Below are 115,343 nucleotides of genomic sequence, written 5' to 3' on the forward strand. Positions count from 1 at the left end.
ATAATAAATAACAAGTATATTAAATATCAAGCATATTAAGCATCAAGCATATTAAGCATCAAGCATACAAAACATCAAACATATTAAATATCAAGTATATTAAACATCAAACATATCGAACATCAAATATATGAAACGTGCAGATTACAGGATTACCTGTAGCCTGCACGTTTTTTATATGAAATTATTATACAGGAAATGAATATTTATAAATTCCTTGTTGACAAGAAAGTGGCATGGTGCTATTATACCAACAAAACCAGTATGTTAGTGAGTATAGACGGGAGACCCTATGAATAGAATGATGCATGCAGCGTGTTGTTTATCCAAAAGAGCAAGGAACATGACTATGGCCATGTCTCTGATGTGCTGCGATCATCTCTATTTTTTGTACTCCCATTCAGGCAAGTAAGGAATGCTTACTTACAGCATCCTTTTACCACTTACCAAAAACGGGAGCCTTAGGGAGCCTGTTTTTTTCTATATAAGGGAGGAATTATATGATTGAACTTAAGAATATATCTAAGGTCTTTGGAACCGGTGAGGGTCAGGTCCATGCGATTTCAGATGTATCTTTATCCGTTGATAAAGGAGAAATATTTGGAATTATCGGTTTTTCTGGAGCCGGAAAGTCCACTCTGGTACGGTGCATCAATTTATTAGAGGTGCCAACAAAGGGTACGGTGACAGTGGATTCCAAGGAGCTTACCGCTCTGTCCGCTAAAGAGCTTCGGACTGCCAGAAAAGGAATCGGAATGATATTTCAGCATTTTAATTTGATGCCCTCCAGAACGGTGTTTGGAAACGTGGCGTTTCCTCTAAAGGGAAGCAGCCTCAGCCGGGAGGATAAGGAAAAGAAGGTTCGGGAACTTTTACGTCTTGTAGATATCGAAGATAAAGAAAATGCCTATCCAAACCAGCTTTCCGGCGGACAAAAGCAAAGGGTAGCCATTGCAAGGGCACTGGCTAATGACCCTAAGGTCCTCTTGTGTGACGAAGCCACCAGTGCACTGGATCCTCAGACCACAAAAGCGATTCTACAGCTCTTGAAAAAGGTAAATAAGCAGCTGGGCATCACCGTTGTTGTCATTACCCATGAGATGGCTGTCATTAAGGAAATCTGCGGGCGGGTGGCAGTTATGGAGAGAGGAAAGGTTGTGGAGGAGGGAGAGGTATTTTCCATCTTTGCAAGTCCCAAGGAACCGGTTACCAGGGATTTTATCCGTACCACCTCTAATTTACAGAAGATCGAAGGTCTTTTGGCAGAGGATTCGCCTGTGACCAGATTAAAGCCGGGAGAGATGATCGTCCGTCTCTCTTATGTAGAAAAGAATGTTTCAGAGCCTTTAATCTCAACGGTTTCCAGAGCCTTTGACATTGACCTTAATATCATATTTTCCGATATAGAGATTGTTCAGGATGCTCCCATTGGAGGAACCGTAGCTATTATGAGCGGGGAACGGGAGCAGATTAATTTGGCAATGAATTATCTGGCTGAGAAAAATGTAGGAGTGGAGGTGATTAAAGATGCAGGATATACTACATAGTTTCATTCCAAACGTGATGGGAAAGCTTCCTACCTTTTATCAGGCCATTGGAGATACCCTTATTATGGCACTCTGGTCTGGCTCCATTTCCTTTGTCTTAGGCATGGTATTTGGTGTGACCATTACCGTGACAAGGCCGGGTGGAATACTGGCTAATAAAGGAATTCATCAGGTGCTTGATAAGGTGATTAATTTCTTCCGTTCCATTCCATTTATCATCCTGTTAACGGGAGTTATGCCGGTCTCCAGATTTATTATGGGGACGGCTATCGGGGTTGAGGGGGCTATCGTTCCTTTAGTTTTTGGAACGGTACCATTTTTTGCAAGACAGATTGAAAGCGCGCTGGCAGAAATTGATCATGGGCTCATAGAAGCAGCCCTTTCCATGGGGAAAAGTCCTATGGAAATCATTTTCAGTGTGTATTTAAGGGAGAGCATTGCAGGAATCGCCAGAGGAACTACCATAACAGCCATCAGCCTTCTTGGTCTTACAGCCATGGCAGGAGTCGTAGGAGCTGGGGGTCTTGGAGATTATGCCATACGATATGGCCATGACAGAAACCAGACGGACGTGACGTATGTGACCGTTTTGGTCCTGGTACTCATGGTAAGTGTTATTCAGATCATTGGTAACCGGGTTGTGAAGAAGAATACCCATTAAGGGCCTATATAAGGAGGTAGAACATGGAGCTTCAAAAAAGGAAAATCATCATTGCAGGTGCCGGTCATGTTGGTTCTCATGCGGGTTACGCTTTAATTTCTCAAGGGCTATGTGAAGAAATCGTATATATAGATGTCGATGAAAATAAGGCCAGGGCTCAGGCTATGGATCTGTTTGATTCCACTGTCTACTTGCAAAAACGATGTTTGGTCAGAGCTGGTAATTACACAGATGCAGCAGACGGAGATTTGTTTATTGTAGCCGCAGGCCCCTTGCCTGATATGAGTAAAGGCCAGACAAGAATGGATACCCTTCGGGATACCATAGCCATAATCAAAGATGTAGTGGAGGGCATACGGACCTCAGGGTTTCACGGGATTATCTTGAATATTTCAAATCCTGCGGATGTGGTGACTCACTACATTCAAAAAGCCCTTGATTATCCGGCAGAGAAAATCCTTTCCACCAGTACCACACTGGACAGCGCAAGGCTTAGAAGAGCGATTTCAGAGGTAGTAGGAGTGGATCAGAAATCCATACTGGCGTATGCCCTTGGGGAGCATGGGGAGAGTCAGATGGCAGCCTGGTCAGCGGTGACCATTGGAGGAAAGCCTTTGTTCCAGCTCATGGAGGAACAGCCAGAACGGTATGGAACACTGGATTTAAAATCCATAGCAGCAGAAGGAAAAGCTGGCGGCTGGCATATTTTAGCAGGAAAAGGGTCCACGGAATTTGGAATTGGGGCTGCCATTGCAGAGGTGGTAAGGGCAGTATTTGGTGATGAGAACCGGATTCTTCCCGTGTCCACACTGCTTACGGGACAGTATGGAGAAACTGGTGTTTATGCAAGCGTTCCATCCCTGTTAAACCGCCATGGAGTGGCAGATGTGATAGAACTGAACTTAACAGAAGAGGAACTGGAAGAATTTCATAAGTCCTGTCAGACCATGAAAGAGAATTTTGAGTTGGCACTGACTTTATAACAATAACAATGACAAAACAATGGAGGAAACAATTATGAAACTGAAAAAATGGATTACACTTACTTTATCTGCAGCTGCACTGACTCTTTCTTTAACGGCCTGCGGAGCAAAAGGAGCGGAAACGACCGCAGCAAAGGATTCCAGCACAGCAGAGACCAAAGAGGCAGAAACCACGGCCCAGGGGAGTTCACAGGCCGAGACAACCGACACAAAGGCAGAGCCTGTAACAATTAAGCTTGGAGTTGTTGGGAGTATTTATGAAGAGCTTTGGGCTCCGACAAAGGAAGCCCTGAAAAAGGAAGGAATCAATCTGGACATTGTACAGTTCTCCGATTATGTAACACCTAATAATGCACTGGCAAATGGTGAAATAGACTTAAATGCATTCCAGCACCGCATTTTCTTACAGAAAGAAATTGAGAGCAATGGCTATAAAATTGAGCCAATCGGAAACACCTTTATCATTCCCTTAAACCTTTATTCCAGCAAGGTAAAATCCGTATCTGAGATTAAGGATGGAGATACCGTAGCCATTCCAAATGATGTGACAAATGGCGGCCGTGCCTTAAAGGTGCTTGAATCTGCCGGACTTATTAAGATTAAGAAAGATGCCGGTTTTAGCCCTACTGTGGATGACATTGAAGAGTATACAGTAAAAATCAAAATCCAGGAGCTTGCAGCCAATACCATTCCATCTACATTAGCAGATGTGACAGCAGGAATTATCAATGGAAACTTTGCCCTTGATTTCGGCTTAAAGACGGATGAGGCTATCTTTAAGGATACCAGTCTTGAGGAAGAAAACTACTGGAATCTGATTGCAGCCCGTACAGAAGATCTTGCTGATCCTGAGAAAAAAGCGGTATATGAGAAAATTGTTAAAACGTTCCAGTCTGAAGAAACAGAGAAAATATTTAACGATACCTTTGGCGGCTATTTCATTAAGGCTGGCTGGGATCAGGATTTATTAAACAAATAAAAAGGATGGGGAAACAGTGAAGGACATAGAGAAAAATGAATTGGCTGATATCATTTCAGATGATACGCGCATTGCATTTGAACCATTGCAACCCAGGTTTTTAAGCGATAGTCTGGGGCGATTAAAGGGCAGGGCGGATGCTCTTGTCCTTCCTGTCTCTACAAAAGAAGTGAGCCAGATTCTAAGGTATGCGTGGGAGCATGAAATACCGGTGACTCCAAGAGGCGCAGGTACCAATCTGGTAGGTTCAACGGTACCAATGGAGGGTGGTATCATTCTTGATCTATCCAGAATGAACCAGATTCTTTCCCTTGATAAGGATACTCTAACTGCTGAGGTGGAGCCTGGAGTGCTTCTTAAGGACTTTCAGGCCTATGTGGAGGGAGAAGGATTTTTCTACCCGCCTGACCCGGGAGAAAAGGAATCCACGTTAGGGGGGAATATCAGTACCAATGCGGGAGGCATGAGGGCTGTAAAATATGGTGTGACCAGGGATTATGTCAGAGGACTGGAGCTGGTTTTAGCTGACGGCACTATACTCACTGTGGGGAGCAGGAATGTTAAGGATGCCAGCGGACTGTCCTTAAAGAACTTAATCATTGGTTCGGAAGGAACCCTTGCAGTCATCACCAAATGTATTTTAAAGCTCCTGCCAAAGCCGGAGACCTCTCTAAGCGTCCTGGTTCCATTTGGGAGTCTTTCCGTGGGGATTCGAAATGTACTATCCATTTTGAAGGCAAATGTCAATCCGACGGCAGTGGAATTCGTGGAACGAAAGGTCATAAGCCTGGGGGAGGAATTCTTAGGAATCCGATATCCAAGGCCGGATGCCGCTTCTTATATCCTTCTGACCTTTGATGGAAGAGAGGAAGAGGTAGAGGCTTCTGCTAATAGGGCGAAAGAGCTTGTAATGGCACAGGGAGCTATGGATTACATCTTTCTACGGAATAAGGAGCTTTCTGATGGAATCTGGAAGGTGAGGGGAGCGCTTGTAAAAGCAGTGGAAGCAGTTTCCCAGCAGGAGCCGGTGGATATTGTGGTGCCAATTGATAAAAGCAGTGAATTCATTGATTATGTCAACCAGCTGGAGCGGGAGAAAAACATGCAGATGATCTGCTTTGGTCATGCCGGGGATGGGAACATCCATCTTTGCCTGGTTCGGGGAGAACGGGATGAGGAAACGTGGAAAAGGGAGCTTAAGGAAAATATGAAGCTGGTCTATGAGAAGGCTTTTGAGCTTGGAGGTCTTACCTCTGGGGAGCATGGAATCGGGCTGTCAAAGCGTCCTTATTTTCTTTCCGGTACTTCCAGTGAAAATCTGGTGGTCATGAACCGGATCAAAGAAGCCCTTGATCCCAAAGGCATATTGAATTATGGGAAATCATACATAACAGGAGGCAAGGAACATGCAGAAACTGTCTGAACGGACGGCAGGATTTACGGATTCCGTCATTCGAAGGATGACCCGGATATCCAGTCAATACGGAGCGGTCAACTTATCCCAGGGATTCCCGGATTTTGAACCGCCAAAAGAAATCCTTAATCGCTTAAAGGAAGTGACAGAAGAAGATTTTCATCAGTATTCCATTACCTGGGGAGCACAGAATTTCAGGGAAGCACTGGCTGAGAAACAGTCCGGGCCAATGGGCCATGAGATAGATCCGGATAAGGAAATCGTAGTTACCTGCGGAAGCACAGAGGCCATGATGGCTGCCATGATGACCGTAGCAAATCCTGGAGATAAGGTCATTGTGTTTTCTCCGTTTTATGAAAATTATGGAGCAGATGCTTTGTTATCCGGAGCGGAGCCTATTTATGTACCGCTTCATCCGCCCTTGTTTCATTTTGACAGGGATGAGCTGGAGGCTGCATTTCAAAAACAGCCAAAGGCCCTGATTCTCTGCAATCCTTCCAATCCCTGCGGAAAGGTATTTACTTTAGAGGAGCTGACCTTCATTGCAGAGCTTGCCATCAAATATGATGTTTATGTGATTGCAGATGAGGTGTATGAGCACATTGTTTATGAGCCTCACAGTCATACTTATATTGCCTCCCTTCCAGGCATGTGGGAGCGGACCATTTCCTGCAGCTCCTTATCTAAAACTTATTCCATCACAGGATGGCGGCTGGGGTATATCATTGCATCTCCTGAGATCATTGATGTGGCGAGAAAGGTTCATGATTTCCTTACGGTAGGAGCGGCAGCCCCACTACAGGAGGCTGTAATTCCTGGGTTAAAGTTCGGACCGGATTATTATGAAAGCCTGCGTCTGAAGTATACAAAGAAGAGGGAGCTGTTTCTCAAAGGGCTTGATGACATTGGGCTGGTTCATACGGTGCCGGAAGGAGCATATTATGTGCTCATGGACATCGGAGAGTTTCATTATGACAGCGATCTGGAGTTTTGCGAAGTCCTGGCCAAGGAAGTGGGAGTCGGTGCTGTTCCGGGTTCCAGCTTTTTTAAGGAGCCAGTGAACCATTTGATCCGGTTCCATTTTGCAAAAAAAGATGCTACGTTAAAGGAGGCTCTTGACCGGCTTTCCCAGATTAGAAAAAAGATGCCTGCTGGCAGCAGGTAATGATTCATATAGCAAAAAGGGCTAAGATCCGGATTCTGGATTTTGGCCCTTCTTTTCTGCGACTCCCCATGATTACCATTGACAAACGGAAAAAGAGCCATATAATAGTTGTAGGTGCAATTGTTGCACGTGCAACTAAAAAATAACAACGTGGAGAAACTAACATGAACAATCTGCTGCTTTACGCGAAAAAGTACAAAAGAGAATTTATTCTGGCAGTTATCTGCATCCAGGCGGAGACCATTTTTGAACTGGTCATCCCCATGGTCATGGCCGACATCATCGATGTGGGTGTGGCAAATGGTGATAAGCACTACATACTGGTCAAAGGGCTCCAGATGGTGGCATTTGCCGTGATTTCCCTGATTCTAGGTCATGCCTGCGCCCGGTATACGGCTCGCTGCGGAAGCGGAATCGGCGCCCAGATCCGAATGGCGGAATTTCAAAAAATGCAGACCTATTCCTTTGCCAATACGGACCGTTTCAGCACGCCTTCTCTAGTCACAAGGCTGACCAGTGATATTACAGCCATTCAAAATTCCATTACCAATGGAATGAGGCCGGGATTTCGTTCTCCTGTGATGATGATAACAGCCATGGTGGTCTCTTTTCGCATAAATCCCAGGCTGGCTCTTGTATTCTTTCTGGCCGCTCCAACTCTGGCCATCATCCTTTTCTTTATTATAAAAAATGTAAGACCTCTTTACGGCAAAATGCAGGGCGCCATGGATATGGTAAACCGGATCATTCAGGAGAATCTTACAGCCATTCGAGTGGTTAAGGCATATGTAAGAGGCGACCACGAGATCGAGAAGTTCCAGGAGGTAAATAAAAGCCTTCAATGCTCGTCGGAACGGTCCTTTACCCTGGCATCTTTAAATATGCCTGCCATGCAGTATGTGATGTATGGAACCATTTTAAGCATTTTATGGTTTGGCGGGAACATGGTCATCCTAGGAGATATGAAGGTAGGAGCCCTTACCAGCTTTTTAAGCTACGTGCTACAGGTCTTAAATTCCCTTATGATGTTTTCTAATGTGTTTCTTTTGTTTACCCGTTCCCTGACCTCATGGAAGCGCATCTCTGAGGTTCTTGATGAAGAGCCGGCCATTAATGATGATCGGGCGACAGACGTTACCATAGAAAAGGGTTCCATTCGATTTGATCATGTGTATTTTAAATACAAGGATACGGCCAAGGAATACGTGTTATCCGATATCTCTTTTCAGATAGAGCCGGGGCAGACCATAGGTATCATTGGGCAGACAGGTGCGGCAAAAAGCACTTTGGTTCAACTGATTCCAAGGCTTTATGAAGCTACCTCAGGAAACATTTATATTGATGATCACCCCATTTATGAATATACTCAGGAGCATTTAAGGGATTCCATTGCCATGGTGCTTCAAAAGAATACTTTATTTTCCGGCACGGTAAGAGAAAATCTTTACTGGGGAAAGGAACATGCAACGGACGAAGAACTGGACCGTGCAGTGAGAATCTCCTGTGTGGATGAATTCCTGGACCGTCTTGAACATGGATATGAGACAGAGCTTGGACAGGGCGGAGTCAATGTATCGGGCGGACAAAAGCAGAGATTATGCATTGCCAGAGCCATTTTAAAGGAACCGAAGGTATTGATTCTTGACGATTCCACAAGCGCACTTGATACAGCAACAGAGGCTAAGATAAAAGAGGGTCTGGAAAAGGAGCTTCCTGGCATGACAAAGATTATGATCAGCCAGAGAATTTCTTCTGTAATGAATGCAGATCAGATCATCATCCTGGACGATGGCAGAATCAATGGAATCGGAACTCACGATAAGCTTCTGAAAGAAAATGAAATATATCAGGATATCTTTTATTCCCAGCAGAAAGGAGGGAACCAGGCCGAATGAAACCAGTAGGAAGAGCAAAACCAAAGGACGCAAAAAAAGCACTCATTCACTTATTAACATACATCGGGCATCACAAACGCTCCATGGCAGTAATTGCCATGCTGGTATGTATCAGTGCAGTTTCAAGCATTGCGGGAACGTATCTGTTAAAGCCGGTAATCAACGATTATATCGTACCTGGAGACATACCGGGACTTATCCGTATGATCACATTTATGGGACTCATCTATCTGTTTGGGGCCACCTCCTGTCTCCTTTATAACCGGATGATGGTCCGTGTTTCCCAACGGGTGGTGGGAGAAATCCGAATGGATTTATTCCGAAAGACCCAGAAGCTGCCTCTTAAATATTTTGATACCCATACCCATGGGGAGTTAATGAGCCATTTTACAAATGATGTAGATACCATTTCAGAGGCCTTAAATAACAGCTTTACCCTGCTGATCCAAAGCTTTATTACATCGGTGGGAACTGTTATTATGCTGATTGTGCTGGATGTCAGGCTTTCTCTCATCGTAATAGTCTTTCTTCTTATCATGCTGATCTATATCCGGCACAATGGGATACTGAGCAAGAAATATTTCACCCAGCAGCAGAAAAACCTGGGTAACATCAATGGTTTTATCGAGGAAATGGTAGAAGGTCAGAAGGTGGAGAAGGTATTCTGCCATGAGAAACAGGATTTTGAAAAATTCTGTGAGTTTAACGAAAAGCTTCGGATTTCCTCTACCATGGCTACCACCTATACTGGGATTACAGTGCCGACCATTGTTTCTCTTTCCTATATTAACTATGCGGTATCCGCCTGTATCGGAGGTCTCTTTGCTTTATCGGGACTTATTAATATCGGAACACTTGCCTCTTATCTTGTTTATGTAAGACAGAGCGCTATGCCAATGAATCAGTTTACCAATCAGATTAATTTTCTCATGGTAGCCCTGGCAAGTGCGGAAAAGATATTTGATATGATGGAAACAGAGCCAGAGGTTGATGAAGGCAGGGTAACATTAAAACGGGTCATGGAACGGGAAGATGGAAGTCTTTCAGAGACAGATAACTATACCGGACATTTTGCCTGGAAGGTCCCTGGGGAAAATGGGGAATATCAATTAATTTCCTTAAAGGGAGACGTCCGTTTCCACGATGTGGTATTTGGGTATAATAAGGACCATGCCATATTAAATGGAATCAGCCTTTATGCAAAGCCAGGTCAGAAAATTGCATTTGTGGGTTCCACTGGTGCCGGTAAAACAACCATCATCAATCTGGTGAACCGTTTCTATGAAATTGACAGAGGAACCATTACCTACGATGGAATTGATATCAGAGATATAAAGAAGGATGATTTAAGGCGTTCCATTTCCCTGGTCATTCAGGACACTCATTTGTTCACAGGGACCATTGCGGACAACATTCGTTACGGAAGGCTGAATGCACCCGAAGAGGATGTGCTGGAGGCCGCTAGAATCGCCAATGCAGATTCCTTTATAAGACGTCTGCCAAATGGATACGATACGCTTTTGGAGAGCGACGGAAGGAATTTATCCCAGGGACAAAGACAGCTGATTGCCATTGCAAGGGCTGCTATCTCACAGCCGCCTGTTCTTGTTTTAGATGAAGCCACCAGCTCCATTGACACCAGGACAGAGAAGCTGATTGAAAAGGGAATGGACGCTCTTATGAAAGACCGGACGGTGTTTGTAATCGCCCATCGTCTTTCCACCGTAAGAAATTCAAAAGCCATTCTTGTTCTGGAACAGGGAGAAATTATTGAGCGTGGTAGCCATGAAGAGTTGCTGGAACAGCAGGGAAAGTATTATAATCTTCATATGGGACATTTTGAACTGGAATAAATGAAGAAACAAAGGAAGCCGAAAAAGGAGGCAATGGATGGGAAATCATTATATCAGAGAGCTGATGGCACGAGGGGAAAGAGCGAGAAAGCAAATATTTTCACCGCTTTTATCTGAGTTCGGACTAACGCCGGGACAGGGGCAGGCCAGGATTTTATATTATCTGCTTTTAAAGGATCATGTCACGCAAAAGGAGCTGGCAGACAACTGCCATTTTGAAGTGACCACCATGTCAAGGAACTTAGATAAGCTGGAGAAGCTTGGTCTTCTTATCAGACAGAACAACCCGGACTGCAGACGCTCATTTCTCATCTGCCTGACCGATAAAGGAATTGCTGAGGCAAAAGAGATTAAAAAGGTGTTTGAGCAGTTTGAACAAATTGTGAGTGACGGAATAACAAAAGAAGAGCTTGAAGTTTTTTTAAAGGTCATGACACGTATGTGTGATAATATGGAGTCCTATAACCAGAAGGAAAAATAGGGCGTTCTGTACACAGGATACATTGACATAAGACACTGGAGACTGATATAATTTTATTATGAAAAACTTGGGTCTTATAATAAGGAGTGCTTATGACATTACAGGAAAAAAATGAAGTTTTACGAGCTTATATAAAAGAAATGGGAAGCCTTGCGGTGGCTTTTTCCTCAGGCGTGGATTCCACCTTTCTTTTAAAGACCGCTCATGAGGTGCTGGGGGATCAGGTCATTGCTGTGACTGCCCGTTCCTGCTCCTTTCCGGAGCGTGAACTTCGGGAAGCAATGGAATTTTGCAAGGAGGAAGGAATCCGGCATTTTATCGTTGATAGTGAAGAACTGGATATTGAAGGCTTTGAAAGCAATCCGAAGAACCGCTGCTATTTATGCAAGCACGAACTTTTTGAAAAGATCGCCGTGATTGCAAAGGAGCAGGGAATCGAGGAAATCGCAGAAGGTTCTAACATGGACGACAACGGGGATTACCGTCCTGGTCTTATAGCCGTGGCTGAGTTAAATATCAAAAGCCCCTTACGGCATGCCCAGCTATCGAAAGCGGATATCAGGGAGTTATCGAAGGAAATGGAATTAAAGACCTGGGACAAACAGTCCTTTGCTTGTCTTTCCAGCCGTTTTGTCTATGGGGAGACTATTTCAAGAGAAAAGCTTTCCATGGTTGATAGGGCAGAACAGCGCCTTCTTGATATGGGCTTTTATCAGGTAAGAGTTAGAATTCATGGAACCATTGCAAGAATTGAAGTTCTTCCCACTCAGCTTGAGAAGCTTGTGGCAAGAAGGGAAGAGTTTACTCCATATTTTCACGAGCTTGGGTTTTCCTATATAGCCATGGATTTAGACGGATATCGGACGGGCAGCATGAATGCTACGCTTGATGAGGCGGTTGTATCATAAGCTATCTTAGTATTTGGCAGAAGCAACAGGCAGAAAATCTTAAGCTTCATACGAATCGGTAGGAAAAATCCAACGTTTCGTGGCGGCAGTTTGGTGATATCAGAGTGTAAGGCTTTTGCATTCAGATTTTTATAAGATGCATACAATATACATCGCTTCTGTATGAAAAAAGGTGCTTTGAGCGTGGCTTTCCAAGACCAGTCAAAGCGCCTTTTTGCTTTAAAGTTAGTAATTTATCTCAGTTCCTGGCATACTGTATTGGAACGAAAAGCCCATTGCTTTTTCCTGGTTTTTCTGTTATATTAGTTTGTTAAACAATCAGGGTGTGTCTGAAAACTCATTGCACCAATCTGCACGTCCCACTTCGCAGCATATTTGGTCCAAATTCAGTTGGCGTAGCCCACTACGCCGCCTTCATCTGGGCCAAATCTCCCACAAAGTGTAACGCACATCTTGATACAAGGAGCTTTCAGACACGCCCTGGTGGAAAGGATTTGGAAATGTTTTTATATCAGAATATAAATGACCACGTACGGATCCTGGGATACAGAGGCTTTGATGGTTTCATCCGAGTGCCGGAACAGATTGGAGGCCGGCCAGTGACCGAGCTTTCAGCCTATGCATTTTCCGGCGGCTGGGGAAGGGAAGAGATGCTTTCGTCGCTGGAGGAAGAAATCCTTCTTTGTGACGAAGAGGGAAACCCCATTTTGACAGATAAAAAGGACCTTCCACCAGCCATAAGCCTGGAAGGACTGAAAGAAATATATTTGCCGGAGACAATTGAAAAAATCGGCAATTACTCATTTTATAACTGTTTTGAGCTGACTCGCTTAACATGCAGTGCCGCCATTTTAGACTTAGGCTCCGGGCTCTTTACCGGTTGTTCGGGAATGCGTTATCTTGATATCCATCTGGTAGACGGAAAGCGTTCCTGCTTAAAGGAAATTCTATCAGAATTAAGACAGTTACTTTATGTAAATTATTACACCAGCCAGGGCAATGCCAGACTTGTTTTTCCTGAAATGTATGAAGAATCGGTGGAGCACACTCCCGCCCGTATTATCATTCGGGAAATGCATGGCTGTGGCCATATGTACCGTTACTGCTTTGACCAGACCGGTTTTCAGTTTCATAAATACGATGCCCTGTTCCCTCACCTTTTGGTACAGGAATCAGAACGGGTCATCGGAGAGCTGGTCATAAACCGGCTTTACACCCCCATGAATCTTCTGTATCATGACAGAATGGTGTACGAAGCTTATTTATTGGAGCACATAGAAGAAATATCAAAGCTTGCAATAGAAGATGAGACCATGTTCCTCTGGCTTATGGAGGAATATGCAAAAAACCAGGATAAATTTGATTTCATTGTTGAAATAGTATCAAGGGAAGATAAGCCAGAGCTTTTAAGTCATTTAATGGACTTAAGGCGTCATCGGTTCCCCGTAAAAAAACGGGTATTTTCCCTGTAACAAAATAAGGAAAGGTTGGTGAACCGTATGATCGATCCCGTAAGACAAAGACAGCTTGACGAGCTTGAAGAGGTAGAGATAGGGCACGGCATTCTGATGAATGCCAGAAATGAGCTGTATATAAATTTCCGCTATCTCGATGTTGCCTTAAGCAGCTTTGTATTTGAGGCGGATAGAAAGGGCAATGTGCTCTCTACGGACGGCTTTGTCATTTATTACCAGCCAGATCTTTTATTCTCCATGTACAAAAGCAGCCGGATTTTAGTGAACCGGGCGTACTTACACATGTTGTTCCACTGCCTGTTTAACCATTTAAATGGGAAAGGAAACAGGGATAAAATACTCTGGGACGTGGCCTGCGACATCGCCATTGAATCCATCTTAGACAGCTTTTATGTAAAGCCTGTTTACCGCCATCAGTCCCCTTACCGGAGAGAAATCTACGGAAGAATTACCGCCAGGCGAAAGGTATTTACCGCCGAAGGAATTTATAAGGACTTAACGGAAATGAATCTGACCCAGGAAGAGCTGCTCCGAATGGCTGGAGAATTTTACGTAGACAGCCACGACCGTTGGGATGAGGAGGAAGACCCCAGAGTCAGTACACAGCGGCAGAACCAGTGGCAGGAAATGCGGGAAAAAATGGAGACGGAAATGGAGTCCTTCGGCGAGGAGAACGCCCAGTCCGGCAAAGATTTACTGGAACAGATTAAAGCAGAAAACAGGGAACGGTACGATTACAAACGGTTCTTAAAAAAGTTCGCAGTACTGCGGGAAGAAGCAGAAGTCGATCCCGATTCCTTTGATCCCATATTTTACACCTATGGGATGACGCTTTATGAAAATATGCCATTAATTGAACCCCTTGAAACAAGAGAGGTTTTTAAAATAGAAGATTTTGTAATAGCCATAGATACCTCCATGTCAGTGTCAGGAGATTTGGTAAAACGATTTTTAGAGGAGACCTACGGAATGCTTTCAGAATCAGAAAGCTATTTTAGAAAGGTCAATATCCACATTATTCAGTGTGATGAAGAGATCCGCTCCGATATAACCATAACAAACCGGGAAGAAATGGAAGATTATATGGAACATTTCACCATAAGCGGGTTTGGAGGAACAGATTTTCGTCCAGCCTTTGAATATGTTAACGGCCTTTTAAACAAAGGAGTATTTAAAAAGCTCCGGGGCCTTCTTTATTTTACCGATGGAAAAGGAATTTATCCCGTCTCCATGCCGCCCTACGATACAGCCTTTGTGTTTATGGAAGGACAGTATGAGGACATCTCTGTGCCCGGCTGGGCCATGAAGGTAATACTGACGGAGGAAGATTTAAATCTTTCATAACAGGAGAAACTGCCATGAATATAAAACGAGCAAAAGAAGAAATTAAAACAACCATAGAAGCTTACTTACTAAAGGATGCCTACGGAAACTACGAGATTCCATCTCTGCGGCAAAGACCTATTTTCCTCATGGGACCTCCCGGTGTGGGGAAGACCCAGATCATGGAGCAGGTGGCAAGAGAATGCCAGGTTGGCCTGGTAGCTTATACCATCACCCATCATACAAGGCAGAGCGCTGTTGGACTTCCATTTATCCGGGAAAAGGAATATGGAAATGAAACCTACCGCGTGACCGAATACACCATGAGCGAGATCGTAGCCTCTGTGTATGAAAAAATGGAGACCACAGGGCTTAATGAGGGGATTTTATTTATTGATGAGATCAACTGCGTTTCTGAGACCTTGGCACCGACGATGCTTCAGTTTTTACAGTATAAAACATTTGGAAACCATAAGATTCCGGAAGGCTGGGTCATTGTGACGGCTGGGAACCCGCCGGAGTATAATAAGTCAGTCCGGGATTTTGATGTGGTGACTCTGGATAGAATCAAGCTTATCCAGGTAGAGCCGGATTTTGAAGTGTGGAAGGCTTATGCGTATGAACATGATTTACACCCGGCGGTTATTTCTTATTTGAATACAAGACCGGAGAATTTCTGCCGGATAGAAACTACGGTAGATGGGAAATTCTTTGCCACTCCAAGAGGCTGGGAGGATTTATCCCGCTTTATTCAGATCAGTGAGCGGATTGAAAAGGACGTTGACCGGGATGTAGTGGGAGAGTATATTCAATTTCCTAAAATTGCCAAGGATTTCACAAACTATCTCCACCTATACTACAAATACCAGGACGATTACCAGATCGATGAAATTCTTTCCGGTGTGATTCGGGAAACTCTTTGCAATAAGTTAAATCGTGCTCCATTTGATGAAAAATTAAATGTGATTGGACTTTTACTGTCAAAGCTGGGACAGCAGTTCCGGGCGGTAGCAGATCAGGCGGATAGAACAGGGCTTTTGATGGAGGAGCTTAAAAAGGTAAATCCAGAAGTTGATAGCGTTGGAGATCAGTCTATGGTGGAACGGCTTTCTGTTTTGAGAAGAGAGTGGAAGGAAGTTTGGAATAAAAAGCGGGAAGCTGGGCTTATTAATAGGAGAGAAGATTATCTGGCCAGGGATGTGGAAGGTATTATGGCTAGATATGAGGAGACTTTGAAAAAGGAAGAATCTGAGGAAGAGCATGTGGATGTGAATGCTTCATGGAATCGGATCCGGGAGCTTTTCAAAGAGGAAAACCAGCGGTATGAAACACTTCTTGAGAGTGGTGGCAAGGCTCTAGAGCATGCTTTTGATTTTATGGAAGCTGCTTTTATGGATGGCCAGGAGATGGTGGTGTTTGTTACAGAATTAAATACCGGCTACTACAGCGTCAAATTTTTAAAAGAATACGACTGCGAAAGATATTATCAGTATAACGAAAGACTTCTATTCAAGGACCGGGAAGATGAATTAAAATCCCGAATTGATAGTTTGGGAAAATAATGTATAAAAACCATATCTCTGCTCCATAATATAAAAGAAAAGGAGGTAGAGCCATGGGAAATAAAGCATTAAATTACACAGCTCTGACCATTGCCATTATCGGCGCAGTAAACTGGGGACTGATAGGCTTCTTTAACTTTGACCTGGTTTCATTTATCTTCGGCAACATGACATGGATTACGAGGATTGTGTACGGCCTGGTAGGAATCTGCGGGTTGTACCTGCTTACCTTTTATGGTCATAATGAGGCTAGAGCAGACTGATAATTGTTGGTTAAAAACGGAGGGCATTGCTGGGTGACCGGGAATTGATGGGTCATGAGGCAGTGCCCTTTTGTTGTTATGGGTAATAAGGGAGCAAGTCGATAAAAAATAGCGCTTATATAGATTAATGTTAATTCATGATGAGAATGGCATTTAATTTAGCTAGTGATATACAATGTGATACTACTACGGTTTCCATATATAATTTTATTTCTTTATATACATAAATTAATAGGTGGATATAACATGGGAGAGGATGTTATAATGTAATGACAGTAATTTTATATAAGTGGGTCAATATTTCACTTCGATACAAATTATAAGTTAGGAGAAAATAACTTATTTTTTTTTGTAAGAATACGATATTAATTAATAGGAAGAGTAATTCAGGGAAATTTCTTCTTAAGACCCTTATAGATAAATAATAATTGATCAGGAGGAAATTTTAAATGAAGTATAAGATCAACCTATCACAGTGTATGATTGTTAAAAATGAAGAAAAAAATATACGAAAAGCCTTAACTTGGGGCAAGAGCATTGTATGTGAACAAATCGTTGTAGATACTGGATCTACCGACAGAACGGTTGAGATTGCAGAGGAGATGGGAGCAAAAGTCTTTCATTTTGAGTGGATAGACGATTTCTCGGCTGCCAAGAATTTTGCTATTGATCAAGCATCAGGAAACTGGATTGCATTCTTGGATGCGGATGAATATTTTTCTGAAGAAGACGCACAAAAAATAATTCCACTTTTAAAATATCTGCAAAAAGATGGAAAGTACTCTGCAATGCCCGCTATTATCAGATCTTCATTGGTAAATTTAAATGATGAAGGAAAGCCTGGTTCTTTTGCAACTCAGGACAGAATATTCTCCAATAATCCTGCTTTGAGATACCAAAATAGGATCCACGAAACACTCCAGGCGAGTGCTGGGAAAAAGCATGTGGTATTTGATGCTACTGACAGGCTTACTGTCTTTCATACAGGCTATACTAAGAGCGTATTTGAAGAAACCCATAAAATGGATAGAAATATAGCTCTTTTGAAGCGTGAAGTAAAAGATAATCCAGAAAACTACAATGCATGGGCTTATTTAGGTGATGCTCTTTTTGGAAATGAACAATATGAAGACGCAGAAAATGCTTATAACCGTGTAATTGAAAATATAAAAAATGTTTTTTCCCAAGAGCGAAAAGATTTGATTTTTTCCAATTTGCTCAAAATGAAATTCTTAAGACGTATTGACAATGAAGCATTAATTATGAAGGCATATAATCAGTCAGTCGAATGTAATTGTTCTACTCCTGATATAGAATATTGGGTCGGCTCCTGGATGCTGAATCATGGAAAAGAGCAAAAGGGAATTGAATATTTTGAATTAGCATTAAACAAACTTGAGCAATATCAGGGGCATGGTGTTCTGGATGTTGCGGCTGAACTTCCATACATATATCAGACACTATTTGAATTTTATTATAAATCCATTAATCATGCTGCTGAGGCTGTAAGATATGGTGTTCTATATCTGCGGGTAAAGCCTTATGGAGAAAGTGTATTAAAGGGTTTACTTCAACTTTTAGGAAACGGAGCAAGAGACGAGAAAACTACGGAGGCAATTTTAGGGTTTCTATTTAAGTTGTATGATTTTACCAAGGCTAAAGATAAGCTGTTTTTAATTAGAGTTTCTAACAAGCTTTTTTATCATGCACTAGAACAAAAAGTCTATGATTTACTTTCTGAGGAGGAAAAGGCTTTTTTTAATCAAAATAAACAATCAGTTTATCAAAATTAAGTAAATATCCAAAAGAGATTAAGAGATTACTAGTGAAAAAGATAACGTATAGTATTATTATTTAATTTCATCTATGAAATTATAAAAAGATATATAAAACACTTATGAAAGAAAAAGTTATGACGATATAAGTAATAGTGTACAAGAGATATACGACTGTATGACTAGAGTAAAATAAGGATTTATAGTATAATAGTCCTCTGCAATCAGGCATAAATATGATATGCAGTTTCTTAAATCGGTTTTGGCTTTTCATTCAGGGCCCGAATGGAGAGTTTGAACATAAAAAATTAATACGGGGGACAAGGAAGTCCCCGTCACAATCCAAGGAGGTTTATATTATGAGAATTCAACACAATATCACAGCTTTAAACTCTTACAAAAACTTAACAAACAATAATAATACAGTAGGCAAGAACCTGGAGAAATTATCTTCTGGTTACAGAATCAACCGTGCAGGTGATGATGCTGCTGGTCTTGCTATTTCCGAGAAGATGAGAGCTCAGATTACAGGTCTTGAGACTGCTTCTAAGAATGCTAGCGATGGTATTTCTTTAATTCAGACAGCAGAAGGTGCATTAACAGAAGTTCATTCTATGTTAAACCGTATGGTTGAATTAGCTCAGCAGTCTGCTAATGGTACTTATGATAATGATGTAGACCGTAAAAATCTTCAGGCAGAATTAGATTCCTTAACTTCTGAAATTGACAGAATCTCAGAAGGAACTAACTTTAACGGAACAACTCTGTTAAAAGGTGGCAATATGGCAACCAATGGTTTGACACTTCAGATCGGTGATACTTCAGACAGCTTCAACCAGCTTAATGTTAAGATTGCTGATATGAGCAGTAATGGTTTAGGAATTGATGGATTAAAGATTGATACACAGACTGACGCTCAGGCTGCTGTGAAAAAAATAAAAGATGCTATTAATACAGTATCTGATACTCGTGGTAAACTTGGTGCAGCTCAGAACCGTCTTGAGCATACCATCAACAACTTGAGTGTAACATCTGAAAATATGACAGCAGCAGAAAGCCGTATTCGTGACGTTGATATGGCTAAAGAAATGATGTCCTATACAAAGAACAACATTCTTGTACAGGCTTCTCAGGCTATGCTTGCTCAGGCAAACCAGGTACCACAGGGTGTTCTTCAGTTATTAAAGTAATTATTGTTTATTATATCACATAGAAAAAGGGCTTGTCATGTTTCGTGGCAAGCCCTTTTTCTATGTGATATGATATTTTAGTAAATATAAAAGGAAAAAATTGTATAAGGAGAAATTACAGGTAGATATGTAATTATATGTATATATTTGTCGATATATTAATAGAATATTTGAATGTTAAATGCATTTCTTGTCTTTGTATATTATTAAGAACAAGTTTTAAGAGATATGTAAGAAAATATGCAGTAAATAATCATTAGGTAAGGCAAAAACATTTTAATGACTGTAACAATAGTGTATGGTTTCTTTTAGATTACTAAAAAAATACATTAAAGTGCATATAAGTGAAAGGTATTATAGATTGTTTGATTGTAGGATGTTGCACAGTAGTCAAGTAAGTAGACACGATTATCAGAAAAAACTTTCTGGAACCAGTTACTAAGTTTGATTCTAGAAGAGTTCTTCGCTTTCATTAAGGGTTAGCAGTCCAAGAAAACCATGTGGTCTCCTAGAGTTGTAGAAACCTTCAATGTACTCAAATACGGATGGCTTCAGCTACTGTAAAGAGTGATAGGTTTTTCGGTTGGTTTCTTCTTTTTTTAGATATTTAAGGAAATTTCACAGCTGGCATTGTCAAAGGGATAGCCTTTCTTAGAAAATGACTGCACTACATTAAGAGAATCTAATAACTGTCTAAAAGCAAATGCAGTATATTGAGATCCTCCATCATAATGAAATATGAGCCCTGCAGGGCACCTCCTTCTATCATAAGCTTTTTTAAATGCAGTCATTACCAGATTGACATCAGGTATTACTGAAATGTTCCAAGAAATGACTTTGCGAGAAAATAGTTCCATTACAATGCAGAGATAATACCAATTCCCAGAGACTTTGATATAAGTGAAATCACTTGCCCAGACAATATCAGGGGATTTCTGATTGAATTTCTGATGGAGATGATTGGTGCAATCACCATTATCTTTATGCCGATAGTTACGATATGGCTTTTCCGTAGACATTCGTGGTAATTGAAGTGTTTTCATCAGTCGGTACACTCGTCCAACACTCATGTGGATACCATGATCACGCCGTAAGACATAGGTAATCTTATATGCACCAAGACGCTTGTTATAATCAGCATAGATTTGGAGAATTCGTTTGGCTATCTCCAGATTTTCTTTGGTGTGGTTAGCAGGTACGGAATGGAAATGCTATAATGTGTACTTCTGTTGCCTCCTAATACATTGCAAAGATTTTTTATGTCATGCTGAAAATGAAGCTTATGAACAGCATCTAATCGTTGCTGGAGTGTGGCGTGAAGATGGCAATCGCTTTTTTTAATATGAGGAGTTCCTCCTCAAGCTGAGCATTGCGTTTTGAAGGTCTTTCACTTGTTTGGCAGTCAAGACTTCGCCATGATCCGTTTTAACGGTAGAGTAATGTTTGATCCAACGGGTAAGCGCGGTTAGGGATACCCCGTATTCTTTACAGAGAGTAGCCTATGTTTTACCGCCGGATTGATAAAGGTTAACGAGAGTACGCTTGAAGTCCTCGTCATACCGTGTTCCTGTTTTGCTTGTGGACATGAGTAGATACCTCCTTTTTGTGTCTGATTAATTGTAATATATAGTTACTTATCGTGCCCACTTTTATAATATAGGTCCAAATTTTATAATAGATTAAATAAAGAAAGTAAAAAACTAGGTGTGCTGATAAGATAATTGTGGAAGAACTTTAATTACATATATTTTGCATCTATTTTTCTTTATAAGAAAAAGCTTGAATTAATATTAATAATAATATGATGGGGAGAATTAATGGAAGAGATTCTTAATTAATGATCTAAAAGAATGCATTAATATATTCTTTTAGCAAAGTAATCTTACGGTTCCTCCTTTTAAGTGCATATATGCGGGGAATCTATTTGTCAAATGAGTCGTTAATAATTAAGTAATGTTGTACTAGAAGGGAGGTAGCGAGGTTACTTATTGCAGCTTGGATAATTATAAAAATTAATTCAATTATATAAGTGAAAATTTACGATATTAATATAAGAATAGATAAGGTCTCAAAATAAGAAAGGCATATGGTATGAGAAAAGCTCAGAAAAAATTATTGTTAGAATTTATTCAAACACTTTATCAAGCACAGGCTCAGGTAAAGATTATGATAGATAAAAAAAGTTTTGCTCAGGCTGGTGAATTGCTTGAACAATGCCAGGAGGGGGTGATTCACCTAGGTAGTTTAATTGAGAAGTCAGAAGGGGAAAACTTTGTCACTGTCGGTTTACTGGAAGAGTACTGTGAAATGGTCTATCATATTTATAACGACATCAGTGAAAATAAAACTGGAGGCGGAAGTAAAATATATAAGCAGCTTCATAAGCAGCTTATACGAATTGAAAATAGTGTAAAAAGTGATATTAAACAAAAGATTGAGGCAGTTTTTCTTCCATACAATGCATCAATGTGGGATTCTCTGGAAAGTGTATGGAAAGCAGCTGATGAGGCTGAAGATTGTGATGCTTATGTGATTCCGATTCCTTATTATAATAAGAACCCAGATGGAAGTTTTAAAGAAGAACGTTGGGAAGGTGATCAGTATCCTGATTATGTTCCCATTACAAGATATCAGGATTACAGCTTTGAAGAACATCATCCTGATCTGATATTTATTCACAACCCGTATGATGACTTAAATATGGTAACGAGCGTTCATCCATTCTTTTATTCCAGCAATTTGAAAAAATATACTGATAATCTTATATATATACCGTACTTTATTCTGGAAGAAATTTCACCGGATGATCAAATGACAATAGATAGTATACAACATTTTTGTACGCTACCGGGTGTGCTTAATACAGATAAAGTTATTGTACAATCTGAGGGTATACGACAGATTTATATTAATGTATTAACTAAAAGAGTAGGGACAGAGACAAGAAGTTATTGGGAGAAAAAGATATTAGGTATTGGCTCTCCAAAGATGGATAAGGTATTGAGTACAGTAAAAGATGAATTGCAAATTCCAGAGGAATGGATGAACTTAATTCATAGACCAGATGGGAATAGGAAAAAAATTGTTTTTTATAATACTAGTATTGGGCCATTATTGCAAAATGATGAAAAGATGCTGAGAAAGATAAAAGACGTGCTCAATGTTTTTAAAGATAGAGAGGATATATTAACTCTTATTTGGCGTCCACATCCGCTTATTAAGGACACAATAGAATCTATGAGACCTCAATTGTGGAATGATTATAAAGATTTGGTGGAGTGGTATCGGGAAGGCGGTTGGGGGATATATGATGATTCACCGGATGTTGAGAGAACAATGACATTATCCGACGCCTACTATGGAGATAACAGTTCTTTGGTTCCAATGTATAAAAAGACACATGAATTTACATTAATTCAAAATGTTGACATTGGTATAGAGGAAAGATGTAGTTACGGCGGATTGGAGGCAGCCATTCTGGTCGATCATTGTATCTGGGGAGCCGCAAATGACTTTAATGCGTTGGTGAAAATAGATAAAGAAACAAATAGTATGGAGATGATTGAGCGTTTCCCTGAGGAAGATGCTTTATCAGTACGTTTATTCGGGGATGTGGCCTATACAAATGGTAAGTTAATATTTGCACCAATGTCAGCAAATAACATAGTTATTTATGAGATTGAAAATAAAAAGTTTAGATTAGTTCCCATTGATGAAAAAATTGTAACAGGCAGCAGATCTTATGATAAAGAACATAAATTTTGCAGAGTTATAGTGAGGGGAGAGGAGGCCTATATTATTGGTTGTTCATTTCCTGCTATTTTAAAAATGAATATAAATAACTATGAAGTAAATTATATAACAGATTGGGTAAATGTATTGAATAACCTTATATCTGATAAAAATATTGTGTATTTTCGTAGTGTATATGTCTTAGAAGGAACAGAAATTTGGCTTCCATCATATTCGTGTAATATGTTAGTAAAGTTCTCATTAGTGGAACAAGAATTTCAATATTATTCTATTGGAAAAAGAGAAAATCATTATTCTGATGTTGAGTTTGATGGGAAGTTATTCTGGTTATCATCGGTAAACGGGCATGAATTAATATCTTGGGATCCACAGACCTGCTCAATCGTTCATACTGTTAAGAAGGTGAAAGGAATGGTAACGAGCAGAATGTTTATTGAAAATTCTATGTTGTACCTCATTCCGTGGGATGATAGCAATATATGGAAGGTTGATATAGTAACGGGACGGCTTGTCGATAGAATTAATATTGGTAGTGGATATAGCGGATTTTTAGGATGTATAAAATGTGATAAAAAATTATTTTTGCTTGCCCGAGAGGGTGAAGTTATAGAAGTAAATGATTTAGAAAAATTTGTCTGGGTAGAACATTATATTGAATATACTAATGATATTTTATATAAGGAACTATGCAAGAGGAGTATGGTATTAGGGTTAAAAGAAGGCAGAGAGACCAGACTTTGTGATTTTTTGCAAATCCTGTTAGAAGAAGACCTGACTACCGTAGAAGTTTGTGAAAGCAATAAAGTGGGCAATAAAATATTTAAGTTAGTCAGTGAAATATATTAAGTTTTTGTATAAGCAGATAGAATGAAAGGAAATACCCATGCAGGATATGGAAAAGTGCTATGGAACAAAATCAAAATCATATAAAAATATCGTATTATATGGGACTGGCTATGGAGCAGAATATATTTTTCCCTATTTTGAGACACGGCAGATGCTATCACAAATATATGCTGTTGTGGATAGAGATGATAGCCCGATGATAGGAATGGATTTTCATGGATATAAAGTAAAAAAACTATCAGATGTTTTGGAGCACACTGATGTTATAATGATTGTTTCAAAAGATTATTGGCAGATTATATCCGAGCGTGTTCGCAGGCTGCTTGAGAAGAAGAATATTCATATTCCTGTTATAGAAGTGTTTAATGAGGAGGCTTTATATAAATCCAGGGAAATTAATGTCACATATGTGGATAACAAGATAAAAGAAATATTAAAAGAAAATTTAATTCCACATTTCTATATATTGTGTGTTGAAAGCATGGGAGATGTTATAGCATGTGAACCAATAGCAAGAACCTTAAAAATAAATGTCCCAAATTCTCGGGTGACATGGATAGTAAAGCAAATGTATTTAGAAATAGTAAAATATAATCCTTTTGTTGATGAAGTTTTAGAGGTTTCGTGCCTATCTGAAGCCAGTGATTTTTGCAATAGTCTAAAACAAGCAAATAGTGTTGTTATTAATTGTCATTTTAATAGACGGGCATGTTCAAAAACTAAAAAAGTACATTGGAATGATATTAATCCGATGATAAATGAAAATACATACTATAATTATGGGTCTTTATTAGAGAGCTTTTCTTTAATAGCAGGTATGAAAAAAATATCGGATGAACCATATTTTTATGAGAGTGGAAAATCTGAAAATCCCATTGAAAGAGGAAAAAGATATATTGTAGTTCATTGTAAATCATCAGAGTCATGCAGAGACTGGCAATGTAATAAGTGGAATGAACTGGTACACCGAGTGGTAAGCGAGGGGTATTATGTGGTAGAGATTGGCTTAGAGCCTATTATTACCAATGAATCAGAGCGATATATTGACTGTACAAACATCCATGATATACAAATTATTGCACAAGTAATAAAGGGCGCTGATATTTTTGTTAGCGGTGATAGTGGATTTGCCCATATTGCAAATTGCTATCGAAAGGAGGCTATATTGCTTATGGGGAAATACAGGGATTTTAATGCACCTATGCCATATACGGGGTATTATGCACTAGAGAAAGAAAGTAATATTATGTATGCAAATGGTAGCAGTGTACATAGTTTGGAAGTAGATCAAGTATATACACAGGTAATTAAGAAATTACCGCATTATTTATAATGATTAGAAAATAAAATACAAGGATTTTATAGGAGAAAAATATGATTCCAAGCCAACTTCAAAGAAATGTGGTTCGCACAGATACACCGGCAGTATATGCTCACTACATTGTAACAACAAATTCACTTTATCCACTGGCTCTTGTTTGTGATGAAAAAGATAGACTTATAGGTGTAATAGGTAGCGGAGAGATCAATCCTATTAAAAATGATCTTATATATCAAAATTGTGGAGAAATTTGTAACTCAAATTTTTGCTTTTTAGAAAATGGAAGTGAGGCTTCTATTTATAGTAAAGCAAGGAATATATTTGCAGAAAAACAGTTAATTACTTTGCCTATTATTGATGAAAATAAAATGCCAGTTAGGCTTTTTGGTAAATGGCAAGCATTTTTTAGAGAAAGTTATAAAGACTTACCATATTTCTTTTATGCGCATGGGTTGCTGTCTGCTGCGAAGTATGCAAAAAAGCAAGGGTATAATCGTATCAGTACTATTGAATTTGGGGTTGCTGGTGGACGAGGATTGATTCACATGGAACTTTATGCAAGAGAAATATCCCGCTTGGCTAATATCGAAATTGATGTGTACGGTTTTGACTCAGGAAAAGGACTGTATTCACCTAGAGACTACCGTGATTGCCCTCAGGAATGGATAGAAGGGGATTTTAAAATGAATATTAATGGCCTTCAGAGCCAGTTATATAAAGCGAAACTTGTGATCGGGGATATTTGTGAAAGTACAAAGACATTTTTAGACAGATTTAATCCGGCACCTATAGCATTTATTTCTGTTGATGTTGATCATTATACACCTACAACAGCCATTCTTGATATGCTTTTGCAAGATCACAAATATTATGTTCCAGTTGTGACAATGTATTTTGATGATGTTCTTGATACGATGGAATTTCAGGGGGAAACTCTTGCAATTAAAGAATTTAATGCAAGGAATGAGACCATAAAAATATCACCAGAACATACTCGATTTGATGAAATATGGATGCACTCAGAAAGCAGTATAAATGACTGGAAAAATATTCATCTTTCTGCAATGAAATGGTGTAGCAGATTTGAACACCCTTTATATACAACAAAAAGAACTTCTAATGAGATTTTGTAATCAGGTTTAGACCATGCATATGTTAAATTTTAATGCTAGTATGTTGCGTAATTGTATAGGGAGACTAAAGATGAATATGAACGAGTATATGGATAATGTGAAGGGAGTCAAATGTCTTGTGATTGGAGACATTATTTTAGATGAGTATATATCCGGCATTGTCAATCGGATTTCACCTGAAGCGCCTATTCCTGTAATGCATATAGATAGAAAGTGGCATATACTCGGAGGGGCTGCGAATGTAGCGTGCAACATAGCCGGCTGTGGAATTGAGACTGTCCTATGCGGAGTGTTAGGGGAAGACTTCAATGCAGAAAAAGTAATAAAGGGTTTAAAAGAAAAAGAGATTGAATTTTGTGGTCTTAAATTAAAAGAAAGAATAACAACAACTAAAACTCGTATTGTTGGACCAAACCAGCAAATAGTTCGATTGGATGAGGAAATAACTGATGTGATTTCTTTAAGTGAAGAAGAAATCTTGTTTCGGGATATTATGAAATGCCTGTCCAAAGTAAAAGTATTAGTTATTTCGGACTATAATAAAGGTGTATGTACAGAAACTTTTTGCAGAAGAATCATTCAAGAGGCAAATAAACGTGGCATTTTTGTTATAGTAGATCCAAAGACGAAGGACTGGTCAAAGTACTCTCATGCTGACCTTATCACTCCAAATTTTAAAGAGTATTGTGAGGCTGTAGGAATGGAGCTATCGAATAATGAACAGGAAATATGTCAGAGCGGAAAGCATATCTTTTCTAAATTTTACCTAGGAGGTATACTAGTGACTCGTTCACAATATGGTATGACATATCTTTATAGTGACTTACACTGTTTTTCCTGCACAACCAAAGCTCGGGAAGTTTATGATGTATCAGGTGCCGGTGATACTGTGATAGCTGTAATTGCTGCATTTTTGTCAGCGGGTTATCCTTTGGAGAAGGCTATAGAGGTTTCTAATTTTGCAGCCGCTATTTCAGTTGGGAAAAAAGGGACATATGTTGTATCTATTAATGAAATATCTGATGTAATTGAAGAAAGGGCCATGAATTTACACAGAAAAATTGTTTCATGGGCTGAAATTGAAAATACAGTGAAGCAGTGGAAAGAGATGGGAGATAAGATTGTTTTTACAAATGGGTGCTTTGATATCCTTCATCGAGGACACGTAGAATACTTGAATTTAGCCAGAAAACAGGGAGATCATTTAATCGTTGGTTTAAACACAGACAGGTCGATAAAGGCTTTAAAGGGTGACATGCGCCCTGTTAATAATCAGGAAGATAGGGCTTTATTGCTTTCTTCACTCTCTTTTGTGGACAAGGTAGTGCTGTTTGATGAAGTAACTCCCTATGACTTAATAAAAATGATAAAACCAGACAAATTAATAAAAGGTGGAGATTATAAGGAATGTAATGTGGTTGGAAGAGAATTCGCAAATGAAGTTATAATTGTGCCTATTGTGGAAGGGTACTCAACGACAAATATTATTTTAAAAAAAACAAATATTTAAGTTGCTGATATTAGCAATAATACATTTTTATGTGGAGAATTTAGAGAAATAAGTGGTAGTATATTAAGGGGGATCTTATATAGACAATAGAAGGAGTAAGTTTATGAAATCATTAAATTTAGAAAAATATTATATATGGGGGACTGGATATAGAGCAGAGCAAATAAATCAATACTATGCTGAACAACTAAATGATATTAACATAATAGGATATATTGATAATAATCCGGCTAAATGGAAAGATTATTTTTTCGGAAAGAAGATATATTCACCAGAAATTTTAATAGAAGATAAAGATGCTTATATTATAATAATTACAAAGTTTTCGCAAGAAATAGTAAAGCAGATAATCGAACAATATCCATGGTACAAAGAGAGAATTGTAGAAAATGAAAATAATATATTTTTTAAACGATTGCAGATTTTATTTAGATATGAAGATTCTGAGGAAAAAGAAATTCAAGATATTGTGAAGTATCTTAAATATCATCAGCTTCAATTGTTTAACTATCCTTTTGTAGAAAAATACAATACTGAGGATTCTCATATAGAATATGATCAGGATAAAAAACTTTATTATGCATTATATTGTGATAAGAAGATGTACTTTCCAAGGTCATTTCAAGATGAAAAATCAGTAAGAGAGTATTTTCGGCTAGTATGTATTCATCAAGATACCGACTCTCCGCATAGATACCTGACGGATAAATTTAATGTTCCTGATAATGCTGTAGTAGTTGATGGTGGGGTGGCAGAAGGTGATTTTGCATTATCAATTATTGACAGAGTAAAAAAAATATACTTATTTGAGCCGGATGGTGAATGGGTAAAAGCTTTAAAACATACTTTTGAACCCTATAAAGAAAAGATTGTGATAATTAATAAATGCTTATCAAACTACATTAAAGGTGATACTACCACATTAGATGAAATATTAGATGGGTCAAATGTGGATTTTATAAAAATGGACATTGAAGGAGAAGAATATTATGCGATGCAAGGTGCACTAAAAAGTATTACAGCAACGGAAAATTTAAGAGTTGTTGTGTGTACCTATCATCAAGAATTTGCATACGATGCAATTAAGAAACTGTTAGAAGATTTGCATTTTAAAACAGAAACTTCTACGGGATATATATGGTGTCCTGCTAGTTTTAATCCCATGAGACCTCCTGTTTTGCGAAAATGTCTTATTAGAGCAGAAAAGAATAGCAATAAAAGTATTAATTAAAATCTTAACCAATAAGAGGTTGGAGAATAATAATGCAAAGATTATGCAAATAAAAGTTTATATAATCTACTATAGATATGTTTTATTAAATGTGGAGGAGTCACGTAATATATGATAAAAGTGGTAATATGGGGAACTGGCAATGTAGGGAAAAGTATGATTAAAAAATTGAGCAATGATGTAGAAATTATTGCTTTTATTGACAATTATTCAACGCTTGAAAGTTTTTATGGAAAGCCAGTGTATAGACCAGAATATGCTATGAATCTGAAATACGATTTTCTTTTAATATGCTCAATTTACTCAGATGAAATTTATAAACAGGCTAAGGAGATCGGAATAGATTCATCAAAAATAGTTATAGGAAATCCAGGTACCATTGAAAAGTATCTAGTTTTTCAACATTTCTTTTTTGACAGAAAACTGGTGGAACTTGAAAAAAAAAGTCATTTGATTCAAATGCTAATAACAGGGATATCATACCATGATGATGGTATTTCATCAAAAAAATTAAACGTTAATGCTTTTAAGTTTGCGAATAGGAGTCAAGATATTTACTGTGATTTTGAAATGGTAAAATATTTTTTGAAAAATTATCAAATGAGTTTGCTAAAATATGCGATAATTGGTTTAAATTATTATAGTTTTGAATATGATCTTTCAAAAAGTAGTGGTTCATGGCAGATGTTGAGATATTATCCATATATTAGCAGTATGCATAATTTGATCAGCCATCAGTATCAGGAGGAATATTATGCAAAAGAAATCAAAAATTTAGAGAGAATTCGCATTCCTAAAGGTATATTTAACTATGATTTAAGAAGATTTGAATTAAATGATTTAGAGGGAGAAAATGCAGCAAATGCTGATTTTTATAAAAACCACCCTGCGACCGTATTTGAAAACAAAAGGATATTAAAAGAATATGTGAAACTTTTATTGGATAATAAAATAAAACCAATATTTGTAATAATGCCTGTAACTAAGTATTATTCAAAATATTGTTCCTCCTCTATCAAAAAAAAGTTTTATGATAATTTAAACGAAGTAATCGAGAACAATAGCAATATACAAGTATTGGACTACTTTGACAAAATTGATTATCCAGATTCTTATTATTATCATATAAACCATATGAATAAAAAAGGAGCAGTGGCTTTCACAAAGCAATTAAATAGGGATATTATCTGGGACAATTAAATCCCTTTAGAATAAATTTTTAACAAGATAAGAGGAAGAAATTGTTGGATCTGTTTATGATGAGCAGATATACGACCTCCACATATATAACTAATGCTACTAATAATGTAATAGCTGTTCATTCTTGAGCAATAGAAGAGAGCTTCAAGTTTTTTATTGTTGAATTAAAAAATAGTAAAAAGATATTTAAAGTATAAAGTTATTAAGCAATACAATAGATATATGCAGCATCTTGTAGATTTTACTATCATGAGAGCACCTGTTTTGGAAGAGGGACTATGAGAAAAGAGAAAAAAATGAAGAGTAAAGTTTTGGCAATTTACTTACCGCAATTTCATTCTATTCCAGAAAACGACATGTGGTGGGGAAAAGGTTTTACAGAGTGGACAAATGTTAGACGTGGAAGAAGCTATTACCCAGGCCATTATCAACCTAGAATTCCTTATCAAAATAATTATTATGACTTATCTGATTTAAAGGTTTTAGAAGGCCATGTACGACTTGCTCAAGCCTATAAGATACAAGGGTTTGCTTTCTATCATTATTATTTTGCGGGTAAAAAGGTATTAGAAGGTCCTATAGAGGATTATAGAGATCACTCGAGAGAAACGTTTCCTTACTGCTTGATTTGGGCAAATCAATCATGGACGCGTACATGGTATAGAGCAGATGCAGGAAAACAAATCCTCCTACAACAAGTATATGGCAATGAAGAGGAATGGAGAGAACATTTTAATTATTTACTGAAATTTTTTAAGGATGAAAGATACATAAAGGTTGGAAATAAACCAATATACATCATATACTTGCCTCAGGATATTAAGCACAGAAAGGAAATGTTTGATTTATGGAATCGACTAGCTATTGAATGTGGATTTGATGGAATCTTTCTAATAGCAATGAATACTGGCTGGGGAGTGGATAAATCAAAAAATTTATATGATGGTTATATGAATTTTGAACCGATGCATACAATCTGCGGGGATACATCTTATCGGCAACAAGTGCTACGTTATAAAGAAGAACATATAGATAATATCAATAAGGAAAAATCTTTATTTAAAAATAAGATATATGCCCAAAATACATTTTCTTATCCATATTTATGTAAACAAATAGAAGCTCTTTCAATGGAATACGATAATAAAAAAACATATTTGGGTGCTTTCCCAGGATGGGATAATACAGCTAGAAAAGATGAAGCTGGTTGGATTGTTCCTGGAAGTACCCCAAAAAGATTTGGGAAACATATTGAAAAGATGCTCCATTTTTCGGAAAAGTTAGGAAATGAATATCTTTTTTTGAATGCATGGAATGAATGGTCAGAAGGTGCTTATATTGAACCAGATCAAAAATATGGATATGGATATTTAAAAGAATTAAGAAGAAGTATCATGAAATATGAAAAAAATTAAAGGAGAAGTCGTGAAAAAAGAAAAAATTATAATGGAATTTTTTATAACGGGGGTTATTGGATTAATTATAGGATTTGCTACGATTTGGAAAATATTTCGTGAAGTGATGAAACGGGATAATCAGGAAAAGGAAAAAACAATAAGTTACTATCGAATCCTGAATCAGTGGTTGTCCCTAAAACAGAGTAAAAAATCAGTTGTAGAGTTTTTTGAAAAAAATAATTACAGTACAGTAGCAATATATGGTATGAAGGAAATGGGTGAACGATTATTAGAAGAGTTAGAAGGTACAGGGATAGAAGTTAAATGCGTGATTGACCAAAACCCTGTTGACATTTGTAAAAGCATTACCGTTATACATCCAGATAATTCAATACCGCATGTTGATGTAGTTGTTGTAACAGCTTCTTATTATTTTAGTGAAATAAAAAATAAGCTAATAGGAAAAGTGTGTGGGGATATTGTATCAATTGATGATGTGGTCTATAGTAAATATTAATTTTATGTACTGAGCTGGATTAAGAGAAATAAATTACAAAAAAAGGGAGATAGAACATGAAGAAAAAAATTATATTGTGGGGATGTGGTGAACGTGCAAAAAGGTATATAGAATATGAGTATTTTAAAGAATGCGACATAGTGGCAGTAATTGATACTTATCATAAAGGAGAAACGTTTGAAGGGTACCAGGTATATGGACCAGAAGATTTATCTTTACTTTTAAGCCAAGGTGACTTTCTGGTGATTTCCAGTTTATATTTTAGTGATATATATAATACATATCTTGAGTTGGGTTTTCCTAAAGAAAAAGTCATTTTTACAGATATTATACAAGAGAGAATATTTGAGAATGATCTGGATCAGGTCAAAAATCTATCCCCTCAGTTATATAAAGATATACTATTAAATCAATATAGATTAATACAAATGAATGAGAAGGATTTCTTTGATAATGATAAATTAGTAGGCGTAGGACGATATTCAAAGATTGAATATATGAACGATTATTTTCGATATAGATCCTTTGAGTTTATGGCTGAAGAATTATTAGAAGATGGTATGGTTGGAGATGTAGCAGAGTTTGGGGTTTTTAGAGGCGTATTTGCAAGACTAATTAATGAAAAATTTAAAGATAAGAAGTTATTTTTATTTGATACATTTGAAGGGTTTGATAAAATTGAGAGTGAGAAAGAAGCTGCACTAGGAAGATGTGATAATGTATTTATCGATTATCATATGAAAACTTCAGAAGAACAATTAATGGCTCAATTACCTTACCCTGATAAATGTGTAATTTGTAAAGGTCTGTTTCCAGATTCTATATCAAAAGAAGCATTTGATACCAGATATGTTTTTGTATCCATTGATGTAGACTTTGAAGATTCAATTTTTGCTGGAATTGATTTTTTCTATCCAAGGCTAGTTAATGGGGGCGTGATTTTTTTGCATGATTACAACTCTGCTTATCTGCATGGTGTGAGAAATGCAGTTAAGCGTTATGAGGATTATAATAATTTGAAACTAAAAAAGGTACCATTTGCAGATCGTGCAGGGACTTTAGTTATTATAAAATAAATGTTCGGAGGCAGTAGTTTGTGAGATGGATGCTCAGCGTGATAATTACAGTTTATAATGTAGAGAAGTATTTGGAGCAATGTATTGAAAGTGTTCTAAATCAAAATTATAAAGATCTTGAAATAATAATTGTTAACGATGGTTCGCAAGATAACAGTAAAATGCTGTGTAACCAATTTGCATCTAAAGATTCAAGAATAAGGGTTATTCATAAAGAGAATGAAGGCGTAATAATGGCAAGGTATGATGGCGTTAGGATTGCAAAAGGTGCTTATGTGACATTTGTCGATGGAGATGATTGGATAAAGGTCGATATGTATGAGCAGCTGATGCAAAAGTTAATGAATTATGATGCTGAAATGATTGCATCTGGCATTATTAGATATCACTCACAAGATGAAAAAAAACTAGAGTCTAATAATGTTGAAGCAGGATATTACGATAGCTTGCAAATTAATAATCGAATACTGCCTAAAATGCTTTGGGATTTTAATGAGCAAAGCCATGGAATAGATCCTTCTTTAAGCAATAAAATTTTTGTCAAGGAAAAGATCTATGAAACAATGAAGCAATTAATTCAAAAAAATTACATCTTTCATTATGGTGAAGATATGGCAATATTATATCCTTATATTCTAAAGATTAAGTCGCTGATAATTGTCGATGAACAGTATTATTTCCATAGGCAAAGAGAACGGAATATATTGGCTAGCTATCTTGCTGATTTGGAATATTTTGAAAAGTTATTTAATCTTTACCAGTATTTGAGAGAAGTATTCTCAGGAGATTCACATGGATTGGAAAAGCAATTAGAATATTTTTATATGTATTCTGTAGACTTGAGAAAGAAGTATTATAATGATGTTGCAGAAAAAATAAAGTATATGTTTCCTTTTGATAAAGTGAGTAAGGGGAGCAGGGTTATCCTTTATGGCGCCGGACTTGTGGGAACTTCTTATTATAATCAGTTACAAAAAATTAATTATTGTAAAATAGTTTTATGGGTAGACAGAAATAGTCACATATATAAAAATAAATTGTATGAAGTGAAAGATGTAACTGATATTTTTAATGAGAAATATGATTATATTGTTTTATGTACTTCTGCAAAAAATATTTCCAGTCAAATTAAGGAGGATTTAACAAAAAAAGGGATTAATGAAACTAAAATTGTGTATTAACAAATGCTTGAATATGAGCAGTATTAGGAGAAACCAATGCCTAAGATATCAGTAATTATGCCGTTGTATAATGCGGATTTATTTGTTGAAAAAGCCATAAAATCTATATTGATGCAGTCATATAAAGATTTTGAACTTTTGCTTATTGATGATTGTTCTACTGATGATACTATGGAAATAGTTAGCGGAATAAAAGACTCAAGAATTAAAATTGTAAGAAACGAGAAAAATGAGGGAATTGCATTTTCGAGGAATCGGGGACTTTCGTTGGCGGAGGGTCAATATATAGCCTTAATGGATGATGATGACTTGACGGTTCCTGACCGTTTTGATATTCAGGTTCAATATTTGGAATTATATAATGAAATGGATGTAGTGGGTGGTCAATTTTGTGCTATAGATGAAAATGATCGAGTAATATGGACTTGCAAAGAACGATTAACTAATCCTAAATACATAAGGGCAGACATGATGCTTTATGATTCCATTGCCAATGGAAGTGCTATGATTAGAAACGATTTTCTTAGAAAAAACCAGATAAAATACCAAGACGGGTGTTTAGGCATGGAAGATTACCGCTTTTGGATTGAATGCTCAGCTCTTGGAAATGTAACAAACTTAGACCATATTTTTCTGTATTGGAGAAATAGTGAAAGTAATGAGTCCTCTAAGGTAAAGAAATGGAAGTACAAACAACGTGCTGAAAAATATGGGGAGTTGCAGAAATATGCATTTGAGTTAAATGGGTATTCTCTATTTGAAGAGGAGTATGGAATTATTAATAAGATGTTTCCAGAAATACTTTCTTCTGTGATTATAAATGTAGAAGACATGAAAAAATTATATGATGTTTTTTTAAAAGTGATACAGCAATCCAAAGATATTAGAGCGGAAAATGCAAATGAAATAGCTATTATGTGTAGAAAAAGGTTTTCAAACCGCCTGGAATTTACAAATCTCTGGAACTTTTAAATAAGCTTTAATTTTTTGTACAAAAAAGTAGTTATGAATGTTAGGAAAATGGTTTGACTCAAACGGGAGGTGATGGAATTGAATATCGTATTCGGAACAGGAAATACAGCAGAAAAGCTACTTAGATTTGAAGAAAAGCTTAATATAGGTTTTTTTATAGATAATTCAATCACAAAACAAGGAAATATATTTCATGGAAAGAAAGTAAAAAGTCCAGATGAGATTTTAACAACTGAATTTGAGTATTTGATAATTGCCTCTGAACAATATTATGAAGAAATAAACAGACAATGTGTAGAGCAATTAAAGATAGCAATAGAAAAAATCATTATTTTTCATGATAATGATTACGATAAAAGCATTGTAACTACGGTAGATATAAATAAAATAGTTCCATATACAGAAATTATTATTCCATGGAAAAAGGCAAGGATAAATATAGAGGTCCCGCTTCATGGTGAGACATATAAAGCAAAGGAAAGAAGAATTAGAGAGGGATTTTTTGATAGATACTGTAATGGAGAGGGGCTTGATATAGGATTTGGAAATGATCTTGTATTGCCAGATTGTTATGGTTGGGAATTTTGCAATGGTAATGCACAGTATTTAAGAGAAGTCGAAGATGAAAGTTTTGACTATGTCCATTCATCACACTGTATAGAGCATATGGTAGATGTAAGAATTGCTTTAAAGAACTGGTTTAGAGTAGTAAAAAAAGAAGGATATTTATTATTATTATTGCCTCATAGGGAGTTATATGAGAAAAGAAAAACCTTGCCTTCGAAATGGAATCCAGATCATAAACATATGTTTCTTATAGGAAAGAGAGAACTGCCTGATACACTTGATATCATAGAAGAGATACGTGAAGGTTTAGAAACTGGGTATCAAATAATATATGCTAAAGAATGTTCAGAGGGGTGGTCGATTCCTGATCCTAATACGCACAGTAATGGAGAGTACTCAATAGAGATAGTTATTAAAAAGTTATAATCATAATTGTTTTAAGGTAAATAATCTCAGGTAAAAGGGCTTTAAATCTCTGGGATATTTTAAAAGGAGGATAAATCATGAAATTTCTTCTTTTTGGGACAGGAGATTATTATGAGCGTTATAAAAAATGGTTTGATAGTAAGGAGGTACTAGCATTATTAGATAATTCTGAAACAAAACAGAATACAATAATTGATGGAATCCAAGTATTATTACCCAAAGATGGTGTGGAACAGACATTTGATGTCATTGTAATTTTAAGTTTTTATGTAAAAGAAATGAAAAAGCAACTTCTGGATTTAGGTGTATCAGAGGACAAGATATACCATTTCTATGATCTTCATAAGTTAATAGAACCTAACAAATTGACTAAATCTGTTAGATATTTTAAGGATGCAGAGCGAATAGTAAAATCAGATGGTCCAAAGGAAAAAATACTGCTTTTATCTCAAGATATGACATTGGGTGGACCTGCCATTGCCTTACTTAATATGGCAGAAATTCTTCTGAAACATGGCTATGATGTTATATATGCTTCAATGATTGATGGTCCTTTGCGGGAAAGAATAATATCCTATGGTATTTCTGTTATTGTCGATGAAAACATGCAAGTAGGAACAATGCACGATGTTAATTGGATAGAAAAATTTTCATTACTGTTTTGTAATACAATTAACTTTCATGTATTTTTATCAAAACGCGATATTAATAAGAAAACTATTTGGTGGTTGCATGATTCATCATTTTTTTACAGTGGGGTTGACAAGGCTGTTTTGCAGAACATAAATAGAATGGGTTTAAATGTATATTCAGTGGGGCCCGTTCCCAAGAATGCTATTCAGACACTAATTCCAGACATGCCAGTGAATGAGTTGCTGTATGGAGTTGCAGATACAGTAAATTGTATAAAGAAAACTAAAAATGACAGGATATGTTTTGTAACCATTGGATATATAGAGAAACATAAAGGACAAGATATTTTGCTCCAGGCAATTAAGCTGATGCCACAAAAAATTCGAAAAAAAGCTGTATTTTATTTAGTTGGACAAAATACTTCCATTATGGCAGAGAAATTAAAAAAGGAAATAAAAAAGATTCCAGAAATAATAATAACAGGTACATTAACCAGAGATGGAATAGATGAAATATTACATAGTGCAGATGTTTTAATTTGTCCATCACGTCAAGACTCCATGCCCACAGTAGCTGCAGAAGCAATGATGCATAGCGTTCCTTGTATTTTATCTGATGCTACTGGAACTGCTGCATATATACAGAAGGAAATAGATGGATTTATATTTCGCAGCGAAGATGCATGTGATTTACTAAAGAAGATGGAATGGTGTATAGAAAATCCGGACAAGTTAAGCGAGTTTGGTATAAAATCCAGGTTAATTTATGAGAAGTTTTTTTCTATGAAAACATTTGAAAAGAACTTATTGAATGTTATAAACGGTATTTCTAAGTGAGGCAACAATAATTAGCAAAAGCAGAAAAGAGAGACGATTATGTCTGACTTAATGAATAAGCTCCAGGGATATAAAGATTGTAAAATTGCAATTTATGGTCTAAGTGTAGAGACTGAAAATGTATTGTCTGAGATAGGAGATAATTTTCCAATAATTGGATTATTGGATGGATACAAACAAAATGGTATTCTTTATGGAAAGAATATTATTTCATTGGAACAAGCGATTGCGTGTAAAGTGGGTCTCATTTTAGTTGCAGCCAGGCCTGGGTCCTGTAAGGCAATTGCAAAACGCATTGGTAAGGTGTGTTTGGAAAATAAGATAGACTTGTTAGATATTAGAGGCAAAAATTTATGTGATAAGCAGAAAGTCATTTATGATTTTAGCAATACAATTGGATTTACCAAAAAGCAGCTAGAATTAAAAATTGATGAATATGAAGTTTTGAGTTTAGATCTATTTGATACTCTAATTATGCGTCAAATTTTATTTCCTTCAGATGTTTTTGAATTAGTCGATTATAAATTAAGAAGCCAAGGGATTTTCATCGAAAATTTTAGTGCAAAACGTTTGGACAGTGAGAAATACCTATCTCAATTTTCTGCGCCCTATCTTAAAGAGATTTATACATACATGTTAGAAAAACATTCAATAAACAATATAAGTCCAGAAGATTTGGCAGATATTGAATGGGAGATTGATTATGAACTTGTTGTTCCGCGACAAGAAATGTGTGAATTACTAAATGCTTTATGGAAACAGAAAAAAGAGGTGTATATTGTATCTGATACATTTTATACAAATGAGCAGATTATAAAAATATTAGAAAAGTGCAATATTTATTTTTATACTGGTATTGTATTATCATGTGAATATAGTACAGGGAAAAAGCAGAATCTTTTTGAAGAATTAAAATGTATTCTTGGTAGTAAGAGGTGTCTCCATATTGGAGATGATATTGTTGCTGATATAGAGAGTGCAGAAAAAAACAATATTTCTGCTTTTCATATATATAGTGGTTTGGAATTACTTGAAAAGCTGGGATATTTAGGTTTATGGGATTATTTAGAAACAATTTCAGATAAAATTCGAATAGGAATGTTTACAGCAAAAATTTTCAATAGCCCATTTCAATTTGAAAGTAAAAACAATAAGGTAAGTGTTGATTGTGCAAAGGAAATAGGTTATATGTTTTTTGCCCCTATGATTACAGATTTTGTTATTTGGTTCCACAATCAGGTGAATCTCTACGCTATAGAAAATATTTGGTTCTGCGCAAGAGACGGTTATCTTATTAAAAAGTTGTATGATGAGTTTACTGGTAATGATTCTTCTATTTATTTTTTTACTTCTCGTATAGCAGCAATTCGTGCAGGAATTAGAAATGATGATGATATCCGTTATGTAGAGAAGATGAAATATAGTGGGACTCTAAAGGAACAATTAATAGATCGGTTTGGTATTTTAACTAATGAAAACGAAGCAGATCACTATGGGATTATGTCATATAAAAAAGAGATTTTAAAAAAATCCTCAGATGACAAAAGAAATTATCAGAATTATATAAGTAAATTGAATATAAAAAACGGTGATGTTGCTTTTTTTGATTTTGTAGCAAAAGGAACCAGTCAGATGTTCATTGAGCATTTAATAGAGAATCATTTAAAGGGTTTATATTTTCTGCAGTTGGAAAAGGAAAATATGAGTGATAAAGGGTTGGATATTGTTTCCTTCTATGAAACAAAAGAAACGAGTAATAGTGCTATTTATGATAATTACTATATTCTGGAGGCTGTTTTGACCTCTCAAGAGGCATCTATCTTAGAATTTGATGATAATGGTAACCCTTGTTATGCTAATGAAACAAGAAAAGAAAATGATATGAAAACATTTCAAAGTGTTCAAGATGGTATTATAGATTATTTTAGAACATATTTAAAAATATGTCCGCAAAATGAGTATATAATAAATAAAAAACTGGACGAAATATTTTTGATGCTTATTCATCATATCCAAGTATTAGATAAAGGCTTTATGGAATTGAGGGTTGAAGACCCGTTTTTCAATCGTGCGACTGATATTATTGACTTAATATAGTGAAATTGGATCTTAGCTTTTGAAAGGAGTTACATGGATATTAAATTAACAGCGTCTATGATGTGTGCTAATTATGGAAATTTAGAAAAGGAAGTAAAAGATTTAGAAGAGGGAGGAATTGATTCTTTTCATATTGATATTATGGATGGAAGGTATGTTCCGAATTTTGCCATGTCACTAAATGATATGGCGTATATAGCAGGAGCAACTACAAAGCCATTAGATGTTCATCTTATGATAGAGAATCCTAACAATCGCATTGATTTATTTATTGAACAGTTAAGAAAAGGAGATACTGTTTATATTCATCCTGAAGCAGAGTATCACCCTTCTACTACCCTCCAGAGAATTATTGATGCTGGATTAATTCCGGGAATTGCTATTAATCCGGGAACCAGTGTGGAGACGGTAATGGAAATGCTTCGTATTGTTAAAAAAGTGTTGGTCATGTCAGTAAATCCGGGTAATGCAGGGCAGATGTATCTCCCATACGTAGGTAAGAAGGTTATAAAGCTACTTTCATTGAAAGAGGATATGGGGTTTGAAATATACTGGGATGGAGCCTGTAGTGCAGATAAAATTCAGCAGTTTGCACCAAAAGGTGTAGAAGGGTTTGTATTAGGTACTACACTTCTTTTTGGAAAAGAAAAGAACTATGGAGAAATACTGAAGGATATTAGAGAATTACATTTTTAATATCTAGGAATAAGATGGAGACCACATAAATGAATATTGCATTGGTTTTAGCAGGGGGAATTGGAAGCAGAATAGGTTCAAATGTGCCGAAGCAATATATAGAGGTGGGTGGAAAGCCTATTATTTCCTATTGCTTGGACACATTCATCATGCATGAAAAAGTAGATGCCATTTGGATTGTAGCAGATGAAATGTGGCATAGCTACATATTGGAATATGTTCGGACAGAAAAGTTCCAGGGCTTTTCCACCCCAGGAGACAATAGGCAAATGTCCATTTGGCATGGCTTATGTGATATTAAAGCATCTATGGAAGAAGACGAGGGTCTGGTTATAATTCATGATGCCGTAAGGCCGCTATTATGTAGCAAGCAAATTGATGATTGCATAACTGGGATGATTGATTTTGATGGTGTGATGCCGGTTTTACCAATGAAGGATACTGTATATCTGAGCCAGGATGGAAAAACAGTTTCAAAACTTTTGGATAGAAGTCGTATATTTGCAGGGCAGGCCCCAGAAGTGTTCCGCTTGAATAAATATTATGAGGCTAATAAGAAACTTATTCCAGAAAAGATCTTACAAATAAATGGATCTACTGAGCCGGCAATCCTTATGGGAATGGACATTTCAATGATACCTGGAGATGAACAAAATTTTAAGATTACTACTAAAGAAGATCTTAGTCGCTTTCGGGAAATGATAGGAAGTCTCTAACTTTAATAATACCGAAGAAAGGATAAGTATATGAAAGCATATATGTTGCATGGAATAAATGATTTGCGTCTAGAAACAACACCTGATCCCGTTCCAGAGGAAAATGAGGTGATTGTGAAAGTTAGGTCGGCTGGCATATGCGGATCAGATATTCCCAGAATTTTTAAAACAGGTACTTATACCTATCCATTAATTCCTGGTCATGAGTTTTCGGGAGTGGTGACAAGTATTGGTAAGAATGTTGACGCAAAGTGGCTAGGTAAAAGAGTTGGCATTTTTCCTCTTATTCCCTGCCTTACATGTGAGTCATGCATAAAGAAGCAGTATGAAATGTGCAAGAATTACAACTATCTGGGTTCGCGTAGGGCTGGAGGATTCGCTGAATATACAGCAGTTCCAGTAGAAAATCTGATTGAACTTCCAGATCGAGTCTCCTTTGATGAGGCAGCTATGTTAGAACCTATGGCAGTGGCGGTTCATGCCATGAGAAGATTTCAACCAAATCAGCAAGATACTATTGCAGTTTGTGGTTTGGGGACAATTGGACTTTTACTTCTAAAATTTTTAAAAGAAGCCGGTATAAAACATGTCTTAGCAATTGGTAATAAGGAGTCCCAAAAAGAAATTGTACTTAGAATGGGTATTTCAATAGAAGAATATTGTGATTGCAGAGAAATGAATGCAGGGGAATGGATTAAGGCGCATACTGGGGGACGAGGGGTAGATGTATTTTTTGAATGTGTCGGAAGAAATGAGATCTTAGAACTAGCAATTGATAATGCAGCTTCTGCGGGTAAAATAATGTTAGTGGGCAACCCTAATACAGATATGACTCTTGAAAAGTCCATATACTGGAAGATCCTGCGTAACCAACTCACAGTGGCCGGTACGTGGAATTCGTCTTTTACCCACGATAGGGAGGATGACTGGCATTATGTAATTGAGCGTTTGGAACAGAATACGATTAACCCTTCAGACATAATCTCTCACCGTTTGTCTTTAGAGAAACTAGAGACGGGATTTACTGTAATGAGGGATAAAACAGAGGATTATGTAAAAATAATGGGTAATTTTAAAGATTAGATGAATAAAAATTGAAGGGCACTAATTATAACCTTTATATTATTACAGGAGGCAAAACATGTTTTTCATCTGTGGCATAAGCCAAAGCAGGAAACCATTTGATTATTCACAGACTGTTATCTGCGGATTGTGTGGGGCCTATGGAAAATATCAAGTCTTTATGACCTATAGCTATTTCAGCGTATTCTTCATTCCTATCATTAAATGGGACTGCCGATATTACGTTAAAATGTCCTGCTGTAATACTATTTACCAACTTAATGCAGACAAGGGTAAGCAACTAAGTCGAAAAGAATACATAGAGATTACAGAGCAGGATTTAACAATCATAGAGACAGAAAGAAGGACTTCACAATGGGACCAAAAATCTTGTGCTAATTGTGGCTATGAAACGTCAGAAGATTTCGAATACTGCCCTAAGTGTGGACAGAAGTTTTAACTCCAAAAGATAAACTAATTGAATATAAGTTAAAAATCAGCCAGTTAAAGATATCTATTGACTGGCTGATTCTGTGAGTCATTTATAAAGATATGCTATAGAATCAACTCATCAATTCCCCTCTTAGGAACATAATGAACCTGACTATCATCCCTATAGTACCGAATATCCCCATTTTCCTTCACTGGTACAATAACCACTTCTTCCTTAGGCTTCCCAAGTGCAAGAACCAAGTCAATGGAATAAAAGGCAGTGTCAATGCCTAATGCCTCTGCCAGGCGGCTTCTCTGCACGTTACCCAGTATGCATCCGCCATACCCTTTTTCAACCGCCCCCAGCATCATGGTCTGTGCAGCAATGCCATCATCATACAATTTATTTTTACCAAGAGACAGATCACATAATATAATAATATAGGCAGATGGGCGTTCTCCTTTTTTGGGACCATCCCATACAGGCAGTGCTCCAGCCCAGCCAAGAGTCTCAAACACCTTTTCTGTTTCTTCCGGTGTATTGCACAACCGGAATTTAAGAGCCTGGGAATTTGACGTGGAAGGTGTGAGCCTGGCAAGGTCCACCAGTTCTTTTAATTCTGCTGTCGGGATTTGTACCTCCTCATAAAATCTGCGGTATGTACGGGATTTAGTGACAAGATCTTTAAACATAACAGTACCTCCTGTTCCATATAATTCACATTGTGATTTTATAAAATTAATTAGTTGAAGTATAGCAGGAAATGATTGGGTCTGCAATGGGAGAGGTGCTAGGCATACATAGTATGCAAGTATGTATTCCACCCATGCTCATGCACATGAAAAGTACAATGGTACTACGAAGCACCGTAAATACATTAAACTGAAGATAAGAAATTAGTAATAGTACAAGGCAAAGTGTACTAACAGACCAAGGATAATATGTTTTAAGATATTCCTCTTTAGAATCCCTTATTCAGAAAAGGAATGGCCTGTATTCTATAAAGTGAAATTCCTATTGGACGTGGTATTTAAAAGAACTCTAATGCCAAATTAGCACATAAACACCATCGAATCACCACATATTTATCACCCGATGTCATTTCAGACTAATTATATTTCTTTTGTAAATCCCAATAGCTACATAAAAATCTACAAAATTTCAGATAATATGAGCCAAAAACCAATGAAAAATAAAATGGAAATCAGCATGTAGCTACCTTACAGCTCTAAATGCATGTAAAAACATTACAAAGATTTTACAAAAACAATACAAAAATCATACATTATATGAATGGACAAATGAAAAGCCACTTAATTAAATTAATTTCAAGTGCACAAATTTATAATTATATTAAGCATCCACCCACCTTTCATTGTAATAATTTTTAAGAAATACCCCGATTTTAATTAAGAAAAAAATCATGAAAAGGTCATTGACTTTGTAATTCTAAGGTGTTAAACTTGGAATCGGTTTCAGGGTCGTAGGACAACATGAAACCGCGGCAACATATTACATAAAAAAATAAAAATCTATGTGGTCGCAAGGAGGAGAATTATTATGAAATTAACTACAAAGAAACTCGTACTTACAGGCGTAGCTGTATTAACAATGGCAGCAATCTCTGCATGTGGAAGCAAGACAACAGAGACAACAGCAGCTACTGAGGCTGAAGTAACAACAGAAGCAGCTACAACAGAAGCAGTTACAACAGAAGAAGCAACAACAACAGAAGAGACAACTTTAGAGTCTTCTGAAGAAGCTAGCACAGAAGAGACATCTGCAGAAGCAGCTGAGTCTGAGTCCGCAACAGAAGCATCTTCCGTAGAAGCTGAAACTACAAAGGCAGCTAACTAATTCAGTATTTATACCGAATTAATCTAGAATATGTTTTTTATGAGGCGGGGACATTTTGTCCCCGTCTTTTTTGCGCTCCTATGCTATGCAGAAAGGGGCCTCTTGTGTTATAATTTTCCCAATTAGCAAAATAAAGGAGGTCCATTCTTATGAAGATCACATATATCCATCACAGCTCGTTTCTTGTGGAGCTTGAGACCATGACTCTGTTGTTTGATTATACGGAAGGTGCCATACCTGAAATCAAAAAGGATAAGCCCCTTTTTGTGTTTGCAAGCCATAGACATGGAGATCATTATTCCCCTAAGATACTGGAGCGCTTTGATGATTTCAAAGCGATCAGATATATTTTATCCGATGACATTTCAATCAAACAAATGCCGGAACAAACCGGAAAACAAACTGGCGAACAAACCGGAAATCATATCACGTTTATGAAACCAGGTGCCAAAAGAAAATTTGGAATTATACAGGGAAGCATCTCCGATCTGGAATTGGAAGATGGCATTGCAGATATAGAAATTCAAACATTTCGTTCTACGGATGAAGGAGTCGCTTTCATCATAAAAACAGAAGGAAAGGTCCTTTACCATGCCGGGGACCTAAATAACTGGCGCTGGGAAGGAGAACCGGAAGACTGGAACCTTGCTATGGCAAAACAGTACTCTAAAGAAGTGGACAAGATGAAAGGTATAAGAATTGATGTTGCATTTCTGCCTCTTGATCCCAGACAAGAAAATGCTTTCCACCTTGGATTTGACGAGTTTATGAAAAAGGTTCAGGTAAATCTGGTATTCCCCATGCATTGCTGGGGAGATTTTTCTGTAATTAAAAAAATAAAAAGTATGGAAGTATCAAAACCTTATAAGGACCGAATCATGAACATTCAGGAAGACGGCCAAAGCTTTATTATTAAGTAGGAGACCGGTATATGGAACGCGAAACAGATCAGAAAGCAGATAAAAAAGCAGATAAAAAAGCAGATAAGAAATCAGACCAAAAAGCAGATATGAAAGCAGGCCCCAAAGCAGGCTCCAAAGCAGGCTCCAAAGCAGGCCCTAAAACAGGCCCCAAAACAGGCCTCAAAGCAGACCCCAAGGCTCACCAAAAAGAAAGGCAGGAAAAAGATTCTGAGACAGACCAGGAAATAGACTATGAATCAAAATCCAATTCCCAACCAGAACCACCTTCCTCTCATCAGACCAATCAAAGAGAAGTCCTCAATGCCGCCATGCAGGCAGGACACATTCTTTTGGAAAATGGAGCAGAAATCTTTCGGGTCGAGGAAACCATGGACAGAATCTGCCGCCATTTTGGGATTGAATCCGGGAACTCTTTTGTTTTAAGCAACGGAATTTTCACCACTTCGGGCAATGAGCGGGAGGAAATATTTGCAAAGGTACAGCATATCCCCGTGAGCGGAACACATTTGGACCGGGTAGCTGCCGTCAATCAATTGTCCAGAGAGATTGAGGCTGGTCAGGTTAGCATCTCAGAGGTAAGACAGCGCTTAGACGAAATCAGGGTCATGCCGGGGAAATCAAAGGTCATGCAGATACTTGCTTCCGGAGTAGGAAGCGCCTGCTTCTGTTATCTCTTTGGCGGCAATGTAAGAGACAGTGTGTGCGCCTTTGGGACAGGGATTCTTTTGTACTTTTACGTTTTATTTATCAGTGCTCCAAGACTTTCAAAAATTGTAGGAAATATTGGTGGTGGTGCCCTGGTCACGTTTATTTGTACCATGCTGTATCTCCTTGGCATCGGCGAACACCTTAATTTTATGATCATTGGCTCCATCATGCCTCTGATTCCGGGAGTGCCATTTACCAACGCCATTCGTGATATCGCTGACGGAGATTATATCTCCGGCTCTGTGCGGATGATGGATGCCCTTTTGGTGTTCTTTAGCATTGCCATGGGAGTTGGTCTTGTATTTGGAGTGTTTCACCGTTTGACAGGAGGTGCGCTCTTATGAGTCTGTTGTTTGAGACCTTGGCTGCCATTATTGGCACAATTTCATTTTCCCTGCTGTTTGGAGTTCCAAGGAAGTTTTATCCGTACTGCGGATTTATCGGTGGGGCTGGCTGGATTGTTTACGCGGCACTGCTTAAATTTGTGTCGACTCCTATGTCAGCCATGATTGCTACCATTGTTGTGATACTTTTTTCCAGAATGTTTGCGGTGAGAGAGCGATGCCCTGTTACCATATTTTTAATATCCGGCATTTTCCCTCTGGTTCCAGGGGCAGGGGTGTATTGGACGGCTTACTATATTGTGACGGATGAGCTTAATTTAGCGGCTCGTACTGGATTTTTAGCGCTTAAGGTGGCAGTTGCCATTGTACTTGGAATCGTATTTGTTTTCGAACTTCCTCAGGGTATTTTTAAGTTTGCGGCAAAAAAGCCGATAAAGACAGAGGAGAGAAAAGAAAGGGAGAATAAAGATGATTTGGATTAGAAATGCTCATGTCATAGATCCTACAGACAAAACAGAAAAAAATGTGGATATCTGCATCAGTGACGGGAAAATAACTGCCATTGGCGAGCACCTGGAATTTACCGTAGCAAAAGAAGATGTTGTCATCGATGCTTCTGGCTACGTGGTAGCGCCTGGCCTTATGGATGTACATGTTCATTTCCGTGATCCCGGACTTACCTATAAAGAAGATATACAAACAGGAGCCAGGGCCGCCGCCAAGGGAGGCTTTACGACTGTTGTCTGCATGGCAAATACAAAACCGCCCATTGATAATGTAGAAACCTTAAAATACGTGCTGAAAGAGGGCGAGAAGACCGGAATACGGGTTCTTTCAGCCGCAACCGTATCCAAGGGGCTTATGGGCGCTGAATTAACGGATATGGAGGCATTAAAGGCCAATGGTGCGGCAGGATTTACCGATGATGGAATTCCTCTTCTAAACGAAACCCTTGTAAAGGACGCCATGGAAATGGCGGCAAAGCTGAATCTGCCTTTAAGCTTTCACGAAGAGGATCCAGCATTTATTGTAAATAACGGCATTAACCATGGAAGCGTTTCAGAGCAGCTTGGAATCTATGGTTCCCCAGCACTTGCGGAAGACAGCCTGGTGGCCAGAGATTTAATGATTGCCCTTCATACAAAAGCTCCCGTAAATATTCAGCATATCAGCTCAAAGAATTCTGTGAAGGCAGTGAAGTTTGCAAAGGAGCTGGGAGCAGAGGTGTATGCGGAAGTGACGCCTCACCATTTCTCTTTGACAGAGGAGGCGGTGTTAAAGCATGGGACTCTGGCGAAGATGAATCCCCCGCTTCGGACCGAAGAGGACAGACAAGCTCTCATTCAGGGACTTAAGGACGGAAGCATAGATATCATTGCTACGGACCATGCGCCTCACAGCACCGAGGAAAAGGCGAAGGGGCTTAAGGAAGCGCCAAGCGGAATTATCGGCCTGGAAACAGCTCTTTCTCTGGGCGTGACCAATCTGGTACGTCCCGGTCATTTGACCATGATGGAGCTGATGGAAAAAATGAGCCTTAAGCCTGCAAAGCTTTACCGGATACCATTTTCGGGAATTCAAATGGATGGCCCGGCAGATCTGGTGATTTTTGACCCGGATGAAACATGGACGGTGGGAGAATACGTATCAAAGTCCGTCAATTCCCCGTTTACCGGTGAATCTTTGTATGGAAGGGTCAAATACACCATTTGTAAGGGGAAAATCGTATATCAGGATGAAAAAGACTGACCAATAAGCAGAAGAAAGCATTTGGGGGAATTCAGTGAGAATAAATGAAATGGAGATCAAGGGAAAGGATCAGCCTCTTCTGGCAAAGGAAAATGATCCTTCTACCGGTGAGATCCGAAAAGCAGTGGAACAGGCAATGCTTAGAGAGACCATTGCAGCAGAGGCCAGCTTTATTGAAGAGGTTGGAGAGAATGTAAAGGCTTCTCAGACAGATGCCAGCAATGCTCCAAAAGAAGAAACCAGGGAGCCGGAAAAATCAACGGACCGGGCGGCCATTTCTGAGGAGGGGGATCCTTATAGGGACCGAAGGGATGGCAATGAAGAGCTTGACCGGATACGGGAAGAAGAGAAGTTAAAAGAAGCACTGAAAGCTTTAAAGGATTGGATGCCATCTTTTAATAAGATGGTTGAAGATGAAATCAATGATCTTACAGCCATGTACCAGGAACTTCTTCGGTCTATTCTGGAACACATCCCGGTTGGCAGCAGAGAGGCACAGATTTCCACCTTAAATGAAAAGCTTTCAGAGCTTTTGTTAAAGCTGCTTAACAGCCGTCTGGGGGAGCTAAAGGCCCTCCTTGACACTTATGGCTCGCCAGAAGCGAAGGAAGCTGTAAGAAAGGCCCTGTATTACAATGTCACCGGAAAGGCCATTGATAGAAAAGAACTTCTTATTATATTTAAAGATCTGTTCAATGCTGATATGGGATTAAAAGATGGGAAAGATTTGTTAAGCTCCTCTCAAAAATATTCACAGGGTCAGGAACGACAGGGAATGATTTACCAGCCGGATGGAAGCGGCAGGATAAAAAATGAACCAGGATATGCTGGACGGATTGCAAAGGAAGCTTATCTTCCCCAGCCTCATTGGACTAAAGAAATGGCGCTGGAAGTCAAAAACATTTCTGGAGCCCAGGTTTCTATTTCTCCCATGGCAGAAAAAAATGTATACACGATCCAAGACCTTGCTCTGGCAGAACGGTTCTCAGAATACATCAATCATTCTGGAAACTTATTTGGTGCTGCCGCTCTGTCTGGAAGCAGCGAAGAGCTATACGGCTTCCTTGCTGCCCTGATGACGATAAAGACTCAAGTATACTGTATTCGCTCTGGGCTGGATAAAGGCCTGGCCTCAGAACTGAGAGAGGCGGTAGACCGGCTCATTGATTTTTACATACAGGAAGAGTATAGAAGATCTTCGGAAAATGGAAGGCAAAGTCAGGGACAAAAACCATTCTTTCAGCCAAAGGACGCCTATAAGATCTTCTATTATATTATGGGGCTCTATCATACCAATGGAGACCTTAGTGAAAGCTTTAATAAGGGCATTCGCCAGGCATACCGCCAGTTCTTAAAAAAACAGGAAGGGATAAAGGCATCGGAGGAATCTTTTTGCTTTTTTTCCGGGGAGAAAAAGGAGGCAAGAGAAGACTGGAAGGCTGGCAAGCGGTATGTAGAGCAGGATTTTAAGGAATTTACAGCCCTTTTAAATGAGCCTGGAGAAAGTATGCTGCCCATTGGTGTATTGGAGTTAAGTCCTTGGGGGATGTTTTTAGAGCCGGAACCCTCTGATAATAAAGAGAAAGGTTTGGCCCCGCCCCACCTTATTTGGGGCCTGGGTCTTATCCTTTTTGTATTTATTTTAAGCCTTATTATTTCAATAAGATAATTCTTACCAGTCATTTTCTTCTTTACAGAAATACTTTACTGTGCTACCATGGTAACACATGAAATTAAAGAGGAGGATACAAGGATGAAAAAAATAATGATAAAAGCAGCGCTGGTATTAGGGACACTGGCAATGCTTACCGGATGTTCTGGCAAAAAGGAGGCAGCTCCCACCAGTGCAGCAGAGGCAGGCAAGACAACGGAATCGGCTCAGGCAACAGAGGCAGGAAAGACTGCAGATGGAGAGGATACGTTTACTGTAGGATTTGATCAGGATTTTCCTCCCATGGGCTTTAAGGCAGATAACGGGGAATACACTGGGTTTGATTTAGACCTGGCAAAGGAAGTAGCGAAACGTTTAGGAAAGAAATTCGTGGCACAGCCAATTGCCTGGGATGCCAAGGACATGGAGCTTCAGTCTGGAAATATTGATTGTATCTGGAATGGTTTCACCATAACGGGCAGGGAAGACGGTTATACCTGGTCCAAGCCTTATATGAAAAACAGTCAGGTATTTGTAGTGGGTAAGGATTCGGGCATTAAAACACTTTCTGACCTTACGGGAAAGGTAGTTGAAGTTCAGGCAGATTCTTCTGCGGAAAAGGCCATTAAAGAAGATGATGCGTTATTAAAGACCTTTAAGACTTTGCAGACCACACCGGATTATAACACTGCATTTATGGATCTTGAAATGGGAGCTGTAGATGCTGTGGCAATGGACGTCATTGTGGCGGCTTACCAGATTGAGCAGAGAAAAGCGGATTTTGTTATTTTAGAGGAATCCCTATCCGCCGAAGAGTACGGCGTTGGATTTAAGAAAGGCAATGAAGCCTTAAGAGATCAGGTGCAGGAACAGTTAGAAGCCATGGCAGCCGATGGCACATGTAAGAAGATTTCAGAGCAGTGGTTTGGAAAAGATGTTACCACTGTTGGAAAATAAGAGGATGTAATTGGAGGAGTAATCATGACTTTTATACAGATACTTTCACAGCTGGCAGGCGGGATGTGGGTCAGCATCCAGATATTTGTGGTGACGCTGGTCTTTTCCCTGCCCCTGGGGCTTTTGGTTTCCTTTGGGCGAATGTCCAAGAACCGGGTCATACAGGCCATTGTAAAATTCTATATTTCAGTCATGAGGGGAACTCCCCTGATGCTGCAGCTCATGGTAGTTTATTTCGGACCTTATTACCTGCTTGGGATTAAGGTGAGTAATGATTACCGTCTGATTGCTGCGTTCATTGGCTTTGTGATCAATTATGCAGCCTATTTTGCAGAGATCTACAGAAGCGGAATACAGTCGATGCCAGCTGGTCAATATGAGGCTTCAAAACTTCTTGGATATTCCAAGGCACAGACCTTTGTACGAATCATTTTCCCTCAGGTGGTAAAACGGATTTTACCTTCTGTGACCAATGAGGTAATTACCCTGGTAAAGGATACCTCCCTTGCATTTACCATCAGCGTTCTGGAGATGTTTGCAGTGGCAAAGGCCATGGCGTCTTCTCAGACAAGCTTAATCCCCTTTGTGGCAGCAGGACTTTTTTACTATGTGTTCAACCTGGTTGTAGCTGTTGGGATGGAATACATAGAAAAACGAATGAATTACTACGAATAGGAGGATTATGATGTATTTACTGGAAATGAACCACGTGCGAAAATCATTTAACGGCCAGGAGGTTTTAAAGGATATTTCCCTGTCAGTAAAAGAAGGTGAAATCGTCTCCATCATCGGTCCCTCCGGTTCGGGGAAGTCAACATTGCTTCGCTGTGCTACCATGCTGGAACAAATGGATGGGGGAGAGCTGATTTATCTGGGAGAAAAGGCGGCCTGGAATGAGGACGGCGGAACAAGCGTTTATGCAGACAAGGATAAATTAAAGAAGATTCAAAAGAATTATGGACTCGTATTTCAGAACTTTCACTTATTCCCTCACATGTCAGTTCTTCAAAATATTATGGACGCACCTCTTCATGTCCAGAAACGAAACAAGGAAGAGGTTCATGGAGAAGCGGTGAAGCTTTTAAAAAAGATGGGGCTTGAGGATAAGGCAGAAGCGTATCCATGCCAGCTTTCCGGCGGTCAGTGCCAGAGAGTTGCCATTGCAAGGGCATTGGCGTTAAATCCTAAGATTTTATTTTTTGATGAGCCGACCTCTGCACTGGACCCGGAGCTTACTGGTGAGGTGTTAAAGGTGATTCGTTCTCTGGCGGATTTACAGATCACCATGGTCATTGTTACTCATGAGATGGCATTTGCCAGAGATATCTCGGACCGGGTTATTTTTATGGCTGACGGTGTAATTGTAGAGGAAGGGACACCGGAGGAAGTGTTTTCTTCTTCTAATGTTCGGACTCAGAGTTTTCTTGGGCGTTATGGTGAATAATTGTAGTAATATAAGATATCTACTATATAATAAGAGGATTTTAGTAATAACCCTTAAAGCATCTTAATATGAGTGCTTTAAGGGTATTATTTTACGCTTTAAAACCACAAATGTTTTGTGTTTGCAAGAGTTGATATGCAGTGGTTGGTAAATAGCTTTAATCAGTGCTAAAGGAGATGAAAATATTATTTATCAGGAATACGCTAGGAGAGAGAATGGTTTGATGGCATTTATTTAGAAAAGTGCAGCTTTGAATACACTTGTTTAGGCAGCCAGATTCAAGCAAATAAAAAAATGCAAAAAAGCGTTTTAAAGAATTATATCATCAGATTAGTATAAAATGCAGTTTTATATATTTGGTTTTCTTCTGAAGCGCTTACTCTTTAAAGCTACGAAGAATGTCTTTTATCCGCAAAGGTTTTAATATAAAAAGACTGGTAAAAGCGTTATAGGTACGGTTCTTTACCAGTCTTTTTAAAGTAAATAAACAATTAAATTAACGTGCATAAAACGAGAACATATATGTTAATAGGCTTAATTTGTTATGCTTGCGATATTTTCTAATTATCTACTCGTACATATATATGATATATTTTACCATTAAGAACAGCTTGGACGATGGCTAGACCTTTGTTTACCCCTGTTACCTCTCCATCGGCTGATATTGCAGCAATACTATTATCAAGAGATTTCCAAGTTACATTACCTGCATTATCAGTTAGATAGAGTTTTGTTTTTTCGTTTTGTTTCAGATGGACTGCGAGTCGCAATTTATCGGCGTTTTTAACGACCTTTACCGGGATATAATCCATAAAAGTGCCATCTTCGCTTTTTGCATAAATATTTGTGGTACCTTCGGTGACTGCGGTTACCTTTCCCTTGTTATCTACGGTAGCGACAGACTCATTAGTAGAACTCCAAGTATAGTTTGAATTATTATCTAAGTTGTATGATGTACTAAGTTGAACAGTTTCGCCCGTATTTAATAATACTGATAATAAGAGAGGGTCTGCTTGCGGAATAGTAACAGATACCTCGTTTGAATTAGAACTTTCAACGCCATTTATAATTGCTGATACAACATAATATCGTGTATCACCAGCTTTAATATTAGTATCCGTATAGCCAGTTGTGTTAGTAGTATTTAGTGTAGTAAAAACTCCACTAGGCGAAGTAGACCATTTTACGTTATAGCTTGTTGCCCCATTAATAGCATCCCAATTCAAAGATACAGTCGAATCGGTTGCTGCGGCGGTTAAATTGAATGGGGAAGTAGGAGCATTTTGAATAGTAACAGATATCTCGTTAGAATTTGGACTTTCAACCCCATTTACAATAGCTGATACTACGTAATAATAAGTTTTGCCAGCGTTAACAGCTTGATCTGAATAAGTTGAATCTGTTGTGGTGTAATTTGAAGTATAAGGACCTCCTGAAGTAGTTGCTATTTTTATATTATAACTTGTTGCACCATCCACAGCATCCCATTTTAATACTGCACGAGAATCGACTTCTGATCCAGTTAAATTCATTGGTAGGTTATAGTCTACCAAATAACCAGTAGCATCTATGTCTATTGCATCAACATCATAACATGTTGATCCAACATAAGGAGAGTTTATGACAACTTCGTGGACCTTTAAATCCAGACCGGTTTTTTCATATACAATCACTTGAGGGCTCTTTGAATTATATGGATTATAAGAATTTGTATTTCCATCAATAGTTACATTTACTTGGGTTGGTCTATTAGTATCATACCATCCTATTATTCGTAGTTTCGTTCCATAAAATTTAAACCTGCACGTAGCGTTTTTGTCACTGGTTGGTTGACTAGTCCCTCCCCATAAACGAGAATCGTTGGCTAGAAATCCCCAAGTACCAGTCATATGAATATTAGATTGACCCGCTGGATCATATCTACTCCATCCTGCCTCTGGGGTAGTTAACTTGCTACCTACTGTTGCTGCAAAAGTAATGGTACTCCCAAAAGTAATAACAAATAAAACACTTAGTAACAACATTCCAAAAAACTTGTTTTTTAATAACTTCATCACTAATCCTCCATTTTTATATCAATATCTCTACTTAGGTGGAAAAAACAGAAAAACCAGTCTCAACAAAAAATTTTGATTAACTGGTTTAAGAATATATTTCATTCACCTCCCTAGTTGCAAACTTCATCCCTAAGCACTGGAAAATTATACCATAATTTTGTATAAAGGGGTATTTATATAACCCATATTTTTTTAGTATAAACAACTATAAAAAAGTAAGTTGGTATTTGTATGCTGTCTATCGAGGGGTAAATATGAAAGTGGTGTTAAATCTATTTTTGGTATCGTAAGATACTACCATATAAATGTAATATGCAATATCCATGAGCAGAGGTGAACTTCTCTAGAGTACATAGTAACTAAGACCCACGAGATAAATATTGTTCTAATGATTAGTAGGGACAATCATTTATATTTATCGTTATGCACTGGGACGACTCAACTTGTAAAAAAGTAGGTATATAAGAACTTGGAAATTCCAAAATGTCATGGATGTATTTACAGCAAGATATGACTACGCATAGAACCATAATAAGAATGTTAGTATTTTAAAGTATATTTTGACTGTATTTAGGTGGTAAGGGTAATGGGATAAATAGCCTCAAAACCTCAATTTAATCGAAAGACTACCAATTTTAGGTAATAATTAAATTTACTTAAGAAAAAAGAAAAAGATTTTTCACAATCAGATGTTATACTAAAAGCGAAATCATAGGTGATTGAAAAAAGAAAGAAGAGGATGCTTATGAAGAAAACTTTGATTGCAGCATTGGTTCTCTGTGCTGCCCTTGTATTTACGGCCTGTGGGAAAAAAGCAAGTCAGACACAAAATACCGGAACGACTGCTGAGACCAAAAGCACGGAGACAACGGCCCAGGTAAGCACAGAGGCTCCGGGAAGTACCGGGGAATTTAAGATATTGACTGGCAAGGTGGTAAGTGTTACCGATAACATGAAAGGCATTACCATAGCAAACGGCAGTGCCCAGACCGTTCTTGATCTAAACGACGCGGCGGTTGAAACATCATATGCCTTAGACCAGGGAGTAGAGGTATCCGTAGTCTATAAAGGAGAGATTTCTGGGACAGATGCAAAAAATGCCAAGATTCTTCTTGTATTAGATGCACAGGAGAACATGAAGACTCTGGAGGCCACCGGAACGGTTGCTGACCAGGCGATGAGCACCTTTACCATTAAGACGGAAGATGGCAAAGAGTTAAGCTTTATGAAGAATAATGCAGAAGGTCTTGATTCTGATGTTTTAGGAAAGGCAGATGATGACAGCAACGGAAGTAAGGCAAAGGTGAAGGTGACCTATGTATCGGTTACTTATGACGCTGGAAGCATATCCAATTACCCATTAAAGGTAGAAGCTGCCAAGTAAGAATGAAGATTCCAGGAAAATCCCGGATGGGCATGGCTTTTTTGATAAAAGGCTTGCAAATTCGGGATTTTCATGTAAAATAAGAGAGATGACAAAGTGAGGGGTCCAATGACCTTTTTTTTATGTAATAGGAAATAACACCCTATAACATAAAAAAAGCCCTGCCGGGCGGGAGGCGCATGACGCTCTAATTGTAGATTGTCACTAACGTGCCAGCGCGTCAGCGCTAGAGTCTGGCGAGCCAGACTCTTTATTTTGGTTATTTTAATTAATACGCAGATCACAGAAAGGAAATTAAAGATGATTAGTGCACATAACGTAACATTAAGAATCGGGAAGAAGGCTTTGTTTGAGGATGTAAACATTAAGTTTACAGAAGGAAACTGCTACGGCTTAATCGGCGCCAATGGAGCCGGTAAATCCACATTCCTTAAGATTCTTTCCGGTGAACTGGAGACTACGGTCGGAGATATTGTTATAACACCAGGACAAAGACTATCCTTCTTAAAGCAGGATCATTTTAAATATGATGAATTCCAGGTACTTGATACCGTTATTATGGGTAATACCAGACTTTATGAGATCATGAAGGAAAAGGATGCCATCTATATGAAGGAAGACTTCACCGACGAAGACGGCATCAAAGCAGCAGATTTAGAAGGTGAATTCGCTGCTATGAACGGATGGGAAGCAGAGTCTGACGCTGCCAACCTTTTAAATGGACTTGGTATTGAAACTGATTTACATTATAAATATATGAGAGAGTTAAACGGTGCGGAGAAGGTTAAGGTTCTTCTTGCCCAGGCACTCTTTGGCAATCCTGATATTCTTCTTTTGGACGAGCCGACCAACCATTTGGACTTAGACGCCATTGCCTGGTTGGAAGAGTTCCTTATTAACTTTGAGAATACCGTAATCGTAGTATCCCATGACCGTTATTTCTTAAATAAGGTTTGTACCCATATCGCTGATATTGATTACAGCAAGATTCAGCTTTACGCTGGAAACTATGATTTCTGGTATGAGTCCAGTCAGCTTATGGTGAAGCAGATGAAGGAATCAAACCGCAAGAAGGAAGAGAAGATCAAAGAACTTCAGGAATTCGTTCAGCGATTCTCCGCCAATGCTTCCAAATCAAAGCAGGCGACTTCCAGAAAGCGTGCCCTTGAAAAGATCGAGTTAGATGACATTAAGCCATCCAGCCGTAAATATCCATACATTGATTTCCGTCCTGCCCGTGAGATTGGAAATGAGGTTTTATCTGTAACCAATCTTTCTAAGACTATTGATGGAGTTAAGATTCTTGATAATCTTTCCTTTACCATTAACCGTGAGGATAAAGTGGCTCTTGTAGGACCAAATGAACTTGCAAAAACCATTTTATTTAAGATTCTTGCAGGTGAGATGGAGCCTGATGAGGGTGAATATAAGTGGGGAATTACGACGAGTCAAAGTTATTTCCCTAAGGATAACACAGCAGAATTTGATAACGATGATACCATCGCTGACTGGCTGACCCAGTACTCTCCAGAAAAGGATGCAACCTATGTTCGTGGCTTCCTTGGACGTATGCTCTTTGCAGGAGAAGACGGCGTAAAGAAGGTAAAGGTATTATCCGGAGGTGAGAAGGTTCGTTGTATGCTTTCAAAGCTCATGATCTCTGCTTCCAATGTACTTCTGTTGGACGAGCCGACGGACCACCTGGACATGGAATCCATTACCGCTTTAAACAACAGCCTTATCAAATTCCCGGGAGTGATTCTTTTCTCATCCCGTGACCACCAGATCGTACAGACAACAGCCAACCGTATTATGGAAATCGTAAATGGTCAGCTGATTGATAAGATTACTACCTATGACGAATATCTTGAAAGTGATGAAATGGCTCGTAAGAGACAGGTATTTACTTTAACAGAAGAGCAGTCACAAGAGAATCAATAAACCAAATGGTTTACATGAAAGTGGAGCAGCCTGGCTAATTCTGAGCCAGGCTGCTTTCTGCTATATTGCTAATCTTAAGTCTACGCTGCTGTGTTCAGCGAGTGGTCATGATTTATGCAGCTGAGAAAGCTTTCAAAGTAAATACGGGGATAAGCCTGACCAGAGTGTGTAGAGGGTCTTAATAATTCATATTATTTACATTTAGTAGTTTCCCAAGTATCAGAAAAATAGTATGATAGAAGAAAAGGCGGGGGAATATAACCCAACGAAAGGATTTGAAATTACGATGGTTACGATGGAAGAGGTTGCTAAGGCTGCACATGTGTCGCGCGCCACTGTATCAAGAGTATTATCGAATCACCCATCAATTAAGATGGAAACACGGAGTAATGTTATGTATTGGGTAAAAAAGCTGGGATATGAGCCAAATCAGGTGGCACAGAGTCTGGCCGGAAACAGGACAAACATCATCGGAGTATTATTTTCCGATTTATCAAACCCACTGTATGCATCTCTTATGGCAGCTATTGTGCATGAAGCAGAAAAATATGGTTATAATGTAATCTTAGGTGATGCACAGAGAGAAAAGGCAAGGGAAGTCAATATCATCAACGGCTTTAAACGGCGCAAAGTGGATGGAATCATAGTAAGACCCATAGGAACTCCCAACAAAAAAGTCTACAGCGGAATCAATATCCCCATGGTCAGTCTTTTTAAACAGACGGAAAAAAAGAATATTATCATCAGTTCTGAAATGGGAGGCATTCAGGTCGCAAAACATTTTCTGGAACTGGGCCATAAGAATGTTGGTTATATAGGCCCTTTAAAATCACTGGCTGGAAATAACAAATTGCAGGGGTTTCGATCGGAATTTGAAAAATACGGAATAAAACTTAAAGCTGTGCTTGAATGCAATCAGCATGAAACAGCAGAAAACCAGAAGTCTTTTGAAATCATCAATCAGTATTTTGAAACACACAACCCGGCAAAAATAACAGCCTGGTTCGCTCATAGTGATCTGGTAGCCAGTGATGTCATACGGTCATTGGCGAAACATGATATTCAAGTTCCAAGAGATGTAATTGTCTGCGGCTATAATAATACTCTCTTAGCTAAAAAAATGATTCCCACGTTATCCTCAGTTGCTTCCCCTATTGAAGAACTTGCAGAAAATGCCGTAAGTATGCTGATTAATGAAATTAATGGCAGCAATGAAGAAACGGAAGTAATCGATCTATATCCGAGACTGATCGTACGGGAGTCAACTTCCAAAGGATTATATAAATAGCACAAATAAATGTTTCAAAAAACATCATTATGCATAAAAATCACAAGATGGCTTGACACGTGACTGCGAATGTTATATTCTTAATACATATTAATGAACGCGCGTACATTGTTGCATTAAATAAAGGAGGATAACATGAGCAAAGAGAGACAGACAGCAGAACAGATCTTAGATCATATTGGTGGCCAGGATAATATTATCAGCGCAGAGCATTGTGCCACAAGATTAAGGCTTATCCTTAAGGATGAGACGAAGTATAATAAAAAAGAGATAGAGAACATTGATGGAGTTAAAGGCAGTTTCCTTGCCTCTGGTCAGCATCAGATTATTTTGGGAACGGGTTTTGTAAATAAGGTGTATGCAGAGTTTATGGATATCACCAAATTAAAAACTGCAGATTCAGATAGCTCAAAAGAGAAGAACAGGGCAGATGGTGCTAAAGTAGATCGTAAAACTGCTCCAATGAACCCATTTCAAAAGGCATCCAGAATGCTTGGCGATGTATTTTTGCCAATTATACCTATATTAGTTGCAACCGGACTTTTTATGGGTCTTCGAAGTCTTCTTACCAATCTTGGAGTGGAATTCGACCCCACATTATTGAAGTTGTCACAGGTACTGATTGATACGGCATTTGCTTTCCTGCCGGCGCTTGTTACTTATTCTGTAATGAAAAGATCGGGTGCGTCACCGGCACTGGGAATTGTAATCGGTCTTATGCTGGTAGCGCCTCAGCTTCCTAACGCCAATCAGGTGGCTTCCGGAGCGGTAGAACCCATTTTCTTAAATCTTCTTGGTTTAAGCATACCGATTATTGGTTATCAGGGGTCTGTTCTCCCGGCTTTAATCTTAGGTGTGATTTCTGCCAAGATTGAAAAGGGACTTAGAAAAGTTGTACCTGATGTATTAGATTTGATTGTTACCCCATTTGTTACACTTCTCTCAAGCTTGGTAATCGGTCTTGTTGTCATCGGTCCGATTATGCATATGGTTGAAAAAGGTCTTGTAGAAGCGATTTCATTTTTGATGAACATTCCATTTGGACTGGGAGGCTTTATCGTCGGCGGTCTTCAGCAGGCGGTGGTAATTACGGGGCTTCACCATACCTTTAAGGCACTTGAGGTTGAACTGCTGGCCAATACGGGTGCTAACCCATTCAATGCTCTGGTCTGCGGAGCCATCGTAGCTCAGGCAGCAGCAGGTATTGCAGCGGCCTTAAAAACAAAAAATAAAAAACAGAAGTCCCTGTACTTCTCCTCTGTAGTGCCTGCATTCTTAGGAATCACAGAGCCATTGATCTTTGGTGGAAACTTACCGAGACTTATTCCATTTATCTGCGGATGTGTCGGTGGTGCGTTTGCAGGTATGTTCTCATCAATTATGGGGCTGGCTGGAACAGGAATGTCCATTACGGCATTGCCTGGAGCGTTACTGTATCTTAACGGGCAGCTTGGAACTTATGTCATAGCATGTGCCATCGGTTTTGCAGTGGCATTTATATTGACCTATGTATTTTATAAACCAGAAGAAGAATAATTAAAAAATAAGGAGTATCATGGAACGATTATATAATAATATAACGCTGCCGGATCTGTGGCCGCCGCATAACCCAGAGGTTACACTGGATAAACCGTTGAAGGTGCCATATCTGGAGGACAAGCCAGAATATATTGATATTTCAGTTGGCAGACAATTATTTGTGGACGATTTTTTGATCAGTGAAACAGATCTGGTCAGGGAGTTTGGGAAGCCACAGGTAATGGATGAGCCTGTTTTGTGGCCCCAGACCGACATGGAACTCAATGATGGATATTGTACCTGTGCATGCCCCTTTAATGGTGGAGTGTTTTATGATGCTCCAAGCCGAAAATTTAAAATGTGGTACCATGCGGGCTGGTTCGATGGCAGTGCTTATGCGGAAAGCGATGATGGAATACATTGGAAACGATTAAGTGAAATTGACCCTTCCAAGGATTCTGACCGGGTTTTGAAACACATTCCAGGGTATTTAAGGGATGGAGATGCGGTATGGGTTGATGATAATCCTAAAAATCCGGATGAAAAATATAAGATGCTGGTATTTTTCCGGTGCTATCCTGACGATTTTAAATATTATCATTTAAAGCCGAAGCATGCACACGATGATCCGTCATCGGTTCCGCCGAAGGAAATTACTGTTTTATATAAATCCGCAGATGGAATTAACTGGACAGAAGTGTGTGAAACGAGCCATTCCGGAGATAATACAACATTTTTCTATAACCCGTTTCGAAATAAATGGGTATACAGCTTAAGGACATTTTCTGAGCTGGACAGCAGAGTCAGAGTCAGAAGTTATTATGAGACAGATGATTTTTTCAAAGGAAGTCAGTGGTCAAAGGAAGATTTGAGCTTTTGGGCCAGGACCGATATTTACGATAAGCCAGATAAAGAATTAGGATATTACACTCAGCTTTATAATTTAGACGCAGTTGCTTATGAAAGCGTGATGCTTGGTGTTTATTCCGTATTCATGGGTCCTCCTAATTTTGTATGCGAAAAGACGGGACTTCCGAAAATCAATGATTTAAAAATCTCTTTCAGCAGAGATGGGTTTCATTTTGACAGACCGACGTATGAGGATTTCTTAAGTTCCTCGAGGGAGGAAGGAAGCTGGGATTACGGATATCTCCATCCGGCGAATGGTATTTTTACCGTAGTGGGAGATGAGTTATATTTTTATTATTCCGCATTTTCAGGAGAATCCCCCAAATTCGGCAGTCATAAATATTCCGGAGGGGCAGTAGGCGTTGCCAAGTTAAGACGGGATGGGTTTGCCGCAATGAAAGCCTTAGATTCAGAAGGTTCCCTGACAACAGAAGTTTTAAAATATCAGGGAGAGTTTCTGTTTGTAAATGCAGACTGTGCCGGAGGAAGCCTGGCTGCCGAGATTTTGGATATGGATGGAAATGTAATTCCTGGGTACTCCAAAGAAGAGTGTTGCCTGATGAGGGAAGATGCAACGAAATTCCGCATAAAATGGCAAGATAAACAGAGCTTAAAAGACCTCGATCAGGACAAAATAAGAGTGAGATTTATTTTAAATGATGCTTCTATTTTCGCTTTCTGGATAACAGACAGTGAAGAAGGAAAAAGTCACGGCTATCTTGGGGCAGGATCTCCAGAACTTAAGAATGGAACCAAAGATGACTAAAACCAGCACATATTACTACGGATTACGTGCTGACAGGGAGAGTGATAAATGATGAGAGTTCCGTATGATACAATGGTAAATGAATTTAAAAGAGTCCTTGAAAAAAAAGGGTTTCAAAAAGAACGGGCAGAAGCTGCAGCCGTGATTTTCGCTCAGAACAGCCTTGCAGGTGTTGCTTCTCATGGGTTGAACCGGTTTCCAAGAGTAGTGGAATATTTGGAAAAGGGTGAGATTGATCCGGATATTACAGCCGAGTGCGAGCTGCAATTAGGAGCACTGGAACGCTGGAATGGCCATAGAGGCTTTGGCCCGCTGAATGCAAAGCTTGCGATGGACAGAGCCTGTGAATTGGCAAAGCAATATGGAGTTGGTATCGTGGCTCTGGGAAATAACAATCATTGGATGCGTGGGGGAAGCTACGGATTTCAGGCGGCTGACCAAGGCTGCATCGGAATCTGCTGGTCCAATACATGTGCGAATATGCCGGCATGGGGTGGTATGGATAAGAAGATTGGTAACAATCCAATTATTTTCGCGGTCCCAAGAAGCAGTGGAGAGCATGTGGTCATCGACTGTGCTGTGTCCCAGTTTTCCTATGGTAAGCTGGAGGAGTACAGACTAAAGGGACAAAATCTTCCTGTACCTGGAGGATATGATACAAAGGGAAATTTAAGCTCGGATCCGGCAGAGATTGAAAAAAGCTGGAGAGTTCTTCCTATGGGATACTGGAAGGGAAGTGGAATTTCAATTGCCCTTGATTTAATTGGTACCGTTCTAACCAATGGAAATCCGGTGCATATCATAGATACGTTTGGAGATGAAGTTGGTCTTACACAGGTGATGATAGCAATCGATCCTTCAAAAGCAAACTCTATGGAGCTAACCGATAAAATTGTAGACGATATTATAGCGGATATCAAGTCCTCTGTACCAGTAGAGGAAAATGGAAAGGTGCTGTATCCCGGAGAGCCGGAAGCCATAGCCATAAAGGAAAATATGGAAAAAGGCATCCCCGTTGCGGAAGAAAAGTGGAATCAAGTACTTGCCATGTAGTAAGGTTTATAAAGATGTAATAAGAGTGCCCGGAACAGATCATTTAACGGATATCTGTTTCGGGTATTTTTTTGCATTTTCCCAAATAGGAAACCTACTTGCTATTATTTATGAACCGCAATTGCACAATTACATCTTATGACGTATAATCAGCCTTGGAAAGGAGGTGAGAACGATGGAAACCATTGATCATTATGCGTATGCATCTCGTATGAGAGGTATCAATCCACAATTGAAAGCAGCTGTGGCCATGGGGACTCTTATATTATGCATTGGGGCGGACCGCTTCTGGGTATCAGTGACGGTACTTCTTACGATGTCTGCAGTTATCTTATGGGGAGGGGGACTTACCTTTTTAAAGTATATAAATCTTCTTAAAATACCCCTTGGTTTTCTCATCCTGGGGACGGTTGCCATTGTGATTGAAATATCTTCAAGGCCATTTGGTTACGTGTTGTTTCATGGATTCGGGCATTATGTTTGGGTATCAAAAGAGGGAGGCGTGACGGCTCTTAAACTGGTCTTAAAGGCAATTGGAGCATTAAGTGCCATGTATATGCTGGTTCTTTCTACTCCAGCCAGTGAGATTATCGGTGTCTTAAAGGACCTCCGTGTGCCAAAGTTAATAATAGAGCTGATGCACATGATCTACCGGTTCATTTTTGTTATGACGGATACCCAGCGCCTTATGAAGCAGGCGGCTGTATCAAGACTTGGCTACCAGGATTTTAAAACCTCATGCCGGACGTTTGGAAGCAGTGCAGGAAATCTGTTTGTGGTATCCCTAAAGAGGGCAGGGACTTATTACGATGCTATGACAGCCAGGTGTTACGATGGAGAGCTATTATTTCTATCAGAGGAAAAAGGGGTCAGACCGTGGCAGGTTATGGCTGCCCTAAGTTATTTCCTGATTCTCATTCTGATTTACATACTGGTACCATAAGAGAAAGAAGGTATGCGATGGAAGATGTACTATTAAAAGCGGAGGGGATTCGTTATTCCTACGGTCAGGAAAAAGAAGCTTTAAAAGGGATTGACCTGACTGTGCAAAGAGGGGAAAAGGTTGCAGTGCTTGGTTCCAATGGAGCTGGAAAATCTACCTTATTTTTGACTCTTAACGGCGTTCTTACTCCAGATGGGGGTAAAATCGCTTATAAGGGAAAGGAAATCGGGAGGAAGAACATTCAGGAGCTTCGTAAAAATGTTGGAATCGTATTTCAGGATGCAGATAACCAGATCATAGCATCAACGGTTTTTTCTGAGGTCTCCTTTGGCCCCATGAATTTAAGGCTTCCAAAAGAGGAAGTTAAAAAGCGGGTTCATTCTGCACTGGCGGCCATGAATCTGACTGGAATGGAGGAGAGGCCTCCTCACTATTTAAGCGGAGGGGAGAAAAAGCGGGTGAGCATTGCGGATATCATTGCCATGGAACCAGAGATGATTCTGTTTGATGAACCGACGGCTTCTCTTGATCCGGTCAATGTGGTGATGTTAAAGGAAGTTCTGGATGAGTTGTCTGATTTGGGGAAAACTCTTCTCATTTCCACACATGATGTGGATTTCGCCTTTCAGTGGGCAGAGCGTGCTCTGGTTTTTTCGGGAGGTCGATTGATTGCAGACGGTCCCATAAGAGAGGTATTTGATTCTCCTGCGGTATTGGAAGAAGCAAATTTAAGAAAGCCAGTGATTTTAGAGGTATTTGAAAGTCTGGTAAGACATGGAGTCTTACAAAAGGATGCCATCTGTCCCAGGCATGCAAAGGAGCTTGAGGCGATGTTGGCAGCAGTATCTGGCAAATGAAAATAATTTGACAGAATATGGTATTAAGGCTAAAATAAGAGAGTATTTTGTGAAAGGTGCCTGTGAAAATTCTCCGCAGGATAATAGGGAAAAGGGTGAGAATCCCTTACGGTCCCGCCGCTGTAAATGTGGAGCACAGTTCCATACATCACTGGGAAACTGGGAAGAGGAACTGCTGTGAGGATGCATGAGTCAGAAGACCTGCCTTTCATTTCGCTGCGCGCCGGTTACGAGCGATGACCGGTGCGGGGGATTTTTTGTGGTACAAAGGATTCCCTTAAAGAGCGCCTGTCTGATGAGTGGGAATCGTCGGATGTAAGGTGCTTATTTTATTGGAAGGAGAATAACAAATGAGTAAGAAAGAAAAAAGTATCATGAAGCTTGCAACCGCATTTGCACTGGCTTTTGGAATTGTTCCAAGTGCCTTTGCCATGCATATTATGGAGGGGTATCTGCCGGTGAAATACTGTATTGCCTGGGGAGCAATCTGTGTACCATTTCTGGCAGCGGGATTTTTCTCCATTAAGAAGACCCTTCGGGAGAATCGGAAAGCAATGACAATCCTTGCCATGTCAGGTGCATTTGTCTTTGTGATTTCCTCCTTAAAGATTCCGTCTGTCACAGGGAGCTGTTCCCATATGACAGGGACCGGCCTTGGAGCTATCCTGTTTGGGCCGTCGGCGGTCGGCATTCTTGGAATCATTGTTTTGATTTTCCAGGCTATCTTGCTGGCGCACGGAGGACTTACCACCCTTGGGGCTAATACCTTCTCCATGGCGATTGCAGGACCTTTCGTGTCTTTTGGTATATATAAGTTGTGCAGAGGCTTAAAGGTCAATAAGCTTGTCAGCGTATTCCTGGCTGCCATGTTGGGTGATCTCTTTACATACTGCGTGACCAGCATTCAGCTTGCCCTTGCCTATCCATCAGAGGTTGGCGGTGTAGGGGCTTCTGCTATTAAGTTCTTAGGAGTATTTGCACCGACTCAGCTTCCTCTTGCAATCATTGAGGGAATCCTCACAGCTGTGATTGTTATGACTCTTGAGACTTATGCACTTCCAGAGTTAAAGTCAATCGGATTTTCCAAGGAGGTGGGTTAAGATGACAAAGAAGAATAAAAAGATTATGGCGGTGCTGCTACTTCTCGTGTGCCTCATTGCAGTCATTCCTCTCTTTGCGATCAAGGGAGCGGAGTTTGGCGGTTCTGATGACGCAGGAAGCCAGATGATTTCTGAGATTCGCGGAACAGAATATGAGCCATGGTTCACTCCGGTGCTGGAGACTATGATCGGCGGAGAGCTTCCCGGAGAAGTGGAGAGCCTGATTTTCTGTCTTCAGACAGGAATCGGAGTGGGAGTTCTGGCATTTTTCATGGGGCGGTTTGTGGAACGGAAAAAATGGCAGGAAAAGCAGAGCTAAAGAATAAAATATTTATAAATCAGGGGGTAATCGCAGTTTATGCGGTGCCCCCTTTTCGAAACTACAGGAAAATGGTATACTAATCCTATCTTTAATTTGAGGTGATGAATGATGAAAAAAATGATTTCCTGGAATGTAAATGGCCTTCGTGCCTGTGTGGAGAAGGGATTTTTGGATTATTTTAATGAAGTGGATGCAGATGTATTTTGTATCCAGGAAAGTAAGCTGCAGGAAGGACAGATCGATCTTCCGACCCCAGGCTATTATCAGTACTGGAATTATGCGGAGAAAAAGGGCTATTCCGGAACTGCTATTTATACTAAGGACGAGCCTATTTCCGTTGCTTACGGAATTGGGGAAGAGGAGCACGACAAAGAAGGCAGAGTCATTGCGGCAGAATTTGAAGATTATTATGTGGTTACCTGCTATACTCCTAATTCCCAGAATGAGCTGGCAAGACTTCCTTACCGCATGACCTGGGAGGAAGCATTTCTTGCTTATTTGAAAAAGCTGGAGGAGAAAAAGCCAGTGATCTTCTGCGGGGACTTAAATGTGGCCCATAAAGAGATTGACTTAAAGAACCCAAAGACCAACCGGAAAAATGCAGGCTTTACCGATGAAGAGAGAGAGAAGTTTTCCAATCTCATTGGTGCTGGCTTTATTGATACGTACCGCTATTTTTATCCGGATCAGGAGGAAGTATATTCCTGGTGGTCTTATCGGTTCAGTGCCAGACAAAAGAATGCAGGGTGGCGTATTGACTATTTCTGCGTTTCAGAAAGCTTAGAGGACAGGCTTGTAAGTGCGGCCATCCATACAGAGGTACTTGGTTCAGACCACTGCCCGGTGGAGCTTGTGATCCGCTAAAGGACAGACAGGAGAAAAGGATAAGGAATGAATTTACTGACGATTGAGCATTTAACAAAATCATATACAGAACGGCTATTGTTTGATGACACCAGCTTCAGCATCAACGAAGGAGAGAAGATTGGTCTCATCGGCATCAATGGCACGGGAAAATCCACGCTTCTTAAAATCGTTGCAGGACTTGAGGTGCCGGATGAGGGAAATGTGGTAAAGGGAAGAAACTTGGACATTCGGTTTTTATCCCAGAATCCCATTTTTCACGAAGGGGATACCATCATAGAAAGCATTGTCCGGGAAAATGAAGGGCATGACCACGTGTGGGATTTGGAGAGCCAGGCAAAGGCAATGCTGACCAGACTGGGCTTTACTGACTTTGATTCTAAAGTGGAGACTTTATCCGGGGGACAGAGAAAGAGGGTCGCTTTAGTAAGCGTTCTTCTGTCTACAGTTGATATTTTAGTTCTTGACGAGCCGACCAACCACTTGGACAGCAGCATGGCAGACTGGCTGGAGGATTATCTGCGCCGCTTTAAAGGGGCTCTTCTTATGGTAACCCATGACCGGTATTTTCTTGACAGCGTGACCAACCGGATTGTTGAGCTGGATAAGGGAAAGCTATACAGCTATCAGGCCAATTACGAAGGCTATTTAAAGCTTAAGGCAGAGCGTATGGATATGGCCGTTGCCAGCGAGAGAAAGCGCCAGTCCATACTTCGTGTGGAGCTTGAATGGATGCAGCGTGGAGCAAGAGCCCGTTCTACCAAGCAGAAGGCGCATATTGAACGGTATGAGACGCTCCGTGACCAGAAGGGCCTGGAATTTGATCAGACCGTGGAACTGGATTCCATTTCCAGCCGTCTGGGACGAACTACGGTGGAGCTTGAAAATATATGTAAGGCCTATGGTGATAAGGTTCTTATGAAGGACTTTACCTATATCTTTTTAAAGAATGACCGTATCGGCATTATCGGGCCTAACGGAAGCGGAAAATCTACGCTGATGAAGATCATCGCTGGATGGCAGGAAGCGGATTCCGGTACGATCACCGTGGGACAGACGGTTAAAATGGGGTATTTCTCCCAGGAGAGCGAAGACATGGATGGCAGTGTAAAGGTCATCGATTACATTCGAAATGTGGCTGAGTATGTAAAAACAAAGGACGGAAGCATCAGCGCTTCTCAGATGTTAGAGCGTTTCCTGTTCCCGTCAAGCGTTCAATATACCACCGTAGAAAAGCTCTCAGGTGGAGAAAAACGAAGACTTTATCTCCTACGGATTCTTATGGAAGCACCCAATGTACTGCTTCTTGATGAGCCTACCAATGATCTTGATATTCAGACTCTGACTATTTTAGAGGATTATCTGGACAGCTTTTTAGGAATTGTAATTACGGTTTCCCATGACCGGTATTTCCTGGACCGTGTGGTGCGGCGTATCTTTGCCTTTGAAGGCGATGGCAGGGTGACTCAGTATGAGGGCGGCTTTACCGATTATCAGGCGGCTTATGAAGCAAAGAACCCAGAGGGAACGGAATCAAAGGACGGAGCTTTAAAGAAGGCTGAAAGCGGCGAGAAAAAGAAGCAGGAAAAGCCAAAATCAGAACGAAAGCTTAAATTCTCCTTTAAGGAACAAAAAGAATGGGATACCATTGAAGATGAAATCGGTGCCTTGGAAGAGGCTCTGGAAGGGCTGGAGGTCGAGATGGCTGAAGCAGCCAGAGATTACAGCAAGTTAAATGCCCTGATGAAGGAAAAGACGGAAAAAGAACAGCTTCTGGAAGAGAAAATGGAACGCTGGATGTACTTAAATGAACTGGCAGAGCAAATCAACAACCAGTAAAGGGGACGAAGTGGCAGAGGAGAAGATGTATGGAACAGTACAGGATTAAGGCCGGAAATGACAACTATCCCATGGGGCTTCATATGGTGCCCGGCGGGATTCATCTTTGCACAGCCGCAGAAGGAGATAACGTAAGCCTTTTGCTATTTAAAGAGGGAGAGAAGGAGCCGATATTGAGCCTTCCCTTTCCCCAGGAGACAAGAAGAGGAAATGTCTTTTCCATGACGGTGCTTGGAACTGATTTTTCCGGTCTTTCCTACTGTTTTGAAATGGACGGCAAACGTTTTTCTGACCCTTATGGGAAACGGTTCTTAAACCGGGATACCTGGGGAGATCTGGAACGTGTTCAGGATATCTTACTCTCACCAGTGGAATCGGTGGACTTTGACTGGCAGGGAGATAGTCTGCCTTTTATCCCTTATGAAGATACCATCATCTACCGCATGCATTGCCGTGGGTTTACAAACCATAGCTCCTCTGGCGTGAAGGAAAAAGGGACATTTCAGGGGATCCTCGAAAAGATTCCGTACTTAAAGGAATTGGGTATTACGACGGTGGAGCTTATGCCGGTCAATGAATTTCAGGAGGTAATCCTGCCGGAACGTGTGCCCGGGAACCCCTTTGGTGTGGATAGACCTACTGGAAAAATCAATTATTGGGGATATGGACCTGGATTTTACTTTTCCCCGAAGGCATCTTATGCTTCCGAGGGGACGAATCCGGGGACGGAATTAAAAAGTTTGGTCAAAGCCCTTCATAAAGAGGGCATGGAGTTAATTGCGGAGCTTTACTTTAATGGTAAGGAGCCTGCCTCCTTTGTTCTTGATGTGGTTCGTTTCTGGGCGGAGGAATTTCATTTAGACGGAATCCATTTGTCAGGCTTTCTGCCTCTGGAGCTGTTGAGAAATGACCCTTATTTAAGCCGGTTAAAGCTTTTGGCTCATTCCTGGGAAGAGGAGAAGGAAGGCGGAAGAAAACATCTGGCTGAGTGCAATGATGGATTTCTTATTGATATGCGCCGGGTACTTAAGGGGGATGAAGACCAGATGAAGAACCTGGCATTTCGCTTAAGGAACAATCCGCCTGACCGGGGAGTGATTAACTTCATGGCATCTACCAATGGGTTTACCATGATGGACATGGTATCCTATGATACCAAGCACAATGAAGGGAACGGGGAGAACAATCAGGATGGGACCCCTTATAACTACTCCTGGAATTGCGGAACTGAGGGGCCTACCAGAAAAAAGGCTGTGGTGGAGCTTAGAAAAAAGCAGCTGCGGAATGCATTTTTACTTTTGTTCTTAAGTCAGGGAACCCCACTTATCATGGCAGGAGATGAGTTTGGCCATACCCAGTCAGGTAATAACAATGCTTATTGTCAGGATAACGAGATATCATGGCTTAACTGGAATCTCTTAAAGAAGAATCAGGATATTTTTGAGTTTGTGAAGGCCCTGATTGCGTTTCGGAAGTCTCATCCCGTGTTTCATATGGAAAAGGAACCTAAGTTAATGGATTATCTGGTCTGCGGTCTGCCGGATATGTCTTATCATGGTGTGAGAGCATGGTGCCCGGAGTTTGAGAATTTCAGGCGTCAGCTTGGGATTTTCTACTGGGGTGAGTATGGGAAGAAGGCGGACGGGACGAAGGATGACAGTTTTTATGCAGCCTTTAACATGCACTGGGAACCTCATCAGTTTGATTTGCCAAGTCTGAAGGAAGGAAAGTCCTGGCGCGTGGTATTTCATACCGATGAAAAAGAGATCAACGGGATGTATGACTCTGGGAAAGAACCAAAAGCGGAGGGAAGACAATTTATGGTTCCGCCAAGGACAATTGTTGTGTTCATGGGGAAATAAGGTGTCTGGTTTAAGCAGGAGTTGTCGTTCTTAAATAGAGGAGAATTGAATGGAAATCAAAAACATAAACCAGCTATCAGACCAGTTTATCTGGCAGGATAAGGTGGGCTTAATGACGAAATCATTGGGGGAGGCCGGTGGGAACCGTAAGATTTATGTAAATATAGATTATGTCCCGCCGGGTACCTACAGCACCCGGTATCACAGTCATTCACAACAGGAGGAGTTCTTTCTCATACTTTCCGGGACGGGGACTCTTAAGTTAAATGGGGAAGAGAAGGAAGTCAGTATCGGAGATTTTATAGGGAAGCCAGCTGGAGAGAATATCGCCCATACCTTTTATAATTCAGGCAATGAGGTATTGGAGATTTTGGATGTCGGTACCAATGAACCAGAAGATACCTGTTACTATCCGGAGGAAGATATGTATATGCATAAATCCAATGGGGAAAAACGGTGTTTTAGTGGAAAGGATATTAGTAACACGTGGTATCCGGATCCTAATCCGATAAAGTAAAGGCAGCATCACCTTGCAATAAGTGAAGAGCAAGCAATATCAGGAGCCAGTTTACATGGAATGTATATAGGTGTGAAATAGTTCGCATAGCTGTATTATTTGGAGAGGGTAAAATGAATCAAATTCGCTTAATGAAAATAGAAGATTATGATTTGGTGAACCATTTATGGTGTACCACACCTGGAATGGGAATGCGTAGTTTAGATGACTCTAAGGAAGGAATCAACCAGTTCTTGTTGCGAAATCCATATACTTGTTTTGTGGCAGAGTATGAAGGTGATTTGGCAGGAGTGATTTTATGCGGTCATGATGGACGAAGAGGCTATATCTATCATACTGCCGTTAAAGAGAACTATCGGAAAAAAGGCATCGGAAGTGCTTTAGTGAACCGGGTGCTTGAAGCATTGAAACATCAAAATATAAATAAGGCTGCACTGGTGGTGTATTCCACAAATGAGTTAGGGAATCAATTCTGGGAAGGTCTGGGATTTGAGATGCGAGACGATTTGACTTATAGAAATATTAGCCTGAACCAGGATAACAACTAAATTAAATATCATAAGTAAGATAATATTGTTTCATAAGATATATATCTACAAACGGCTGGCTATCTTTATTTCTTAGCCCGCCGTTTTTTCTGTATTATTTTTTAGGAATACAGGGCAGATAAATTACGCGGTTGTTATGGTTTACATAAATAAGCGCCAATGCAGATGTGGAAGTGCCTACATTTACATCTGAAAATACAACCATACCTAATTCAATTTATTATAATCTTATGTTTCATTTAGATGTTCAGGCACACCATTTTTTAGAAGAAGCTCCGCCAGATAAAACTCATACTCATCGTCAATATCAATGGAATGTAGTGGGTTCATAAAGTAAGGATAGGTGGTCCCGGCATAAAAGTTCTCGTGCTTTAAGTAAAATGGCACAGAGGTAAGATAGACAGCCCCATTCACCCGATATCCTGATGAGACATCCTGCCTTCTTATCTGTCTATCATGGAGAGATGGCATCACAATCTCACCAGATTTCTTAAGGGTCACAGCCAAATAACAGTTACAATCAAAGGGACATACGCTGACCATGGAATCTGCTCCTGTCTCAAAGTAACGTTTCACGCTCTCTCTTATATGCATTTCATTTCTCAAGGGAGACGTAGGCTGGAGCAGCATGATGTAATCATACGTCTTTCCCAGCCGTTCCATCTCTTTGATTCCATGAATGATCACGTCCTTTGTGGCAGCTTTATCCCCTGAAAGCCATGCAGGCCTTAAAAATGGGGCAGTTGCCCCCCATTGATTCGCAATATCCCTATACTGCTCCGAATCTGTAGAGACAACAATATCGTCAAAAATACCAGCATTTTTACAGGCCTTTATGGTATATGCCATGAGTGGCTTATGATTCAGCTCCTTGATGTTCTTATTGGGCAATCCCTTGGAACCACTTCTGGCTGGTATAAATGCTAGAAACCGTTTGTTCTCATACATTACAAACTCCAATCAATATCATAAAATTCTTTCTCCAGTTCAATCCCATTTTGAAACGCCTGCTTTATTTCAGAAATTATTTTTCCGCTGGTACCCGGATATTCATAAGGATTATGGAGGGAGGAATTTACCCAGTCAACTTCCAATGCTTTCTGAACGGCCGATAGAATGCTGTCATAGGAATCATCACAATTTATCACAGAGTCTGCCATTACCCGCCCCATTTGTCTGGTACCGATGTTCACGGTTGGGACCTTAAGGCTGGGAGCCTCAATAATTCCGCTGGATGAGTTTCCTATGACCACCTGACAGTGGCTCATAAGACTTAAATAACGAAGTGAGCCCAGAGACGTAAAAAAAGCAGCCCGTTCCGGGTGGCATTTTGCATAATCGGCAGCCAATTCATTGATTCGGCTTCCACCTGTATCTGAATTGCTTCCAGTAAATACTGCAAACAAACAGGGGAGAGAATCCAGGGCTTGAAAGAGTGGTTTTATTTGTTCCTCAACACTCGTTGTTTCAAGTGTGGCAGGGTGAAATGTGATCAGGGCAAGTTCAGATCCAAGGGAAAGGTTTAAGGACTGCTCCAGTTCCTTTATGGATAGGAAAGACAGCTCTTTCAGCCTTTCCACACCCAGAGCTCCAACGTGAAAGACTCTCTCCGGAGCTTCTCCCAGTTGTATCACCCGCTTCCTATATTCCATTGTACTGGTGAAATGAAGGTAGCTCATTTTGGTAATTCCATGCCTCATACAGTCATCATAGGCGCCCCTTGTCTGCTCGCCCCCATGAATATGAGCAATGGGAATCCGGCAAATGGCGGCAGCGCTTGCAGCGGTAAAGATCTCATAGCGGTCGCCTAAAAGCAGTATCATATCCGGCTTTAACCTCTCATAAGCCTTAGAAATGCCAATGAGCTCAAGGCCCATGGATTTACAGATTCCATAGGAAGTGTCGCTGGCCAGATTCATTTCCACGGTTTCATCTATGGTTATCCCGTCCAGTTCCATGTCCCGGTAAGGGGAACCGAATCTGGAATCCATGTGAGCGCCGGTCACTACCATCTGAAGCTTTATATAAGGATCGGCCATGGCTTTTCGAATGACTGGAGTCAATAGACCGTACTCCGCCCGGCTGCCTGTTACTACGCATAACCGCATCATTTTATAATCCTCTCATCCATCTTATAATCCCTGTCAGAAGGCGTTCCAAGGAGGGCTTTAAGCCTCATGGGAGAGATTCCAGGGGAACAGCGTTTGGCGCACAGATTATCCACGGTAAATGGCTCCCCTTTTTTTATGTCCCTGGAGGCCACCAGAAACTTTCTCACCCGGTCCCGGTTTTTACATTCTTCCTTCGATGGTTCCTTATATCCGTTTCCCAAAGCTATCTCAATGTTTCTTATGCTGTCGGTCATATGTCTAAATTCTTTCGGCTCCAGGCTCAGTCTGTGGTCTGGTCCAGGCATGGTCTTATCAAGGGTCATGTGCTTTTCAATGACGCAGGCACCCAGGGCAGCAGCGGCAATTGCAACCTCGATTCCCATGGTATGGTCGGAGTATCCGATGCTTCTTGAAAATACCTGTTTCATATGGGACATGGCATTTAAGTTCACTTCTTCCATTGGGGTGGGATAAGCGCTGGTGCAGTGGAGCAGAGTGATATCCTGACCACCCTCATCAAGAAGATCCAGTGCCTCCCCGATCTCTTCCATAGTAGACATACCGGTAGAGAGAATGATTGGCTTTTTTAAGGAAGCAGCTTTCTTTAAATACCCGTAATTAGTAATTTCTCCAGAGGGGATTTTTATGATTCCAACTCCTAGCTGGTCCAGATATTCCATGCTTGTTTCATCAAATGGGGAAGATAAGAACATGATATTGCGGGAAGCGCAATAAAGAGAAAGTTCTTTGAAGCTGTCATAGGATAGCTCAAGTTCTTTAAGCATTTCATATTGGGAGAGACTTTTCCCTGTGTTCCGGTACTGATAATCTGCTTTTATTGCGTCCCTGACAGCCAAAAACTCGGTGCGGTAGGTCTGAAATTTCACCGCATCGGCGCCCGCTTCCCTTGCCGCATCCACCAGCCTTTTGGCTGTATCCAAGTCCCCATTATGGTTTACCCCTGCTTCAGCGATAATCATAACTCTGTTCATAAACACCAACCTCCTTTGCAGGCCTTCCGTAAGCCAGAGTATGGGAAGAAATATTCCTTAATACGAGACTTCCGGCCCCAATCATGGCATTGCTTCCTATGGTGATATTTTGAATGACTGTAGTTCCGGCTCCAATGTGAGTATTTTCCCCTACGGACACATTGCCGCACAGAACGCAGCCAGGGGCGATGTGAACGAAGTCCCCGATGTTTGCGCCATGTTCTATAATTGCTCCTGTGTTAATGATGCAGCCTTTACCAAGAACCGCCCCGGCCCCAAGGATAACACCCTTGCCAACATAGCTGCCTTCTCCCATTGATACATCCTGAGATAGGACTGCACTTTTATCTATGATGTTAGGCAAAGCTAACCCCTTCTGCTTTAAGGTCTCATAGATCCTGATTCTTGGATGGGGGTCTCCCAGGCTTCCTACGGCGATGACACCGTAAGAGATTCCCTGATGGCAAAGGTCAGATAGGAGTTCATCGGTTCCCAGAACCGGAATGCCTGAAATGGATGTGCCTGCCTCAAGCGTTTGGTCCAGAATACCAATGATTTCGTATTCATTGGCAGAACGAATGGAATCAATGACGCTTTCTCCATGGCCGCCTCCACCAATTAGTATCAGCTTTTTTTTCATAGCTTCATACGCTCCGCCATTTTTCTCATTTCACTGAATTCACCCATGTCAAGCCAGGTGCTGTCCATCACCGGATACACACCAGCTTTCTTCCCGTTTTGCAGACAGAGGCGGATCAGATCCGGCATATCAAATGGGACTCCTTCCGGGAGATCATTTAATGTGCCTTTTTCCAGAACGTATAGACCGGTGCTGACGAGAAATTCATAGCTGGGCTTTTCATTTAAGGCCTGTATGCAGCCTTCTTCATCCAGTGAGACCACGCCATAAGGAACTTCATAATTTTTCATAGCAGTGACTACGGTGATCTGATTTTCATTTTTTATATGATGGTCCAGAAGTTTTTCGTAATTCACGTCCACTAATATATCGCAGTTGCTGACAAAGAAGCTGTCTGTGATTTTGTCTTTTAAAAGTGAGAGAGAGCCTGCGGTACCAAGTGGCTCCTTTTCTTCTATAAAGTTAAGATGATAACGGTCATCATCGTTAAAATACGCTTTAATCAGCTCTTTTCGGTAGTTGACTGTGAGATAGAATTCCGTAAAACCGTAAGACATCATCTGATTCATGATTCGTTCCACGATGGGGGTATCCCCAATGGGAATTAAGGGTTTTGGTATAATTTTAGTATAAGGATAGAGTCTGGAACCTTTTCCTCCTGCCATGATGACCACAGGAACCTTTTTGCCCTCTGTTACCCTTTCCTCAGAGGAATTCAGCTCATTCCAGAATAAAATATCTACAACCTCCATGTGTTCATTTACAAGTGGAAGTCCTTCAATCTTTTTCTCTCTCATGATATCAAGGGCCAGGGGAGTTTCTGACCGTGTGATAACGATAGGAGAGGTGTTCATAATGCGGCTTACGGCCATGGATAGATTTTCATTTTTTAGTATCCAGCGTCGGATGTCTCCGTCCGTAATTACCCCCACCAGCTTGTCGTTTCGAACTACCACCAGGAGTTTCTTAGCCGTTTCATCTAACTGCCGGATTGCTGTTCTGATGGAATCATCAGGTGAAATTGAGAATTTCTTTACGTCCATGTAAGCCATCCTCCTTCTGGTAATCACCCTTCATTCAGGGCCTTAACAATAAAAACCACGTCAGCTTCCTTAAGGTTAACGCTGCAAGGAAGATTGATCACATTGCTCTGGTAAAAGGGTGCTTTCTCAATATAATACGCCTGACAGTCCTCATACATGGTCTGGGTGTGATTTAGCTTCCAGATGGGTCTTGTTTCAATGCCGGATTCCCTTAACCTGGCCATAAGTGCATCCCGCCCTGATTTGTGGTCATTTAAGAGCAGGGAATAAAACCAATGGTTATTTCTGGCCTTTTCACAAAATGGAAGAAGTGTGACATCGTCTCTGTCTTTTAATAAGCTCTTGTAATAAACGTAGTTCTTTCTCTTTTTTTCAATGTACTCTTCCAGACACTCCAGCTGTCCCACGCCCAGGGCTGCCTGAATGTTGGTCATACGGTAGTTATAGCCGACTTCATGATGAACGTAGTAAAATGGATCATCCTTAGCCTGTGCGGATAAGTATACGGCCTTTTTTAGATCCTCCTCATTTCTGGCAGTGATCATACCGCCTCCGCCAGTGGTGATTATCTTATTGCCGTTAAAGGAATAAGCACCAAAATCTCCTATGGTGCCTGCAAACCTGCCCTTTAAGCTTCCTTCGGTGTATTTGGTGCCAAGTGCTTCCGTTGCATCTTCAATCAGTTTTAGATGGTACTCCTGGCACAAGCTTAGAAGGGTTTCCATATCAGCCATATTGCCAAAGACATGAACAATGACAACAGCCTTTATGATCCGCCCTGTAGAGCGGTTTAAAAGGCCTTCCTGAGTTTTGGTACACTCTGTTTTTAGAAATCTCTCCAGCTTTTCCAAGTCCATATTCAGGGTATGGTCGCAGTCCATAAAGATGGGGTGTGCTCCTAAGTATGTCACAGGATTAACTGCGGCAATAAAGGTGAGAGTAGGAACGATGACCTCCTCACCCCTTTTAATGCCGGAAAGAAGCATAGCCAGGTGGAGGGCTGCCGTGCCGCTTTGTACAGCGGCAGTGTTTGGAACCTTTAAGTAGTCTGCCATTTCCCTTTCAAAGCGGGTCACATAGCTGCCGGCGGTGGAGACCCAGCCGCTTGTGATGGCATCGTCCATATATTTCTTTTCATTTCCTTTTAAAACAGGAACGGATAACGGTATCATATGACTCCCTTCCTATGGGTCTAAACAATGTACTGGTCTAAACAATGTACTGGTCTGTCCGGAAATGGTCCCCATTCTCTTTGATCCACTGAATGGTATTTTGAAGGCCAACGGATAGGGAATATTCCTGCTTCCATTGGGTGAGACGAGTCAGCTTTTCATTGGAGCCAAGAAGCCTTGTTACCTCACTCTTTTCTGGGCGGAGCCTTTGGTCCTCGCAAAGGATTCTGGATTCTGGACTAATCTGGCGTATGAGTTCCTCTGCCAGATCGCCGATGGAGATTTCTTTGCCGCTTGCTATGTTTATCTCTTCTCCCATGGTTTCGGGGGAGCGTTCTATTTCTATAAAGCCGTTTACCGTATCCTTTACATAATTAAAGTCTCTGGTAGGCGTAAGGCTGCCCAGACGAATCTCTTCTTTTCCGGCCAGAAGCTGGCTGATAATGGTTGGTATTACCGCTCTGGCAGATTGTCTGGGTCCGTAGGTATTAAAGGGACGGACAATGGTCACCGGCAGGGAAAAGCTGCGGTAAAAGGACAGAGCAAGCTGGTCTGCCCCTATTTTCGTGGCGGCATAGGGGGATTGGGCCTTTTTTGGGTGAGCTTCATCAATGGGAACATAGTCCGCACTTCCATAGACCTCTGAGGTTGAGGTGATGAGCACCTTACTGGTTCCCAGGCTTTTGGCTGCCTGAAGGACATTTAAGGTTCCTTTTACATTGGTATCTACATAGGAATCGGGAGACTGATAGCTGTAGGGAATGGCAATGAGGGCTGCCAGATGAAAGACAGAATCAATACTGGAAAGACAGGCCCTAACCCCATTGGAGTCCCTGATATCTCCGCTTATAATCTCGATTTCATTTCTTATAGAAGCTGGCAGGGTATCCAGCCAGCCATAGCTGTTAAAGGAGTTGTAATAAGCAAGTGCCCTGACTTCATACCCCTTTAGAACCAGCTCTTCGGTAAGATGGCTACCGATAAAACCATCGGCTCCGGTCACCAGCACCTTTTTCATGGATTTCTCCCTTCTCCGTGGCTGTTATCAAATACCTTGACACGATACGTGCTCGTTCTGTCAGAAACGGCAAAGCAGAATTCTCCATGCCGGTTGGTCAGGGTATGGCCTAAATAAACGCTTGATAAGTCTTCTTCCTTCCGTTCCTCGTTAAACACAGGGACCAGCCGTTCCAGGATAACTACGGCTCCCACAACAGGGACGCGGTTGGTGTGCCGGACCAGGCCGCGAATGATTGCATGTGCCATAAGATTCCCCTTTCTTAAATGCTCTGGACCGGCTCAAACATATCAAGCTGATAATCAATCTGGGGATTTTTTAAAACAGAAACCGCAAATTCGCCAAACTGGTTGGTTAAGACATAGCCGAGAAGCGTTTTCTCTTTTAAGATGTTGACCTCAGTGATGCGGACCACGGCACCTTCAATGGCCTGACATTGTGGGTTTAATACAGTACCCGTTAATAATACTTCACAGGAGGCTTCCATGGTGATCACCGCCTGAGCCACGTTACGATTATTAAATTTATCAGGTGAAATAATCAGTTCAGTATAACCGCTCAAGAAGAGTCCTCCTTCTGGTTTGTTATGAGGGGAGCATAGACCGACAGCTCATACTTCATCTGCGGCTTTGCTTCAAGGGAAAAAAGATACTGCCCGGCCTCATCGGTCACGGCATAGCCAAGGACAAGACGTTCCTGGTTCCCTTCATCGATTTGAGTGAGCATAATGGAAGCACCGGCGCAGGGGGTCCCCTCCTCTGAATATACCGTTCCTTTTATGATCTGGTGATGATCCCGGCTTAGATGAAAGTTATAGTGATTTTCTCTCCACGGCAGAAGCTTGGAACCCCGGATCGTAAATGTGTTCCTTTTGGGGCCGTCCATTGAAACTCCCCCCTCCTTTCACCCTTACTCGTTCTGGGTATAAACCGTCACGTTTAATTCCTGTAGGTTCTTGGTGTCCTCCCCGTGAATGATATTGCCTTCCTGCTCTTTGCCGTTTACAATCATTTTATTGATCTTTATTTCTTTGTATTTACCATCCATGATCTCTTTCTTATTATCCTGTTCCATACAAATCCTCTTTCCTTCCGGCAGATTTATTAAACTATATGCGATTCATAAAATTCTGATACCGTAGAACGGGCAGTATCCCTGATCTCTGTTAAAATCTCATGGAGCTTTGAAAAGTACTCATAAAAGAAGTTGGCCTGATATTGAAGGTCAGAGGTCAGCCGTTCAAAATCCTTTGCCGGCATGGAATTATGCTCTTCCTTTATTTCATAGAGAAATTCACTGTAATATCCCCCCAGGTAACTGGTGTAGGGGTGGTTTTCAAAGCTGTTTACCAGATGCAGGATATAGAGGATACGCTGAAGATCAATGTCATCCTCCTCGACTTCAACAAGAGATTTGGTCGCATTCTCCAGACGTATGGTCTCACATAGCTCCAGGCCCTGATCCGTCTTAATGATAGAATCTTCTAAAAATTCCATCAGGGACTTAACAATATCCTTTGAATCCAGGGTCAGTTCATGACTTGGAAGAAATGGAACCTTCTTCTTTGAGAAGTCACCGTGACCTAGCATCTCATCAAGCTCCTTGTGAGGGGCCCCTTTTATTTCAGCTCCGTAGGAGCAGTTAAAGAAGCGGATAAAGGGATGGTCCTTGTATTGATTGATATAAAGCTCAAGGTTTTTTCTGAAATAATCAAGAGTCACCGTGGAGCCGACCCATTGACCGTTTATGTCCTTTACCAGGGTCTGCGGTGCATAGTTTATGGTGCTGTCATAGAGAAATGTAGCACTGTCCGCATGATGCTTCTGGTTCGTATAAGCCAGATCCTGACCGATTAGTAAAATGGGAGAGCAGCCAAGCATAGCAGCGATGTCAATGCAGGCATGTGAAACAGAGCCGCCGCAGTAGACAGCCTTTAAGTGCTCCATGCCTTTTACGGTGTGGGAAAGCAGCAGGGAGATAAAGATTTTTTCTCCCTTATACTGTTTCATAAGATACCGGTTGCTGTACTCATAAAAGGCAAGAGGCACCGTAAGATCCAAATGCTCCTTCATCATATCAAAGTTGGCATCCACCGGATCCACCGATACGATGAGATCAGGGGTAATTCCATTTTTAATCAGGGCATCTACGGTTCTGCTTCCCGTAATAATAAAGCAATCCTTTAACCTGTCTTTGTGATTTTTCATGTCTTCTATGTTCTTATCCAGGGAAGGCCCTCCCGATACCACGATGGCTGGTACTCCCGCATTGGAAAACAGGTAGCGGTGGATGGGGGTGGACTGGTGGATCAGCTTCATGTTGGCAATCATATTTTTAATAAATATCTTTTTAAAGCGCCTGGCTAACGACACCTGGGAGGCAGTCTTTATAATCGTCCAGTCCAGATGCTCGATAAGCCTGTCATGTTCCTTTTTATACACGGTACTGTAATTGCCAAAGGAAAAGAAGTAAATATTGTTAATGTTCTTTAGGTTAATATTTTCTTCAAAAATCTTCTTTGCCACATCTTCCTTATAGTACACCAGCTTTATGTTATTCCCCGGATCACTGGAGAAGCTGCGGTATATGGTGAGATTCGGTTCAAATATAATGACTTGATTTTTTGAGCTCAGCACCTTTTTTAATTCCGGCAGATAATCGCCTGTATCAATTCCAAATAAAAAAATCAGGGAGTCAAATTTTAAATCACTTAGCGTATTTAAAAGATCCCTAATGTTGTTTCTGTAGCTGGTACTGTCTGCCAGTAAATGATACTGCCGGTCTTTTTTTATACGGTAGACGGAGTATCCATCTGAAGTTTTGACTTTTTTCATAGTATCCTCCATAAAATGTCGCCTTTTTGGCTTTTTTCATATGGACGAAAATGCCCGAAGCTTATATTGTCTGCCAGGAATTCTGGGAAGAGAGAGTGCATAGGTCCCGTCTGGAAGGGTAAAGGTGAGTCCTAACCGGACCACTTCCCCAGGACTTTCAGGCTGATAGGATAGAATTTCAACCGCGGCATTGGAAAGAGGGATTCCCGATGGACTGTAAACGGTTCCCGTAAGAAGCAGTAAAGAACTGCCGGGAGCCACTGCATCAGCAGTCACAACTCCCAAACAGATGAGCTGACAGCCTGTAAAGCATAAGTTTGACAACGTTCCCCACCTCCTTAATCAGGGGTGTCCTTAAACCGTGACTGGACACCCCTAAGTGATTACCTACTGTAAAATTTTAACCGAAGTATGACGCCGGCTCTGGTTGTAATACCATAGTTTGCGTTAGCATCTGTAAATGTTACAAGATCTGGCTCTTCTGTGGTTAGTTTTGTGCTCTCCCAAATCGCAACAGCACCGCTCCTTAAAATGGTATTGCTAAAGACAGCAGTACCACGAAGCAACAAAAGCCCCCAGCTGGTTGTGGAAAGTTTTGAAACGATCACCTGTCCGGAATCAGCAACAGAGGCCAAAATAGTTTTCGCAATCGGTTTATAGTTAGCCATAAAAACGCCCCCTCAAATTCTCATTAGAAATACGTATTTCTATGTTATAGTATGTCTTGAATGAAATAGAGTGACTAGGCAGTCCAAAGCCTGCGTTCAGGCGATTTAAGGAGAAATAAAGTAAAAAATACGGCAGGCATGAGAACGTTCATGCCTGCCGTATTATCCTGTTACCGCTTCTTAAAAAAACCCTTGTCATAGAGTAATCCCAGGGAAAGGCCGAATATCAACCCTATTCCAAGATTATTAATTACTGCTCCAATAATCAGACCAATGCAGAGGCCTGTAGCTAAGCCATATTGATAAGAATCATCCTTATTCCGATAGAAATTTGACATTGTATGTACCCCTTATTTTTTTAATTAATTGTACCTCAGCAAGGGGGGCAAGTACACTGGTATTTTCTGAGAGTGCTTTGAAAAAGCACCAGGGGTTCATACCATTTTTAATGATCTCCAAATACTGCTTTATAATCAGCCTGAAATTTTGCAATTCCCTGGGTAGTCAGAGGGTGGTTTACCATTTGCTCCAATACCTTATACGGAACAGTTGAAATATGGGCACCTGCTTTTGCACAATCCGTTACGTGAATGGGGTTGCGGATACTGGCGGCAATAATTTCAGTTTCAATTTGCCCGGCTTTAAATATCTCGGTAATTTCCTTGATCAGGACAATGCCTTTCATGGAAATGTCCTCAAGGCGCCCCAGAAACGGTGATACATAAGTAGCTCCTGCGCGTGCGGCTAAAAGAGCCTGTGCGCTGGAAAAAACAAGAGTTACGTTGGTTCTGATTCCTTCTTTGCTTAAAACCTTAACCGCCTTTAACCCTTCTGTTGTCATTGGAATTTTAACCACCATATTGGGATGAATGGCGGAGATTTCTCTTCCTTCCAGGATCATGCCGGCAGCATCAATGGTTGTTGCCTTAACTTCCCCGCTGACCGGCCCGTCCACAATGCCAGTAATTTCCCTTATGACCTGGTGAAAAACTCTCCCTTCCCTTGCAATCAGGGAAGGATTGGTAGTGACACCACAGATGATTCCCATATCATTTGCCTTTATGATTTCTTCCACATTAGCTGTATCAATATAAAATTTCATATTCTCTTCTTCCTTTATGCCAGACTTCTTATGGCAGCAATCTGTTTTTCATTCAGGTTAAATATATCACTGTTTTCCATAGAAGTATTGGAATCTTCTATTAAAATCATTTTTGTGTCCTTTTGCGTGATGGTGTTGTGCCATAAGGTCGCCGGTATATTAAAAACCTTCCCCGGCTCCATTTGAACAGAACTAAATTCCAGGCCATTGTCTGTTTCATTGGCATAAATAAGGGTGCATGCACCTTCTGTCAGGACAAAGAGTTCATCTGTTTTATTATGTCTTTCCAGACAATCAATGCCGGTTATATCATTGGCTGGCTTCCAGTTCTTGATTCCCACCGTCCATTTCTCGTTCTCATAAACTCTCTGCATTCCTTCTCCGGTAAATTCAAAATCTGTTATACTCATCATTTGTATCCTCCCTTTCCCTTAAGAGCTCTTTACAAGTCGTTACTACGTGCCTGGCGGTCAGTCCATATGCCTCAAAAAGCTGTTCTGGCTTTCCGGATTTTCCAAATTTATCCTGAATTCCCAGGCTTTTAAACCTGGCACCGTTATGGCCGGCCAGAACCTCTGCAACTGCAGAGCCGAGACCGCCGATTACAGAATGCTCCTCCAGTGTGACAATTCCTTTGCAGATTTCATTCATTTTTAGGATAATGTCCTTATCAATTGGTTTGATGGTATGCATGTTCACAACGGAAGCATATATTCCTTCTTTCTCAAGCTCCCTGGAAGCCTTTAGCGCTTCAGGAATCATAAGGCCACAGGATATGATACAGATATCATTTCCTTCTTTCATGACATTGGCTTTGCCTGGAATAAAGGGGGTATCCGTTGTTGTAATGTCTTCACAAACCGGCCTTGCTACGCGGATATAGACTGGTCCGTTGATTTTGGCTGCCGCCTGAACTGCTTTCTCTGTTTCCTCAGGATCGCAGGGTACAAAAATAGTCATATTGGGCATCTCTCTCATCAGTGCAATATCCTCAATGGATTGATGGCTGCCGCCGTCTTCTCCTACAGAAAGTCCTGAATGGGAAAATCCGAATTTCACATTTGCGTTGGTATAAGAAATAGAGTTTCTTATCTGCTCGTAAGCCCGTCCTGCGCCGAACAGGGCAAAGGTACTTGCAAATGGAATATAGCCTTTATCTGCAAAGCCTGCCGCGGTGCACATTAAGTTTGCCTCTGCAATTCCCATATTAAAGAAGCGGTCTGGGAATTCCTTTTGAAACATACATGTCTGGGTGGCGTGTGCGAGATCTGCATCAAGCACCACTATTTTTTCATTTTCTGACCCTAATTTTACCAGGGACTCTCCATAAGCGACTCTCAAAGACTTTCCCATTTATACTACCTCCTGCTCTTTCATTGCCTGGGCAAATTCTTCTGGATTCATTGGTCTTCCATGCCAGCCATATTGACTCTCCATAAAGGAAACTCCTTTTCCCTTAACGGTGTTGCAGCAGATGAATTTCGGCTTTCCGGTTATGGGAGTTTTTAAAGCCTTAGTTATGGCTCTGATATCATGTCCGTCAACCTCCGTGCACGCAAACCCAAATGCTTCAAATTTCTTTTTAATATCACCAAGACCCATAACTTCTTCATTGCTTCCATCAATCTGAAGCTTATTATAATCCAAAAGGAAGGTGAGATTATCCAGATGGTAATGAGCGGCTGCCATTGCGGCTTCCCACACAAGTCCTTCCTGGCATTCCCCATCGCCAAGAACTGCGTACACGTGATAGGATTCACCTCCGTGCTTTGCGGCAAGCGCCATACCCATGGCAAGTGATGCTCCCTGTCCCAGAGAACCGGTATTCATATCAATTCCCGGTGTCTTAGTGCAGTCCGGATGCCCCTGAAGATGGCTGTCAATCTGTCTGAGTCCTGCTAAATCCTCTTTTGGGAAATAGCCGATGTCTGCAAGGATTGCATATAATGCCGGGCAGGCATGACCTTTGCTTAATACCAGGCGGTCCCTGTCAGGCTTATCCGGATGCTCAGGGTCCACTTCCATCACCTCATAATAGAGAGACATAAGCATTTCCACACAGGATAAGGATCCGCCCGGATGTCCTGACTGGCAGGCAAATAGCATTTTGAGTATTTCTCCCCGCAATTCCTTTGCTTTTAAATCGTACTGCATAAATAACTTCCTCCTTATGATAGGCTTAACCTTTTACAGCTCCTGCTGTCAGGCCCTCCACTAAACGCTTTTGAGCGAAAAAGAACATGATACATACTGGTATGATGGTTATAATGCCACCCGCCGTAAGCAAATCCCACTGAACTCCAAGCTGTCCGATCAGGCTTTTTAATGCAACGGGAATGGTACGTGTTTCCGCATTGGTAAACATCACGGCAAAGGTGTATTCATTCCATGATGTCATAAAGATGTAAACGCCGGTAGCAACCAGGCAGGGGCCAAGAATTGGAAGAATGATCCTTACAAAGGCGACGCCTCTGTTGCAGCCGTCTACCAGGGCAGCTTCCTCCAGAGACATGGGAAGGTCATTTAAGAACCCCAGCAGCAGCCATACGGAAAACGGAATGGTAAACGTGGTATAAGATAAAATCAGTGAAGCAGGTGTATACAAAAGCCCCATTTTTCGCATGATGGAATACAGCGGAATCAGCAGCAATACTGTAGGAAACATATTATTGCAAAGGAACGTACACATAAGAATCTTTCTTCCGGCAAATTGATATCTGGAAAATGCATATGCCGCGAGCGTGGAGGCTGTTAATGATACAATGGTTGTCATTGTCGCTGTAATGAAGCTGTTTTTCATTGCCCCAAAGAAATCAACGGTGGTAGTAAAAAGCTTTCCATAAGACTCAAGCGTTAAAACTCTCGGCCAGTATGTTACGTCCATGCCGTATAATTCGTCCGCAGGCTTTAACGATGTAATGAGAGTCCAATAAAATGGAAATAATATGAAAAGCAAAATGACGAACAGAGGCAGGTAAACACAAACGATGTCTTTTAACTTGACTTGCTTTTTCATCCTTATACCTCCTCTTTAAAGTTCATTTTTAAATATGGTACAGCTGCAAACAACAGAAGGACTGCTAATAATAATGCCATTGCCGATGCATAGCCAAGATTAAGCGCATTTCCCTTATTGAAAATATAAACGCTTAGCGTCTGGGTAGAATAGGCCGGTCCGCCTTCTGTCATATTAAAGATCACATCCACAGAATTGGCGACCCAGATAACACGAAGCAGAGCTGTTACATAAATAGTATTTTTGATGGATGGAATGGTAATTAAAATAAGTTTTTTCCAGGAACACGCTCCATCAATGCTTGCCGCCTCGTAGATTTCGGTAGGTACCCCCTGTAAGGCAGCAAGAAGCATAAGTGCAAAAAAAGGGATTCCCTGCCATATAATTGTTACAATGACACTTGGAAATGCTGTGGTCACCTGAGAAAGAAACGGAATTTTATGTGACGAGATATGAAACTTTAATAACAAATCGTTCAGCACTCCAAAGTTACCATCGTAGATCCATCTCCACATAAGTCCAATCAAAACTCCCGGCGTAACCCAGGGGATCATACTCACCGCCCGTACCACTCCCCTTCCGGTAAACTCCTTATTCAGAAGAAGAGCCAGAATAAAACCAAACAGAAATTGAAAGCCTACTCCGCATACGACCCAGAGTATGGTTCGTATGAGTGAACTAAAAAAGAGGGGATCCATGAAAGCTGCTCTGTAATTGGAAAGTCCGTTAAATCCAATTTCCTTGGGTCTTCTTAAATCATAGTTCTGGAAACTCATAATGATTGCATTGATAACCGGTATAAATACCACGCACAGGATGATAATCACTGCCGGAGCCACTAATACATAGGGCCATATGGATGGTTTTTTAACCATAGGTATTTCCTCCTGACATAGAAACAGCTTATTGATAAAGTCCATCCTGTAAGGTTCTCATGCACTGTTTTGCAGTGATGCTTCCGGTGAGCGCCTGTGAAACCGTATTTGGCCAAAGACTGGAAATCCATTCTGTAGTGGTATCGAGAATTGGAACAATACCCGCATAACCCTGTCCGTCAATTGAGGCTTTCATAAAACGGTTGTTCTGGAAGAAATCAGAGGCCTGTATGCTCTTGCTTACAGGAACATTTCCAGTTCCCTCACACCACATCTTCTGACCTTCTCCTGCCGCCAGATAAGATACCCATTCAAATGCAGCTTCTTTGTTCTCACAGGAGTTAAATATGACTGTCTCCGTATCTCCCATAGAGGTCCACTGTCCTTTCCCTGCGGGGAATGGGAAAGCAGATACATCGTCTCCAAATACTTTCTCCATATCTTTGCTGGATCCTGTATGGTGAATGGTCATAGCGGTCAGCCCTGATTGGAAATTAGCAATGATTTCACTGAATCCGTCGCTGACAGCGGTAGGAGGTACATATCCTTTTTTATAAATATCGATAAAATCCTGCATACCTTGTTCTGCTTCAGGAGTCGTTAAATCCTTAAAGCTTCCTCCGCGTCCATAAATAAAACTGCCCCACGGCTCCTGTCCGCCTTTAGCGCCTCTCATACCAAAGCCGTATATATCCGTCTTTCCGTCCCCATTTGTGTCCAAGGTACATTTTTCAATTGCCTGTAAGAATTCTTCGTAGGTTTTTGGAACCTCAATTCCTGCCTGCTTGAAAACAGATGGTCTGTAATAAACATACAAGACCTGAATATTCCACGGCATTACATAGATGCGTTCCATATCTCCAGCCTCTACCATAATGTTATAAATGTTTTCGTCAATGTCATTTTTCTTGTCCCAGGCATCAATAAATGGTGTTAAATCAGCCAGGAGATCATTATTAACAAATAATGGAGTAGAAGTTAACTTCCAGGTTGCACAGTCCACATCTCCTCCTCCCATCTTTGTATTGAACAGGTTTTCGGAATATGCGCCTCCATCCCATGGGCTTTCCTCGCCAACCACCGTAATTCCTTTTCCGTTTTCCTCATTGAATTTTTTAATGATATCCTGCATGAGCTGGGAATAATCCGTATTATCTGCCCAGTAGCGGAATTTAATGGTACACGGCTTTATTTCGCCTGTAGGTGCCTGTCCGGCCTTTGCCTCGGAAGCAGCAGTCGCAGCTGTTTCTTTTTTCGTTGTCTCTGATGGATTCTTGCTTTCTTTGCCGCCTGTAGAACAGCCTGACATTGTAGCTGCCGCCATAAGGGCTGCCATGGCTAATGCAATTGTTCTCTTGCTAAGTGATTTTTGTTTCATTTTAATCCTCCCTCTCCCTTACATCATTTAATGTTTCCCATACATGTCTTTCTGCCAGAAATTTAGCTTCCATATAGTTGCCGCTGGCGATTGCTTTATATAGACCCCTGTGGCTTCGTTTTGCCCGTTTAAAGCTCTCCAGGTCATTATGGGTTTCCACATGACTGCGCCGGATGGATTCATTAATAATAGGGACCACCCGGATCAGCACCTCATTATGAGTACATTCAGCAACCGCAGTATGGAATTGAACATCCATTTCTGCCGTAGAAGCGCTGTTGATCTGAATCTGATCCATTTCCGCAACCAGTCTTTCCAGATTTTTTATATCCTGGGGCGTAGCTCTCTGTACGGCCAATCCAGCAATCTGAGGTTCAATCAGCATACGAGTTTCAAAAAGGTTTTTGATCAGATATCTCTGATCGGTAAAGTGAAGTCCGAGAGGATCTGCTCCAATTCCCGTTCCCGCACTGACAAAGGTTCCGCTTCCCTGACGTATGACTACAACATTTTCAGCCCTTAAAAACTTCATGGCTTCTCGTAAGGTAGAACGGCTCACCCCAAACAGCAATGTCAAATCCTTTTCTGTAGGAAGTCTGTCACCAGGCTTCATTTCCCTTTGTATTATCATTGTTTTTACCTTTTGTGCCGTTGCCATAGGAAGTACATCAATGTTCTGCAATTCATTTGAATTTCTGCGCATACTCTACTCCTTTTTTATTACATATGGACAAAATGCATATAAATGTTGCGATTATGCGTTAATGTTTGGTTATTATGTCCTGGCTTATAACCATAGGCTAGCATAACATATGACGTATGTAAACACATTTCTTGCATTTATTCTGAAATTCATTATTATATAACAATGTTTTTAGTTTTATTTGTCTAAAATGTATATTATTTCAGAAAAATTCATCATACCTTTTCAAATAGATCATACCAATTGGTATGTTCATTCCGTTTACAAAAACAGGAGAGGGGAATTTGAAATCAAATAATTACTCAGATCATAGTTAAAAGACATGAAATTTTAAATTGTATACTAACAGAAAAAATGATATACTTCTAAAAATTTTACTTAAAACAGATAATAGGAGAATCGTCATGAACAGATTAGAAATAGTCAGGGAATACGTAGACAAAGTGCTTTTAATGGTGCCGGATCCAGAATATAGGAGATGCGGTTACATACATTTATATGGAGTTTCTCAGGCCTGTACCCTAATTGCAATAAAACGAAAGGAAGATGCAGAACTGGCTGCGATTGCAGGTATGCTTCATGACATCTATTCCTATACAGCTATGGATACCAGTGATCATGCTCATAAAGGCTCGGTCATGGCCAGGGAGATTTTGGAGTCTCTATCTGTATTTGAACCTCAGGAAATGGATTTAATCTGCCGTGCAATCTATAACCATAGCAGTAAAGGAAAAGAGCATGATTCCTTTGATGAGATATTGATTGATGGAGATGTGATGCAGCATTGTTTTTACAATCCTCTTTTCGAGGTGGCTGAGAAAGAAAAAGCCAGATATGAGAAGTTAAAGGCAGAGTTTGGGCTTTAAGGGGTAAGGTTAATGATAATGATAGGGCTGTCACCTAAGGAATTTATGATGGTAATAGATATAATCGTATCATAGAGATGGCACCAAAATGCCCCTATAGAGGACACTTTCATGTTCTCCTATATAGGGGCATTTTGGTGTTTTTAAAGAAAGTCAAATCAGTATAAAGCAATTTCCATAGTTGTTTTTTAATACTCAATTATAAATTAAATAATAAAAGTACCAGAGTCTAAACTACCGGAGACTAAATTATCAGAGCTAAAAGGCACCAGAGTGTGAAATTATGAGATTCTATTATCATTAAATCCCAGCCACTTGATACGTAAACTGCCCAGTCCCATCAATTCCATAAAAATCCGCAAAGGAAAGATGGAAAATATCTGTCTTTACAGAATCCAGGCAAATACGATTCTTAATCAGGTACTGATAAATCCCGGAGTAATCGATAGGTCCTTGGATGAGGATACTCGATAAGCAGCCATCCCTAAGAATCGCCTTCTTATAACTTACAGAATCTTCCCGAACAATAACCTCATCCCTATCCTTTGCAATGCCGTCTCCAAGCGAAAGGGTAGTGAGCCCATAAAAATTCATGGTGTTTTTCATACCGTATTTGTCTTCGTAAATCATGTTCTGACCGCACATATTATAAGCGGCCGTCTTCCCCTGTTTCATGGCATTTGGCCAGATTCCGGCGATTCCATTCACATCTCCCGCAGCATACACATGGTCACAGGACGTCTTTAAATAATCGTCCACCTGAATAAACCGGTCGATAGCAATGTCACTTCCCTTTACACATTCGACTGAGGGGCTGACACCAGCGGCCACCACGACCATATCGCATTCAATGAGAGATCCGTCATCAAGCATGACAGAGGTAATCTCATCGGTTTCCGGCATGGTGCTTAAAACGGTTTTTCTGCCAAGAATGAATTTGCACCCATGCTCTTCAAACAGCTTCTGATAAGCTTTTCCAGCCGTCTCATCAAGCTGCTTTGGAAGAATCCTGTCTGCCATTTCAAGGACGGTCACGTCCTTTCCCTGTTCCAGGAAGGCATAGGCTGCATCCATACCAACAAGCCCGGAGCCTACAACCAGGATTTTGTTGGCTTTTTCAGAACAGGCTCTGATGTTCTGGGCATCGGAGAGATTACGAAGTCCAAATACATTTTTGGCCTCCCTGAAATTCATAATGGGTGGAATCACGCTGTCAGCACCGGTGGCGATGAGGAGACGGTTATATAAAATCCTTGAATCATCCTCAAGCATCACTTCCTGACGGGCCGTGTTAATGGATACTGCCTTTTTCTGAATCCAGGTGATGTGGAAAGCATCAAAAAAGTTTTCCGGTATAAAAGAGAGAGTTTTTTCATCCCGTTCATGGCTTAAATACTTATGTAGCATACACCGGGAATGGACGTATTCATCTGGAGATATCATAATGATCCTGGCATCCGGCTCCAGCTCTCTGATGGTCTTTGCTGCGGTGATTCCGGCAGCTCCGACGCCGATAATTACATGAGTCATCCCTGCACCTCCTCTACATAGATCGCACCCGTTGGGCATGATTTTACGCAGCTTGGAGAAAATCCCTGGTCCGCGCAGAAATCGCACTTGATTACCTTGGTCCTTGTACTGGTATCCGCCTTTAAAACTCCGTAAGGGCAGTTCATCACGCACATAAAGCAGGAACCGCATGCGGATTCATCATAAAGCACCAGTCCTGTTTCCTTATCCTTTGTAAGTGCTCCGCTCATACAGGACATGACGCATTCCGGCTGGTCACAGTGACGGCAGAAGATTGGGGTGTAGCCCCCGTTTCTGCCCTTTTCAATGTGATTGCGGGATTCATTATGAGGATCGGAAAGCTTTAAGTCGTAAACGGAACCCCCATCCGTCCGGTGTGCCTGCATGCATGCTATAAAACAATTCTTGCAGCCATCGCATTTGGCTGCATCAATGAATATCCGTTTCATAAGCCAACCTCCTATATATTAAGACCCTCACGCTTCTCCATGATGATTGTTTCCAGGATATCAGCACTTTCCTTTGCATCCGGATTAATGATCACCTGTCCGCCAGTCAGGCTCTTCATGCCTTCTGTCAGGACCTTAACAGCTACGTCGCTTCCGGTTACAAATGGCGGTAAGCCTAAATGAAGAGGAAGTCCAAGCGCAAGACCAAAGCAGCCGTCCGCAATCGCCTGCTCTTCCAGCCACTGGGCAGCAGAAAGGACCAGAGGAAGCTTCGGAAGATCCACGCCAAGCTCCGCCGCAATTTCCGTCGCCACGATTTCCAGACGTCCGATGGCAAGACAAGGGCCGAAGTTCAGCACAGGAGGAATTCCAAGAGCTTTACATACCTCTCTTAAGTTAGGACCAGCAAGCTCAGCCGCTTCCGGAGTCATAAGGCCGCAGTTTTCAATACCACCGGAAGAACAGCCGGCAGTCAGGACAATGATATCTCTTTTGATCAGTTCCTTTGTCAGCTCCACCGTCAGCACATCATGTCCGCCAGCGGTTAAGTTAGAACAGCCCACGATGCCTGCGATTCCTTTGATCTTACCAGCCACAATTAAGTCGATGAGCGGCTTCCAGTTTCCCCCTAAGAAGTTTCGTAAGGAACCTTCACTGACACCGGTTAAGGTATTGTCGTTTCCGTGTTCCGGTAATAAGTTAAGAGGAACGATGCCACGTCTTTCGGTATAAGCTTCAATGACCTTATCAATGATCTTTTCGCTCTGTTCTTCCCTGTGCTCGAAATCAAATTTCATCATCTCTGCGTTTGATTTCTTAGCCACATCATCAAGACAGATCTGCTTGATCTTTAATTCATCACAAATCGGCTCAATGCCAGGAAGGGTACAGTTGAACTCAGAAAGGACCGCATCAATGGCACCAGTGGCAAGAACGGCTTCGCTGGTGTAGTTGTTGCCTGCATGGCCGTCAAAAACTTCTGGATAAAGGGCGCCTCTTAACTGGAGATCCTGACCCACACAGGTACAGCCAACCAGCTTAAAGCCCTTGGCACCAACGGCCTTTGCCTTAGCCACGGCCTCAGGAGAGATGAGCTTTTCCTGTAAATCCACAAAAATGGTATGCTGATGGCCGGTAATCATGATGTTTATGTAATCCGGATTAATGACACGAAGACCGACGGGAGCCAAACGAAGCTGCGGCTGTCCAAGTAAAACGTCATTTAACAGGTTCGTCAGTGTAAGTCCATAGATGCCGGTGGAAATGCCAAGGCGTAAACAGTCGACCAGCATATCCAGAGGATCGGAGTTTAAGTTGGTGGAGCACTTAACAACCCCTTTAAATACCTCACTTTTAGCACCGCCAGGCATAATGCCAAGCTCTTTCCAGCGTGCCACACGGGGAGCGTAAGCGACCTTTTCGGTCAGCTCCATTTCCACGTATTCCGGCTTGTAGAGATCAGAGAGAACCGCATCGGCAATCTTTTCTGCCTTCTTATAAACATCTGCCTCCTTAACGCCAAAAAGCTCCGCCAAATGCTCTAAGGATTCCATACCCTTTAATTCGCCTTTTGCCTGAGCTGTCTTCTTTAAATTGAGTGCAGTGTTCTCCACTACATGTATGTAGCAGCCGCTTCCTGAGGCAACCGCTCTTAAAAAGTTTCTTGCCACGATGGTGTCCGCATCCGCACCGCAGATTCCTCTTGGAGCGTTTGGTGTAATCCGGCATGGTCCGTTGGCACAAAGGCGGCAGCATACGCCCTGGAGTCCGAAACCGCATTTCGTACTCTGTTTTTCCACACGGTGATGGGATGTTTCCATCGGCAGTGCGGAAATAAATTTTTCCAGTGGCTTGTCAGCGCTTTCACACGTGTTGCATCCATAACATTGATTCATTTTCTTCCTCCTTATGAAACTTAACTATTTTAGTATAGATTCGGCCAAAAAATTATTCAGCCAAAATTTTAGCCAGGGAAAATTTCTTTAAATCCTGGTTTAAATTTTTTTGGATTCTTGCGAATTCCCGATGGACGTGACATGGACGTTTATGGGAATGGACGGGACAATCGTAACCGGCCTGCATGCATTCAATCAGCAGCATCTTTGGGTCAATCACTGAAATAATATCGTATAAAGTTGTTGTTTCCAAATCGCAATTTAAGGCATATCCCCCTGCACTTCCCCGAAAGCTCTTAATATAACCTGATTTTTCAAGCTTTCTGGCAATCTTGTAGGCATTGGCAGGAGTAATCTGTTCCCTCTCACTGATGGATGGAATGCTGTCTGTCTCCCCATTTGACAGTGCCCGGATGATGCGTATTGCGTAGTCACATTCTTTCGTTATCAGCATGTAACACCTCCACGTTATAAGATTAACATACTGTACCTAAATGGTCAAGTTTTATCAGTTGCAAAAATTCCCCCGCCGAAGCGGGGAGAATGGCTTATGATTCCGGATAAAGAAGATGTTCATCCTCAATCCCATAAAGGACAGTATCAAGGAACTTTCTGGCTAAGTATTTCGCCATGTTAAGGTTCATATCGTAATAGTTACCACAGTCTCTTGCAGAAGCTCCTGGAACCTCTCCTTCAAAATCCCGGATAAATTCATACATTTCAGTCATGAGAGGCACAATATCTCTTGATTTATAATCTCCGCTAAGAAGAAGATAAAAGCCGGTGCGGCATCCCATTGGTCCAAAGTAGATTACTTTCTCGTTGTAGGTTTCATGATTTCTTAAAAAGGTAGCACCCAGGTGCTCGATGGTGTGAATCTCTGCGGTATTCATCACCGGTTCAAAATTAGGGCGGGTCATGCGGATATCAAATGTTGTAATAAGCGCATCTCCAGCCTGGTCTTTTCTGGAGACGTAGATGCCAGGAAGAAGCTTTAAATGGTTAATGGTAAAGCTTGTGATCTTTTCCATATTGTCATATCCTTTCTTATATGGTGATGGGTTCCATTGGTTTCATTTATGGTTTCTTATGGTGAAATTATAATAAAAATTCCGATTTTCTGCAACCGTTAATGCAAATACATGTAAAATAAAGTGATTTTTAGATAAAAGCAACAAAACGTAGCAGGAATGCAACGGTAAGGCCATGTAAGAACGGTACCACTCTATGGTAATATATTAAAAAAGCAAGGAGGTAGGTTCCAATGATTTTTTCAGAAAAATTATTTGTATTAAGAAAGAGTAAGGGTCTCACTCAGGAGGAACTGGCAGAGCATTTAAATGTATCCAGGCAGGCCATAGCCAAGTGGGAGAGCGGGCAGGCATATCCTGATATCTCAAATATCATTGCAATTTCAGAATTTTTCAGGGTGACCATCGACCATCTGGTGAAGGATAACAACAACTGTACCACCGCTTTGGTCGGGCAGATTCCTTATGAAAAAGAAGAAGTAGTCAAATTTATGATTCAGGCAAAAAAGGAAACCTATGCGGCAAAAGCAGGAGAATGCGAACCAACCAGACCGAATTCCCATGATTTAAGATATGAGGAAGGGGATCTTCTCTATTATGATACGTATCTTGGAGGAGAATGCTTTTCAGGGGAAGAAGCCGTCTTTCAAAAAGGGATTCCTATCTTTTCCATGAATTACTGCGGAAGAGTCCTGGACCAGAACTTTAATAGCGATATTTTAAAAGCGGCCCTTCTTCTGGTCCCGGAAGATAAGCCATTTCGAGGACCAGCATTTTATCAGGAGAATGATTATATCTATAGCTGCAAGCTGACTGGTGATATGGATTGGTTTCAGGGCCATGAGGAAATCAGTTACAAAAATCAGCCTGTATATGAATGCTATTTCCATGGTGGAGCAATAAAATAAGTAAAAGATGACAGCAAATAAATGGTTCTGTCGCAAGGTAAGATTAAGGTTTTATGATAGAAAGCGGGCGGTTGACAATTATGGTCTGATATGGTAAACTGCGGAATGAGTTAGTTTAGACTAATTTAAATTAGTCAATAAAACTGCAAATCGTAATTTGCCCATAATCACATAATTAGGAGGATATTATGAGAAAATCATTTTTACCCAAGTTAACTGTCTTAGCAGCAGTATTTGCCTTAGCACTTACGGGCTGTCAAAGCAAGAGCAATAACACGACCTCTGCGGAAACCAGCGCAACGGAATCCGCTGAAACAACAACAGCGGAAACCACAGCAGCAGAAGCTACAACAGTGGAAGTTACTGATATCCATGGAACGGTTACTGTTCCTGTCAATCCAAAGACAGTGGTAGCTCTGGATAATAGAACCTTTGAAACTTTATCCGATTGGGGAATTAAGTTAGCAGCAGTTCCAAAAGGAGTTATGCCTGCAGATTCACCCTATGTAGCAGACAGTGAGGTTCAGGATATTGGAAACCACAGTGAACCAAATCTTGAAATCATTGCAGCAGCAGATCCTGAGCTTGTAATCGTGGGTCAAAGATTTGCCAGTTATTATGAAGAGATAAAGAAATTAGTTCCAAATGCAGCAGTAGTTGATCTTAGCTTCCAGGTTTCAAAAGAGGCTGGTAAGTCTGGCGAAAGCTTTGTAACTGGCCTGAAAGATTCCACCATCGCATTAGGTAAGATTTTTAATAAGAATGAAGAAGCGGAAAAATTGACTGCTGATTTTGATCAATCAATTGAGAAGGCAAAATCAGCCTATAATGGAACCGACAAAATTATGAGTGTTGTAGTTTCCGGTGGAGACATTGGTTTTTCAGCACCTGTTTCCGGTCGTGTATGGGGTCCTTTATATGAAGTGTTTGGCTGGAGTTCAGCCTTAGAAGTGAGCGGTGCTACCTCTGACCATCAGGGAGATGATATTTCTGTAGAAGCAATTGCACAGAGCAATCCAGACTGGATCTTTGTACTGGACCGTGATGCGGCAATCTCTTCCACAAAGGATGCGGTTCCTGCTCAGGATGTCATAAACAATTCTCCAGCGCTTCAAAACACGACAGCGATTACCAAGGGACAGGTAGTATATGCACCAAACGATACCTATACCAACGAATCCATCCAGACTTTTATAGAGTTATTTGATAACCTTGCCACTTCTTTGACCAAGTAGGATAAAGGATGTATACCATAATGCGGAAAAATCGAATCAATAAAAGCACAGGGGCTGAGAATTCTCAGCCCCAGAATTGTTCTAATAAGACATGGACAAAATCTTTTACTTTGGCAGTCATCTGTGTCCTCATGTTAGGTATCGTATCACTTTTTACAGGGGTATATGATATCAAGGGACAAGAGGATGGACTTCAGATGTTTTTTATTACACGCGTTCCAAGAACGGCGGCACTCATGCTCACCGGGGCAGCCATGTCCATGGCGGGGCTGGTAACACAGCTGATTACACAGAATCGTATGGTGGAACCGACTACAACGGGCACCATTGAATGGGCAGGCCTGGGGCTTGTTTTTGTTTATCTGGTAATACCGGCACCGACTCTGATGCAGAGAATGGCCGGCGCTATCCTTTTTTCTTTTATAGGTACTATGATTTTCTTTCTTTTCTTAAGAAAGGTCAAGCTTCGCTCGTCTTTAATCGTTCCTATCATAGGAATGATGCTGGGAGCCGTCATTTCCTCAATTTCCACCTTTATTGGCCTCCTTTTTCAAATGACACAAAGCATTCAAACCTGGTTCGTAGGTTCTTTTGCCCCGGTCCAGATCGGACGCTATGAGTATTTATGGCTCATTATCATTATTAATATCATCATTTTTTTCTATGCGGATCGGTTGACCTTAGCCGGATTAGGAGAAGATGTGGCAACAAGCCTTGGGGTAAATTATAATAAAATTGTAATCCTTGGCACGGGTCTTATTTCGGCAGCCGTTGGTATTGTTGCGGCTGTAATTGGAAATCTGCCGTTTTTAGGCTTAATTGTTCCCAATATTGTCTCCATGTATCGGGGAGATGATCTTAAGAGCAATTTACCCTGGGTATGTGTGCTGGGAATGGGAGCAATCACTCTTTGCGACATTATTTCCCGTACAATTATCATGCCTTTTGAAGTCCCTGTCTCTTTAATCCTTGGAACTGTGGGTGCGGTAATCTTTATCGTGATTTTATTGAAACAGAGGAAGTTATGATGAGCGAAATTATAGATAAGAATAAAAATACCGGGATGAATCCCGGAGTTGATAATAGAAGCAGATCAGCCAAAGCGTTTCGCTCCAGAAAAGAGGAGACGCGTTATTGGATATTGCTGATAACACTTATTGTTTTAGGTTCTCTTGCCACCTATGGACTTTTGGTTTATAACAATCCGGTTCCCATGGGTTCTCCCTCCTTTGTTCCCATTGTGAAACGGAGGCTGACCGCCATTATTGCGATGATCATTGCTGCTGTTTGTCAGAGCTTAGCGACCGTTGCATTCCAGTCCAGTACCAATAACCGGATTCTCACGCCTTCGCTTTTAGGGTTTGAGGCACTTTACTCCACCATACATACCTGTACCATGTTCTTTTTTGGTGCCGGTGTATTTATAAAATTCAAAGGGACTGGACCGTTTCTGTTTCAGGTGGCGATTATGGTACTCATGTGCTTAATCCTTTATGGCTGGCTGCTATCCGGAAAGTATGGTAATTTGCAGCTTATGCTTTTGGTGGGAATTATTATTGGAACCGGGCTTAAGTCGGTATCCTCCTTTATGAGAAAGCTTTTGGCACCGTCTGAGTTTGATGTGCTCCAGGCAAGATTATTTGGCTCTGTGAATAATGCAGATGCGGAGTATTTCCCGGTAGCCATACCCATTGTCATTATTACCGCCATATTGCTTCTTGCCTATTCAAAAAAATTAAATGTACTCTCCCTTGGAAAAGGTACCAGCACTTCCCTTGGGGTTCATCATAAGTCTGGAGTCATATATACTCTTGTATTAGTTTCGGTTCTGATGTCTATTTCAACCTCTCTGGTAGGTCCCCTTACGTTCTTCGGATTTTTAGTTGCCACCATGACATATCAGGCAGTGCCGACCTATGATCACCGATATGTGTTCCCAATGGCTCTTGCCATAGGCTTTTTGGTTTTAACCGGCTCATACTTTTTCATGTATCATGTATTCAGAGCCCAGGGGGTTGTATCTATCATCATCGAATTGTTTGGTGGAATTACATTTTTAGTAGTCATGCTAAGAAAGGGAACGTTATGATTGAGATTCTTAATGTTGAAAAAAAGTATTCAGATGAAGTAAAAATAGGACCTTTAAATATTCAAATACCAAAAGCCGGTCTTACTTCCTTAATCGGGCCAAATGGCGCTGGAAAATCTACTGCTCTGTTAATGATCGGTAGACTTTTAAATCTGGATGAAGGCCAGATCAAGGTAGCCAATATGAATGTTTCACAATCTAAATCACAGGACCTGGCAAAAATACTTACGATTTTACGGCAGGAAAATCATTTTGTGACCAGACTGACGGTAAGACAGCTGGCGGGCTTTGGGCGCTTTCCATATTCCAAGGGGAGATTGACAAAGGAAGATGAAATGATTATTTCCAAATATATTGATTTTTTAGATTTAGGTGATTTAGAGAACCGGTATTTAGACGAGCTTTCCGGCGGTCAAAGGCAGAGAGCTTATGTGGCAATGGTTTTATGCCAGGAGACGGAATATGTGCTTCTTGATGAGCCTTTGAACAATCTAGATGTTGCCCGTTCCGTCCAGATGATGAAGCATTTAAGACATGCTGCCAATGAATTTGGACGAACTATTCTGACTGTGATTCACGACATCAATTTTGCAGCCCAGTATTCGGATCGGATCTGTGCCATGAAAAACGGACAGATTGCCGCTTTTGGAACTGTGGAAGATATTATGAAGCCGGAGCTTCTGACGGATATCTTTGAAACAGACATAAATATTATGGAAGGTCCTAGCGGGCCAATCGCAATTTATTGATTCTATCATTCATGAAATTAAGGGGGAGGCTCATACCATAGTAGGAGTAATGGGAAGGAGCGTCATGAATGGAAGAATGGTTTCGATTATCGGAGGATGAAGCCCTGTCTCAGCTTCAGGCAAAGTGGTCAGGTCTGGATTCCGCAGAAATTATAAAGCGCAGAGAGAAGTATGGGGAGAACGCACTGTTAAAGGCAGAGCGAAAAAGTGCATTCCAGGTCTTTTTGGACCAGTTTAAGGATTTGCTGGTCATTATCCTGATTATAGCGGCGGTCATTTCCATGATATCCGGGGATGTGGAGAGCACCGGAGTCATTTTTGCAGTTCTTTTGCTGAATGCGGTGTTGGGAACCGTAGAAAATCAAAAGGCGGAGAAATCCTTAGACAGCCTGATGGCCTTATCCGCACCGGTAGCCGTAGTCATTCGGGAAGGCACCATACAGCAGGTGCTATCCGCAGAGCTGGTGCCTGGTGATATTCTTCTTCTGGAAGCAGGTGATATGGTGGCTGCCGACGGAAGGATGCTTGAAAATTACTCTCTTTTGGTCAATGAAAGCTCCTTAACAGGAGAATCCATTAATGTAGAGAAAAAAACAGGAAGAATCCGGGAAGAAAAGGTACCCCTTGCCGAGCAGAACAATATGGTCTTTTCCGGCTCTCTGGTAGCGGCAGGCAGGGCAAAGGTTCTGGTCACCGGAACTGGAATGAATACAGAAATCGGCAGAATTGCATCCTTAATGAATGATACCGGGGAGAAAAAGACCCCCCTTCAGGTAAGCTTAGATCAGTTTGGCAGCAGGCTGGCAGCAGGGATATTATTGATCTGCCTCCTGGTCTTCGGCTTAAGCATATACCGGAAGATGCCGGTCCTTGATTCCCTCATGTTTGCCGTGGCTCTGGCAGTAGCCGCCATTCCTGAGGCATTAAGCTCTATTGTCACCATCGTTCAGGCCATGGGAACCCAGAAAATGGCCCGTGAAAATGCCATCATCAAGGACTTAAAGGCAGTGGAAAGTCTTGGCTGCGTTTCTGTCATCTGTTCCGATAAAACAGGAACCCTAACCCAGAACCGAATGACAGTCCAGCAGGTCTATGTCAACAACCGCCTTTATACCCCGGAGATGTTAAACCCCGAAGTTCCAGTACATAAATATCTGCTCTATGATGCGGTTTTAAACAATGATTCCGCATATCACGACGGAAAGCTTCTGGGTGATCCCACGGAAGCAGCCCTCCTTCAGATGGCAGAGCGGGCCGGAGCAGAAGAAGCCGTCATTAAGTCTCATTATCCAAGAATCGGGGAAATTCCCTTTGATTCAGATCGAAAGCTGATGAGCACCCTTCACCCCATTGAGGGTAAGAAAATGCTTTTGACCAAAGGTGCCCAGGAAGTCCTTCTTCCAAGGCTTAAAAGCATCTGGACCAGTGAAGGCATCCGCCCTGTCCGGGAAGGAGATCTTCATGCCCTCATGGAGCAGAACATGGATTTTTCTGCCCAGGGCTTAAGAGTCCTCACTTTTGTATGCCGGGAAGTCGATAACAATGAGCCCCTGACGGAGAAGTCCGAAAACGGATACATCTTCTTAGGCATGGCAGCCATGATGGATCCCCCAAGACCTGAGACAAAGAATGCTGTCTTAAACGCCAAAAAGGCAGGCATCCGCCCGGTGATGATCACCGGGGATCATAAAGTGACCGCTGCCTCCATTGCAGAAAAAATCGGCATTATGAGTGACGGGGATATGGCACTCAGCGGCCCGGAGCTTGATGATATGACAGACGAAGAACTTTCAGGAAGGCTTGAGAAAATCAGCGTCTATGCCAGAGTCTCTCCGGAGCACAAGATAAGAATCGTCCGCGCCTGGCAGAAAAAAGGCCATATTGTAGCCATGACCGGGGACGGAGTCAACGATGCTCCCGCCCTTAAACAGGCAGACATTGGCGTTGCCATGGGAAAAATGGGAACCGAGGTTTCTAAGGATGCCTCAGCCATGATCTTAACCGATGATAACTTTGCGACCATCATAAAGGCAGTTGCCAATGGACGGAACGTGTATCGGAACATAAGAAATGCCATTAAGTTTCTCTTATCCGGAAACATGGCAGGAATCCTTTGTGTTCTTTACACCTCCCTTAGGGGTCTGCCCCTTCCCTTTGCTCCGGTTCACTTGTTATTCATTAACCTGCTGACCGACTCCCTGCCAGCCATAGCCATTGGCATGGAACGGGCTGAGGCGGATTTGCTGGCTCAGAAGCCCAGGAATCCAAAGGAAGGAATCTTAACCATGAGGTTTGTCCTTCAGCTTCTCTTTCAGGGAGCCTTAATAGCCATCTTTACCATGGGAGCTTACGGAACCGGCCTAGTTACCGGAAGCGAAGCCGCAGCCAGCACCATGGCATTTTCCACCCTGACCTTGGCAAGACTCTTCCATGGCTTTAACTGCCGAAGCAGCCATTCTATTTTTAAAATCGGCTTAAAGAGCAATCTATGGAGTATAATGGCCTTTGAGGCAGGAGCTGTGCTTCTTGCAGCCGTACTGTTTATTCCCGGCCTTCACACCCTTTTTTATGTGGCAGATTTGACGGGAAGACAGTTTCTCACGATTTTAATATTTGCTTTTATACCCACCCTTATTATCCAGGCGTTAAAGACCATAAGGGAAAGCCTTTATTGATAAAATAACGCTCTTAAAACTTGACATCATATACGGGTCATGTTACTATTTAAAATATATTAATAAATAGCCTAAGAGATGAAAGAGCCAGGTGATGAGTGCGGGGAACCGTTCATTTCCGAGGCTCTTTCTTTGCTGCTTGAGAAATTTTTAACAGACAGGCAAAAAAAGGTGTAATTGGAAGGGGAAGTTAATATGGGAAGTTACGTTATTGCCCTGGATCAGGGTACCACAAGCTCCAGATGTATCTTGTTTGATGAACAGGGAAACATCTGCAGTGTAGCACAAAAGGAGTTTACACAGATTTTTCCAAAGCCAGGCTGGGTCGAGCACGATCCCATGGAAATCTGGTCCTCACAGCTTTCTGTGACCATGGAAGCCATGGGAAAGATTGGTGCCCATAACAGCGATATTGCTGCCATTGGTATCACCAATCAGAGAGAGACCACCATCGTATGGGATAAAGAGACAGGGGAGCCCGTCTACCATGCCATTGTCTGGCAGTGCAGAAGAACCTCCGACAGAATTGAACGTCTAAAGGAGGATGGCCTGGAGAGTCTTATCATCGACCGGACCGGACTGATTCCGGATGCTTATTTTTCCGGAAGCAAGATTGAATGGATTCTGGACCATGTAGAGGGGGCCAGGGAACGGGCAGAGCGTGGGGAGCTTCTGTTTGGTACCGTGGATACATGGCTGATCTGGAACCTGACTAAGGGATGCATTCACGTAACCGATTATACCAATGCCTCCAGAACCATGCTTTATGACATTCATAAAAAATGCTGGGACGAGGACATTTTAAATTATTTCAGAATACCAAAATCCATGCTGCCGGATGTAAAACCATCAAGCTGCGTGTATGGCTATACCTCATCCGATGTCATGGGCGGAAAGATCCCCATTGCCGGAGCAGCCGGAGACCAGCAGGCGGCCCTTTTCGGCCAGTGCTGCTTTGAAGCAGGAGAAGTTAAAAATACCTATGGAACCGGTTGTTTCTTACTTATGAATACGGGAGAAAAGGCCGTTCGTTCCGAACACGGACTCCTTACCACCATCGCAGCCAGCGACCAGGAACAGATTCAGTACGCTCTGGAGGGCAGTGTCTTTGTAGCTGGAGCCGCTGTCCAGTGGCTCAGGGACGAGATGAGAATGGTACGGTCTGCGGCTCAGACAGAGGAATACTGCCGGGCGGTAGAGGATACCGGCGGCGTTTACATGGTCCCTGCCTTTGCAGGCCTTGGCGCCCCATACTGGGACCAGTATGCCAGAGGAACCATAGTAGGGGTCACCAGAGGTACCAGCAAGGAACAGTTCATCCGCGCCACCGTGGAATCTATGGCTTATCAGGTATCCGACGTAATCGAAGCCATGGAGCAGGATTCTGAGATTCACTTAAAGCAGTTAAAGGTAGATGGAGGTGCCTGTGCCAACAACTTTTTGATGCAGTTCCAGTCCGACTTATTAAACACACAGATTTTAAGACCGGAATGTATTGAGACCACAGCTCTTGGAGCTGCCTACTTAGCAGGTCTTGCAGTAGGATACTGGAAGGACAAAGAGGAAATTAAAAAGAACTGGAAGGTATCAAAGGTCTTTGAAACCCAGATGGAGGAAGAGTGCCGGAAAAAACGGATCAAAGGCTGGAAAAAAGCCATTAAATGCGCCCTTATCTGGTCTCAGGACGAGGATTAGAAACACTTGACACCGGGTCTTACCTGTGATAGCATGAAATTAATTAAATAACAAACCTTTGAGACGAGAGAGTAAGGAGATAACACGGATTAATCCGTTTATTTTCCTTGCTCTTTTTTACATTCAAAAATGAATATTCATTGGGCATATGGAGGAGAAAACATGAAGGAAATGCATTACGATGCGGCAATTATCGGCGGCGGCGTCATCGGATCGGCAATCGCAAGAGAGCTGGCCCGTTATGACATGAAAATCTGTGTGGCGGATCGGGAGGAGGATGTCTGTTCCGGTACGTCAAAGGCAAACAGCGCCATCGTCCATGCGGGATTTGACGCATACCCCGGATCCTTAAAGGCAAAGTTTAACCTGGAAGGCAATCGCATGATGGAAGAACTTTCTAAGGAGCTTGATTTTTCCTTTATAAAGAATGGTTCCCTTGTGCTCTGCTTTTCAGAAGAGGATAGGAAGGGATTAGAGGAACTCTATGAAAAAGGGGTTCAAAACGGCGTAGAGGGGCTTTCTATCCTGTCAGGAGATGAAGTCCGTAAGATGGAGCCTAATGTTACAGAACAGGTGGTAGGGGCACTCTATGCGCCCACTGGCGGCATCGTCTGTCCGTTTGGCCTTACTATTGCCCTGGCAGAAAATGCCTGTGACAACGGGGTGGAATTTCTTTTGAACACAGAGGTGACTGGCATTGAAAAGACCTCTGAGGGTTATGATTTAACGACAAACGAAGGAATCATCCATGCCACCTACGTCATCAATGCGGCTGGCGTATATGCAGATGAGTTCCACAACATGGTCAGTGAAGAAAAGCTTACCATTATCCCTAGAAAGGGAGATTACCTTCTTCTTGATAAAGAAGCAGGAACCCATGTATCCCACACGATTTTCCAGCTTCCAGGAAAGATGGGTAAAGGAGTCCTTGTCACTCCTACGGTTCACGGAAACCTTCTTGCTGGGCCTACGGCTTCTGATGTGGAAAGCAAGGAAGATGTAAGCACTACGGCAGGGGAGCTTTCCGATATTTTAACAAAGGCAGCGTTTGGCGTTAAGAATATCCCATTTCGTCAGGTCATCACCTCCTTTTCCGGCTTAAGAGCTCATGAGGTGGGCAACGATTTCGTTATTGGTGAAGTAAAAGATGCCCCTGGATTTTTTGATGCGGCTGGCATTGAATCCCCAGGGCTTACCAGCGCTCCTGCCATTGGAGTCTATGTTGCTGAGCTGGTGGCAGAAAAAACCGGTGCAAAAAAGAAAGCCGACTTTAATCCTATCCGTAAGGGAATCATTGATACAAGAAAGCTGACTTTGGAAGAACGGAGTAAGTTAATCAAAGAAGATCCAAGATATGGTACCATTATCTGCCGCTGTGAAGGCGTCAGTGAAGGAGAGATCGTAGATTCCATTACCCGTACTCTGGGAGCTGTTTCCCTGGACGGAATCAAGCGCAGGGTACGTGCAGGCATGGGACGGTGTCAGGCAGGATTTTGCGGGCCTAAGACCATGGAAATTCTGGCAAGAGAGACTGGCAGAGACATCGAAGACATCTGTAAGAACCGGCCAGGTTCCAATATGCTTGAAAAGGAAGAGGGAGGCGCAGCAAATGAGAGAGCATGACATTGTAATCATAGGAGGAGGTCCGGCAGGCCTTGCAGCAGCCGTCGCAGCCAGAAAAGAAGGAATCCAAGATATCCTCATTCTGGAGAGGGACGGAGTCTTAGGAGGAATCTTAAACCAGTGCATTCACAACGGCTTTGGACTTCATACCTTTAAAGAAGAGCTGACCGGCCCGGAATATGCCGCCCGCTTTATTGATATGGTAGAGGCTGAGAACATCCCTTATCTTTTAAATACCATGGTACTCGATATTAATAAGGACAAAGAAGTGACAATCATCAACCGGGAAGAAGGTCTTACGGTAATTAAGGCACGTGCTATCATATTGGCCATGGGCTGCAGAGAGCGCCCAAGAGGAGCCCTTAATATACCTGGCTACCGTCCGGCAGGAATCTATTCCGCAGGAACCGCCCAGCGCTTTGTGAACATGGAAGGCAAAACTGTAGGAAAAGAAGTAGTCATTCTTGGTTCCGGTGATATCGGCCTTATTATGGCAAGGCGTATGACCTTAGAGGGAGCCAAGGTAAAGGTGGTGGCAGAGCTGATGCCATATTCCGGCGGCTTAAAGAGAAATATTGTCCAGTGCCTTGATGACTATGGAATTCCACTGAAATTAAGCCACACCATAGTGGATATCCAGGGAAAAGAACGGGTCACCGGTGTCACTCTTGCGAAGGTAGATGAAAACCGCCGTCCCATTCCAGGAACAGAGGAAACCATAAGCTGTGATACCTTACTTCTTTCCGTTGGCCTTTTACCGGAAAATGAGCTTTCCAGAAGTGCCGGGGTAGATTTAAACCCTGTGACTTTGGGCCCACTGGTAGATGACAGCCTGGAGACCAGCGCAGAAGGCATTTTTGCCTGCGGCAACGTGCTTCATGTCCATGACCTTGTTGACTATGTATCGGAGGAGGCAGCCATGGCAGGTGTCAGTGCGGCTTCCTTTGTAACGATTGGGCAGAAAACCAGGACTGATTTTGTGGAAATAGCGGCGGAACAAGGGGTTCGTTATACCGTACCTCAAAGGCTTGATACAGAGCACATGAAAGATCAGATCACCGTAAGGTTCCGTGTGGCTGATGTTTATAAGGATCGTTACATCAGCGTTTATTACGACGGGGAGCGGGTATCCCACAAAAAGAAACGGGTGCTGGCCCCTGGTGAGATGGAACAGGTTATTATAAAGAAGGAAAGCTTAAGTGAATTTCCAGAACTTAAAAAAATCGTGATCTGTACGGAGGTGGAATAACATGGAGACGAGAGAACTGACCTGTATCCGCTGCCCACTTGGATGTCAGCTGAAGGTTACCATAGAAGAAAATGAGATTAGCGTAACAGGCAATTCCTGTAACCGGGGAATTGAATACGGGAAAAAGGAAGTCTTAAGCCCCACCAGAATGGTCACCTCCTCTGTTCGCGTCAAGGGAGGAGAGCACATCATGGTCTCCGTTAAGACCAGCCAGGATATTCCAAAGGATAAAATCTTTGACTGCATGGAAGAAATCCGTAAGGTTACAGTCAATGCGCCGGTTGCCATCGGCGATGTAATCATTAAGGACTGCGCCGGGACCGGCGTATCCATCGTGGCAACCAGGAATGTAGATACGAAATCATAAAGCGACCGAGAAAATACCCGGCAGGCACAGGAAGAAATGAGTGATTTTTGACCAATTCTTCCTCTTGCCGGGGCTTTTATTTCCAAAGAAAATGGGCAAAGGTCAAAAATAGCCTTGACGGTGGGGGAAAGGATTGATAAAGTAGAACAAGATCCATATTTTGTGGGTGTGGAGGAATATTGATGAAAGCAATGGAACTGTTGGAGACATCTCCAGTAATTGCAGCGGTTAAGGATGAAAACGGACTTCATAAATGCTTTGAATCAGACTGCCAGATGGTATTTGTCCTGTATGGAAATATTATTAATATCGGTGGAATCGTACGGCAGATAAAAGAACACGGAAAGTATGCGATTGTACATGCGGATCTGGCCCAGGGATTAAGCTCCAAGGAAATTGCTGTGGATTTTTTTAAGCAGAATACCTTCGCAGATGGGATTATCAGTACAAAACCTCTTTTGGTGAAGCGGGCCGTAGAGCTTGGCTTAATCGGGGTACAGAGAACCTTTATCATAGATTCTCTTGCCATGAGCACCATGAAGAAGCAGATTGATACCTTCCATCCCGATGTAGTTGAAGTGATGCCTGGTGTCATGCCCAAGGTGTTAAAAGAGATTCGTGCCTATACAAATATTCCCATTATTGCAGGCGGGCTGATATCTGATAAAAAGGATATTATTGCGGCTTTTTCCGCAGGTGCGGATGCAATCTCCACTACCAAGGAAGAGTTATGGTTCATGTAAAAGGAGGATGCAATGAAATTAGTTACATACGAGGTTGACCGGAGAAGAGATATCGGGGTCATGAGTAAGGATGAGACATGGGTCTTTCCTCTCAGGGCTTTTGGTATGGAGTACAAGGAGATGCTGGAGGTTGTAAAAGGACTGAGCCAGTCAGAACTTGATTTACTGGAGCATGCTTCCGGGCTAGACCCATACAGCAACAACATTGTGGGAGCTGCTATGAGAAAAGAAGTAAAGCTTATGGCTCCAATCTGCAGACCAGAGCAGGATATCATCTGTCTGGGGATCAATTACATGGAACATGCTGAGGAATCCGCACGCTTTAAAAAAGAACAATTCGATGGAACACGCGCCAATGCGGTTTATTTCTCCAAACGGGTGAATGAGGCCGTTGGTCCTTACGGAGACATAGAAAGCCACAGCGATATGGTGGATAGCCTGGATTATGAGGCAGAGCTGGCCGTGATCATTGGAAAAGACGCGAAAAATGTACCGGCAGAAAAAGCCAGAGATTATATCTTTGGTTACACCATCATAAACGATGTGAGCGCCCGCAACGTGCAGAATAAGCACAAACAGTGGTATTTTGGAAAGAGCCTTGACGGTTTTACGCCTATGGGTCCTTGCATTTTGACGGCAGCATCCCTTTCCTATCCTCCGGAGCTTACCATTCAGTCTAAGGTAAACGGAGAGCTAAGACAGGACAGCAACACAAAGCTTATGATCTTTCACATTGATCAGATTATCAGTGAATTATCAAAGGGAATGACTCTTCGGGCGGGAACCATTATCTCCACCGGAACTCCTAAGGGAGTTGGAATGGGATTTGAACCTCCTAAGTTTCTACAGGTCGGAGATGAAGTGGAATGTAAGATCGAGGGCATCGGTTCCATCATTAATAAAGTAGTTTAACAAAGAGAGTACGTTTACTTTAAAATCCTCCAATAAGGATGTTTACGAAAATCATAATTGTTTAGAACAATCAGACGATTACCGATAAAATGTAAATGATCTAAATTGGAGGATTTTTTTCTATATGGAGGCATGCAACTGGTATGTATTTTACTGGTTTTCTGTCTGTATAATGCACCTTGTGCCGGTGATCATGATGTTATAATGTTCCTGTCTGAAAGAACAGGTAGATGAACGAGGCAGGAGGAACATTATGTACACATTGGTAATTAACTGCGGAAGCTCTTCCCTTAAATTCCAGTTAATTAAGACGGAATCAGAGGAAGTGATGGCAATTGGACTTTGTGAACGGATTGGAATTGAAGGAAGCATGGTCACGTACCAGAGAAAGGGCGAAGAAAAGAGTGTGATGGAAGCTTCTATGCCCACGCACAAAGAAGCAGTTAAAATGATGCAGAAATTGCTTACCGATGAGCAGTCGGGTATCATAAAGAGTTTAAACGAAGTGGGTGCCGTGGGACACAGAGTGGCCCATGGAGGAGAGATTTTCACATCCTCCGCGCTCATCACAGAGGAGACATTAAAAGCCATTGAAGAGTGCTGTGCATTAGCTCCCCTTCATAATCCGGCCAGTCTCACCGGTATTCGTGCCAGCAAAGAGCTGATGCCAGATACTCCAATGGTAGCAGTATTTGATACGGCATTCCATCAGACCATGCCGGAGATGTCTTATCTCTATGGGATTCCATATGAATATTATGAGAAATACAAGGTTCGAAGATATGGATTTCACGGAACCAGTCACAGCTATGTTTCCATGAGGGCGGCAGAATATCTGAACAAAAATTATGAGGACATGAAGATCGTTGTATGTCATCTTGGGAACGGTTCCAGTATTTCAGCCGTACAAAATGGAAAATCAGTGGATACAAGCATGGGATTTACTCCATTAGAAGGACTCTTAATGGGAACCAGGAGCGGAGACATTGATCCTGGTGCCATACAGTTCCTCATGATGAAAGAGGACTTGACCATTGCTGAGATGCTTGACGTATTAAACAGAAAATCTGGTGTTCTTGGGGTGTCCGGAGTATCCAGTGATTTTCGTGATATTATGAAGGCAGCAGAAGAAGGAAATCACAGAGCGCAGACAGCCCTTAATTCCTTTACATACCGGGTCGTAAAATATATTGGAGCCTATGCAGCTGCTATGGGCGGAATCGATGCCATTGTGTTCACCGCAGGCGTAGGGGAAAATGATGGAAGCATGAGAAAGAAAATCTGTAATCAGCTTTCATTTTTAGGAATTGATTTAAATGAAGAGGCGAATTCAAAGAGAGGAAGCGAGCAGTTAATCTCTACCTCTGATTCAAAAGTCGCAGTCTTAGTGATTCCTACCAATGAAGAATTAGCAATTGCCAGAGAGACAATTTCTATTGTTCAGTAATCCATGTATCAATGGATACTAATAAATAAGCAAAAGGAGAAGGAAAGAAATGAGTATTTTTGCTTTAATCGGGGCGTTTGGCGGAGGCGTTATTGGGGCTTACTTAGGAGCACTTCCAGCATTTATACTGACTGGAGTACTTGCACTTGCAGGAGCGGCGGTGGCAATGGCAGGAGGAGCGGATGCAACCTTAAGCTACGTTACATTTGGTTCTTATCTGGGTCCTCATGTTGCCTTTGCAGGCGGAGTTGCGGCTGCAGCTTACGCAGGGAAAAAGAAACTTTTAAAAAGCGGCACGGATATATTGACCCCACTATTTGGATTGTCTGATCCTATGACCCTCGTCGTAGGCGGAGTGTTTGGAGTCCTTGGATTTGTCGTTCATTATCTTGCAGGAGGCGCCCTGCGGTTAAATACGGATCTTCCGGGTATTACGGTTATTGTATCCGCCCTCATCGCACGTTTTGCATTTGGAAGCACTGGTCTGATGGGAAAGGTGGAGCAAGGAGAAAAAAGAACCTATATTGCAGGAGGAAAAGAGCTTTCCTGCCTGATACTGCTTGGTGCCGGAATCGGGACTGCCACTGGGTTTGTGTATCAGACTATGGCAGCAGCAGGAGCACCGGAAGCAGTGATTGGAAACTTTCCCGTCCTTTGTTTTGGAATAGCAGCACTTTCTTTGATATTTGCCCAGACAGGTTTTGGCGTTCCCTCCACCCATCACATTGCCCTGGTCTCCGCGTTAGCGGCAGTGCTTTCCGGCAATCCCCTGATGGGAGTGTTGTTTGGTATTTTGACCGCGCTGTTTGGTGATTTTGTGGGAAGGACATTTAACAGTCATTGTGATACCCATGTGGATCCTCCTGCATGTACCATTTTTATCTTCACCTTTCTAGTAAATATATTATTTGGAAACGGTTTTTTCCTACCGTAATCCGTAAAAAAATAAGCATGACCTGCTGGCGCAGCGGGTCATGCTTATTTTGCGTTATGGGCAGCCGCTCACAGCGTGTCTGGCTACGGCAATATCCTGCTCTGTTGTGCCACCTGACACACCTAGTCCGCCAAGGAAGCGGCCGCCACTGGTCAAGGGGACGCCGCCTCCAAAGACGCAGAATTTTCCGGGGTGTGTCTGCTGGAGACCGTAAAGAGGCTGTCCCGGAAGAACGGTCTTGCCCGCTTCTTCGGTGGAGATGCGCAGGGCAGCCGCAGTATATGCTTTTGCATGGGAAACCGATATTGCGGCAAGGAGGGAATTGTCCATACGGTGCATGGCGACCATGTTTCCTCCGTCATCCACCACGGTAAAGACCATGGGAACGTGAAGTGACCTGGCCATCTCTTCCCCTCGCTTCATAATACTTAAAGCCTCTTCTAAAGTCATGCGCTCACTTTTTAAGGCTTCAATGACAGCCGCTGCAATTTCTCCCGCCATTTGGGAATCACTCACAAGAATACCTCCTTATAGGGACTTTCATGGACTTAACATCATTATATAGGGGAAGTCTTTTGCTTTCAATTACAGTACAATCCGAAAAAAGGGACAATCCAATACAGATGATGTAAAAAGCGGAGGTTTCAAAAATACATGAAATCAGTCTGTAGATTACTGGAATCTCAGGTCTCATTTTCAGGGTGTGTCTGAAAGTTCATTGCCCCAATCTGCACGTCCCACTTCGCAGTGTATTTACTCCAAATTCAGTTGGCGCGGCCCGCTACGCCGCCTTCATCTGTAACAAATCTCTCACAAAGTGTAACGCCACCTTGAAACAATCAGTTTTAGACACCTCCTGGTAAGATGAAGCATAGGAGACAAAAGGTTCTGGGCACCTTAAGCCTTGATCTGAGAGGGGTTAAAAAGCCTGGATATCAGGTCAGGATAGAAGAAGTCTGGATTGTACAATTTTTATGTTTTAATAATATTTCATTGTTTTCGCCTGGATGAGATATGATGTGGACAGAGGAATCAGCCAAAAACTTGTTATGTAGAAGGAGGATATTTTATGCTTGCAAAAGGGTTTACAGAGCCAACGGAGCGTATAAAAAAACTGAAAAGAGCTATTGTGGATGCAATTCCATATGTTGAATCAGAACGAGCTGTTTTAGTAACAGAGTCTTATAAAGAGACGGAAGGGCTGTCTCCGATTATGAGGAGAGCAAGGGCAGCGGAGAAGATTTTTAGAAGTCTTCCAATCACCATTCATGACAATGAACTGATTGTAGGTGCAGTTACAAAGAATCTTCGCTCCACCGAAATCTGCCCTGAATTTTCCTATGATTGGGTTGAGAAAGAATTTGATACCATGGCAACCAGAATCGCGGACCCATTCCAGATTCCAAAGGAGACTGCAGCAGAGTTAAAGGAAGCATTTAAGTACTGGGATGGAAAGACTACCAGTGCCTTGGCAGATTCCTATATGTCTCAGGAGACAAAAGACTGCATCAGCAATGGTGTATTTACTGTAGGAAATTATTTCTATGGCGGCGTAGGACACGTATGCGTGGATTATGGCAAAGTATTAAAAATTGGATTTACCGGCATTATCCGTCAGGTCATGGAAGCAATGGCAAAGCTTGATACCAGTGATCCTGATTATATTAAGAAGAAAAATTTCTATGAAGCTCTTATCATTACATATACGGCAGCCACTCAGTTCGCACATCGTTATGCAGAAAAAGCAAGAGAGATGGCAGCGGTTTGTCTCGATGCAGCAAGAAAAGCAGAACTGCTTCAGATTGCAGCAAACTGTGACAAGGTTCCGGAACATGGTGCGACTAACTTTTATGAGGCATGCCAGTCCTTCTGGTTTGTACAGATTCTGCTTCAGATTGAAGCCAATGGACATTCCATCTCACCAGGACGTTTTGATCAGTACATGAATCCCTATCTTGCCATGGATAAAGGCATTTCCCATGAGCTTGCACAGGAATTGGTGGACTGTGTATGGGTCAAGTTAAATGATATCAATAAGACCAGAGATGAAGTTTCTGCCCAGGCATTTGCTGGATACGCGGTATTCCAGAACTTAATTGTTGGCGGTCAGACAGAAGACGGACTGGATGCAACCAATGAAATGTCTTATATGTGTATGGAAGCAGTTGCACATGTAAAACTCCCTGCACCATCATTCTCCATTCGTGTGCATCAGAACACACCGGACGAATTCCTTTACCGTGCTTGTGAGCTTACCCGTTTAGGCCTTGGTGTTCCTGCTATGTATAACGACGAAGTAATTATTCCTGCCCTTTGCAACAGAGGCGTATCCTTAGCAGATGCAAGAAATTACTGTATCATCGGTTGTGTGGAGCCACAGTGCCCTCATAAAACAGAAGGATGGCACGATGCTGCATTCTTTAATATTGCAAAGGTCCTTGAAATTACTCTGAATAACGGAAAAGTTGGGGATAAGCAGTTAGGTCCTGTAACAGGAGATATTACCTCCTTCACCAATTTAGAGCAGCTTTTGGAGGCCTACAAAAAGCAGATGGAGTATTTTGTTTACCATCTTGCAGAGGCAGATAACTGTGTGGATTATGCCCATGCAGAACGTGCACCTCTTCCATTCTTATCTGCTTTGGTAGATGACTGTATCGGTCGTGGTAAGAGTGTTCAGGAAGGCGGAGCAATCTATAACTTTACCGGACCTCAGGCGTTTGGAGTTGCTGATGCAGGAGATTCCCTTTGTGCCATCAAGAAGCACGTGTTTGAAAATAAAGAGATTACCATGGAGCAGTTAAAAGAAGCTCTTGATCATAACTTTGGCAACTGCTGTGACAATACTTGTTCTGCAACAGAAGTCACGGATGAAGACAGAATTTATGAAGCAGTAAAGAGAATTTTAAGCAATAA

108 protein-coding genes, 1 pseudogene and 1 riboswitch (1 of these 110 running past the window's edge) are annotated in these 115,343 nt (G+C 41.3%); of the genes and pseudogenes, 76 read left to right on the top strand and 33 right to left on the bottom strand.

Annotated features, from left to right (window positions below; all coding sequences use genetic code 11):
- The first annotated feature begins 500 nt into the window (after positions 1 to 500).
- The 10 genes from T546_RS0106765 to larE all read left to right on the top strand — a co-directional run bounded on the left by T546_RS0106765 (position 501) and on the right by larE (position 11,886).
- Positions 501 to 1,547, top strand: a complete 1,047-nt coding sequence (locus tag T546_RS0106765) for a methionine ABC transporter ATP-binding protein (RefSeq protein ID WP_026890967.1) — start codon at positions 501 to 503, stop codon at positions 1,545 to 1,547.
- Positions 1,528 to 2,208 (top strand): methionine ABC transporter permease, encoded by a 681-nt coding sequence (locus T546_RS0106770; protein ID WP_026890968.1) that lies wholly within the window; start codon positions 1,528 to 1,530, stop codon positions 2,206 to 2,208. The genes T546_RS0106765 and T546_RS0106770 overlap by 20 nt, the downstream gene beginning before the upstream one ends.
- A 23-nt stretch (positions 2,209 to 2,231) precedes the next feature.
- Positions 2,232 to 3,191 carry an L-lactate dehydrogenase gene (locus T546_RS0106775; protein ID WP_026890969.1) on the top strand — a complete coding sequence of 320 codons (960 nt, stop codon included), beginning with the start codon at positions 2,232 to 2,234 and terminating at the stop codon, positions 3,189 to 3,191.
- 34 nt (positions 3,192 to 3,225) lie between these two features.
- Entirely contained in the window at positions 3,226 to 4,170 is a 945-nt protein-coding gene (locus T546_RS0106780) for a MetQ/NlpA family ABC transporter substrate-binding protein (protein ID WP_051629642.1), read from the top strand.
- 16 nt (positions 4,171 to 4,186) lie between these two features.
- The gene (locus tag T546_RS22970; protein WP_051629644.1) at positions 4,187 to 5,593 is read left to right on the top strand and encodes an FAD-binding oxidoreductase; all 1,407 of its coding nucleotides are present in this window, start codon (positions 4,187 to 4,189) and stop codon (positions 5,591 to 5,593) included.
- Positions 5,577 to 6,749 carry a pyridoxal phosphate-dependent aminotransferase gene (locus T546_RS0106790; protein WP_026890971.1) on the top strand — a complete coding sequence of 391 codons (1,173 nt, stop codon included), beginning with the start codon at positions 5,577 to 5,579 and terminating at the stop codon, positions 6,747 to 6,749. Before T546_RS22970 ends, T546_RS0106790 begins: the two co-directional genes overlap by 17 nt.
- 164 nt (positions 6,750 to 6,913) lie before the next feature.
- Positions 6,914 to 8,644, top strand: a complete 1,731-nt coding sequence (locus T546_RS0106800; RefSeq protein WP_026890972.1) for an ABC transporter ATP-binding protein — start codon at positions 6,914 to 6,916, stop codon at positions 8,642 to 8,644.
- Positions 8,641 to 10,497: an ABC transporter ATP-binding protein gene (locus tag T546_RS0106805; protein ID WP_026890973.1), complete on the top strand. Its 1,857-nt coding sequence runs from the start codon at positions 8,641 to 8,643 to the stop codon at positions 10,495 to 10,497. The genes T546_RS0106800 and T546_RS0106805 overlap by 4 nt, the downstream gene beginning before the upstream one ends.
- Before the next feature lie 37 nt (positions 10,498 to 10,534).
- Complete coding sequence (locus T546_RS0106810; protein ID WP_026890974.1) at positions 10,535 to 10,978, top strand: MarR family winged helix-turn-helix transcriptional regulator; 444 nt, start codon at positions 10,535 to 10,537, stop codon at positions 10,976 to 10,978.
- A 92-nt stretch (positions 10,979 to 11,070) separates the two neighbouring features.
- The gene (larE, locus tag T546_RS0106815; RefSeq protein WP_026890975.1) at positions 11,071 to 11,886 is read left to right on the top strand and encodes an ATP-dependent sacrificial sulfur transferase LarE; all 816 of its coding nucleotides are present in this window, start codon (positions 11,071 to 11,073) and stop codon (positions 11,884 to 11,886) included.
- A gap of 302 nt (positions 11,887 to 12,188) precedes the next feature.
- Here the strand turns inward: larE and T546_RS26315 are convergent.
- Positions 12,189 to 12,338, bottom strand: a pseudogene (locus T546_RS26315) (DUF6783 domain-containing protein).
- A 48-nt stretch (positions 12,339 to 12,386) separates the two neighbouring features.
- Between T546_RS26315 and T546_RS0106820 the strand changes: the two are divergent.
- From T546_RS0106820 to T546_RS0106845, 6 genes are all read left to right on the top strand, one after another.
- Positions 12,387 to 13,358: a leucine-rich repeat protein gene (locus T546_RS0106820; RefSeq protein ID WP_026890976.1), complete on the top strand. Its 972-nt coding sequence runs from the start codon at positions 12,387 to 12,389 to the stop codon at positions 13,356 to 13,358.
- 27 nt (positions 13,359 to 13,385) lie between these two features.
- The gene (locus tag T546_RS0106825) at positions 13,386 to 14,705 is read left to right on the top strand and encodes a vWA domain-containing protein (RefSeq protein ID WP_026890977.1); all 1,320 of its coding nucleotides are present in this window, start codon (positions 13,386 to 13,388) and stop codon (positions 14,703 to 14,705) included.
- Between the two features lie 14 nt (positions 14,706 to 14,719).
- Positions 14,720 to 16,246 carry an ATP-binding protein gene (locus T546_RS0106830; protein WP_026890978.1) on the top strand — a complete coding sequence of 509 codons (1,527 nt, stop codon included), beginning with the start codon at positions 14,720 to 14,722 and terminating at the stop codon, positions 16,244 to 16,246.
- A gap of 53 nt (positions 16,247 to 16,299) precedes the next feature.
- On the top strand, positions 16,300 to 16,509 hold the full coding sequence (locus tag T546_RS0106835; RefSeq protein ID WP_024837805.1) for a DUF378 domain-containing protein: 210 nt from the start codon (positions 16,300 to 16,302) through the stop codon (positions 16,507 to 16,509).
- A 449-nt stretch (positions 16,510 to 16,958) separates the two neighbouring features.
- The gene (locus T546_RS24525) at positions 16,959 to 18,302 is read left to right on the top strand and encodes a glycosyltransferase (RefSeq protein ID WP_026890979.1); all 1,344 of its coding nucleotides are present in this window, start codon (positions 16,959 to 16,961) and stop codon (positions 18,300 to 18,302) included.
- 341 nt (positions 18,303 to 18,643) lie between these two features.
- Entirely contained in the window at positions 18,644 to 19,474 is an 831-nt protein-coding gene (locus T546_RS0106845; RefSeq protein WP_026890980.1) for a flagellin N-terminal helical domain-containing protein, read from the top strand.
- Positions 19,475 to 20,073: 599 nt separating this feature from the next.
- Here T546_RS0106845 and T546_RS25880 read toward each other — a convergent pair.
- On the bottom strand, positions 20,074 to 20,646 hold the full coding sequence (locus T546_RS25880; RefSeq protein ID WP_156951298.1) for an IS3 family transposase: 573 nt from the start codon (positions 20,644 to 20,646) through the stop codon (positions 20,074 to 20,076).
- A gap of 919 nt (positions 20,647 to 21,565) precedes the next feature.
- Between T546_RS25880 and T546_RS25695 the strand changes: the two genes are divergently transcribed.
- The 18 genes from T546_RS25695 (at position 21,566) to T546_RS26320 (ending at position 43,104) form a co-directional block, all read left to right on the top strand.
- Positions 21,566 to 24,073, top strand: coding sequence for a YncE family protein (locus T546_RS25695; protein WP_207641309.1), 2,508 nt, complete (start codon positions 21,566 to 21,568; stop codon positions 24,071 to 24,073).
- Between the two features lie 37 nt (positions 24,074 to 24,110).
- The gene (locus tag T546_RS0106865) at positions 24,111 to 25,406 is read left to right on the top strand and encodes a glycosyltransferase family 9 protein (RefSeq protein ID WP_026890981.1); all 1,296 of its coding nucleotides are present in this window, start codon (positions 24,111 to 24,113) and stop codon (positions 25,404 to 25,406) included.
- 41 nt (positions 25,407 to 25,447) lie between these two features.
- Positions 25,448 to 26,527: a CBS domain-containing protein gene (locus T546_RS24530; protein ID WP_051629646.1), complete on the top strand. Its 1,080-nt coding sequence runs from the start codon at positions 25,448 to 25,450 to the stop codon at positions 26,525 to 26,527.
- Between the two features lie 70 nt (positions 26,528 to 26,597).
- The gene (locus T546_RS0106875; RefSeq protein ID WP_166429802.1) at positions 26,598 to 28,037 is read left to right on the top strand and encodes a PfkB family carbohydrate kinase; all 1,440 of its coding nucleotides are present in this window, start codon (positions 26,598 to 26,600) and stop codon (positions 28,035 to 28,037) included.
- A 103-nt stretch (positions 28,038 to 28,140) separates the two neighbouring features.
- On the top strand, positions 28,141 to 29,268 hold the full coding sequence (locus T546_RS0106880; RefSeq protein ID WP_026890983.1) for an FkbM family methyltransferase: 1,128 nt from the start codon (positions 28,141 to 28,143) through the stop codon (positions 29,266 to 29,268).
- A gap of 111 nt (positions 29,269 to 29,379) precedes the next feature.
- A complete protein-coding gene (locus T546_RS0106885) occupies positions 29,380 to 30,468 on the top strand; it encodes a D-alanyl-lipoteichoic acid biosynthesis protein DltD (RefSeq protein ID WP_026890984.1) in 1,089 nt (362 codons plus the stop codon).
- A 278-nt stretch (positions 30,469 to 30,746) separates the two neighbouring features.
- Positions 30,747 to 31,883, top strand: coding sequence for a glycosyltransferase WbsX family protein (locus T546_RS0106890; protein ID WP_084326207.1), 1,137 nt, complete (start codon positions 30,747 to 30,749; stop codon positions 31,881 to 31,883).
- Positions 31,870 to 32,382: a hypothetical protein gene (locus tag T546_RS22995; protein ID WP_051629648.1), complete on the top strand. Its 513-nt coding sequence runs from the start codon at positions 31,870 to 31,872 to the stop codon at positions 32,380 to 32,382. Before T546_RS0106890 ends, T546_RS22995 begins: the two co-directional genes overlap by 14 nt.
- 56 nt (positions 32,383 to 32,438) lie before the next feature.
- Positions 32,439 to 33,458, top strand: coding sequence for a TylF/MycF/NovP-related O-methyltransferase (locus T546_RS24535; RefSeq protein WP_051629650.1), 1,020 nt, complete (start codon positions 32,439 to 32,441; stop codon positions 33,456 to 33,458).
- Between the two features lie 29 nt (positions 33,459 to 33,487).
- Positions 33,488 to 34,639, top strand: a complete 1,152-nt coding sequence (locus tag T546_RS24540) for a glycosyltransferase family 2 protein (protein WP_242842205.1) — start codon at positions 33,488 to 33,490, stop codon at positions 34,637 to 34,639.
- Positions 34,640 to 34,675: 36 nt separating this feature from the next.
- Complete coding sequence (locus T546_RS24545; RefSeq protein WP_026890987.1) at positions 34,676 to 35,611, top strand: glycosyltransferase family 2 protein; 936 nt, start codon at positions 34,676 to 34,678, stop codon at positions 35,609 to 35,611.
- 78 nt (positions 35,612 to 35,689) lie between these two features.
- Entirely contained in the window at positions 35,690 to 36,604 is a 915-nt protein-coding gene (locus T546_RS24550) for a class I SAM-dependent methyltransferase (RefSeq protein ID WP_051629651.1), read from the top strand.
- Between the two features lie 77 nt (positions 36,605 to 36,681).
- A complete protein-coding gene (locus T546_RS0106925; RefSeq protein ID WP_026890988.1) occupies positions 36,682 to 38,073 on the top strand; it encodes a glycosyltransferase family 4 protein in 1,392 nt (463 codons plus the stop codon).
- 39 nt (positions 38,074 to 38,112) lie between these two features.
- Positions 38,113 to 40,170 (top strand): HAD hydrolase-like protein, encoded by a 2,058-nt coding sequence (locus tag T546_RS0106930; RefSeq protein ID WP_026890989.1) that lies wholly within the window; start codon positions 38,113 to 38,115, stop codon positions 40,168 to 40,170.
- A gap of 33 nt (positions 40,171 to 40,203) precedes the next feature.
- Positions 40,204 to 40,866 carry a ribulose-phosphate 3-epimerase gene (locus T546_RS0106935; protein WP_026890990.1) on the top strand — a complete coding sequence of 221 codons (663 nt, stop codon included), beginning with the start codon at positions 40,204 to 40,206 and terminating at the stop codon, positions 40,864 to 40,866.
- Between the two features lie 29 nt (positions 40,867 to 40,895).
- Positions 40,896 to 41,582: an IspD/TarI family cytidylyltransferase gene (locus T546_RS0106940; protein ID WP_026890991.1), complete on the top strand. Its 687-nt coding sequence runs from the start codon at positions 40,896 to 40,898 to the stop codon at positions 41,580 to 41,582.
- A gap of 30 nt (positions 41,583 to 41,612) precedes the next feature.
- Positions 41,613 to 42,665: a galactitol-1-phosphate 5-dehydrogenase gene (locus tag T546_RS0106945; RefSeq protein ID WP_026890992.1), complete on the top strand. Its 1,053-nt coding sequence runs from the start codon at positions 41,613 to 41,615 to the stop codon at positions 42,663 to 42,665.
- A gap of 58 nt (positions 42,666 to 42,723) precedes the next feature.
- The gene (locus T546_RS26320; RefSeq protein WP_026890993.1) at positions 42,724 to 43,104 is read left to right on the top strand and encodes a zinc ribbon domain-containing protein; all 381 of its coding nucleotides are present in this window, start codon (positions 42,724 to 42,726) and stop codon (positions 43,102 to 43,104) included.
- Between the two features lie 95 nt (positions 43,105 to 43,199).
- Here T546_RS26320 and T546_RS0106955 read toward each other — a convergent pair whose 3' ends face one another.
- The gene (locus T546_RS0106955) at positions 43,200 to 43,769 is read right to left on the bottom strand and encodes a nitroreductase family protein (RefSeq protein ID WP_026890994.1); all 570 of its coding nucleotides are present in this window, start codon (positions 43,767 to 43,769) and stop codon (positions 43,200 to 43,202) included.
- A gap of 868 nt (positions 43,770 to 44,637) precedes the next feature.
- On the opposite strand from T546_RS0106955, the gene T546_RS0106960 reads away from it, so the two are divergent.
- From T546_RS0106960 to T546_RS0107000, 9 genes are all read left to right on the top strand, one after another.
- A complete protein-coding gene (locus tag T546_RS0106960; protein ID WP_024837782.1) occupies positions 44,638 to 44,934 on the top strand; it encodes a hypothetical protein in 297 nt (98 codons plus the stop codon).
- A 149-nt stretch (positions 44,935 to 45,083) separates the two neighbouring features.
- Positions 45,084 to 45,854 carry an MBL fold metallo-hydrolase gene (locus T546_RS0106965; RefSeq protein WP_026890995.1) on the top strand — a complete coding sequence of 257 codons (771 nt, stop codon included), beginning with the start codon at positions 45,084 to 45,086 and terminating at the stop codon, positions 45,852 to 45,854.
- A 311-nt stretch (positions 45,855 to 46,165) separates the two neighbouring features.
- Entirely contained in the window at positions 46,166 to 46,909 is a 744-nt protein-coding gene (locus tag T546_RS0106970; RefSeq protein ID WP_084326242.1) for a threonine/serine exporter family protein, read from the top strand.
- The gene (locus T546_RS23020; RefSeq protein WP_084326211.1) at positions 46,906 to 47,391 is read left to right on the top strand and encodes a threonine/serine exporter family protein; all 486 of its coding nucleotides are present in this window, start codon (positions 46,906 to 46,908) and stop codon (positions 47,389 to 47,391) included. The genes T546_RS0106970 and T546_RS23020 overlap by 4 nt, the downstream gene beginning before the upstream one ends.
- The gene (locus T546_RS0106980; RefSeq protein ID WP_026890997.1) at positions 47,381 to 48,658 is read left to right on the top strand and encodes a dihydroorotase; all 1,278 of its coding nucleotides are present in this window, start codon (positions 47,381 to 47,383) and stop codon (positions 48,656 to 48,658) included. Before T546_RS23020 ends, T546_RS0106980 begins: the two co-directional genes overlap by 11 nt.
- 34 nt (positions 48,659 to 48,692) lie before the next feature.
- Complete coding sequence (locus tag T546_RS0106985) at positions 48,693 to 50,327, top strand: hypothetical protein (protein ID WP_026890998.1); 1,635 nt, start codon at positions 48,693 to 48,695, stop codon at positions 50,325 to 50,327.
- Positions 50,328 to 50,411: 84 nt separating this feature from the next.
- Positions 50,412 to 51,266: an amino acid ABC transporter substrate-binding protein gene (locus tag T546_RS0106990; RefSeq protein ID WP_026890999.1), complete on the top strand. Its 855-nt coding sequence runs from the start codon at positions 50,412 to 50,414 to the stop codon at positions 51,264 to 51,266.
- A 24-nt stretch (positions 51,267 to 51,290) separates the two neighbouring features.
- Positions 51,291 to 51,941 carry an amino acid ABC transporter permease gene (locus tag T546_RS0106995; RefSeq protein WP_034598298.1) on the top strand — a complete coding sequence of 217 codons (651 nt, stop codon included), beginning with the start codon at positions 51,291 to 51,293 and terminating at the stop codon, positions 51,939 to 51,941.
- Between the two features lie 10 nt (positions 51,942 to 51,951).
- Positions 51,952 to 52,710, top strand: a complete 759-nt coding sequence (locus T546_RS0107000; RefSeq protein ID WP_026891000.1) for an amino acid ABC transporter ATP-binding protein — start codon at positions 51,952 to 51,954, stop codon at positions 52,708 to 52,710.
- 560 nt (positions 52,711 to 53,270) lie between these two features.
- Here the strand turns inward: T546_RS0107000 and T546_RS0107005 are convergent.
- On the bottom strand, positions 53,271 to 54,764 hold the full coding sequence (locus tag T546_RS0107005; protein ID WP_026891001.1) for a fibronectin type III domain-containing protein: 1,494 nt from the start codon (positions 54,762 to 54,764) through the stop codon (positions 53,271 to 53,273).
- Positions 54,765 to 55,512: 748 nt separating this feature from the next.
- Here T546_RS0107005 and T546_RS0107010 point away from each other — a divergent pair.
- From T546_RS0107010 to T546_RS0107085, 16 genes are all read left to right on the top strand, one after another.
- Positions 55,513 to 56,151 carry an LPS-assembly lipoprotein LptE gene (locus T546_RS0107010; protein WP_026891002.1) on the top strand — a complete coding sequence of 213 codons (639 nt, stop codon included), beginning with the start codon at positions 55,513 to 55,515 and terminating at the stop codon, positions 56,149 to 56,151.
- 300 nt (positions 56,152 to 56,451) lie between these two features.
- On the top strand, positions 56,452 to 58,092 hold the full coding sequence (locus tag T546_RS0107015) for an ABC-F family ATP-binding cassette domain-containing protein (RefSeq protein ID WP_026891003.1): 1,641 nt from the start codon (positions 56,452 to 56,454) through the stop codon (positions 58,090 to 58,092).
- A gap of 232 nt (positions 58,093 to 58,324) precedes the next feature.
- On the top strand, positions 58,325 to 59,380 hold the full coding sequence (locus T546_RS0107020) for a LacI family DNA-binding transcriptional regulator (RefSeq protein ID WP_084326216.1): 1,056 nt from the start codon (positions 58,325 to 58,327) through the stop codon (positions 59,378 to 59,380).
- A gap of 135 nt (positions 59,381 to 59,515) precedes the next feature.
- Positions 59,516 to 60,916, top strand: coding sequence for a PTS transporter subunit EIIC (locus T546_RS0107025; protein ID WP_026891005.1), 1,401 nt, complete (start codon positions 59,516 to 59,518; stop codon positions 60,914 to 60,916).
- A 19-nt stretch (positions 60,917 to 60,935) separates the two neighbouring features.
- Positions 60,936 to 62,573 carry a hypothetical protein gene (locus tag T546_RS23025; RefSeq protein ID WP_034598299.1) on the top strand — a complete coding sequence of 546 codons (1,638 nt, stop codon included), beginning with the start codon at positions 60,936 to 60,938 and terminating at the stop codon, positions 62,571 to 62,573.
- Between the two features lie 51 nt (positions 62,574 to 62,624).
- Entirely contained in the window at positions 62,625 to 63,626 is a 1,002-nt protein-coding gene (gene yiaK / locus T546_RS0107035) for a 3-dehydro-L-gulonate 2-dehydrogenase (RefSeq protein ID WP_026891006.1), read from the top strand.
- 175 nt (positions 63,627 to 63,801) lie between these two features.
- On the top strand, positions 63,802 to 64,569 hold the full coding sequence (cbiQ, locus tag T546_RS0107040; protein WP_034598300.1) for a cobalt ECF transporter T component CbiQ: 768 nt from the start codon (positions 63,802 to 63,804) through the stop codon (positions 64,567 to 64,569).
- 17 nt (positions 64,570 to 64,586) lie between these two features.
- Positions 64,587 to 65,426 (top strand): energy-coupling factor ABC transporter ATP-binding protein, encoded by an 840-nt coding sequence (locus T546_RS0107045; protein ID WP_026891008.1) that lies wholly within the window; start codon positions 64,587 to 64,589, stop codon positions 65,424 to 65,426.
- Between the two features lie 37 nt (positions 65,427 to 65,463).
- A riboswitch (cobalamin riboswitch) is annotated at positions 65,464 to 65,649 on the top strand.
- The gene (locus T546_RS26100; protein ID WP_278246294.1) at positions 65,614 to 65,745 is read left to right on the top strand and encodes a hypothetical protein; all 132 of its coding nucleotides are present in this window, start codon (positions 65,614 to 65,616) and stop codon (positions 65,743 to 65,745) included. (Overlaps the previous riboswitch by 36 nt.)
- Before the next feature lie 31 nt (positions 65,746 to 65,776).
- Positions 65,777 to 66,526: an energy-coupling factor ABC transporter permease gene (locus T546_RS0107055; protein ID WP_026891009.1), complete on the top strand. Its 750-nt coding sequence runs from the start codon at positions 65,777 to 65,779 to the stop codon at positions 66,524 to 66,526.
- Between the two features lies 1 nt (position 66,527).
- A complete protein-coding gene (locus tag T546_RS0107060) occupies positions 66,528 to 66,845 on the top strand; it encodes an energy-coupling factor ABC transporter substrate-binding protein (RefSeq protein ID WP_026891010.1) in 318 nt (105 codons plus the stop codon).
- A gap of 111 nt (positions 66,846 to 66,956) precedes the next feature.
- On the top strand, positions 66,957 to 67,712 hold the full coding sequence (locus T546_RS0107065; protein WP_026891011.1) for an exodeoxyribonuclease III: 756 nt from the start codon (positions 66,957 to 66,959) through the stop codon (positions 67,710 to 67,712).
- Between the two features lie 27 nt (positions 67,713 to 67,739).
- Positions 67,740 to 69,551, top strand: coding sequence for an ABC-F family ATP-binding cassette domain-containing protein (locus tag T546_RS0107070; RefSeq protein ID WP_026891012.1), 1,812 nt, complete (start codon positions 67,740 to 67,742; stop codon positions 69,549 to 69,551).
- 29 nt (positions 69,552 to 69,580) lie between these two features.
- Positions 69,581 to 71,413 (top strand): alpha-amylase family glycosyl hydrolase, encoded by a 1,833-nt coding sequence (locus tag T546_RS0107075; RefSeq protein ID WP_026891013.1) that lies wholly within the window; start codon positions 69,581 to 69,583, stop codon positions 71,411 to 71,413.
- Between the two features lie 49 nt (positions 71,414 to 71,462).
- Positions 71,463 to 71,930, top strand: a complete 468-nt coding sequence (locus T546_RS0107080) for a cupin domain-containing protein (protein ID WP_026891014.1) — start codon at positions 71,463 to 71,465, stop codon at positions 71,928 to 71,930.
- A gap of 113 nt (positions 71,931 to 72,043) precedes the next feature.
- On the top strand, positions 72,044 to 72,478 hold the full coding sequence (locus T546_RS0107085) for a GNAT family N-acetyltransferase (RefSeq protein ID WP_026891015.1): 435 nt from the start codon (positions 72,044 to 72,046) through the stop codon (positions 72,476 to 72,478).
- A 228-nt stretch (positions 72,479 to 72,706) separates the two neighbouring features.
- Here T546_RS0107085 and T546_RS0107090 read toward each other — a convergent pair whose 3' ends face one another.
- From T546_RS0107090 to T546_RS0107200, 23 genes are all read right to left on the bottom strand, one after another.
- Complete coding sequence (locus T546_RS0107090; protein ID WP_026891016.1) at positions 72,707 to 73,426, bottom strand: acylneuraminate cytidylyltransferase family protein; 720 nt, start codon at positions 73,424 to 73,426, stop codon at positions 72,707 to 72,709.
- Complete coding sequence (gene neuC / locus T546_RS0107095; protein WP_026891017.1) at positions 73,426 to 74,589, bottom strand: UDP-N-acetylglucosamine 2-epimerase; 1,164 nt, start codon at positions 74,587 to 74,589, stop codon at positions 73,426 to 73,428. The genes T546_RS0107090 and neuC overlap by 1 nt, the downstream gene beginning before the upstream one ends.
- Positions 74,586 to 75,581 carry an N-acetylneuraminate synthase gene (gene neuB / locus T546_RS0107100; RefSeq protein ID WP_026891018.1) on the bottom strand — a complete coding sequence of 332 codons (996 nt, stop codon included), beginning with the start codon at positions 75,579 to 75,581 and terminating at the stop codon, positions 74,586 to 74,588. Before neuB ends, neuC begins: the two co-directional genes overlap by 4 nt.
- Positions 75,556 to 76,221 (bottom strand): acetyltransferase, encoded by a 666-nt coding sequence (locus T546_RS0107105; protein WP_026891019.1) that lies wholly within the window; start codon positions 76,219 to 76,221, stop codon positions 75,556 to 75,558. The genes neuB and T546_RS0107105 overlap by 26 nt, the downstream gene beginning before the upstream one ends.
- A complete protein-coding gene (locus tag T546_RS0107110) occupies positions 76,218 to 77,264 on the bottom strand; it encodes a nucleotidyltransferase family protein (RefSeq protein ID WP_026891020.1) in 1,047 nt (348 codons plus the stop codon). Before T546_RS0107110 ends, T546_RS0107105 begins: the two co-directional genes overlap by 4 nt.
- A 23-nt stretch (positions 77,265 to 77,287) precedes the next feature.
- Complete coding sequence (locus T546_RS0107115; RefSeq protein WP_026891021.1) at positions 77,288 to 78,436, bottom strand: LegC family aminotransferase; 1,149 nt, start codon at positions 78,434 to 78,436, stop codon at positions 77,288 to 77,290.
- Between the two features lie 37 nt (positions 78,437 to 78,473).
- A complete protein-coding gene (locus T546_RS0107120; RefSeq protein WP_026891022.1) occupies positions 78,474 to 79,454 on the bottom strand; it encodes an NAD-dependent 4,6-dehydratase LegB in 981 nt (326 codons plus the stop codon).
- Positions 79,451 to 79,702 carry a hypothetical protein gene (locus T546_RS0107125; RefSeq protein ID WP_026891023.1) on the bottom strand — a complete coding sequence of 84 codons (252 nt, stop codon included), beginning with the start codon at positions 79,700 to 79,702 and terminating at the stop codon, positions 79,451 to 79,453. Before T546_RS0107125 ends, T546_RS0107120 begins: the two co-directional genes overlap by 4 nt.
- 14 nt (positions 79,703 to 79,716) lie before the next feature.
- Positions 79,717 to 80,016: a hypothetical protein gene (locus tag T546_RS0107130; RefSeq protein ID WP_026891024.1), complete on the bottom strand. Its 300-nt coding sequence runs from the start codon at positions 80,014 to 80,016 to the stop codon at positions 79,717 to 79,719.
- On the bottom strand, positions 80,013 to 80,339 hold the full coding sequence (locus tag T546_RS0107135) for a carboxypeptidase-like regulatory domain-containing protein (protein ID WP_026891025.1): 327 nt from the start codon (positions 80,337 to 80,339) through the stop codon (positions 80,013 to 80,015). Before T546_RS0107135 ends, T546_RS0107130 begins: the two co-directional genes overlap by 4 nt.
- A 24-nt stretch (positions 80,340 to 80,363) precedes the next feature.
- Positions 80,364 to 80,528 (bottom strand): hypothetical protein, encoded by a 165-nt coding sequence (locus T546_RS25255; RefSeq protein WP_156951300.1) that lies wholly within the window; start codon positions 80,526 to 80,528, stop codon positions 80,364 to 80,366.
- 29 nt (positions 80,529 to 80,557) lie between these two features.
- On the bottom strand, positions 80,558 to 82,288 hold the full coding sequence (locus tag T546_RS0107145) for a motility associated factor glycosyltransferase family protein (RefSeq protein WP_026891026.1): 1,731 nt from the start codon (positions 82,286 to 82,288) through the stop codon (positions 80,558 to 80,560).
- 36 nt (positions 82,289 to 82,324) lie between these two features.
- Complete coding sequence (locus T546_RS23030; protein ID WP_051629653.1) at positions 82,325 to 82,612, bottom strand: carboxypeptidase-like regulatory domain-containing protein; 288 nt, start codon at positions 82,610 to 82,612, stop codon at positions 82,325 to 82,327.
- A 59-nt stretch (positions 82,613 to 82,671) separates the two neighbouring features.
- On the bottom strand, positions 82,672 to 82,956 hold the full coding sequence (locus tag T546_RS0107155; RefSeq protein WP_026891027.1) for a hypothetical protein: 285 nt from the start codon (positions 82,954 to 82,956) through the stop codon (positions 82,672 to 82,674).
- 170 nt (positions 82,957 to 83,126) lie between these two features.
- Positions 83,127 to 83,294 carry a cell envelope integrity protein CreD gene (locus T546_RS25530; protein ID WP_166429803.1) on the bottom strand — a complete coding sequence of 56 codons (168 nt, stop codon included), beginning with the start codon at positions 83,292 to 83,294 and terminating at the stop codon, positions 83,127 to 83,129.
- 107 nt (positions 83,295 to 83,401) lie between these two features.
- Positions 83,402 to 84,058 carry a fructose-6-phosphate aldolase gene (gene fsa, locus T546_RS0107165; protein WP_026891028.1) on the bottom strand — a complete coding sequence of 219 codons (657 nt, stop codon included), beginning with the start codon at positions 84,056 to 84,058 and terminating at the stop codon, positions 83,402 to 83,404.
- A gap of 14 nt (positions 84,059 to 84,072) precedes the next feature.
- Positions 84,073 to 84,468 carry a cupin domain-containing protein gene (locus T546_RS0107170; RefSeq protein WP_026891029.1) on the bottom strand — a complete coding sequence of 132 codons (396 nt, stop codon included), beginning with the start codon at positions 84,466 to 84,468 and terminating at the stop codon, positions 84,073 to 84,075.
- On the bottom strand, positions 84,449 to 85,411 hold the full coding sequence (locus tag T546_RS25260) for a transketolase family protein (RefSeq protein ID WP_051629654.1): 963 nt from the start codon (positions 85,409 to 85,411) through the stop codon (positions 84,449 to 84,451). The genes T546_RS0107170 and T546_RS25260 overlap by 20 nt, the downstream gene beginning before the upstream one ends.
- Positions 85,412 to 86,212 carry a transketolase gene (locus T546_RS25265; RefSeq protein ID WP_026891030.1) on the bottom strand — a complete coding sequence of 267 codons (801 nt, stop codon included), beginning with the start codon at positions 86,210 to 86,212 and terminating at the stop codon, positions 85,412 to 85,414.
- 25 nt (positions 86,213 to 86,237) lie between these two features.
- Positions 86,238 to 87,074, bottom strand: a complete 837-nt coding sequence (locus tag T546_RS0107185; protein ID WP_026891031.1) for a carbohydrate ABC transporter permease — start codon at positions 87,072 to 87,074, stop codon at positions 86,238 to 86,240.
- 2 nt (positions 87,075 to 87,076) lie between these two features.
- Complete coding sequence (locus tag T546_RS0107190) at positions 87,077 to 87,949, bottom strand: carbohydrate ABC transporter permease (protein ID WP_026891032.1); 873 nt, start codon at positions 87,947 to 87,949, stop codon at positions 87,077 to 87,079.
- 28 nt (positions 87,950 to 87,977) lie between these two features.
- Positions 87,978 to 89,327 carry an ABC transporter substrate-binding protein gene (locus T546_RS0107195; RefSeq protein ID WP_026891033.1) on the bottom strand — a complete coding sequence of 450 codons (1,350 nt, stop codon included), beginning with the start codon at positions 89,325 to 89,327 and terminating at the stop codon, positions 87,978 to 87,980.
- Between the two features lies 1 nt (position 89,328).
- Complete coding sequence (locus T546_RS0107200; RefSeq protein WP_026891034.1) at positions 89,329 to 90,030, bottom strand: FadR/GntR family transcriptional regulator; 702 nt, start codon at positions 90,028 to 90,030, stop codon at positions 89,329 to 89,331.
- 404 nt (positions 90,031 to 90,434) lie between these two features.
- Between T546_RS0107200 and T546_RS0107205 the strand changes: the two genes are divergently transcribed.
- On the top strand, positions 90,435 to 90,896 hold the full coding sequence (locus tag T546_RS0107205; RefSeq protein WP_026891035.1) for an HD domain-containing protein: 462 nt from the start codon (positions 90,435 to 90,437) through the stop codon (positions 90,894 to 90,896).
- A 300-nt stretch (positions 90,897 to 91,196) separates the two neighbouring features.
- Here the strand turns inward: T546_RS0107205 and T546_RS0107210 are convergent, their stop codons facing one another.
- From T546_RS0107210 to T546_RS0107230, 5 genes are all read right to left on the bottom strand, one after another.
- A complete protein-coding gene (locus T546_RS0107210; protein WP_026891036.1) occupies positions 91,197 to 92,426 on the bottom strand; it encodes an NAD(P)/FAD-dependent oxidoreductase in 1,230 nt (409 codons plus the stop codon).
- Complete coding sequence (locus T546_RS0107215; protein WP_026891037.1) at positions 92,423 to 92,875, bottom strand: 4Fe-4S dicluster domain-containing protein; 453 nt, start codon at positions 92,873 to 92,875, stop codon at positions 92,423 to 92,425. The genes T546_RS0107210 and T546_RS0107215 overlap by 4 nt, the downstream gene beginning before the upstream one ends.
- A gap of 11 nt (positions 92,876 to 92,886) precedes the next feature.
- Positions 92,887 to 94,770 (bottom strand): anaerobic carbon-monoxide dehydrogenase catalytic subunit, encoded by a 1,884-nt coding sequence (cooS, locus tag T546_RS0107220; RefSeq protein WP_026891038.1) that lies wholly within the window; start codon positions 94,768 to 94,770, stop codon positions 92,887 to 92,889.
- A 52-nt stretch (positions 94,771 to 94,822) separates the two neighbouring features.
- Positions 94,823 to 95,224, bottom strand: a complete 402-nt coding sequence (locus T546_RS0107225; RefSeq protein ID WP_026891039.1) for an RrF2 family transcriptional regulator — start codon at positions 95,222 to 95,224, stop codon at positions 94,823 to 94,825.
- A 94-nt stretch (positions 95,225 to 95,318) separates the two neighbouring features.
- Positions 95,319 to 95,801 (bottom strand): S-ribosylhomocysteine lyase, encoded by a 483-nt coding sequence (locus tag T546_RS0107230; RefSeq protein WP_026891040.1) that lies wholly within the window; start codon positions 95,799 to 95,801, stop codon positions 95,319 to 95,321.
- A gap of 233 nt (positions 95,802 to 96,034) precedes the next feature.
- On the opposite strand from T546_RS0107230, the gene T546_RS0107235 reads away from it, so the two are divergent.
- From T546_RS0107235 to T546_RS0107300, 14 genes are all read left to right on the top strand, one after another.
- Positions 96,035 to 96,709 (top strand): DUF5680 domain-containing protein, encoded by a 675-nt coding sequence (locus T546_RS0107235; RefSeq protein ID WP_026891041.1) that lies wholly within the window; start codon positions 96,035 to 96,037, stop codon positions 96,707 to 96,709.
- A gap of 188 nt (positions 96,710 to 96,897) precedes the next feature.
- Positions 96,898 to 97,944 carry a siderophore ABC transporter substrate-binding protein gene (locus T546_RS0107240; protein ID WP_026891042.1) on the top strand — a complete coding sequence of 349 codons (1,047 nt, stop codon included), beginning with the start codon at positions 96,898 to 96,900 and terminating at the stop codon, positions 97,942 to 97,944.
- Between the two features lie 20 nt (positions 97,945 to 97,964).
- Positions 97,965 to 98,972, top strand: coding sequence for an ABC transporter permease (locus T546_RS0107245; RefSeq protein ID WP_026891043.1), 1,008 nt, complete (start codon positions 97,965 to 97,967; stop codon positions 98,970 to 98,972).
- Positions 98,972 to 100,033, top strand: coding sequence for an iron chelate uptake ABC transporter family permease subunit (locus T546_RS0107250; protein ID WP_026891044.1), 1,062 nt, complete (start codon positions 98,972 to 98,974; stop codon positions 100,031 to 100,033). Before T546_RS0107245 ends, T546_RS0107250 begins: the two co-directional genes overlap by 1 nt.
- Positions 100,030 to 100,782 carry an iron ABC transporter ATP-binding protein gene (locus tag T546_RS0107255; protein WP_026891045.1) on the top strand — a complete coding sequence of 251 codons (753 nt, stop codon included), beginning with the start codon at positions 100,030 to 100,032 and terminating at the stop codon, positions 100,780 to 100,782. The genes T546_RS0107250 and T546_RS0107255 overlap by 4 nt, the downstream gene beginning before the upstream one ends.
- Positions 100,783 to 100,850: 68 nt before the next feature.
- Positions 100,851 to 103,457 (top strand): cation-translocating P-type ATPase, encoded by a 2,607-nt coding sequence (locus T546_RS0107260; RefSeq protein ID WP_026891046.1) that lies wholly within the window; start codon positions 100,851 to 100,853, stop codon positions 103,455 to 103,457.
- A 195-nt stretch (positions 103,458 to 103,652) separates the two neighbouring features.
- On the top strand, positions 103,653 to 105,152 hold the full coding sequence (gene glpK / locus T546_RS0107265; protein WP_024837738.1) for a glycerol kinase GlpK: 1,500 nt from the start codon (positions 103,653 to 103,655) through the stop codon (positions 105,150 to 105,152).
- A gap of 162 nt (positions 105,153 to 105,314) precedes the next feature.
- Entirely contained in the window at positions 105,315 to 106,775 is a 1,461-nt protein-coding gene (locus T546_RS0107270; protein WP_026891047.1) for an NAD(P)/FAD-dependent oxidoreductase, read from the top strand.
- A complete protein-coding gene (locus tag T546_RS0107275) occupies positions 106,762 to 108,024 on the top strand; it encodes an NAD(P)/FAD-dependent oxidoreductase (RefSeq protein ID WP_026891048.1) in 1,263 nt (420 codons plus the stop codon). Before T546_RS0107270 ends, T546_RS0107275 begins: the two co-directional genes overlap by 14 nt.
- 1 nt (position 108,025) lies before the next feature.
- A complete protein-coding gene (locus T546_RS0107280; RefSeq protein ID WP_026891049.1) occupies positions 108,026 to 108,391 on the top strand; it encodes a DUF1667 domain-containing protein in 366 nt (121 codons plus the stop codon).
- A gap of 182 nt (positions 108,392 to 108,573) precedes the next feature.
- Positions 108,574 to 109,134: a glycerol-3-phosphate responsive antiterminator gene (locus tag T546_RS0107285; protein ID WP_026891050.1), complete on the top strand. Its 561-nt coding sequence runs from the start codon at positions 108,574 to 108,576 to the stop codon at positions 109,132 to 109,134.
- Between the two features lie 12 nt (positions 109,135 to 109,146).
- Positions 109,147 to 110,046 carry a fumarylacetoacetate hydrolase family protein gene (locus T546_RS0107290; protein WP_026891051.1) on the top strand — a complete coding sequence of 300 codons (900 nt, stop codon included), beginning with the start codon at positions 109,147 to 109,149 and terminating at the stop codon, positions 110,044 to 110,046.
- Positions 110,047 to 110,299: 253 nt separating this feature from the next.
- On the top strand, positions 110,300 to 111,493 hold the full coding sequence (locus T546_RS0107295; protein WP_026891052.1) for an acetate/propionate family kinase: 1,194 nt from the start codon (positions 110,300 to 110,302) through the stop codon (positions 111,491 to 111,493).
- A gap of 49 nt (positions 111,494 to 111,542) precedes the next feature.
- On the top strand, positions 111,543 to 112,427 hold the full coding sequence (locus T546_RS0107300) for a hypothetical protein (RefSeq protein WP_026891053.1): 885 nt from the start codon (positions 111,543 to 111,545) through the stop codon (positions 112,425 to 112,427).
- Positions 112,428 to 112,481: 54 nt separating this feature from the next.
- Here the strand turns inward: T546_RS0107300 and T546_RS0107305 are convergent, their stop codons facing one another.
- Entirely contained in the window at positions 112,482 to 112,943 is a 462-nt protein-coding gene (locus tag T546_RS0107305) for a GlcG/HbpS family heme-binding protein (protein ID WP_026891054.1), read from the bottom strand.
- A gap of 185 nt (positions 112,944 to 113,128) precedes the next feature.
- Here T546_RS0107305 and T546_RS26325 point away from each other — a divergent pair, with 185 nt between their 5' ends.
- A complete protein-coding gene (locus T546_RS26325) occupies positions 113,129 to 113,290 on the top strand; it encodes a DUF6783 domain-containing protein (protein ID WP_334291587.1) in 162 nt (53 codons plus the stop codon).
- A 206-nt stretch (positions 113,291 to 113,496) separates the two neighbouring features.
- Positions 113,497 to 115,343: the 5' portion of a glycyl radical protein gene (locus T546_RS0107310; RefSeq protein ID WP_026891055.1), read on the top strand. It continues 676 nt past the right edge of the window; the window shows 1,847 of its 2,523 coding nt (coding positions 1-1,847); it begins with the start codon at positions 113,497 to 113,499; its stop codon lies off the right edge, out of view.

Source organism: [Clostridium] aerotolerans DSM 5434 (genome assembly GCF_000687555.1).
GTDB classification, from domain to species: domain Bacteria; phylum Bacillota; class Clostridia; order Lachnospirales; family Lachnospiraceae; genus Lacrimispora; species Lacrimispora aerotolerans.

Excerpts from the sequence above, each read along its gene's own strand:
- T546_RS0106765 (WP_026890967.1), top strand. The coding sequence starts at position 501 with ATGATTGAACTTAAGAATATATCTAAGGTCTTTGGAACCGGTGAGGGT.
- T546_RS0106770 (WP_026890968.1), top strand. The coding sequence starts at position 1,528 with ATGCAGGATATACTACATAGTTTCATTCCAAACGTGATGGGAAAGCTT.
- T546_RS0106775 (WP_026890969.1), top strand. The coding sequence starts at position 2,232 with ATGGAGCTTCAAAAAAGGAAAATCATCATTGCAGGTGCCGGTCATGTT.
- T546_RS0106780 (WP_051629642.1), top strand. The coding sequence starts at position 3,226 with ATGAAACTGAAAAAATGGATTACACTTACTTTATCTGCAGCTGCACTG.
- T546_RS0106790 (WP_026890971.1), top strand. The coding sequence starts at position 5,577 with ATGCAGAAACTGTCTGAACGGACGGCAGGATTTACGGATTCCGTCATT.
- T546_RS0106800 (WP_026890972.1), top strand. The coding sequence starts at position 6,914 with ATGAACAATCTGCTGCTTTACGCGAAAAAGTACAAAAGAGAATTTATT.
- T546_RS0106805 (WP_026890973.1), top strand. The coding sequence starts at position 8,641 with ATGAAACCAGTAGGAAGAGCAAAACCAAAGGACGCAAAAAAAGCACTC.
- T546_RS0106810 (WP_026890974.1), top strand. The coding sequence starts at position 10,535 with ATGGGAAATCATTATATCAGAGAGCTGATGGCACGAGGGGAAAGAGCG.
- larE (WP_026890975.1), top strand. The coding sequence starts at position 11,071 with ATGACATTACAGGAAAAAAATGAAGTTTTACGAGCTTATATAAAAGAA.
- T546_RS0106820 (WP_026890976.1), top strand. The coding sequence starts at position 12,387 with ATGTTTTTATATCAGAATATAAATGACCACGTACGGATCCTGGGATAC.
- T546_RS0106825 (WP_026890977.1), top strand. The coding sequence starts at position 13,386 with ATGATCGATCCCGTAAGACAAAGACAGCTTGACGAGCTTGAAGAGGTA.
- T546_RS0106830 (WP_026890978.1), top strand. The coding sequence starts at position 14,720 with ATGAATATAAAACGAGCAAAAGAAGAAATTAAAACAACCATAGAAGCT.
- T546_RS0106835 (WP_024837805.1), top strand. The coding sequence starts at position 16,300 with ATGGGAAATAAAGCATTAAATTACACAGCTCTGACCATTGCCATTATC.
- T546_RS24525 (WP_026890979.1), top strand. The coding sequence starts at position 16,959 with ATGAAGTATAAGATCAACCTATCACAGTGTATGATTGTTAAAAATGAA.
- T546_RS0106845 (WP_026890980.1), top strand. The coding sequence starts at position 18,644 with ATGAGAATTCAACACAATATCACAGCTTTAAACTCTTACAAAAACTTA.
- T546_RS25695 (WP_207641309.1), top strand. The coding sequence starts at position 21,566 with ATGAGAAAAGCTCAGAAAAAATTATTGTTAGAATTTATTCAAACACTT.
- T546_RS0106865 (WP_026890981.1), top strand. The coding sequence starts at position 24,111 with ATGCAGGATATGGAAAAGTGCTATGGAACAAAATCAAAATCATATAAA.
- T546_RS24530 (WP_051629646.1), top strand. The coding sequence starts at position 25,448 with ATGATTCCAAGCCAACTTCAAAGAAATGTGGTTCGCACAGATACACCG.
- T546_RS0106875 (WP_166429802.1), top strand. The coding sequence starts at position 26,598 with ATGAATATGAACGAGTATATGGATAATGTGAAGGGAGTCAAATGTCTT.
- T546_RS0106880 (WP_026890983.1), top strand. The coding sequence starts at position 28,141 with ATGAAATCATTAAATTTAGAAAAATATTATATATGGGGGACTGGATAT.
- T546_RS0106885 (WP_026890984.1), top strand. The coding sequence starts at position 29,380 with ATGATAAAAGTGGTAATATGGGGAACTGGCAATGTAGGGAAAAGTATG.
- T546_RS0106890 (WP_084326207.1), top strand. The coding sequence starts at position 30,747 with ATGAGAAAAGAGAAAAAAATGAAGAGTAAAGTTTTGGCAATTTACTTA.
- T546_RS22995 (WP_051629648.1), top strand. The coding sequence starts at position 31,870 with ATGAAAAAAATTAAAGGAGAAGTCGTGAAAAAAGAAAAAATTATAATG.
- T546_RS24535 (WP_051629650.1), top strand. The coding sequence starts at position 32,439 with ATGAAGAAAAAAATTATATTGTGGGGATGTGGTGAACGTGCAAAAAGG.
- T546_RS24540 (WP_242842205.1), top strand. The coding sequence starts at position 33,488 with ATGCTCAGCGTGATAATTACAGTTTATAATGTAGAGAAGTATTTGGAG.
- T546_RS24545 (WP_026890987.1), top strand. The coding sequence starts at position 34,676 with ATGCCTAAGATATCAGTAATTATGCCGTTGTATAATGCGGATTTATTT.
- T546_RS0106925 (WP_026890988.1), top strand. The coding sequence starts at position 36,682 with ATGAAATTTCTTCTTTTTGGGACAGGAGATTATTATGAGCGTTATAAA.
- T546_RS0106930 (WP_026890989.1), top strand. The coding sequence starts at position 38,113 with ATGTCTGACTTAATGAATAAGCTCCAGGGATATAAAGATTGTAAAATT.
- T546_RS0106935 (WP_026890990.1), top strand. The coding sequence starts at position 40,204 with ATGGATATTAAATTAACAGCGTCTATGATGTGTGCTAATTATGGAAAT.
- T546_RS0106940 (WP_026890991.1), top strand. The coding sequence starts at position 40,896 with ATGAATATTGCATTGGTTTTAGCAGGGGGAATTGGAAGCAGAATAGGT.
- T546_RS0106945 (WP_026890992.1), top strand. The coding sequence starts at position 41,613 with ATGAAAGCATATATGTTGCATGGAATAAATGATTTGCGTCTAGAAACA.
- T546_RS26320 (WP_026890993.1), top strand. The coding sequence starts at position 42,724 with ATGTTTTTCATCTGTGGCATAAGCCAAAGCAGGAAACCATTTGATTAT.
- T546_RS0106955 (WP_026890994.1), bottom strand. The coding sequence starts at position 43,769 with ATGTTTAAAGATCTTGTCACTAAATCCCGTACATACCGCAGATTTTAT.
- T546_RS0106960 (WP_024837782.1), top strand. The coding sequence starts at position 44,638 with ATGAAATTAACTACAAAGAAACTCGTACTTACAGGCGTAGCTGTATTA.
- T546_RS0106965 (WP_026890995.1), top strand. The coding sequence starts at position 45,084 with ATGAAGATCACATATATCCATCACAGCTCGTTTCTTGTGGAGCTTGAG.
- T546_RS0106970 (WP_084326242.1), top strand. The coding sequence starts at position 46,166 with ATGCAGGCAGGACACATTCTTTTGGAAAATGGAGCAGAAATCTTTCGG.
- T546_RS23020 (WP_084326211.1), top strand. The coding sequence starts at position 46,906 with ATGAGTCTGTTGTTTGAGACCTTGGCTGCCATTATTGGCACAATTTCA.
- T546_RS0106990 (WP_026890999.1), top strand. The coding sequence starts at position 50,412 with ATGAAAAAAATAATGATAAAAGCAGCGCTGGTATTAGGGACACTGGCA.
- T546_RS0106995 (WP_034598298.1), top strand. The coding sequence starts at position 51,291 with ATGACTTTTATACAGATACTTTCACAGCTGGCAGGCGGGATGTGGGTC.
- T546_RS0107000 (WP_026891000.1), top strand. The coding sequence starts at position 51,952 with ATGTATTTACTGGAAATGAACCACGTGCGAAAATCATTTAACGGCCAG.
- T546_RS0107005 (WP_026891001.1), bottom strand. The coding sequence starts at position 54,764 with ATGAAGTTATTAAAAAACAAGTTTTTTGGAATGTTGTTACTAAGTGTT.
- T546_RS0107010 (WP_026891002.1), top strand. The coding sequence starts at position 55,513 with ATGAAGAAAACTTTGATTGCAGCATTGGTTCTCTGTGCTGCCCTTGTA.
- T546_RS0107015 (WP_026891003.1), top strand. The coding sequence starts at position 56,452 with ATGATTAGTGCACATAACGTAACATTAAGAATCGGGAAGAAGGCTTTG.
- T546_RS0107020 (WP_084326216.1), top strand. The coding sequence starts at position 58,325 with ATGATAGAAGAAAAGGCGGGGGAATATAACCCAACGAAAGGATTTGAA.
- T546_RS0107025 (WP_026891005.1), top strand. The coding sequence starts at position 59,516 with ATGAGCAAAGAGAGACAGACAGCAGAACAGATCTTAGATCATATTGGT.
- T546_RS23025 (WP_034598299.1), top strand. The coding sequence starts at position 60,936 with ATGGAACGATTATATAATAATATAACGCTGCCGGATCTGTGGCCGCCG.
- yiaK (WP_026891006.1), top strand. The coding sequence starts at position 62,625 with ATGAGAGTTCCGTATGATACAATGGTAAATGAATTTAAAAGAGTCCTT.
- cbiQ (WP_034598300.1), top strand. The coding sequence starts at position 63,802 with ATGGAAACCATTGATCATTATGCGTATGCATCTCGTATGAGAGGTATC.
- T546_RS0107045 (WP_026891008.1), top strand. The coding sequence starts at position 64,587 with ATGGAAGATGTACTATTAAAAGCGGAGGGGATTCGTTATTCCTACGGT.
- T546_RS26100 (WP_278246294.1), top strand. The coding sequence starts at position 65,614 with ATGAGTCAGAAGACCTGCCTTTCATTTCGCTGCGCGCCGGTTACGAGC.
- T546_RS0107055 (WP_026891009.1), top strand. The coding sequence starts at position 65,777 with ATGAGTAAGAAAGAAAAAAGTATCATGAAGCTTGCAACCGCATTTGCA.
- T546_RS0107060 (WP_026891010.1), top strand. The coding sequence starts at position 66,528 with ATGACAAAGAAGAATAAAAAGATTATGGCGGTGCTGCTACTTCTCGTG.
- T546_RS0107065 (WP_026891011.1), top strand. The coding sequence starts at position 66,957 with ATGAAAAAAATGATTTCCTGGAATGTAAATGGCCTTCGTGCCTGTGTG.
- T546_RS0107070 (WP_026891012.1), top strand. The coding sequence starts at position 67,740 with ATGAATTTACTGACGATTGAGCATTTAACAAAATCATATACAGAACGG.
- T546_RS0107075 (WP_026891013.1), top strand. The coding sequence starts at position 69,581 with ATGGAACAGTACAGGATTAAGGCCGGAAATGACAACTATCCCATGGGG.
- T546_RS0107080 (WP_026891014.1), top strand. The coding sequence starts at position 71,463 with ATGGAAATCAAAAACATAAACCAGCTATCAGACCAGTTTATCTGGCAG.
- T546_RS0107085 (WP_026891015.1), top strand. The coding sequence starts at position 72,044 with ATGAATCAAATTCGCTTAATGAAAATAGAAGATTATGATTTGGTGAAC.
- T546_RS0107090 (WP_026891016.1), bottom strand. The coding sequence starts at position 73,426 with ATGTATGAGAACAAACGGTTTCTAGCATTTATACCAGCCAGAAGTGGT.
- neuC (WP_026891017.1), bottom strand. The coding sequence starts at position 74,589 with ATGATGCGGTTATGCGTAGTAACAGGCAGCCGGGCGGAGTACGGTCTA.
- neuB (WP_026891018.1), bottom strand. The coding sequence starts at position 75,581 with ATGAACAGAGTTATGATTATCGCTGAAGCAGGGGTAAACCATAATGGG.
- T546_RS0107105 (WP_026891019.1), bottom strand. The coding sequence starts at position 76,221 with ATGAAAAAAAAGCTGATACTAATTGGTGGAGGCGGCCATGGAGAAAGC.
- T546_RS0107110 (WP_026891020.1), bottom strand. The coding sequence starts at position 77,264 with ATGGACGTAAAGAAATTCTCAATTTCACCTGATGATTCCATCAGAACA.
- T546_RS0107115 (WP_026891021.1), bottom strand. The coding sequence starts at position 78,436 with ATGATACCGTTATCCGTTCCTGTTTTAAAAGGAAATGAAAAGAAATAT.
- T546_RS0107120 (WP_026891022.1), bottom strand. The coding sequence starts at position 79,454 with ATGAAAAAGGTGCTGGTGACCGGAGCCGATGGTTTTATCGGTAGCCAT.
- T546_RS0107125 (WP_026891023.1), bottom strand. The coding sequence starts at position 79,702 with ATGGCACATGCAATCATTCGCGGCCTGGTCCGGCACACCAACCGCGTC.
- T546_RS0107135 (WP_026891025.1), bottom strand. The coding sequence starts at position 80,339 with ATGGACGGCCCCAAAAGGAACACATTTACGATCCGGGGTTCCAAGCTT.
- T546_RS25255 (WP_156951300.1), bottom strand. The coding sequence starts at position 80,528 with ATGGAACAGGATAATAAGAAAGAGATCATGGATGGTAAATACAAAGAA.
- T546_RS0107145 (WP_026891026.1), bottom strand. The coding sequence starts at position 82,288 with ATGAAAAAAGTCAAAACTTCAGATGGATACTCCGTCTACCGTATAAAA.
- T546_RS0107155 (WP_026891027.1), bottom strand. The coding sequence starts at position 82,956 with ATGGCTAACTATAAACCGATTGCGAAAACTATTTTGGCCTCTGTTGCT.
- T546_RS25530 (WP_166429803.1), bottom strand. The coding sequence starts at position 83,294 with ATGTCAAATTTCTATCGGAATAAGGATGATTCTTATCAATATGGCTTA.
- fsa (WP_026891028.1), bottom strand. The coding sequence starts at position 84,058 with ATGAAATTTTATATTGATACAGCTAATGTGGAAGAAATCATAAAGGCA.
- T546_RS0107170 (WP_026891029.1), bottom strand. The coding sequence starts at position 84,468 with ATGAGTATAACAGATTTTGAATTTACCGGAGAAGGAATGCAGAGAGTT.
- T546_RS25260 (WP_051629654.1), bottom strand. The coding sequence starts at position 85,411 with ATGGGAAAGTCTTTGAGAGTCGCTTATGGAGAGTCCCTGGTAAAATTA.
- T546_RS25265 (WP_026891030.1), bottom strand. The coding sequence starts at position 86,212 with ATGCAGTACGATTTAAAAGCAAAGGAATTGCGGGGAGAAATACTCAAA.
- T546_RS0107185 (WP_026891031.1), bottom strand. The coding sequence starts at position 87,074 with ATGAAAAAGCAAGTCAAGTTAAAAGACATCGTTTGTGTTTACCTGCCT.
- T546_RS0107190 (WP_026891032.1), bottom strand. The coding sequence starts at position 87,949 with ATGGTTAAAAAACCATCCATATGGCCCTATGTATTAGTGGCTCCGGCA.
- T546_RS0107195 (WP_026891033.1), bottom strand. The coding sequence starts at position 89,327 with ATGAAACAAAAATCACTTAGCAAGAGAACAATTGCATTAGCCATGGCA.
- T546_RS0107200 (WP_026891034.1), bottom strand. The coding sequence starts at position 90,030 with ATGCGCAGAAATTCAAATGAATTGCAGAACATTGATGTACTTCCTATG.
- T546_RS0107205 (WP_026891035.1), top strand. The coding sequence starts at position 90,435 with ATGAACAGATTAGAAATAGTCAGGGAATACGTAGACAAAGTGCTTTTA.
- T546_RS0107210 (WP_026891036.1), bottom strand. The coding sequence starts at position 92,426 with ATGACTCATGTAATTATCGGCGTCGGAGCTGCCGGAATCACCGCAGCA.
- T546_RS0107215 (WP_026891037.1), bottom strand. The coding sequence starts at position 92,875 with ATGAAACGGATATTCATTGATGCAGCCAAATGCGATGGCTGCAAGAAT.
- cooS (WP_026891038.1), bottom strand. The coding sequence starts at position 94,770 with ATGAATCAATGTTATGGATGCAACACGTGTGAAAGCGCTGACAAGCCA.
- T546_RS0107225 (WP_026891039.1), bottom strand. The coding sequence starts at position 95,224 with ATGCTGATAACGAAAGAATGTGACTACGCAATACGCATCATCCGGGCA.
- T546_RS0107230 (WP_026891040.1), bottom strand. The coding sequence starts at position 95,801 with ATGGAAAAGATCACAAGCTTTACCATTAACCATTTAAAGCTTCTTCCT.
- T546_RS0107235 (WP_026891041.1), top strand. The coding sequence starts at position 96,035 with ATGATTTTTTCAGAAAAATTATTTGTATTAAGAAAGAGTAAGGGTCTC.
- T546_RS0107240 (WP_026891042.1), top strand. The coding sequence starts at position 96,898 with ATGAGAAAATCATTTTTACCCAAGTTAACTGTCTTAGCAGCAGTATTT.
- T546_RS0107245 (WP_026891043.1), top strand. The coding sequence starts at position 97,965 with ATGCGGAAAAATCGAATCAATAAAAGCACAGGGGCTGAGAATTCTCAG.
- T546_RS0107250 (WP_026891044.1), top strand. The coding sequence starts at position 98,972 with ATGAGCGAAATTATAGATAAGAATAAAAATACCGGGATGAATCCCGGA.
- T546_RS0107255 (WP_026891045.1), top strand. The coding sequence starts at position 100,030 with ATGATTGAGATTCTTAATGTTGAAAAAAAGTATTCAGATGAAGTAAAA.
- T546_RS0107260 (WP_026891046.1), top strand. The coding sequence starts at position 100,851 with ATGGAAGAATGGTTTCGATTATCGGAGGATGAAGCCCTGTCTCAGCTT.
- glpK (WP_024837738.1), top strand. The coding sequence starts at position 103,653 with ATGGGAAGTTACGTTATTGCCCTGGATCAGGGTACCACAAGCTCCAGA.
- T546_RS0107270 (WP_026891047.1), top strand. The coding sequence starts at position 105,315 with ATGAAGGAAATGCATTACGATGCGGCAATTATCGGCGGCGGCGTCATC.
- T546_RS0107275 (WP_026891048.1), top strand. The coding sequence starts at position 106,762 with ATGAGAGAGCATGACATTGTAATCATAGGAGGAGGTCCGGCAGGCCTT.
- T546_RS0107280 (WP_026891049.1), top strand. The coding sequence starts at position 108,026 with ATGGAGACGAGAGAACTGACCTGTATCCGCTGCCCACTTGGATGTCAG.
- T546_RS0107285 (WP_026891050.1), top strand. The coding sequence starts at position 108,574 with ATGAAAGCAATGGAACTGTTGGAGACATCTCCAGTAATTGCAGCGGTT.
- T546_RS0107290 (WP_026891051.1), top strand. The coding sequence starts at position 109,147 with ATGAAATTAGTTACATACGAGGTTGACCGGAGAAGAGATATCGGGGTC.
- T546_RS0107295 (WP_026891052.1), top strand. The coding sequence starts at position 110,300 with ATGTACACATTGGTAATTAACTGCGGAAGCTCTTCCCTTAAATTCCAG.
- T546_RS0107300 (WP_026891053.1), top strand. The coding sequence starts at position 111,543 with ATGAGTATTTTTGCTTTAATCGGGGCGTTTGGCGGAGGCGTTATTGGG.